Annotated in this window: 93 protein-coding genes and 2 pseudogenes; 51 read left to right on the plus strand and 44 right to left on the minus strand. The window is 47.6% G+C overall.

Features of this window, described 5'->3' with window-relative positions; translation table 11 throughout:
• The 9 genes from C8R30_RS08735 to C8R30_RS08775 form a co-directional block, all read left to right on the plus strand.
• Window positions 1-156 (plus strand): transposase (locus C8R30_RS08735; RefSeq protein WP_143068222.1); only part of this gene is annotated, 156 nt, incomplete at its 5' end.
• Between the two features lie 124 nt (window positions 157-280).
• Window positions 281-2,374, plus strand: a complete 2,094-nt coding sequence (locus tag C8R30_RS08740) for a nitrite/sulfite reductase (protein ID WP_107789956.1) — start codon at window positions 281-283, stop codon at window positions 2,372-2,374.
• Window positions 2,375-2,402: 28 nt separating this feature from the next.
• Window positions 2,403-3,107, plus strand: coding sequence for a phosphoadenylyl-sulfate reductase (locus C8R30_RS08745; protein WP_107789957.1), 705 nt, complete (start codon window positions 2,403-2,405; stop codon window positions 3,105-3,107).
• Between the two features lie 31 nt (window positions 3,108-3,138).
• On the plus strand, window positions 3,139-4,044 hold the full coding sequence (cysD, locus tag C8R30_RS08750) for a sulfate adenylyltransferase subunit CysD (protein WP_090666845.1): 906 nt from the start codon (window positions 3,139-3,141) through the stop codon (window positions 4,042-4,044).
• A 70-nt stretch (window positions 4,045-4,114) separates the two neighbouring features.
• Complete coding sequence (cysN, locus tag C8R30_RS08755) at window positions 4,115-5,386, plus strand: sulfate adenylyltransferase subunit CysN (RefSeq protein ID WP_090666847.1); 1,272 nt, start codon at window positions 4,115-4,117, stop codon at window positions 5,384-5,386.
• A gap of 153 nt (window positions 5,387-5,539) precedes the next feature.
• A complete protein-coding gene (locus tag C8R30_RS08760) occupies window positions 5,540-9,076 on the plus strand; it encodes an FAD-dependent oxidoreductase (protein ID WP_107789958.1) in 3,537 nt (1,178 codons plus the stop codon).
• A 212-nt stretch (window positions 9,077-9,288) separates the two neighbouring features.
• On the plus strand, window positions 9,289-10,410 hold the full coding sequence (locus tag C8R30_RS08765; RefSeq protein ID WP_090666851.1) for a Re/Si-specific NAD(P)(+) transhydrogenase subunit alpha: 1,122 nt from the start codon (window positions 9,289-9,291) through the stop codon (window positions 10,408-10,410).
• A 78-nt stretch (window positions 10,411-10,488) separates the two neighbouring features.
• The gene (locus C8R30_RS08770; protein ID WP_090666853.1) at window positions 10,489-10,797 is read left to right on the plus strand and encodes an NAD(P) transhydrogenase subunit alpha part 2; all 309 of its coding nucleotides are present in this window, start codon (window positions 10,489-10,491) and stop codon (window positions 10,795-10,797) included.
• Window positions 10,798-12,177, plus strand: a complete 1,380-nt coding sequence (locus tag C8R30_RS08775; RefSeq protein ID WP_090666854.1) for an NAD(P)(+) transhydrogenase (Re/Si-specific) subunit beta — start codon at window positions 10,798-10,800, stop codon at window positions 12,175-12,177.
• A gap of 120 nt (window positions 12,178-12,297) precedes the next feature.
• Here C8R30_RS08775 and C8R30_RS08780 read toward each other — a convergent pair whose 3' ends face one another.
• Window positions 12,298-13,095 (minus strand): tetratricopeptide repeat protein, encoded by a 798-nt coding sequence (locus C8R30_RS08780; protein ID WP_107783880.1) that lies wholly within the window; start codon window positions 13,093-13,095, stop codon window positions 12,298-12,300.
• Between the two features lie 252 nt (window positions 13,096-13,347).
• Window positions 13,348-16,137 carry an XrtA/PEP-CTERM system TPR-repeat protein PrsT gene (gene prsT / locus C8R30_RS08785; protein ID WP_090666856.1) on the minus strand — a complete coding sequence of 930 codons (2,790 nt, stop codon included), beginning with the start codon at window positions 16,135-16,137 and terminating at the stop codon, window positions 13,348-13,350.
• Between the two features lie 292 nt (window positions 16,138-16,429).
• On the opposite strand from prsT, the gene C8R30_RS08790 reads away from it, so the two are divergent.
• A complete protein-coding gene (locus tag C8R30_RS08790) occupies window positions 16,430-17,710 on the plus strand; it encodes a nucleotide sugar dehydrogenase (RefSeq protein ID WP_090666857.1) in 1,281 nt (426 codons plus the stop codon).
• A gap of 25 nt (window positions 17,711-17,735) precedes the next feature.
• Window positions 17,736-18,764 (plus strand): NAD-dependent epimerase/dehydratase family protein, encoded by a 1,029-nt coding sequence (locus tag C8R30_RS08795; protein WP_107789959.1) that lies wholly within the window; start codon window positions 17,736-17,738, stop codon window positions 18,762-18,764.
• Between the two features lie 154 nt (window positions 18,765-18,918).
• Here the strand turns inward: C8R30_RS08795 and C8R30_RS08800 are convergent, their stop codons facing one another.
• From C8R30_RS08800 to iscR, 8 genes are read right to left on the minus strand one after another with little or no spacing between them, the layout of a single operon-like run.
• A complete protein-coding gene (locus C8R30_RS08800; RefSeq protein ID WP_090666860.1) occupies window positions 18,919-19,479 on the minus strand; it encodes a NifU family protein in 561 nt (186 codons plus the stop codon).
• Window positions 19,480-19,530: 51 nt separating this feature from the next.
• Window positions 19,531-20,010, minus strand: coding sequence for a Fe-S cluster assembly sulfur transfer protein SufU (gene sufU / locus C8R30_RS08805; protein ID WP_090666862.1), 480 nt, complete (start codon window positions 20,008-20,010; stop codon window positions 19,531-19,533).
• Window positions 20,010-21,272 carry a cysteine desulfurase gene (locus tag C8R30_RS08810; protein WP_107789960.1) on the minus strand — a complete coding sequence of 421 codons (1,263 nt, stop codon included), beginning with the start codon at window positions 21,270-21,272 and terminating at the stop codon, window positions 20,010-20,012. The genes sufU and C8R30_RS08810 overlap by 1 nt, the downstream gene beginning before the upstream one ends.
• Window positions 21,273-21,275: 3 nt before the next feature.
• Window positions 21,276-22,577 (minus strand): Fe-S cluster assembly protein SufD, encoded by a 1,302-nt coding sequence (gene sufD / locus C8R30_RS08815; RefSeq protein WP_107789961.1) that lies wholly within the window; start codon window positions 22,575-22,577, stop codon window positions 21,276-21,278.
• Window positions 22,574-23,371: a Fe-S cluster assembly ATPase SufC gene (gene sufC, locus C8R30_RS08820; protein ID WP_090666868.1), complete on the minus strand. Its 798-nt coding sequence runs from the start codon at window positions 23,369-23,371 to the stop codon at window positions 22,574-22,576. The genes sufD and sufC overlap by 4 nt, the downstream gene beginning before the upstream one ends.
• On the minus strand, window positions 23,368-24,804 hold the full coding sequence (gene sufB, locus C8R30_RS08825) for a Fe-S cluster assembly protein SufB (RefSeq protein WP_107783884.1): 1,437 nt from the start codon (window positions 24,802-24,804) through the stop codon (window positions 23,368-23,370). The genes sufC and sufB overlap by 4 nt, the downstream gene beginning before the upstream one ends.
• Before the next feature lie 2 nt (window positions 24,805-24,806).
• Window positions 24,807-25,160, minus strand: coding sequence for a HesB/IscA family protein (locus tag C8R30_RS08830; protein ID WP_107783885.1), 354 nt, complete (start codon window positions 25,158-25,160; stop codon window positions 24,807-24,809).
• A 26-nt stretch (window positions 25,161-25,186) separates the two neighbouring features.
• Entirely contained in the window at window positions 25,187-25,654 is a 468-nt protein-coding gene (iscR, locus tag C8R30_RS08835; protein ID WP_090666874.1) for a Fe-S cluster assembly transcriptional regulator IscR, read from the minus strand.
• A gap of 1,361 nt (window positions 25,655-27,015) precedes the next feature.
• Here iscR and C8R30_RS08840 point away from each other — a divergent pair.
• The 5 genes and pseudogenes from C8R30_RS08840 to C8R30_RS08860 all read left to right on the plus strand — a co-directional run.
• Window positions 27,016-27,564: pseudogene (locus tag C8R30_RS08840) on the plus strand (shikimate kinase); the annotation flags it as partial.
• 139 nt (window positions 27,565-27,703) lie between these two features.
• Complete coding sequence (gene aroB, locus C8R30_RS08845) at window positions 27,704-28,804, plus strand: 3-dehydroquinate synthase (RefSeq protein WP_090666878.1); 1,101 nt, start codon at window positions 27,704-27,706, stop codon at window positions 28,802-28,804.
• A complete protein-coding gene (locus tag C8R30_RS08850; RefSeq protein WP_107789962.1) occupies window positions 28,797-29,921 on the plus strand; it encodes a deoxyguanosinetriphosphate triphosphohydrolase in 1,125 nt (374 codons plus the stop codon). Before aroB ends, C8R30_RS08850 begins: the two co-directional genes overlap by 8 nt.
• Before the next feature lie 82 nt (window positions 29,922-30,003).
• Window positions 30,004-30,759, plus strand: coding sequence for an ankyrin repeat domain-containing protein (locus C8R30_RS08855; RefSeq protein WP_181257784.1), 756 nt, complete (start codon window positions 30,004-30,006; stop codon window positions 30,757-30,759).
• A gap of 107 nt (window positions 30,760-30,866) precedes the next feature.
• Window positions 30,867-31,541, plus strand: coding sequence for a tetratricopeptide repeat protein (locus tag C8R30_RS08860; protein ID WP_090666884.1), 675 nt, complete (start codon window positions 30,867-30,869; stop codon window positions 31,539-31,541).
• A 127-nt stretch (window positions 31,542-31,668) separates the two neighbouring features.
• On the opposite strand, the gene C8R30_RS08865 is transcribed toward C8R30_RS08860, so the two are convergent.
• Window positions 31,669-32,271, minus strand: a complete 603-nt coding sequence (locus C8R30_RS08865) for a nitroreductase family protein (RefSeq protein ID WP_090666886.1) — start codon at window positions 32,269-32,271, stop codon at window positions 31,669-31,671.
• Between the two features lie 210 nt (window positions 32,272-32,481).
• On the opposite strand from C8R30_RS08865, the gene C8R30_RS08870 reads away from it, so the two are divergent.
• Both C8R30_RS08870 and C8R30_RS08875 read left to right on the plus strand, forming a co-directional pair.
• A complete protein-coding gene (locus C8R30_RS08870; RefSeq protein WP_090666888.1) occupies window positions 32,482-33,090 on the plus strand; it encodes a cytochrome P460 family protein in 609 nt (202 codons plus the stop codon).
• A 74-nt stretch (window positions 33,091-33,164) separates the two neighbouring features.
• On the plus strand, window positions 33,165-33,737 hold the full coding sequence (locus C8R30_RS08875) for a peroxiredoxin family protein (protein ID WP_090666889.1): 573 nt from the start codon (window positions 33,165-33,167) through the stop codon (window positions 33,735-33,737).
• Window positions 33,738-33,791: 54 nt separating this feature from the next.
• Here the strand turns inward: C8R30_RS08875 and gloB are convergent, their stop codons facing one another.
• Window positions 33,792-34,556 (minus strand): hydroxyacylglutathione hydrolase, encoded by a 765-nt coding sequence (gene gloB / locus C8R30_RS08880; protein ID WP_090666891.1) that lies wholly within the window; start codon window positions 34,554-34,556, stop codon window positions 33,792-33,794.
• A gap of 34 nt (window positions 34,557-34,590) precedes the next feature.
• Between gloB and C8R30_RS08885 the strand changes: the two genes are divergently transcribed.
• Genes C8R30_RS08885 through dnaQ form a run of 3 tightly spaced genes read left to right on the plus strand, consistent with a single transcriptional unit; the run spans window position 34,591 to window position 36,602 of the window.
• Window positions 34,591-35,355 (plus strand): class I SAM-dependent methyltransferase, encoded by a 765-nt coding sequence (locus C8R30_RS08885; protein WP_244887989.1) that lies wholly within the window; start codon window positions 34,591-34,593, stop codon window positions 35,353-35,355.
• Between the two features lie 46 nt (window positions 35,356-35,401).
• Entirely contained in the window at window positions 35,402-35,887 is a 486-nt protein-coding gene (gene rnhA / locus C8R30_RS08890) for a ribonuclease HI (protein WP_090667011.1), read from the plus strand.
• Between the two features lie 19 nt (window positions 35,888-35,906).
• Complete coding sequence (gene dnaQ, locus C8R30_RS08895) at window positions 35,907-36,602, plus strand: DNA polymerase III subunit epsilon (protein WP_107789963.1); 696 nt, start codon at window positions 35,907-35,909, stop codon at window positions 36,600-36,602.
• Window positions 36,603-36,658: 56 nt separating this feature from the next.
• Here the strand turns inward: dnaQ and C8R30_RS08900 are convergent, their stop codons facing one another.
• Entirely contained in the window at window positions 36,659-38,044 is a 1,386-nt protein-coding gene (locus tag C8R30_RS08900; RefSeq protein WP_090666895.1) for an aspartate aminotransferase family protein, read from the minus strand.
• Between the two features lie 424 nt (window positions 38,045-38,468).
• Between C8R30_RS08900 and ndk the strand changes: the two genes are divergently transcribed.
• From ndk to der, 9 genes are all read left to right on the plus strand, one after another.
• A complete protein-coding gene (gene ndk, locus C8R30_RS08905; RefSeq protein ID WP_090666897.1) occupies window positions 38,469-38,894 on the plus strand; it encodes a nucleoside-diphosphate kinase in 426 nt (141 codons plus the stop codon).
• 27 nt (window positions 38,895-38,921) lie between these two features.
• A complete protein-coding gene (gene rlmN / locus C8R30_RS08910) occupies window positions 38,922-40,046 on the plus strand; it encodes a dual-specificity RNA methyltransferase RlmN (RefSeq protein WP_090666899.1) in 1,125 nt (374 codons plus the stop codon).
• On the plus strand, window positions 40,043-40,822 hold the full coding sequence (gene pilW, locus C8R30_RS08915; protein ID WP_090666901.1) for a type IV pilus biogenesis/stability protein PilW: 780 nt from the start codon (window positions 40,043-40,045) through the stop codon (window positions 40,820-40,822). The genes rlmN and pilW overlap by 4 nt, the downstream gene beginning before the upstream one ends.
• 3 nt (window positions 40,823-40,825) lie before the next feature.
• On the plus strand, window positions 40,826-41,773 hold the full coding sequence (locus C8R30_RS08920) for a helix-turn-helix domain-containing protein (protein WP_090666903.1): 948 nt from the start codon (window positions 40,826-40,828) through the stop codon (window positions 41,771-41,773).
• 50 nt (window positions 41,774-41,823) lie between these two features.
• Entirely contained in the window at window positions 41,824-43,068 is a 1,245-nt protein-coding gene (gene ispG / locus C8R30_RS08925) for a flavodoxin-dependent (E)-4-hydroxy-3-methylbut-2-enyl-diphosphate synthase (RefSeq protein ID WP_090666904.1), read from the plus strand.
• Entirely contained in the window at window positions 43,061-44,320 is a 1,260-nt protein-coding gene (hisS, locus tag C8R30_RS08930; RefSeq protein WP_090666907.1) for a histidine--tRNA ligase, read from the plus strand. Before ispG ends, hisS begins: the two co-directional genes overlap by 8 nt.
• A 26-nt stretch (window positions 44,321-44,346) precedes the next feature.
• Window positions 44,347-44,994, plus strand: coding sequence for a tetratricopeptide repeat protein (locus tag C8R30_RS08935; protein ID WP_090666909.1), 648 nt, complete (start codon window positions 44,347-44,349; stop codon window positions 44,992-44,994).
• A 36-nt stretch (window positions 44,995-45,030) separates the two neighbouring features.
• On the plus strand, window positions 45,031-46,221 hold the full coding sequence (gene bamB, locus C8R30_RS08940) for an outer membrane protein assembly factor BamB (protein WP_239654078.1): 1,191 nt from the start codon (window positions 45,031-45,033) through the stop codon (window positions 46,219-46,221).
• Between the two features lie 102 nt (window positions 46,222-46,323).
• A complete protein-coding gene (gene der / locus C8R30_RS08945; protein ID WP_090666913.1) occupies window positions 46,324-47,727 on the plus strand; it encodes a ribosome biogenesis GTPase Der in 1,404 nt (467 codons plus the stop codon).
• Window positions 47,728-47,757: 30 nt separating this feature from the next.
• On the opposite strand, the gene C8R30_RS08950 is transcribed toward der, so the two are convergent.
• On the minus strand, window positions 47,758-51,213 hold the full coding sequence (locus C8R30_RS08950) for an acyl-[ACP]--phospholipid O-acyltransferase (RefSeq protein ID WP_090666915.1): 3,456 nt from the start codon (window positions 51,211-51,213) through the stop codon (window positions 47,758-47,760).
• A gap of 368 nt (window positions 51,214-51,581) precedes the next feature.
• Between C8R30_RS08950 and C8R30_RS08955 the strand changes: the two genes are divergently transcribed.
• From C8R30_RS08955 to C8R30_RS08965, 3 genes are all read left to right on the plus strand, one after another.
• Window positions 51,582-54,446: a ribonucleoside-diphosphate reductase subunit alpha gene (locus tag C8R30_RS08955; protein WP_090666917.1), complete on the plus strand. Its 2,865-nt coding sequence runs from the start codon at window positions 51,582-51,584 to the stop codon at window positions 54,444-54,446.
• Window positions 54,447-54,492: 46 nt separating this feature from the next.
• Window positions 54,493-55,674 carry a ribonucleotide-diphosphate reductase subunit beta gene (locus tag C8R30_RS08960; protein ID WP_090666919.1) on the plus strand — a complete coding sequence of 394 codons (1,182 nt, stop codon included), beginning with the start codon at window positions 54,493-54,495 and terminating at the stop codon, window positions 55,672-55,674.
• Between the two features lie 251 nt (window positions 55,675-55,925).
• Window positions 55,926-57,314: a transglycosylase SLT domain-containing protein gene (locus tag C8R30_RS08965; RefSeq protein ID WP_090667013.1), complete on the plus strand. Its 1,389-nt coding sequence runs from the start codon at window positions 55,926-55,928 to the stop codon at window positions 57,312-57,314.
• Window positions 57,315-57,334: 20 nt separating this feature from the next.
• Here C8R30_RS08965 and C8R30_RS08970 read toward each other — a convergent pair whose 3' ends face one another.
• The gene (locus C8R30_RS08970; RefSeq protein ID WP_090667015.1) at window positions 57,335-58,798 is read right to left on the minus strand and encodes a M17 family metallopeptidase; all 1,464 of its coding nucleotides are present in this window, start codon (window positions 58,796-58,798) and stop codon (window positions 57,335-57,337) included.
• Window positions 58,799-58,893: 95 nt separating this feature from the next.
• Between C8R30_RS08970 and C8R30_RS08975 the strand changes: the two genes are divergently transcribed.
• Together C8R30_RS08975 and C8R30_RS08980 are read left to right on the plus strand one after the other, a co-directional pair.
• Window positions 58,894-59,688, plus strand: coding sequence for a thymidylate synthase (locus C8R30_RS08975; RefSeq protein ID WP_090666921.1), 795 nt, complete (start codon window positions 58,894-58,896; stop codon window positions 59,686-59,688).
• Window positions 59,685-60,191 carry a dihydrofolate reductase gene (locus C8R30_RS08980; RefSeq protein WP_107789964.1) on the plus strand — a complete coding sequence of 169 codons (507 nt, stop codon included), beginning with the start codon at window positions 59,685-59,687 and terminating at the stop codon, window positions 60,189-60,191. The genes C8R30_RS08975 and C8R30_RS08980 overlap by 4 nt, the downstream gene beginning before the upstream one ends.
• Window positions 60,192-60,348: 157 nt before the next feature.
• Here C8R30_RS08980 and C8R30_RS08985 read toward each other — a convergent pair whose 3' ends face one another.
• The 3 genes from C8R30_RS08985 to C8R30_RS08995 form a co-directional block, all read right to left on the minus strand.
• Window positions 60,349-61,023, minus strand: a complete 675-nt coding sequence (locus C8R30_RS08985; RefSeq protein WP_107789965.1) for a DUF4126 domain-containing protein — start codon at window positions 61,021-61,023, stop codon at window positions 60,349-60,351.
• Window positions 61,024-61,108: 85 nt separating this feature from the next.
• Window positions 61,109-62,110 (minus strand): glucokinase, encoded by a 1,002-nt coding sequence (locus C8R30_RS08990; RefSeq protein WP_090666927.1) that lies wholly within the window; start codon window positions 62,108-62,110, stop codon window positions 61,109-61,111.
• 14 nt (window positions 62,111-62,124) lie between these two features.
• A complete protein-coding gene (locus tag C8R30_RS08995) occupies window positions 62,125-62,898 on the minus strand; it encodes a M90 family metallopeptidase (protein ID WP_107783927.1) in 774 nt (257 codons plus the stop codon).
• Between the two features lie 241 nt (window positions 62,899-63,139).
• Here C8R30_RS08995 and C8R30_RS09000 point away from each other — a divergent pair, with 241 nt between their 5' ends.
• The 6 genes from C8R30_RS09000 (at window position 63,140) to C8R30_RS09025 (ending at window position 69,994) form a co-directional block, all read left to right on the plus strand.
• Window positions 63,140-63,658, plus strand: a complete 519-nt coding sequence (locus C8R30_RS09000; RefSeq protein WP_090666931.1) for an SRPBCC family protein — start codon at window positions 63,140-63,142, stop codon at window positions 63,656-63,658.
• Window positions 63,659-63,764: 106 nt separating this feature from the next.
• Window positions 63,765-64,799 carry a methyltransferase gene (locus tag C8R30_RS09005; protein WP_107783897.1) on the plus strand — a complete coding sequence of 345 codons (1,035 nt, stop codon included), beginning with the start codon at window positions 63,765-63,767 and terminating at the stop codon, window positions 64,797-64,799.
• A 151-nt stretch (window positions 64,800-64,950) separates the two neighbouring features.
• Window positions 64,951-66,087, plus strand: coding sequence for an ATP-binding protein (locus tag C8R30_RS09010; RefSeq protein WP_107789966.1), 1,137 nt, complete (start codon window positions 64,951-64,953; stop codon window positions 66,085-66,087).
• Window positions 66,088-66,220: 133 nt separating this feature from the next.
• Window positions 66,221-66,802, plus strand: coding sequence for a DJ-1/PfpI family protein (locus tag C8R30_RS09015; RefSeq protein WP_107783899.1), 582 nt, complete (start codon window positions 66,221-66,223; stop codon window positions 66,800-66,802).
• Between the two features lie 109 nt (window positions 66,803-66,911).
• On the plus strand, window positions 66,912-68,249 hold the full coding sequence (locus tag C8R30_RS09020) for a TRAFs-binding domain-containing protein (RefSeq protein WP_107789967.1): 1,338 nt from the start codon (window positions 66,912-66,914) through the stop codon (window positions 68,247-68,249).
• 53 nt (window positions 68,250-68,302) lie between these two features.
• Window positions 68,303-69,994, plus strand: a complete 1,692-nt coding sequence (locus C8R30_RS09025; protein ID WP_107789968.1) for an L-lactate permease — start codon at window positions 68,303-68,305, stop codon at window positions 69,992-69,994.
• Between the two features lie 103 nt (window positions 69,995-70,097).
• On the opposite strand, the pseudogene C8R30_RS09030 reads toward C8R30_RS09025, so the two are convergent.
• The 3 genes and pseudogenes from C8R30_RS09030 to C8R30_RS09040 all read right to left on the minus strand — a co-directional run.
• Window positions 70,098-70,689, minus strand: a pseudogene (locus C8R30_RS09030) (IS1634 family transposase); the annotation flags it as partial.
• A 510-nt stretch (window positions 70,690-71,199) separates the two neighbouring features.
• Window positions 71,200-71,634 carry a GFA family protein gene (locus C8R30_RS09035; protein ID WP_090666947.1) on the minus strand — a complete coding sequence of 145 codons (435 nt, stop codon included), beginning with the start codon at window positions 71,632-71,634 and terminating at the stop codon, window positions 71,200-71,202.
• A 313-nt stretch (window positions 71,635-71,947) separates the two neighbouring features.
• A complete protein-coding gene (locus tag C8R30_RS09040; protein ID WP_107789970.1) occupies window positions 71,948-72,934 on the minus strand; it encodes a zinc-binding alcohol dehydrogenase family protein in 987 nt (328 codons plus the stop codon).
• A 135-nt stretch (window positions 72,935-73,069) separates the two neighbouring features.
• Between C8R30_RS09040 and cls the strand changes: the two genes are divergently transcribed.
• Entirely contained in the window at window positions 73,070-74,452 is a 1,383-nt protein-coding gene (gene cls / locus C8R30_RS09045; protein WP_258191973.1) for a cardiolipin synthase, read from the plus strand.
• Window positions 74,453-74,831: 379 nt separating this feature from the next.
• Here cls and C8R30_RS09055 read toward each other — a convergent pair whose 3' ends face one another.
• From C8R30_RS09055 to C8R30_RS09090, 6 genes are all read right to left on the minus strand, one after another.
• Window positions 74,832-75,254 (minus strand): ArsI/CadI family heavy metal resistance metalloenzyme, encoded by a 423-nt coding sequence (locus C8R30_RS09055; protein WP_239654076.1) that lies wholly within the window; start codon window positions 75,252-75,254, stop codon window positions 74,832-74,834.
• A gap of 34 nt (window positions 75,255-75,288) precedes the next feature.
• Window positions 75,289-75,621, minus strand: coding sequence for an ArsR/SmtB family transcription factor (locus C8R30_RS09060; protein WP_107783907.1), 333 nt, complete (start codon window positions 75,619-75,621; stop codon window positions 75,289-75,291).
• Between the two features lie 225 nt (window positions 75,622-75,846).
• On the minus strand, window positions 75,847-76,518 hold the full coding sequence (locus tag C8R30_RS09065) for a hypothetical protein (protein ID WP_239654075.1): 672 nt from the start codon (window positions 76,516-76,518) through the stop codon (window positions 75,847-75,849).
• Between the two features lie 956 nt (window positions 76,519-77,474).
• Entirely contained in the window at window positions 77,475-77,621 is a 147-nt protein-coding gene (locus tag C8R30_RS15900; protein WP_181258724.1) for a hypothetical protein, read from the minus strand.
• Between the two features lie 180 nt (window positions 77,622-77,801).
• Complete coding sequence (locus C8R30_RS09080) at window positions 77,802-79,085, minus strand: DUF2130 domain-containing protein (RefSeq protein WP_107789975.1); 1,284 nt, start codon at window positions 79,083-79,085, stop codon at window positions 77,802-77,804.
• A 618-nt stretch (window positions 79,086-79,703) separates the two neighbouring features.
• Window positions 79,704-80,681: a magnesium transporter gene (locus C8R30_RS09090; RefSeq protein WP_090666961.1), complete on the minus strand. Its 978-nt coding sequence runs from the start codon at window positions 80,679-80,681 to the stop codon at window positions 79,704-79,706.
• 218 nt (window positions 80,682-80,899) lie between these two features.
• Here C8R30_RS09090 and C8R30_RS09095 point away from each other — a divergent pair, with 218 nt between their 5' ends.
• From C8R30_RS09095 to C8R30_RS09105, 3 genes are all read left to right on the plus strand, one after another.
• Window positions 80,900-81,307: a VanZ family protein gene (locus tag C8R30_RS09095; protein ID WP_181258725.1), complete on the plus strand. Its 408-nt coding sequence runs from the start codon at window positions 80,900-80,902 to the stop codon at window positions 81,305-81,307.
• A gap of 107 nt (window positions 81,308-81,414) precedes the next feature.
• Window positions 81,415-82,365, plus strand: coding sequence for an L-threonine 3-dehydrogenase (locus C8R30_RS09100; protein ID WP_107789978.1), 951 nt, complete (start codon window positions 81,415-81,417; stop codon window positions 82,363-82,365).
• A gap of 21 nt (window positions 82,366-82,386) precedes the next feature.
• The gene (locus C8R30_RS09105; RefSeq protein WP_107789979.1) at window positions 82,387-83,685 is read left to right on the plus strand and encodes an aminotransferase class I/II-fold pyridoxal phosphate-dependent enzyme; all 1,299 of its coding nucleotides are present in this window, start codon (window positions 82,387-82,389) and stop codon (window positions 83,683-83,685) included.
• A gap of 17 nt (window positions 83,686-83,702) precedes the next feature.
• Here C8R30_RS09105 and C8R30_RS09110 read toward each other — a convergent pair whose 3' ends face one another.
• The 5 genes from C8R30_RS09110 to C8R30_RS09130 all read right to left on the minus strand — a co-directional run bounded on the left by C8R30_RS09110 (window position 83,703) and on the right by C8R30_RS09130 (window position 88,333).
• Window positions 83,703-84,086, minus strand: a complete 384-nt coding sequence (locus tag C8R30_RS09110; RefSeq protein WP_090666968.1) for a surface-adhesin E family protein — start codon at window positions 84,084-84,086, stop codon at window positions 83,703-83,705.
• Between the two features lie 88 nt (window positions 84,087-84,174).
• Complete coding sequence (locus C8R30_RS09115; protein ID WP_107789980.1) at window positions 84,175-84,900, minus strand: DUF2238 domain-containing protein; 726 nt, start codon at window positions 84,898-84,900, stop codon at window positions 84,175-84,177.
• Window positions 84,901-85,111: 211 nt separating this feature from the next.
• Complete coding sequence (locus C8R30_RS09120; RefSeq protein WP_181258726.1) at window positions 85,112-85,693, minus strand: Spy/CpxP family protein refolding chaperone; 582 nt, start codon at window positions 85,691-85,693, stop codon at window positions 85,112-85,114.
• Between the two features lie 52 nt (window positions 85,694-85,745).
• Window positions 85,746-87,437, minus strand: coding sequence for a multicopper oxidase family protein (locus C8R30_RS09125; protein WP_107789982.1), 1,692 nt, complete (start codon window positions 87,435-87,437; stop codon window positions 85,746-85,748).
• A 35-nt stretch (window positions 87,438-87,472) separates the two neighbouring features.
• Complete coding sequence (locus C8R30_RS09130) at window positions 87,473-88,333, minus strand: MBL fold metallo-hydrolase (RefSeq protein ID WP_107789983.1); 861 nt, start codon at window positions 88,331-88,333, stop codon at window positions 87,473-87,475.
• A gap of 119 nt (window positions 88,334-88,452) precedes the next feature.
• Here C8R30_RS09130 and C8R30_RS09135 point away from each other — a divergent pair, with 119 nt between their 5' ends.
• From C8R30_RS09135 to C8R30_RS09155, 5 genes are read left to right on the plus strand one after another with little or no spacing between them, the layout of a single operon-like run.
• Window positions 88,453-88,884, plus strand: coding sequence for a YeeE/YedE family protein (locus C8R30_RS09135; protein ID WP_107789984.1), 432 nt, complete (start codon window positions 88,453-88,455; stop codon window positions 88,882-88,884).
• 24 nt (window positions 88,885-88,908) lie between these two features.
• Complete coding sequence (locus C8R30_RS09140; protein WP_107783918.1) at window positions 88,909-89,352, plus strand: YeeE/YedE family protein; 444 nt, start codon at window positions 88,909-88,911, stop codon at window positions 89,350-89,352.
• A 16-nt stretch (window positions 89,353-89,368) separates the two neighbouring features.
• Window positions 89,369-89,725 carry an ArsR/SmtB family transcription factor gene (locus tag C8R30_RS09145; protein WP_107783919.1) on the plus strand — a complete coding sequence of 119 codons (357 nt, stop codon included), beginning with the start codon at window positions 89,369-89,371 and terminating at the stop codon, window positions 89,723-89,725.
• Between the two features lie 41 nt (window positions 89,726-89,766).
• On the plus strand, window positions 89,767-91,461 hold the full coding sequence (locus C8R30_RS09150; protein WP_107789985.1) for a bifunctional protein tyrosine phosphatase family protein/NAD(P)/FAD-dependent oxidoreductase: 1,695 nt from the start codon (window positions 89,767-89,769) through the stop codon (window positions 91,459-91,461).
• A gap of 6 nt (window positions 91,462-91,467) precedes the next feature.
• Window positions 91,468-92,286 carry a sulfite exporter TauE/SafE family protein gene (locus tag C8R30_RS09155; protein WP_107789986.1) on the plus strand — a complete coding sequence of 273 codons (819 nt, stop codon included), beginning with the start codon at window positions 91,468-91,470 and terminating at the stop codon, window positions 92,284-92,286.
• A 251-nt stretch (window positions 92,287-92,537) separates the two neighbouring features.
• Here the strand turns inward: C8R30_RS09155 and C8R30_RS09160 are convergent, their stop codons facing one another.
• The 7 genes from C8R30_RS09160 to C8R30_RS09190 form a co-directional block, all read right to left on the minus strand.
• Window positions 92,538-93,230, minus strand: a complete 693-nt coding sequence (locus tag C8R30_RS09160) for a DUF6781 family protein (protein WP_107789987.1) — start codon at window positions 93,228-93,230, stop codon at window positions 92,538-92,540.
• 41 nt (window positions 93,231-93,271) lie between these two features.
• Complete coding sequence (serS, locus tag C8R30_RS09165) at window positions 93,272-94,603, minus strand: serine--tRNA ligase (RefSeq protein ID WP_107789988.1); 1,332 nt, start codon at window positions 94,601-94,603, stop codon at window positions 93,272-93,274.
• 140 nt (window positions 94,604-94,743) lie between these two features.
• Window positions 94,744-95,271, minus strand: coding sequence for an adenine phosphoribosyltransferase (locus C8R30_RS09170; protein ID WP_107789989.1), 528 nt, complete (start codon window positions 95,269-95,271; stop codon window positions 94,744-94,746).
• Between the two features lie 362 nt (window positions 95,272-95,633).
• The gene (locus tag C8R30_RS09175; RefSeq protein ID WP_107789990.1) at window positions 95,634-97,595 is read right to left on the minus strand and encodes an alpha-amylase family glycosyl hydrolase; all 1,962 of its coding nucleotides are present in this window, start codon (window positions 97,593-97,595) and stop codon (window positions 95,634-95,636) included.
• A 134-nt stretch (window positions 97,596-97,729) separates the two neighbouring features.
• The gene (locus tag C8R30_RS09180; RefSeq protein WP_107789991.1) at window positions 97,730-98,209 is read right to left on the minus strand and encodes a nucleoside deaminase; all 480 of its coding nucleotides are present in this window, start codon (window positions 98,207-98,209) and stop codon (window positions 97,730-97,732) included.
• A gap of 157 nt (window positions 98,210-98,366) precedes the next feature.
• The gene (gene mepK, locus C8R30_RS09185; RefSeq protein ID WP_107789992.1) at window positions 98,367-98,948 is read right to left on the minus strand and encodes a peptidoglycan L,D-endopeptidase MepK; all 582 of its coding nucleotides are present in this window, start codon (window positions 98,946-98,948) and stop codon (window positions 98,367-98,369) included.
• A gap of 58 nt (window positions 98,949-99,006) precedes the next feature.
• Window positions 99,007-100,692: a L,D-transpeptidase family protein gene (locus C8R30_RS09190; RefSeq protein ID WP_107789993.1), complete on the minus strand. Its 1,686-nt coding sequence runs from the start codon at window positions 100,690-100,692 to the stop codon at window positions 99,007-99,009.
• Between the two features lie 246 nt (window positions 100,693-100,938).
• Here C8R30_RS09190 and C8R30_RS09195 point away from each other — a divergent pair, with 246 nt between their 5' ends.
• Window positions 100,939-101,271 (plus strand): hypothetical protein, encoded by a 333-nt coding sequence (locus C8R30_RS09195; protein WP_090667001.1) that lies wholly within the window; start codon window positions 100,939-100,941, stop codon window positions 101,269-101,271.
• Window positions 101,272-101,396: 125 nt separating this feature from the next.
• Here the strand turns inward: C8R30_RS09195 and C8R30_RS09200 are convergent, their stop codons facing one another.
• The 5 genes from C8R30_RS09200 to C8R30_RS09220 all read right to left on the minus strand — a co-directional run.
• On the minus strand, window positions 101,397-102,083 hold the full coding sequence (locus tag C8R30_RS09200) for a Crp/Fnr family transcriptional regulator (RefSeq protein ID WP_107789994.1): 687 nt from the start codon (window positions 102,081-102,083) through the stop codon (window positions 101,397-101,399).
• Window positions 102,084-102,111: 28 nt separating this feature from the next.
• On the minus strand, window positions 102,112-102,801 hold the full coding sequence (msrA, locus tag C8R30_RS09205) for a peptide-methionine (S)-S-oxide reductase MsrA (RefSeq protein ID WP_258191974.1): 690 nt from the start codon (window positions 102,799-102,801) through the stop codon (window positions 102,112-102,114).
• Window positions 102,802-102,803: 2 nt separating this feature from the next.
• Window positions 102,804-103,346 (minus strand): peptide-methionine (R)-S-oxide reductase MsrB, encoded by a 543-nt coding sequence (msrB, locus tag C8R30_RS09210; RefSeq protein WP_090667005.1) that lies wholly within the window; start codon window positions 103,344-103,346, stop codon window positions 102,804-102,806.
• A 217-nt stretch (window positions 103,347-103,563) separates the two neighbouring features.
• Entirely contained in the window at window positions 103,564-104,070 is a 507-nt protein-coding gene (locus tag C8R30_RS09215) for a hypothetical protein (protein ID WP_107783926.1), read from the minus strand.
• Between the two features lie 393 nt (window positions 104,071-104,463).
• On the minus strand, window positions 104,464-105,220 hold a 757-nt coding region (locus C8R30_RS09220), incomplete at its 5' end, for an IS1380 family transposase (RefSeq protein WP_181258727.1).

The raw sequence follows: 105,220 nt of genomic DNA on the forward strand, positions 1-105,220 counted from the left end.
CAGTTTTCCAGCGGAATTGTCGAGGGTTTCAATACCAAAGCAAAACTGATTACGAGAAAAGCCTATGGCTTTCGAACCTTTCATGCTACTGAAATTGCTCTGTATCATACCCTTGGCGAACTACCTGTGCCTAAAACTACCCACGAATTTTTCTGACGAGGCATAACTATTAACGCCAGAAGGTAGATATCGGATAAAATAGCAATAAAATTATTAAATATTTTTTATCCTCATTGGCAGCAAGCTAGTGTGGTAAAAAACTACGGAGAGAAGAAATAGGATGAATTATTTAACCGATCTCGCTAATGATGAGGAAATCGACACCTACGATCGAGCATTGCAGGATTACTTTGCGCAGCGTATGGATGTCGATCGTTTTACCGCTACCCGTTTACAAATGGGGATTTATGGTCAGCGCCAGGAAGGTGTCAACATGGTGCGTATCAAGATTCCGGGTGGACGGTTGACCCCCATGCAATTGAATGCGATTGCTGACGTGCTGGAGAACTATGTGCCCCATGGGGAGGCGCATATCACCACTCGCCAAGATATCCAATTGCACTATGTGCCCTTGGCGGATACGCCAGCGGTGATGCGCCACCTAGCGAAGGGGGGATTAACGACGCGCGAAGCGTGCGGAAATACGATACGGAACGTTACGGCTTGCCCTTTGACGGGTGTTTGTCCGCGTGAACATACCGATATCAGTGAACATCTCAACGGCGTTGTTAAGCATTTTTTGCGCAAGCCGCTGAATCAATTGATGCCGCGTAAATTCAAGATCAGTTTTTCTGGCTGTGAATCGGATTGTGCACAAGGAATGATCCATGACTTGGGCGTAGTCGCGGTAAGACAAGGGGCGCAGTTCGGCTTTAAAGTACTGGTAGGAGGTGGGCTTGGGCATAAGCCTCACGAAGCGATCACAGTTGAATCTTTCATCGAAGAAAAAGATCTGCTGTTGGTGATAGAGGCTGTGCTCACCCTGCATAACAAATACTCGGATCGGACAAAACGCGCGAAATCGCGTATCAAGTTTTTAGTCGATAAATTTGGTGTGGAAGGGTTCATCGAAAAATATCGGGAAGAACTCGCTCGCGTCAAGGAAGCATTGGCCACTCAGGATTATCCCAAAGGCATTTGGACGGGCGGAGTGGATAGCGAAGTGCCGGGTCCAGGCGCGCCCCGTGCACTGTTTGCACAAAAGCAAACTGGATTGTTTGTTTTGCCCATCAGTGTGAAGCTTGGACAATTAACTGTTGAGCAAATACGTGGTATTGCAGGGATATTGAAGCAATATCATTTGCAGGAAATTCGAACGACACAAGATCAAAATCTGATGCTGGTTGATGTGCCGCAAGCGCATGTGGCGGCTATCCAGTCAACCTTGTCTGGCCTCGGTCTGGGCTTGCCAAAAGCGGGTGATAATGTTGTGGCATGCCCCGGAACTTCTACTTGTCGTTTAGGCATCACTTCCAGTCCGACGCTCGGGGGTAAATTATCGGGTGGAAACGATGATTTGCGTATCCGTGTTTCGGGTTGCCATAATGGCTGTGCTCAGCCAGAAAGTGGGGATATTGGAATTTACGGTGAAGGCAAGCGTATGTACGGTAAGCTGGTACCTCATTATCAGATGTATTTTGGTGGTAATGGCATGGCGAATGGTGGTTTGGCTTTCAAAGGTCCATCCGTGCCAAGTGCGCGTGTTGAAGTCGCTGTGGAGAGGGTAAGATCAGCCTATGCCACAAATCGTGAAGCGGATGAAACATTTTTTAATTGGACACGGCGTGTAGGGCAGGGATATTTCGCTGAATTGTTGGCTGACATCGTCGAAGTCAAGCAAGAGGATCTGCAATCGGTATTACGCGATCATGGCCAGGGTGATGATTTCAAAGTGTTGCAGTTAGGTGGGGGAGAGTGTGCAGGTGCGAAACAATTGCAAATCGGCACGGCTTTCTTTGATGCTGCAAACGAACGTAATTATCGTAACGCGCTCAAATTTCAGCGTAAATTCGAGGACTCTGTGAAATGTGCGGAGGAGATCGCTCGTTTGATTGGTCAAGGATTGAGCCAATTAGTAGGTGGCCAGAAATGCGAAAGTTTGCAAGAGCAAGCGGAAGAATTGCAACGTGTCTTGCCAACTAAACCGAATTTGTCCATCACATTGGCAAAGCTTGCTCAAGAATTTGCACGTCCCGCCCATGAGTTGAATGATGCCGTATTGACAGAGTGGTATGCCAAATTGGATGCATGGACTGTTGAAGTAGCTGAGTTTTGTACTAATTTTAACAGTCAACTTGATTTGACCGGCTCACTGCCTCAGGGCATGGTCGAACCGGTGCAATATCAGAAAGTATCGCAGTCGGCCACGGCCTAGTAGAAGTTTTGATGTTAATGGGAAATAGATGAATCAATTGGATATAACGCCGAAGGTTGAACAGCTCCACGACTTGATGAAGCTGATTGAACGGGATTATATGCCCGCTGTATTGGCCAATAGCCTGGGTGCTGAGGATATGGTGTTGACCGACTTGATTGCACGGTACTATCCCGCTATAGCTATGTTTACGCTGGATACGGGCCGCTTGCCACAGGAAACCTATGATCTGATGCAAACAGTGAGAGATCGCTATGGTGTGGACATTCATGTCTATTTCCCTGATGCGGCTGCGATTGAAGATTATGTCGCTCAGAACGGCCCCAATGGGTTTTATCAAAGTGTCGAGCTGCGTAAACGCTGCTGCTTTATTCGCAAAGTAGAGCCACTTCGCCGTGCATTGGCTGGGAAACGAGCCTGGATCACGGGAATGCGGCGTGAGCAGGCGGTAACACGTGACAGTTTGACGATATCCTCGTTTGATGTTGAAAATAATCTGCAGAAATTTAATCCACTTTGTGAATGGAGCAATGCCGAAGTGTGGGCATATCTCAAGCAGCATGATGTACCTTATAACAAATTGCATGATCGCTTCTATCCGAGTATTGGTTGCGCGCCTTGTACCCGCGCAGTTACCCCTGGGGAAGATGTCCGGTCAGGGCGCTGGTGGTGGGAGAATCCTGAATCCAAGGAATGTGGCTTGCATATAGGCAAAGTTGCCTCAATAAAATAAAACATGTTGAATTTATTAGAAGTATAGAAGAATGAGCCATCGAACTTTTACACACTTGGATGCATTGGAAAGCGAAGCGATACACATCATGCGGGAAGTGGCAGCTGAATGTACTAATCCCGCATTATTGTTCTCCGGAGGGAAAGATTCCATCGTATTGTTGCGATTGGCAGAAAAGGCCTTTCGACCCGGTCGCTTCCCTTTTCCGCTGCTCCATATTGATACAGAGCATAATTTTCCCGAAGTCATCGAATTTAGAAATCGTCGTGCTGAAGAGCTTGGTGAACGCCTGATAGTCCGTAGCATGGAAGATTCCATCAAGAAAGGCAGGGTCGTGCTGCGCTCTGAAAATCAAAGCCGCAATCCCTTCCAGTCAATCACTTTGCTGGATGCAATTGCCGAATTCCAATTCGATGCTTGTATCGGCGGCGCGCGTCGTGATGAGGAAAAAGCACGCGCCAAGGAGCGCATCTTTTCTTTTCGCGACGAATTTGGACAATGGGACCCGAAAAATCAGCGTCCCGAGCTTTGGAGTATTTATAACACGCGAACCCACCCTGGAGAGAACATTCGTGTATTTCCTATCAGTAATTGGACTGAATTAGACGTATGGGAATATATCGATCGCGAACAGCTAGAAGTACCTTCGATTTATTTTGCACATTGGCGGGAGGTGATACCTCGTGAGACGGGCTTACTGCCGGTATCTCATTTGGTGCAACCCAAAGAAGGTGAACGTGTAGAGAAAATGATGGTACGTTTCCGGACTGTTGGTGATATGAGTTGTACTTGCCCAGTTGCTTCTCAAGCAAAGGATGTGAGTGAAATTATTGCTGAAACCGCGATGACGCGCATTACTGAGCGTGGAGCTACACGTATGGATGATCAAACATCAGATGCTTCGATGGAATTACGCAAAAAAGAAGGGTATTTCTGATAAGTTTATCACTAGAGAGATAAGCGCCGTTTCTTATATAAAAGCATCAATTGTAAAGGTTATTGATTAAATGTCAGTAGTTGAAAATGTAGGACTCGATCGTGCCGAGCTGTTGCGGTTTATTGCAGCAGGAAGTGTCGACGATGGAAAAAGTACGTTGATTGGACGCTTATTGCATGACTCGAAATCGATTTTTGAAGATCAGTTAAGTTCTATTGCGCGTACCTCAAACAAGCGCGGATTGCAGGTCGTCGATCTTTCTTTATTGACCGATGGCTTGCAAGCTGAGCGTGAGCAAGGGATTACCATTGATGTGGCCTATCGCTATTTTGCCACGCCCAAACGCAAATTTATCATTGCCGATACGCCTGGGCATGAACAATATACGCGGAATATGGTTACGGGCGCATCCACCGCTAATTTAGCGATCATCTTGATCGATGCACGCAAAGGGGTGCTTACCCAGTCCCGCCGACACGCTTATCTAGCCAGTTTGGTCGGTATCCCCCATTTGGTCGTGGCAGTCAACAAGATGGATTTAGTTGATTATTCGCGTGAAGTTTTTACGCAAATATGTAACGATTTTGCCGCCTTCGCAAAGGGACTCCATTTAACCAATATCGCGTATATTCCGATGTCTGCTCTGAATGGGGATATGGTGGTGGAAAGAGGTGATCACCTTGCCTGGTATGAAGGCAGGACATTGCTGGATTTGTTGGAAAATATCGATATCGAACATGATATCAATACAGAAGATTTTCGCTTCCCCGTTCAGTGGGTCTGCCGTCCTCAAACTGATGAATTACATGATTTCCGTGGTTATATGGGACGGATCGAGTCAGGTTCAATCCGTGTGGGCGATCCAGTAACGGTGCTGCCTTCCGGTCTATCCTCGCACATCAAGGAAATCCTGCTATTTAAAGATACCTATGAGGAAGCATTCGCCCCCCAATCGGTCACATTGACTATTGAGGATCATTTGGATATTTCCCGTGGGGATATGTTGGTAAAAGCTGGTGAGCAGCCCCAAATCAAAAAGGAATTTGCTGCGATACTTTGCTGGCTATCTGAACAGCCGCTTGATCCAAGACGCAAGTATATCATCAAGCATACAACGCGCATGGTCAAAGGATTGGTCAGCCAGATCGACTATCGCGTCGATGTCAACACGCTCAACCATGAATCGACGGATGCTTTGAAAATGAATGATATTGCTCGGGTAGTGATGAAGGTACTGCAACCCATTGTAATGGATGACTATAGGCGGAATCGTGCTACCGGTAGCTTCATTCTCATCGATGAAACGAGTAACAATACCGTTGCGGCTGGGATGATTTGCTAGCGATGTTTCTAGCGGCTAACAAATTGATAGTTGCGATGTAGGGAGTTTGTATCAGCTTATTGCCGAATCAGCTTGATTCAGATTTGATCGGACGGTGCATCTCCCTGACCCAATCCACTATTTCATATCTAGAAAAAATTTCAACGAACAATTATGACGAATTCAGCATCAATGCTTAGCAAACCATCGCTAGAAAGCGTAACCCCTGATCTTAAGTTTGGTATCGCGTTTGAGGATTTGTATTGCCGTGATGGTTTGGTTAAGCTGGATCAAGCTTTTCTTGATTTTTTGCAAACAGGGGATGCAGGGTTGCGTGCTCGCTTGGATCATGCGCGTTTGCATCCTGATGGATTGGCGCCTAAAGATGAATCTGCTTTTCTGATCGACCTGGCGCCTTGGTTAGAAGATTTTATCGCACAGTTATTTAGTATAGAAAAAGAAGTACGTGCTTTAGCGGCACGCCACCATGAACTTGCGCCGCTTTATTTTTGCAAGCGGCAATTTGTGCAGCGCCGCGCAAAAACGAAAGTAAGCGAAGAGGTATTACAAACAATCGACGGCTTTGCGTTGGAAAAGAGGCTTGCAGCCGAATTTGGCGAACCATTTTCGGAGTTGGTGTTTGCAAAGAACGTATCACGATGGTTAGAGGATGAAGCCAGTAATGCGACACGCTTGAATGATGCATTACATTATGCAGCATGGGCACTACGCACCAGCGAAGGGCAAAAGCATACTCAGCAAGGTGTGCTATTTAAATCTCCTGCAAAACTTGATTATTTGCATTTACTGTCCCTGTCGACCGATGAGCAGGCGGGGTATACCGTGCACCGACTCGAGCATCTGCGTCATCGGGAAGGGTTTTCATTGACAGATAAGGGTACCGATTTGGTGGGGGCGCTCGATGAAACCAATTATTGTATTTGGTGCCATGAGCAAGGCAAGGATTCCTGTTCGAAGGGGTATATCGTCAAGTCAAAGAACGTAGACGAACCGCCCTCTTTCAAGCGAAGTGAACTCGGTGCCTTGTTGGCCGGCTGCCCTCTGGAAGAGCGCATCTCTGAATTTCATAAGCTCAAATCACATGGTGTGGCAGTTGGCAGCTTAGCGATGATCGTGTTGGATAATCCTATGTGTGCTGGCACAGGGCATCGTATTTGTAACGATTGTATGAAATCGTGCATATACCAGAAGCAGGATCCAGTCGATATCCCGCAAGCTGAAACCCGTACACTCAAAGACGTACTCGAGTTGCCATGGGGGTTCGAAATATATAGTTTGTTGACGCGCTGGAATCCACTCGATTTACGCAGGCCTTTGCCTAAGCCTTCGACAGGCAAAAAAGTATTGGTGGTAGGCATGGGACCTGCTGGCTATACCCTCGCACATCATTTGATGAATGACGGTCATACCGTGGTGGGAATCGATGGTCTCAAAATTGAACCGCTGCCAGCAGAAATTTCGGGAGTCGGCTTGCATGGAGAACGTATTCCTTTTAACGCGATTCGTCATACCGATATGCTGCGCGTTGATTTGAACGAACGTATTCCAGGCGGGTTCGGCGGTGTCGCTGAATATGGTATTACCGTACGCTGGGATAAAAATTTTCTTCAATTGATCCGCCTTTTGCTGGAGCGGAGACCCGAGTTCGCGCTTTATGGCGGAGTACGTTTCGGTGGAACGCTGACGGTCGATGATGCACTCGCGCTGGGTTTTGACCACATCGCACTGGCTGCGGGTGCCGGTCGTCCGACAGTGCTGGAATTGCCGAACGGGCTCGCGCGTGGCGTTCGCGCTGCTTCAGATTTCTTGATGGCGCTCCAATTATCCGGTGCAGCACAAGCCGATTCGATTGCCAATATGCAGTTACGCTTACCCGTGGTCGTGATTGGTGGCGGGTTGACTGCGATCGATACCGCAACGGAGGCTTTAGCCTATTATCCAGTACAGGTCGAGAAATTCCTGCAGCGTTACGAAGTACTTGTTTCAGAGCAGGGTGAGGCGACTGTACGTAATAGCTGGGACGATGAAGAGCGGGAAATCGCTGAAGAATTCCTGTCGCATGCGCGGGCAATACGTGCAGAGCGCGCACAAGCGGCCCATGAGGGACGCCCGCCCGATATCCTGAAACTATTACAGTCATGGGGGGGGGCAACTATTGCATACCGCAAGCGATTGATCGATAGTCCTTCTTATACCTTGAACCATGAAGAAGTCGAGAAAGCATTAGAGGAAGGCATCTGGTTTGCTGAAGGGCTTACACCGCTGCGGGTGGACGTTGATCAATGGGAGCATGCACAATCGATCAGATTCTCTGTCCAGTCAATGGATGAAGCGGGGAAATGGCAAAAAATTAGGGAAGTCGATTTGCCTGCGCGTGCGATTCTGGTGGCGGCAGGAACTCAGCCGAACACCGTGCTCGCTCGAGAAGATGAAAAATATTTCAAGTTGGATGGACGATATTTTGCTGCCTGTGATGATCAAGGCAACCCGGTAAGCTTGTCGAAAGGCAATCCTAAACCGGAGTCAATTGCCGTCTTGCTGAGCCAGTGTGATGATGGGCGTTTTATCAGTTTCTTCGGCGATTTGCATCCGTCCTATTCGGGGAATGTAGTCAAAGCTATGGCAAGTGCCAAGCAAGGGTATCCCGTGGTGAGCCGCGTGCTGGCGCAAGTTGCGCCGGCTTCAACGCAGTTGAATGCGCAATTTTTTGCTGAAATGAATCATCAATTGAGACCAACCGTACATAAAGTCGAGCGATTGACCCCTAATATCATCGAAGTGGTCGTACGTGCGCCTATGGCTGCGAAACATTTTCATCCAGGGCAGTTTTATCGTTTCCAGAATTTTATGACGTTGTCGCCCAAGGTTGGCGGTACCCGGCTTGCGATGGAAGGTATCGCTTTAACTGGCGCATCAGTAGACAATGCCAATGGCCATGTGTCACTGATCGCGTTGGAAATGGGAGGGTCGGCAAACTTATGCACTTTGCTCAAACCAGGAGAGCCCGTGGTGCTGATGGGGCCAACTGGGACACCTACTGAGATTTTGCACGATGAGACGATCGTCCTGGTTGGCGGTGGACTTGGCAATGCGGTCTTGTTCTCAATCGGCGCAGCAGCCCGAGCGGCTGGATGCCGTGTTTTATATTTTGCAGGTTACAAAAAATTAGTTGATCGTTATAAAGTCGCTGAAATTGAAGCGGCAGCCGATACGGTCATCTGGTGTTGTGATGAAGCGCCAGGGTTTGAGCCATCGAGACCCGGGGATTTTAGTTTCGTCGGTAATATCGTGCAGGCGATGGTGGCCTATGGTAGTGGAGCGTTGGGTGTCCAACCGATACCGCTAGCAGAAGCGGATCGTATCATTGCCATTGGATCGGACAGAATGATGGCGGCGGTGGGTTATGCGCGACATCACCAGCTTCAACCTTTTCTAAAGGAGAACCACTTTGCCATTGGTTCGATCAACTCACCGATGCAGTGCATGATGAAGGAAATTTGTGCCCAGTGTTTGCAGCCGCATAAGGATCCAGAAACAGGTGAAGTCACCTATATTTTCTCTTGCTTCAATCAGGATCAGCCACTCGACTGGGTCGATTTTGGTAGCTTGTCATCGCGCTTGAGACAAAATAGCACGCAGGAAAAATTGACTAGTCAATGGCTCAACCGTTGCTTAAAAAATTTAAATTGAATATAAAGGAAACGATTTTCAGCGTTTTTGTTAAAGCCTGGATGCCGCAAAAAAACGAGATTAACGATCAATTAGAAGATAAACCGTTTACACGATGACTTCAATCAAGTAAATGCATTTATCGAGTTTCAATTATAATCGTACATTCAAAGTAAATTATGCAAAGCATTAGGTTTTTTTCAAGTTTGAATAAAAAATAAGGGAGATAATCGATGCACATAGGCATACCTGCAGAAATTTATGCGGGAGAAACACGTGTAGCAGCTACACCGGAAACGGTTAAAAAATATACTGCCAAGGGTTTTCATACTGTTCTGGTCCAATCTGGTGCAGGTGCTGGTGCAAGTATTCCCGATGCTGCGTATCAAGAAGCCGGCGCAGTGATCGTTGACGACGTTTCGCAATTATACAGTCAGTCACAAGTTGTCCTTAAAGTGCGTGGCCCGGCAGCAAACGAGCTTGTCATGTTACGCAAAGATGCAGTTCTGATTGGTTTACTGTCGCCTCATCAAGCAGAAGGGATCGAAGCACTGGCAAAACAGGGTGTTACTGCATTTGCCATGGAAAAATTACCGCGTATATCGCGTGCGCAAAGCATGGATGTCTTGTCCTCTCAAGCAAATATTGGAGGATATAAGGCGGTTATTATGGCCGCACATGTTTATCAGAAATTTTTTCCGATGTTGATGACGGCCGCTGGCACGGTGAAAGCTGCGCGAGTATTGGTGCTGGGTGCAGGTGTCGCTGGGTTGCAGGCAATTGCAACAGCTAAAAGGCTGGGCGCAGTGATTGAAGCGTTTGATGTACGTCCAGCAGTTAAAGAACAGGTTGAGAGTCTCGGTGCTAAATTTGTCGAGGTTCCGCTTACTGAAGAAGAAAAAGCTAAGGCTGAAACTGCTGGAGGTTATGCGGCTGAAATGTCGGATGACTACAAACGCCGGCAAGGTGAGTTGATTCATGAAAGAGCCGTTGCTGCAGATATTATTATTTCAACAGCATTGATACCTGGACGCCCTGCGCCTGTTTTGATCAAGGAAGAGACGGTTCAAGCAATGAAACCAGGTTCGGTAATCGTGGATATGGCCGTCGAAGCAGGTGGAAACTGTCCTTTGTCGGAATTGAATAAGACGGTAGTTAAACATGGTGTCCATCTCATCGGTATTGCAAATTTGCCCGGTTTGGTTGCTGCCGATGCGAGTGCGCTGTATGCGCGTAATCTTATGAATTTCCTTAATTTAATGCTCGATGCAAATAATGGGGAACTCAACATTAACCGTGAAGACGAGATCATAGCGGGAACACTCATTTGTATGGGTGGTGAAGTGGTCAAGTAACAAGATCAGATTAGGCGTGACACGTGTTTTAACATCCGCCTCGATTTCATAAAGTTAACGAATTGAAGAGGAACAAACATGATTGGTGAAATTGATCCAACGATAATTCATCTTACGGTTTTCGTATTGGCAGTGTTTGTTGGCTACCACGTGGTGTGGAATGTAACGCCTGCTCTACATACACCACTGATGTCTGTAACGAACGCTATTTCAAGTATTATTCTGGTTGGCGCAATGCTGGCGGCAGGACCTGCTGAGACTGATTGGGGTGTCTGGCTTGGCGCTGCGGCGGTTGTTTTAGCTTCCATCAACGTATTCGGTGGCTTTCTGGTCACTCAGCGTATGCTGGAAATGTTTAGAAAAAAAGATAAAAAAGGAAATGCCTAAATGTCTGCTGATTTAATTGCGCTGGCCTATCTGGTTGCAGCGGTTTTTTTCATTCTGGCACTGAAAGGCCTAAGTTCACCTCTTTCCGCCCGACGTGGCAACGTGTTTGGGATGGTAGGGATGGCGATTGCTGTGGGTACCACGTTGACGATTACCGAGAATTGGGCATTAATTTTGGGTTGTATTGCGATCGGTGGAATCATCGGTTCAATTGTGGCGCAGCGCGTGCAAATGACCGCTATGCCCGAGCTGGTTGCTTTCATGCACTCACTGGTCGGTTTAGCTGCCGTATTCATTGCAATCGCGGCTGTCAACAATCCTGTGTCATTCGGCTTGCCGGAGATATTACCGACGGGGAGTAAGTTGGAATTGTTTCTGGGTACGTTTATCGGTGCGATGACGTGGTCAGGTTCCGTCATCGCATTTCTAAAGCTTTCCGGTCGCATGAGCGGCGCTCCGGTCGTGTTTTCTGGCCAGCACATGGTCAATCTGCTCCTCGCGCTTGTCATGATCGGTTTTGGCTTATGGTTTTTCTTTAGCGAAACCACCAACTGGACCGCATTTATTGCAATGACGGCGATTGCATTCTTGCTCGGTTTTCTGATCATTATCCCAATCGGCGGTGCGGATATGCCTGTTGTGATATCCATGCTGAATTCTTATTCGGGCTGGGCTGCAGCGGGTATTGGATTCTCTCTTGGTAATCCGATGTTGATCATTGCGGGTTCTCTCGTGGGTAGCTCAGGTGCGATTTTGTCTTACATCATGTGTAAGGCCATGAACCGTCCTTTTCTTTCTGTGATACTGGGTGGCTTCGGAAGCGATGGTGGAAGCCAGACAGTTGGGGATGGAACACAAAAATCATACCGTAGCGGTAGCGCGGATGATGCAGCCTTCCTGATGAGCAATGCAGATAGCGTTATCATTGTTCCTGGATATGGTCTAGCCGTTGCACGCGCACAACACGCTGTCAATGAGCTTGCAGAAGTACTCCATCAAAGGGGGGTCAACGTGCGCTTTGCCATTCATCCTGTAGCGGGTCGTATGCCTGGCCATATGAACGTTTTGCTGGCAGAAGCGGAGATACCCTATGAACAAGTCCTGGAAATGGAAGAAATAAACAGTGATTTTTCCAATACCGATGTCGTGCTGGTATTAGGCGCAAACGATGTCGTCAATCCGGCAGCAAACGTACCTGGCAGCCCTATTTATGGCATGCCAATTCTCGATGCACATAAGGCACGGACTGTTATCGTCGTCAAGCGAAGCATGGCAGCAGGGTATGCTGGTCTTGACAATGATTTGTTCTATATGGAAAAGACCATGATGGTGTTTGGAGATGCCAAGAAAGTGGTAGAAGATATGGTTAAAGCTGTGTGATTTTGCTGTTTCGGGTATTTCTTACTTTTCCATTAGAAGAAAAAGCTACCGTTATTTGTCGGTAGCTTTTTTTACGTATTTTGCTCATCAATGTTTAGTTTGATGCATTGAACACTACCTTCATTTGGAATAGCGTTTATGTTGGCTGGCAAGCCAGTCTCGCGATGCTTTCTGTGCTTGAACGAGCTGTTTTGTGCTAAGGGAATGCATGACTTTGTCTCGGGCTGCTGCTGCTTGCTCAATGCCTGCAGCGGCAGCTAAGTTAAGCCACATATAGCTTTTCTCATTGTCAAGATCAACACCCAGACCCTTATGATAGAGTAAACCTAATTGATATTGTGCAGGCGCATGATTTTGTTCCGCAGCAGATGAAAACCACTTGGCTGCTTCCTGAAAATCTTGCAGCGTTCCTCTTCCTGTCAAATAAAGCGAGCCAAGCTGATATTGCGCATCGGCGCTTCCTTTCATCGCTTTTTCAAGATAGAGCTGAACAGTATAGAGTCTGTGATCGGCAACATCAGGTGGTGCCGCATAAAAATTCTGCTCGCTAATCGAGTTTGCTATGGCTGTTTGATTTTCCTGCTCTCCAGGCAGGGTATTTGCAAAGATTTCTGTACCTAAAATGGGTGGATGATCAGTCTTCCCAACCGCTAACGCATGCTCAGATTCAAGAGAAGGGTTCCTGACCGCGATTTCATCGAATGGAACAATGACCCAAACAAAAGCGATTAACAAAAAGATCCCACTGAGCAGAAAAGCCGCGACAAGGTATATATCACGGTTCTGTATCCAGAAGCGTGCTTTGCAGTCTTGGCAGCGGAATGGTACGAGATGCCAATTCAAAACAGTGCGCTCGCCTGGTCTGAGACGTGATCTATGAATACGATCGCTTCCGCATTCAGGGCATTGATGACTCATGGTTCCATTGGCTCTTAAAATACCTAATTTTTATATGGAAACTAATTACGAGCAAGCTTTATTATGCATACAAACGCCAATAGCAGTCAGTAGATGAATGCTATGGCGTGCAAAAGAAAATTGAAGAGATGGGTTCTTCTTACGATTTTTATATACTGTGGCGACGATCTCGGGTAATCCGTCCGACCTCTTGAGTCTTCTAGCTTGATACTGAGCATGATTACCCGAGCATGGGGTTGTGGTAGCGATTGCTTACAATTCTTTTAATAATTTTTTTGCAGCTTCTATTTCTGGGAAAGACTGTCCAGAGGCGAGTAATTGCTCAAGTTCTTTTTTTGCATTGGTTTTATCACCTGATTTAAATAAGCCGACCGCGTAATGATAACGAATTGTTGCGGCATTAGGTGCAAGAGAAGTTGCTTTTTGCAAAAGAGGAAGCGCTCTGTTTATCTCACCCTGCTCAATCAAGATCCATCCAAGTGTATCAAGGATGGCGGGGCTCTCAGGAGCTTGCTGATATGCTTTCTCAGCATATTCGAGCGCAGCGGGATCTTTCTTTTGCTGATATGCCCAAGCAAGATTGTTGAGTGTTGCCGCATGATCAGGATGGTCTTTCAGGATAATGTGGTAATGCTGGATGGCGGAATCATATTGCTTCTTCGCAAGTAAAGTGCCAGCAAGGTAGAGTCGAACTGCCGAATCGGCTGGGTTTTCATTCAACCATTTCGTTAATCGGTCATTTGCTTGCTTTTCTTTCCCACTTTGATTAAGCGCTGCATGCTGCTTGATAACTAGTTGATTAGTTTTGTTGAGTGAAAATGCTTTTTCGTAGGCACCGATCGCTTGAGTGAATTTATTCTGCTGCATCAACAGATCTCCTTCCAGTTCGTAGCCTGCTGGTGACTGGGTATGCTGTTTCTGGATTTCCTTGGAAAGCTTGAGTGCGCCATCTAGGTTATTATTTTTAATTTCTAGCCTAGCTTGCGCTATTTGTGCCTCCAAATAATCTGGCTTTAAAGCCAATGCTCTTTTAAGTGCATCCGCGGCGGCTCGTGGGTTTTGCATTGCTTCATGGAGGGAGGCAACACGAAAATGTGCGGTTGGTGAATCGGGTAGCCTGGCAACAAGTCGTTGATAATTTTCAAGAGCGGCTGCTTTATCATCGTTGGCTAATTGAGCTTGCGCGAGTAGCTCAATGACAGGGAGGTTGTCAGAATGTATGCCTTGTAGTCTTTTGGCGAGATCGAGTGCTTTCTTGTTTTCACCGATGCGTAAATAATGCGCTCCCAGTTGCAAGGCAGGCTGGATCTCGCCTGGATTTTCGTTACGGGCACGCTCCAACCAAGCCGTTGCTTCATCATTCTTTCCTTGTGATAGCGCGATACCGGCCAGCGCATTCATCGCCTGAATATGTTTCTTGTCTTTCTTCAGGATGTCTTCGAAACGTTTTTTGGCAACATCTGGTTTATTTTCTTGCATATCAATCCTGGCGAGGTTCGATACAGCTGGAAAATAATCTGGTTGAAGCGAAAGCGCCTTATTAAAACTCGCACGTGCGCTGGCTAGATCATTTTTACCAAGATAAACACCCCCTTTTAAGTTATGGAAAACGGGGTTGTCGGGTTGTTCTTTCTCAAGCTCCTCCACGGCTGATAGGGCTTTATCAAATTCTCTCGTTTGTAGGTGAGCCATTACTAGCAGTACGCCTGCTCGGGAAGATTGTGTATCGAGATCAACTGCGGTTTCCAGCTCATTGATTGCACTTTGCCGGTCGCCCTGGCCTAATTTACTCAGGGCTAATGCTGTATGGAGTGCGGCATTGTCCGGTGCAAGTGAATTTGCTTTCTCAAAATATTCGGTTGCCTTGGTAAAATCCCGAACCTGCATATAACTTTCTCCGGCCAATGCAAACAATTGAGGATCCTGCTGGATAACCTGTAAGGCCGGGGTCAAGACTTCGATAGCCTGTTTTGCTTGACGATTTCTTAATAGAATCGAAGCCATTAGTTTTATCGCATAAAGATTGTTTGGGTCAGCTCTCAAGTAGCGTCTTACATGTTGTTCGGCTTGTAATAACGATCCCAGTGAAAATTGGGTGGCGCCGGCTAATAACACACTTGGCATATGGTCAGGGGCTGCGCTCAATACCTTTTGGATCGTTTCTAGTGCAACCGCGTGTTTCCCCTCAGTGAAATCAAGTAATGCCTGGGTATACATGACTAGCAGATTGCCCGAGGCTATTCTGCGTGCTGTCTCTAAATCGGTGCGAGCTGCGTCGAAATTTCGCTTGCCAATGGCAATAGAAGCGCGATTGATATAGGCTGCAATATGGTCGGGTTTTAATTTGATGACTTGATCATAGGCTTCGCTAGCAGAATCAACCTTTCCTTGCGCACGCAGCAGGTCGCCTTTAAAAAACCAAGCATTAGTATTTTCTGGATGGCTTGCGATTGCTTGGTCTGCCAAATGCATGGCAGATTCGATATCTCTTTGAGAGAAAGAATATTTAGCTAGACCAATAAGGGCATCAGGAAAATCTGGTATTTCGTTAAGAGCTTGCTCAAAATGAGTCTTAGCATCTTCCAGTTTACCGAGGGCAAGTAAAGCATTTCCCCGAATAACCAAAATTTCGGCCAAATTGGCATCTTCAGGAAGTGCCTCAGTTTTATCCAACACTTGCTGGAATTGCCCTAGATTGAGTAGCGCTTGACCTAAGTCAGGCAAAACTTTTGCTGGGTCCATTCCAAGGTTTATCGCTCTGCTGAGTTCTTTTTCTGCTGAATGTGGGTCACCGGTCTTGTTGTAGAGGGTACCTAAAAGATAGCGTACTTCTTGGTTGTCAGGATCTTGCTGGAGTGCATTTTTTAATTGAATAATCGCCGCCTTATCGTCTCCTTTTTGCTGGTGTTGTTTTGCCTCAGTAATAAGCGTTTCAACATCTTTCGTATTGCCACAGGCAGTTATCGTGAAGATGACAAGAGCGATCGAAACAAGAACTGTTGATAATTTCTTTCTCGTGGTACTTTTACTTAAGGTATTCATTCCCCTATTCCTCTAATTCGCGTTGGCCAGCTCTGTTTTAGAAAATATATCGTCCGTGTGAGATTACTTGTTGATTCGTTCTGACAACTTAGTTATAACACATCTAAGCAAAAATTGAATTTGTGGAATTGACAGTCATTTGATGGTTTGATTTAGGTGCACTCTGGTCTCTAGTGATGATACGCTTTGGTTGCTTATTTTGTCAGGCCTGATTCATAGCCTAGAGAGTATTTCTCAATAATTTAAACACGATAACTTTGAGCGAAAAAATTTGTGTATAAAAGGATAGCGTATGTCTATAGTTGCTGTAGTTGGTTTAGGATATGTAGGATTACCTCTTGCTGTTGAGTTTGGAAAAAAACAGCAAACGATTGGATTCGATCTGTCAACAAGTAAAATTGAAAGCTATAAACGTCATATCGATCCAACGGGCGAGGTTCCATCAGCAGCCTTTCAAGAAGCGAGTCAGCTGATGGTCACATCCGATCCAGCCGCACTTTCCCAGGCAGACTATATTATTGTTGCGGTTCCAACACCGGTTGACGCTGCACATCAACCCAATTTTGCAGCACTCGCAAGTGCGAGTGAAATTGTCGGTAAACACATGAAACATGGCGTGACGGTTATTTATGAGTCTACGGTTTATCCAGGTGCAACGGAAGAGGTGTGTATTCCCGTCCTGGCGAAATGTTCCAGCGCACAATGGAAAAAAGATTTTTTTGTGGGTTATTCTCCGGAGCGTATCAACCCTGGGGATAAGCAACATACGCTTACCACCATTACTAAGATCGTTTCTGGCGATACACCTGAAACCTTAGAGAAAATTGCCAGGCTATATGAATCGGTGGTTACTGCAGGTGTTTATCGTGCATCGAGCATTAAAGTCGCAGAAGCGGCCAAAGTGATCGAAAATACACAGCGCGATCTGAACATTGCCTTGATGAACGAGCTAGCGATAATTTTTGACAAGCTAGGAATCGATACCTTGGAAATTTTGCAAGCAGCAGGTACCAAGTGGAATTTCCTACCTTTCAGGCCCGGCCTCGTGGGTGGCCATTGTATTGGCGTCGATCCCTACTATCTTACGCATAAGGCGGAGATGATGGGGTATATGCCACAAGTTATACTGGCGGGGCGCCGAATCAATGACAATATGGCTAAATTTGTCGCTGAGCAGACAATTAAGCAAATCATCAAAGCAGGCTTTAATGTAAAAGGGGCAAAAGTCAATGTACTTGGGTTGACTTTCAAGGAGAATTGTCCTGATTTGAGAAATTCTAAAGTGGTTGATGTGATTTCAGAATTATGCGATTACGGGGTTGAGGTATTTGTTCATGATCCGGTCGCCGATGTTGAGGACGCACGGCATGAATATGGTATTGAACTTCAACCGTGGGATCAGTTACCGCAAGCGCACGCAATGATTGTTGCAGTATCGCATCAGGAGCTTATTCAAAAACCGCTCGGTGAGCTTCAATCTAAGATCGTGGAGCAGGGATGTTTTATCGACGTCAAATCTCAGTTTGATGAACAGTTGTTACGCAAAGCAGGTTTGAGCGTGTGGCGGCTCTAAGTTTTTTAACGAAAAATATCAACGAATGACAAAATATCAGCAGCTTCAGCAAGCTTTAAAAGAGAAACCGTATCGCTGGTTGATTACTGGCGTTGCGGGTTTTATTGGCTCAAATTTACTTGAGGCTTTACTCAAATTAGACCAAGTCGTGGTTGGGCTAGACAATTTTTCGACGGGCTATCAGCATAACCTGGATCAAGTGAATGCCGCGGTTGGACAGCATGTCTGGTCAAATTTCAGATTCATTCAGGGGGATATTCGCGATTTTCGTGATTGCTCGGCAGCATGCAAGGATGTTGATTTCATTCTGCATCATGCTGCACTAGGTTCTGTACCTCGTTCAATCGAAGATCCTATCCAGTCGAATGAAAATAATATTTCTGGTTTCGTCAACATGCTAGTGGCGGCACGTGATGCGAATATCAAACGCTTTGTCTATGCTGCGTCAAGTTCCACTTATGGAGACCACCCTGGTTTGCCAAAGGTTGAGTCAGTCATTGGGCAGCCGCTTTCTCCCTACGCCGTAACAAAATATGTGAATGAATTATATGCGGATGTATTTGGCCGTTGCTATGGAACGCAATCTATAGGGCTTCGATATTTTAATATTTTCGGCCCACGGCAAGACCCCAACGGCGCTTATGCAGCTGTGATTCCTCAGTGGATTGCCGCTTTGATCCGTAACAAAACGCTTTATATCAATGGAGATGGAGAGACCAGTCGCGATTTCTGTTTTGTAGAAAACGTGATTCAGGCAAATTTACTTGCAGCACTCACTAATGAACCTGAAGCGATCAACCAGGTTTACAATATCGCCCTCAATGAGCGCACGAGCCTCAATCAGCTTTACGGAATGATGCGTGATTTGCTGATTGAACGATTCCCCCATTTGGAAAATCATCAGCCCACCTACGTGGATTTCCGTAAAGGGGATGTGCGTCATTCTCAAGCAGATATTTCCAAGGCCTATAGGTTACTGGGCTACGAGCCAACACACCGCATTGGTCAGGGACTTAAGCAGGCCATGGATTGGTATGTAATGCATCTCTCATAAATACTTTATGCAGGGGAAGGATGGCTATACAAAGGTATAGTTATCCCAACGCATTGACGTCAAATGCTTTCCTTATCTCAAGGATGAGATGATACAAATTTTCCAGTACCGAATCCCTAAGGGTGCTTCTAAATTTCTCAAATAGAAAAGAACACTAAGCAGAAATAAGTTGAATATCAGGCTCTATGGTTCTCAGAAGACGTTCAATCCCTCTGAGCGTGCCCGAAATAGAGCTTGGGCAGGTGCCGCATGCGCCTTGATAATGAATTTTTAGAATATTCCCTTCCAAACCAAGAATATGGAGATCGCCGCCATCATTTTGCAAGTAGGGGCGTACTTCTTCATCGAGCAAGATATTGATGCGCTCTAGCCGTTCTTGATCTTCAGGGCTTAAGCCGGCCAAAATTTCGTTTGCTGCGGCAACTGTTTCGGCGGATTGCGCATTGGCTGCAGGTGCAGCCCGAATTGGATCAGCAACAGCACGCGCGAGGTCTTGCCAATCAGCCTCACCATCTTGGGTGATGGTAATCCACCGGTCGACATAAAATACATTGGTTACATGATCGATTTCAAATAACGCTGATGCAAGAGGATCATCCTTTGCTTGTTCAGCACTATCGTAAGAATGACTTACTCCCCAAGTAAGCGGTTCTTTCAAAACGAATTTAAGTGCGTTGGGATTAGGGGTTCCTTCGATTTCAGTAATTTTAGGCATTTTGATGATTATTATATTGAATACTAATAATGCAAAATAACTTTATTCTAGTTAAGCATTGGTTGCGGTTTGTGCCGAATTTTCCGTTGCCTCGGTCGAGGCCATAGCTACGGAATTCAGAGCAGCATGCAGTGTATGCCATGGTAGAATTGCACACTTGACACGTGTGGGCAGATCACGGACACCCGCGAATACCGCAAGTCTACCGAGATGATGCGGTCCTTCAAGATCAAGATCGCCCACGACCATTTCTCGAAATTCCTTAATCAGTGTTTCCGCTTCTGCGCGTGATTTTCCTTTGACGTTAGCAGTCATCATCGAGGCAGATGCTTTACATATTGCGCAAGATTCACCATGAAACGCTATGCGATCAATTTTTTCTCCTTCCAGATGCAGGGCCACTTCGATACGATCGCCGCAAAGCGGATTGTGCCCTAAGGCATGATGATTGGCATCATCAAGCGTTCCATAGTTACGTGGTTTGCGATTGTGATCAAGAATGACTTCCTGATAAATTGATTTCAAATTCATTATGAGAAAACCTTTTGTACAGATTGAATACCTGCCACCAGCGCATCAACCTCGGCCTTGGTATTGTAAAAAGCGAATGAAGCACGTGAAGTGGCGGGTATATTGTAGCGTTGCATGATGGGCTGTGCACAGTGGTGACCTGTACGTACAGCGATACCTTCTTGATTGAGAAGTGTGCCGACATCATGTGGATGTACACCCTCGATTGTGAACGATATGACAGCTACTTTTGTGCGCGTATTGCCAATAATACGAACCCCCGGCATCCCCTCAAGCTGCTCGGTTGCGTAACTGAGCAATTCATGCTCATAAGCTGCAATTGTATCCATGCCGATTTTTGATAAATATTCAATCGCGCTACCGAATCCGATCGCTGCGGCAATCGGTGGCGTACCTGCTTCGAATTTATATGGGATAGTGTTATAAGTTGTTTTCTCAAAAGTAACTGAAGCGATCATGTCGCCCCCACCCTTGAAAGGCTGCATGGATTCCAATAAATGTGCTTTCCCATACAGAATACCAACGCCAGTAGGACCGCACATTTTGTGAGCAGAAAAAGCGTAGAAGTCACAATCAAGATCTTGCACGTCAATTTTTATATGGGCAGCAGCTTGAGCGCCATCAACTAACACAGGCACGCCCTTCATGTGGGCAAAGGCAATCATGTTTTTAATTGGATTGATCGTGCCTAGCGCGTTTGAGACATGAGTGATTGCGACAAAGCGCGTTCTGGAGTTGAAGAGCTTTTCGTATTCCTCAATTAAAAGCTCGCCAGCATCGTTGATGGGCACGACACGTATCCTTGCGCCTTTTTCTTCGGCGAGCATTTGCCATGGCACAATGTTCGAATGATGCTCCAGATTGGTCAGTATGATTTCATCGTCTTGCTGAATAAACTTGCGGCCGTAGCCATGCATAACTAAATTAATCGACTCAGTCGTGCCGCTAGTGAAAATGATTTCTCTATCTTCTCGTGCGTTAATAAAATGCTGCAATGAACGTCGCGCAGTTTCGTATTCATGTGTGGCGACTTCGGAAAGATAATGTACCGCCCGATGAATATTGGCATGTTGTGCCGTCTGGTAGCGTACCAAGCGATCAATGACCTGTTGGGGCATTTGACTTGATGCGGCATTATCCAGATAAACAAGCGATTTATCATTTACGCAAATATCAAGAATCGGGAAGTCGGCACGATAGCGTGTTGCGAGCTCGGAAGGGGAGAAAGTGTTCGTATTCAATAAAGCGTCAACAATTTTCATGTTTCAGGAAATCTGTGTTCTTGCAAGTACAATGCCTTCAAGTTGTTTCTTAAGCGAAGGGATCGAAATGCGATCAATCACTTCGCCACCAAATGCATAAGTAAGTAAATTCCGTGCAGCGAGATCAGAAAGACCACGGCTCTGTAGGTAGAATATTTCTTCTTTGTCGAGTTGACCCACTGTTGCTCCATGAGCACATTTCACATCATTAGCAAATATTTCAAGTTGCGGTTTAGTATCGACACGAGCCTTATTGGTCAGTAAGAGATTACGACTCAGTTGCGAGGAATCAGTTTGCTGCGCATGGGGGCGCACCATGATTTTTCCATTGAAAACACCGTGTGCCATGCCGTCAACGATACATTTGTGGAGCTGCCGGCTCTTGCCATGCGGTTTTACGTGATCAATGAAAGTATGGGTATCTGCAAGTTGTTGATCAGAAATCAATGCCAAACCGTCTGCTGTGCACTCGGCACCTTCGCCATTCAAGAGGATATTCAAGTTATAGCGTGAGATAAAAGCTCCGAGAGTGATGCTGATCGAATGATATTGACTTGCAGGGGCAAGTGATACAGTACAGTTTCCAATATGAAAAGCCTGCTGATTATCACGTTGAACACGAATATGTTCGACGTGCGCATTACTGCCAAGACTCATTTCAACAACGGTGTTGGTGACATAAGCATCTTTCTCGGTACCGATGTAATCTTCCAAGATCCTCACTTTGCTGCCAGATTCAGCGATTACTAAACATCGTGGGTAACTGGTCACTGCTTTTTGGTTAGCAATAAATAGCAGATGAATCGGTGCTGTCTCAGATACATGCTGTGGAACGATAATGCAGGCACTGTCACGCAGAAAGGCAGTATTCAATGCAGTAAAGATATCGTTCCGATATTCTGCTAAGTTACCTAGCTTGTGTGCGATTTTCTCACCATGGGTTGCCATGAGTGAAGATAAGCTGCCTACAACGATACCTGTGGTATCACCAATACTGGAAAGTTCGGGCGCGAATTGACCGTCTACGAATACCAAACGATGGGCGGTTTCTGCGAGATAATAGGGTTCCCCAGCAGAAAGGGATAATTCTGCTGTAGGGTAAGCCGCGGGATATGGCAGGCGGTTAAGCGGCGAAATATCAGTAAAACGCCATTCTTCATCTCCTGTTGTTGGCATTCTGAGCGTGCCGACACTTTCCATTGCATTGGCGCGCAGCTGATCGAGCCAATTTGATGAAGCAGCAGGCGGCCGCTGCCACGACTGGACCAAATTCTCGAGATAACCATTGCTGGTCATGGTACTCATACCTGGACTCCTGTGGCATTATGGTGGCTTTTGGCATTTATCCAATCATAGCCGCGCGCTTCCAATTCCTTGGCAAGCTCTTTGCCGCTTGTTTTAATGATTCTTCCCGCTTCCATCACATGCACATAGTCCGGTACGATGTAATCTAGCAAACGTTGATAATGTGTCACGAGTATGATTGCATTGTCTTTATTGGCAAGCTGGTTTACGCCATTTGCAACAATTCTTAGCGCATCGATATCCAATCCTGAGTCTGTTTCGTCAAGTATGGCGAGCATGGGCTCAAGCAACGCCATTTGCAAAATTTCATTACGTTTTTTCTCTCCCCCAGAAAATCCTTCATTCACACTACGATCCAGAAAATCTGGATTCATTTCAAGCAATTTCATTTTTTCGCGCACGAAATCATCGAATTCAAGCGGGTCGAGCTCTTCTTTGCCTCGTTGGGACTGTACGGTATTATAGGCTAATCTCAAAAATTGATTGTTAGCAACGCCTGGAATCTCGATAGGGTATTGGAACGCAAGAAATACACCCGCGCGTGCGCGCTCTTCCGGTTTCAGATCAAACAGATCTTGGCCATTGAAAAGAATAGTACCTGCGGTTACTTCATAGGCAGGGTGCCCTGCTAAAACTTTGGCGAATGTGCTTTTTCCTGAACCATTGAGTCCCATGATCGCATGTATCTCACCACTTTTTATTGTGAGATTGACACCTTTTAGTATCTCAATGCCGTTTACATTGGCATGTAAATCTTGAACTTCAAGGAGTGTTCTGCTGTTTTGTTCGATCATCCGACGCTTCCTTCTAATTTAAAACTGAGTAATTTCGTTGCTTCAACGGCAAATTCCATGGGAAGTTGCTGGAATACTTCTTTACAGAATCCATTGATGATCATTGATACCGCTTCTTCGGTACCAATACCGCGTTGCATGAAGTAGAAAAGTTGATCTTCACCTATTTTTGAGGTCGAAGCTTCATGCTCAACTTTGGCGCTGTTGTTATGCACCTGGATGTAAGGGAAAGTATTGGCGCCGCATTGATCACCTATGAGCATCGAGTCGCACTGCGAATAGTTACGTGCATTTTCAGCAGTAGGTGTGACTCTAACTAGTCCGCGGTAGCTACTATTTGAGCGGCCAGCCGAAATACTCTTGCTGATAATTGTGCTGCGTGTATTTCTGCCAATATGGATCATTTTGGTACCCGTATCAGCTTGCTGAAGATTATTGGTTACGGCAACTGAATAGAATTCTCCGACCGAATTTTCGCCACGTAAAATGCATGAAGGATACTTCCAGGTAATTGCAGATCCTGTTTCAACTTGAGTCCAAGAAATGCGTGAGTTAACACCTTTTGCTAAACCTCGTTTAGTAACAAAGTTGTATATTCCACCAATTCCATTTTCATCACCTGCGTACCAGTTCTGAACGGTTGAGTACTTTATCTCAGCATTATCCAATGCAATTAACTCAACGACAGCTGCGTGCAGTTGGTTGGTATCGAACTGGGGAGCGGTACAACCTTCCAAATAGGAAACAGATGCGCCTTCCTCGGCAATAATCAGCGTACGTTCAAACTGCCCTGATCCTTCGGTATTGATCCGGAAATAAGTGGATAAATCCATCGGGCATTTGACGCCTTTCGGAATGTAACAAAAAGAGCCATCCGTAAACACAGCCGAATTGAGTGCAGCGTAGAAATTGTCACCAACAGGTACAACCGTTCCAAGATATTTTTTTACTAATTCTGGATGGTTGCGAACAGCCTCGGAGATAGAGCAAAAAATAATGCCTACCTCCGCAAGTTTTTCTTTATAGGTAGTTGCAACCGATACGCTGTCGAAAATTACATCCACGGCAACACCTGCTAGCGCTGCTCGCTCGTGCATGGGTACCCCTAGTTTTTCGAAGGTACGGAGTAACTCTGGATCGACTTCATCCATACTAGCAAGTTTTTTCTTGGGTTTGGGAGCCGAGTAGTAACTGATGGACTGATAGTCAATTTTGGGGAATTTGACGTTCTGCCACTGCGGCTCTTTCATACTGAGCCACTTTTCATAGGCTTGTAATCTGAACGTCAGTAACCATTCGGGTTCATTTTTCTTGGATGAAATCAGCCGGATGATATCTTCGTTAAGTCCTTTGGGCGCTACATCCGATTCTATTTCTGTAACAAAGCCATGTTTGTATGGCTGATTTACAAGATTCTGCAGTACAGCACTCATTTTTATATGTTTTCCTTAGACTTTTCAGATGTTTTGAGACTGAAGCTTTCACCGCAGCCGCATGTATTTTCAATGTTGGGATTGCTGAACTTAAACGTGCTATTCAAGCCTTCCTTAACAAAATCTAGCTCTGATCCATCCAAATAAGATAAATAATCACGCTTTACGAGAACTTTGGCATTGTGAAACTCAAAAACACAATCATCTTCTTGTAACTCGTCGGCGTAGTCAAAGCTATAGGCATAACCAGAGCAACCAGATTTTTTTAAACTGATACGTAAAGCTAATCCCTTGCCACGTTTTGTCAGTTGTAGCTGGATTTGTTTGGCCGCACGCTCGGTCAGTGTGATTGCCATGATATTCTCTCTGTCGTTGGGTATAGCTAAAATGCGGCTTCACGCATATCGTATAATTTGACGACAGCTTGTTCGCGTTGTTGATCGCGTTGTTTTTGCTCGTCGACCAATTGTTTTAATGTTACGCCACCTAAGTAATTAAAGATAATGTCATTGAGTTCCGCCCACAGATCATGGGTCATGCATTTGCCGTCATTTAGACAATTTTCTTTTCCGCCGCAACGTGTATTGTCGATGGGTTCATCAACAGCCAAGATGATATCGGCGATAGATACTTGATCCAAACTTTTGGCTAAACAATAACCTCCTCCAGGTCCACGGACACTGTCAACGAGTTCGCGTTGGCGTAATTTTGCGAACAATTGTTCAAGATATGACAGTGAAATTTTTTGTCGCTGACTGATATCAGCAAGTGTGACGGGTCCACTACTGTGCTGCATCGCGAGATCCAGAAGTGCTGTCACTGCGAATCGTCCTTTCGTTGTCAGTCTCATACCAGATTCCTTAGTACAGTAAAAAGTTTTGATAAATAAGCGATAAGCTGCTTGCGTTAATACTTGATTATTTTAGTCAACTATACAATACCCGACTGAACTAGTCAACTATATTGATATGAATTTTTTAAAGTAATCCCGAGGAGAAGAATGGGAGAGAAATGATCTACATTTAGCTGCGGTCAATCTTATTGATGGCAATATAGATCGTATTTTTGGTACTGGGCGTCTGAATCTCATTTTCTACGGGTAATTAAGATTGGAAATATCCGACTAGGAAAGGGTTTGTTCCGGAATTCGACGAATTGACAATAATCATAAGGGTTTCCAGGATAAATTCAGTCGTATGCGGTTTCAATCTCAAGGCAGGTAATTGCTTGATAAAATCAAAAGTAGCACCCCGGTACAGGTTGAACTTCTGAGGCATATAAAAAGTGATTTGGCAGCGTAGATAAGCTGATCCGGCAAATCAAGAATCTATTTTCGGATAAGGCATTTCATTTTCTTTGATTTAGCTTTTTTACGCTTGAGAGTTAGTCATACGAAAAAAGGGTCAGACGCAGTCTTCGCGCATTGTGAGTTTAGGATTCCAAAACTGTAAATTAGTTCTTTGCTGGTGTCTTTTCGATGGATTACGTTGATCGCATCAAGCGTTTTATCGGCTATTCTATTAGTTATACTGACAAAATTGCATGATTGCGCTTGATGAATCTCTGCTCCCTTTGTTGGATTCAATCAGTATAAAGCAAAATAAAATAACATCTCTTTAGCGAGCCTACCCAGTTAAGTAAATTAAAGATCAAATTAATGAGGGGTTTGAATGATCTAGGGGTGAATTTTAGTGGTTTTCTAGCAAAAAAGTTGACGCAAATCAGCCTTATTGCAAGTTGCATGGATGTTGAAAGCCGTTTGTGGTTTGCAAAGTGAAGCGGGTTATGATTCTTGTGTATAAATCATGGCTGCAGGTTTGCGTTCAGCAAGTAAGTGTTCTTATCCGGCGATCTTCTTCATGGTGCGCCAGATCAAAGCGGTAAGGGGGGTGTGCTTGAGTGGTTGATGAGTTGCAGTATTAATATGTTATAGGCTCAAGCCCTTGGGTCAGGAAATTAAAATTATTGTTTCGAATACATTGTTTCGAATACATCAACTACGCTCAATTTCCCAACCCAGTTAGGTTATATCCCCATAAGAATATAGCTTGCCTGGTGGTATGAGTGGGGTCCATCTGCTTCATACCTGGTGCTTAGCTATGTCAATAGTCACCGAATGCTTATTTTTTGCACCAAGCATGTTCTGGATTTTTTTGTTGGAAGCTTTGGAATCCCTGCGTTGGCAGAAATATTTCCGTTACAATTGCTGCTATGCAATTAATTAAAAATACAGCTAAAAAGAATCAGAATGTCAAGTTTCTACAAGGGAATATTATTCTTGTGGGAATGATGGGTGCGGGAAAAACAACAATAGGTAAATTGTTGGCAAACCATATGGGTAAAACATTTATCGATTCTGATCATGAGATTCAGCAACGAACAGGGGTTAAGATTCCCGTAATTTTCGAAATTGAAGGAGAGGCTGGATTTCGTCGTCGTGAAACCGAGGTGCTGCAAGAATTAGTTCAGGCAGAAAATATCGTGCTGGCGACTGGGGGTGGCGCTGTGCTAAGTGGGGAAAATCGCACCTTATTAAGACAGCATGGCATTGTCGTTTATTTAAGTGCATCCGTGGATGAATTGCAGCGTAGGACACGCTCCGATAAAAATAGACCGCTCCTTCAGACGGATGATTTACATGCTCGGTTAATGGAGCTGCATGCGCAGCGCGATGCGCTCTACCGAGAAACAGCGCATATAATTATTGATAGTGGAAAACAAGGCGTGCGCTCTTTGGTTCAGCGCTTGGCCCGTAAGCTACTTTTCTTCAAAATAAAAAAACTTCGTGCTGAAGCTGTAAATCGAAAAAAATGTGGTCTCGCTTTATCAAGCAAACAAACATTAGATTCAAGTCAAACTGATTTCCCGGAAACAAAAAATAGTCTTTATGAATAATAGTATGCAGACAGTTAGGGTGGAATTGCATTCTGGCGATGAAGATCGAAGCTACCCTATCCATATCGGCAAAGGATTGTTGGCGCAAACCGATCTGCTCTTGCCGCACTTACCACAAAAACGGGTTGCTATTGTAACCAATACAACTGTCGGACCTTTGTATCTGGCGCTGTTACGTACCGCTCTCGAGGGGCAAGGTATTGCATCGATTGAAATTACTCTGCCTGATGGCGAAGATCATAAAAATGGCCAAACATTAAATTTGATTTATGAAGCACTGCTTGCGCAGCGCTGCGAGCGAAAGACAACTCTTATTGCATTGGGGGGTGGGGTGATTGGTGATTTGACGGGATTTGCCGCTGCAACTTATTTGCGGGGTGTGCCCTTCGTTCAGATACCCACGACTTTGTTGGCGCAGGTTGATTCTTCTGTTGGCGGTAAAACGGGTATCAATCACCCCCTTGGTAAAAATATGATCGGTGCGTTTTATCAGCCGCGGGTGGTCATTGCCGATAGCGATACATTGAACACTTTGCCTGATAGAGAGTTGCGTGCGGGCATAGCTGAAGTGATTAAATATGGCCTCATACGCGACGTGCAATTTTTTGAGTGGTTGGAGCTGAATATGATCAGGCTTGTTGCGCGCGACCCTGATGCGCTCAATACAGCCATTCGCCGCAGTTGTGAGATCAAAGCCGAAATCGTTGCGGCGGATGAACGTGAAGGTGGTGTGCGATCATTACTCAATCTCGGCCATACCTTCGGTCATGCAATTGAAAATGCGATGGGTTATGGGGTTTGGCTACACGGGGAAGCGGTTGCGGCCGGTATTATTATGGCTGCAGAATTATCTAGGCGACTTAAATTAATTAATGAATATGATTTAGAACGTATACGCAGGATATTCCAATTGGCAGGGTTACCCATCGTTGCCCCCAAATTTTTGTCGGAGGATTACTTTAGCCTGATGAAACTTGATAAAAAAGTTGAGGAAGGAAGAATGCGTTTTATTTTGTTGAACAAGATTGGGAAAGCGATGATGAGTCATGAAGTTCCTACATCAATTTTAACTGAGACATTGGTAACTTGTATGGCGAATGAATAGTTTGGCGTCCTACGCTGTCACAATCGCTAATTCGCGCGGACGTGCTATCAAGGAGGAACCTCCTGCTGGTAGGAGTGAATTTCAGCGCGATCGTGACAGAATTATCCATTCAACCGCTTTTCGCCGTCTTGAGTATAAAACGCAAGTCTTTGTCAACCATGAAGGAGATTTGTTTCGTACGCGTCTGACGCATAGCCTGGAAGTCGCGCAGATCGGGCGCTCTATTGCGCGTAATTTACAGCTGAATGAGGATTTGGTCGAAGCAATTGCGTTAGCACATGATCTTGGGCATACCCCTTTTGGTCATGCAGGCCAGGATGCCTTGAATAACTGCATGAGCGCGTATGGGGGGTTCGAGCATAATTTACAGTCTCTCAGGGTGGTTGATGTTCTGGAAGAACGTTATGGCGCGTTTGATGGTTTGAATTTATGCTTTGAAACCCGTGAAGGGATTTTGAAGCATGCTTCAAAGAAACATGCTGAAAAACTGGGTGAGGTGGGCAAGCGTTTTTTAGTTAACCAACGGCCTTCGCTGGAAGCGCAGCTTGCCAATTTGGCCGATGAAATTGCGTATAATAATCATGATGTAGACGATGGTTTGCGTTCTGGCCTGATAACTTTAAAGCAACTAGAGGAAGTGGTCATTTTTTCCAGACATTTGTTTCAGGTAAAAAAAGCTTATCCTCATCTTGCTAATCGTCGCTTAATTCATGAGACGATTCGTGGGATGATAAATAGTCTTGCGTCAGATTTGACGCGGCAAAGTAAAATCAATCTTGATCATACTCAACCGAGGGATCCCGATGCGGTGCGATTGGCACCATGTCTGATAGGATATAGTGAGCAAATTAAATTAGAGCAGCAGGAATTGAAACGTTTTTTGCGACAAAACCTTTATAGGCACTTTCAAGTGGTACGCATGAGTAATAAAGCGCGCCATACGATACAAGCATTATTTAATGCATTTAGCTCGGATATTCGAATGCTGCCTCCAGCTTATCAGGACAAATTTTCAAAATATGGCCATCAAGCGATCGCTGATTACATTGCGGGTATGACTGATCGATTCGCAATCAAGGAATACCAGCGATTGTTTGCCATCAGTGAAGATTCATAATCATTCTGTGTGCAGGTAGCATTGTGATGGACTCATAGGATTCCCAACTGAGTAGATACATTATATGAACAAGGAGAATGTAATGCTCTGGTCTAAAAATAGCTTTACTTTATGCGCCTTGGTGGCGTTGTTACTGTGTTTTTCCAGTCATTTAATAGCTAGCCCAGGAAAGAGTGATCTAATCAATGCGGTCGAGCGTGGCAGTTTATCTCAAGTCAGGGCACTCTTGAACCAATCTGATAGAACAATTGAAGCTCACGATAAAAGCGAAGCCTTGTTAAGCTCAATTCAACAAGGTCATGAGGGTATTGCTAAGCTGCTAATCGCATCGGGATCAGATGCGAATGTCAGAGCAGAAGATGGTTATTCGGCGCTTATGCTGGCGACGAGGAACGATCGGATAGGCATAGTGCAGGCGCTGCTGGATGCCGGAGCCGATATCAACGCCGCTGGTGACGATGGGATGACTGCCTTGATGGTGGCATCCCAAAGAAATCATATGGAGATCGCTCGCCTATTGCTTGATTCAAGTGTCGATGTCGATGCGGCGAATGACGCTGGCGTCACCGCACTCATGCTGGCTTCTCAAATGGGGAATCAAATTGTGATCCAGTATTTGTTGCAAGCCAATGCTCAAATCAATAGCCAAGCAAAGAACGGTGCGACAGCTTTGATGCTAGCAGCGCAAAATGGTCATCAGGCGGCGACGATGGTTTTGTTGGCAGGTGGCGCAGATGTGAATATTGAAGCTGAGAATGGTGCTACTGCGTTATTGTTGGCAAAAGTATATAAACACAAGGGGGTTGTTGATTTGCTACGAAAAGCGGGTGCCAAGTAAGAAGCTATGCACTAAGACAGTTGAAGGCGCCTGATTTTAATAGAATCAGAGTGTTATAATATTTTTTGTTTCTATCCTAATATATAAAAGAAAAGCGAAATAATTCGATGAATATACGTATTTTTACATTGTTGGTCTTGATTTTGCTCATGGTTGCTGGCTGTGGTGACGAGTCTTCAACGAGGGAATCTGCTGCTGAAAAATCCTCCACGGTTTTGCCGCCTGAGATTACGACGCTTAGTGAATTGCCCTCAGTGCTGCGGGAAGGGTTGACATCGGAAGAACAGACTGAATTGCTAAAAAAAATCATGCCAAGTGCCGATGATGGCTTAACGCCGGAAGAACGCTTTTTAAAGCTACGTGAGGAAGCCGAGGCTGGGGATGCGGAAGCACAAAACGCAATGGGTACTTTATTCTATACTGGGGATGCGATATCCAGAGATGAAACAGGAAAAATCAAGGACCACGACCTTGAAGCGGCAGCAGGATGGTTTTTCCGAGCAGCTGAGCAGGGGCATGCAGGAGCTCAATTCAATCTAGGATTGTTGTTTGCAGAAGGTCAGGGCGTTCCCCAAGACTCTGCAAAAGCGGCTGAGTTATTTACCAAATCTGCGGAACAGGGTAACGTGGATGCGCAGAACAATATTGGGGTGATGTATTTGATCGGTGAGGGTGTGGAAAAAGATACCGAGAAAGCAATAGCGTGGTTTGAGAAAGCCGCGGCTCAGGGAAATGAGGATGCTCAGGAAAATCTGAAAGCGATACGTAATACTGGAAACTAGCTTGGTGTGGACGGCTGCATTAAGCGTTGAGGAATCTGTACGATTAAGCTTTGTGGGTGCTTAAACACCCAATAAAGCGAATTTTTCAGGTTGACTTTCGTGCTTGTCTTCCGGCTATCATGGCTTATTAGAATGAATTGTAAACAACGATTTCTTCCAAAAGCAATTGCCCGCCGCGCGGCCATGCTTCCTTAACGCCCTTACCGATCACAACGAACATGGAAATTACATAGTCTTCAGGCAGATGAATGAGGTTTGCGACGGCTTCGAAATCGAACCCATCCATAGGGCACGATGCGTACCCCATTTCCTCTGCAGCAAGCATCAGTGTCATGGCCGCCATACCGCATGAGCGCATGGCTTCATCGCGTTGTGCCTGTTCTTGGTCACGATAATATTGATCAATGGCCGGTAAAAGAAATTCACGAGTTGCCGGGGGTACGTTTTTCCAGTAACGTGCCGGTTCTTTTTGCCAAGCTTTTAAGTCTGCTGCCAGAATAATCAATAACGAAGCGTCGGTAACCTGCGCCTGATCCCACGCGACCGACCTGATTTTGCGTCGCACCTCAGGATCGTTTACCAAAACAAACCGCCAATTCTGGATGTTGAAAGCCGTAGGTGAAAGTGCAGCAAGCGAAAGTAAATGCTTGATTTCAGCATCGCTCAATTTGTGGCTTGGATCAAATGTCTTGATCGATCTACGTTTTTGGATGGCAGTGGATACATTCATTTTCGTTATTTTTATCTTCTGAATTGACAGGGTCGCAATCAAACGGAATGCAGGTGATCCCGGCAAATTAGCGGCAGAGCGATGTTGAAACGCTAGCCTTGACGAAGCATAGGGCGTTCTCTACCATGAAGCGGGCTAAATTTTTATATACTTTAGGTGTCGTTGTTGATTGTAGTGCGTTGAAATTATAAATATCTTCGAGGGTTGATTATGTCACAGTTTAAAAAAATGATGTTAGTCGGTCTGACGCCATTGTTGTTATCAGGTTTATTGGTCGGGCAGGTCAACCGGGTTTCGGCAGCTCAACATCAAAACGGTCAGCATAAAAACACAGAAACAACGTTCGCGCATTTCAATAAAAGCGGGTTGTTGCTGATGCCTAAAAATTATCGAGAATGGATTTTTATCGGCTCACCCGTGACGCCCAAAGATATGAACGATGGAAACCCGGCTTTCCCTGAATTTCACAATGTGTATATTGATCCAGCTAGCTGGGCGCACTGGAAAAAAACAGGGCAATTCCGTGATGGAACGATTATCGTCAAAGAGTTGGTCAGTGTTGGCGCCAAGCAATCGGCAAGCGGCAATGGTTACTTCCAAGGTGAATTCCTTGGGATAGCTGCAACAGTCAAAGACTCAAAACGTTTTGCCGAGCGCCCCAACTATTGGGCGTATTTCGGTTTCAACGGTTATCAAAGTAAAAGCGCAGAACCACAACCTGATGAATCTTGCAATGCCTGTCATCAAGCTAATGCAGCTGAAGATAATGTATTTATCCAGCATTATCCGGTGTTGCGTGCGGGTAAGCCTGGCAAATAAGCAAAGTCACGCGCGGCTGTTTTTATTCAATGCTAACAAACATAAAGTTGGGATACACGAGAGGTCATTAATTAATGAAAATAGATCAAGCGGTTAAGAAAATTATTGCGCCAGAACTACAAACTGTAGGCTGGTTGAATACAACGGAGTCAATTACGCTGGCTTCCCTGCGTGGCAAAGTGGTGTTGCTTCATGCTTTTCAGATGTTGTGCCCTGGGTGCGTGCAAGTTGGGATTCCTCAGGCGCAGCGTATCTATGAAGAATTCAATCCTGATCAAGTTGCAGTGATTGGCCTTCACACTGTCTTTGAGCATCATGCCGTCATGGGCCGCGATGCATTGGAAGTCTTTGCCTATGAATATCGACTGCGTTTCCCGATCGGGATCGATAAGCCGAGCGATCAGCATGTCATTCCCCATACTATGATGGCCTATCAGATGCAGGGTACGCCTACCACGATCTTAATCGATAAAACGGGTCATCTTCGTTTGCATAAGTTTGGTCATATCAATGATTTTATTTTGGGAGTTTCCATCGGTACACTGCTTGCCGAAGAAGTGGATGAGGGCGAACTTGAGCGATTCGATCAGCCTAAAGAAAAGGATGCAGCATCCACTGCCTGTGGGCCAGATGGTTGTGCCGTTTAAATGCTAGGTTTGATATGAATCGGGTCCTAGGCTCAAGCTAATTGTTTTACACGCCTAAAATAGATCTTTCCATCGGCGGATTTCGGTAAAAACGCTTACTGGATCTGACAACACACGGCCAGCATGCTGGTTGGCCGCATCGATCAAAGCGGGCTGGTTGCTACGCAAGAAAGGATTGGTCGCTTTTTCCAGAGCCAATGTCGAAGGGAGCGTGGGGAGGTCGCGTTTTCGTTGCGCTTCTGCTTTGCTGGCACGTTCTGCCAAAACCGGGTTGTTAGGATCGATTGCCGTCGCAAAGCGCATATTGGCGAGTGTATATTCGTGCGCACAATAGATGAGCGTGTCGTCTGGTAATTTTGTAAGTTTCTGCAACGAGGTATACATTTGCTGGGGCGTGCCTTCGAAGATACGTCCGCACCCGCAGGCAAATAGCGTATCGCCACAAAACAGCAGATTTGCGCCATAATAAGCAATATGCCCTGCTGTATGCCCAGGGATATCCAGTATAGAAAAATCGAGTGAGAGTTCAGCGAGATGAATGGTATCGCCTTCGCTGAGGCGATGTGTGAGTCCCGGAATGCTTTCTTTTGCAGGCCCATAGACCGGTAGAGCAAATGCTGTCAATAAAGCTATATTGCCACCTGTATGATCATGATGATGATGTGTATTGAGAATGGCGATAGGCTGCAAGTTTTGTTGCTGTAAATAGGCCATAACGGGCACAGCGTCGCCAGGATCGACAATGGCCGCATAATGCTGATCGCGAATTACCCAGATATAGTTGTCTTTAAAGGCACGAACAGGGTAAATAATAGGCATGATATATCTCTTGGTTGAGTGAGGGCGGGGTGAGATGAAGTTGAACGCTAACAGTATGGTGATCCTTTCCACGTATGCACAGGGCATGCAACAGTGGTTTGAGGGCTCGCTCGGACAATATTTGTTGAAAGAGGAGCAAAATTATTTCGATCGTGTAGTCGTCGATATTTTTGGTTTTCATGCTTTGCAAGTTGGTTTTCCTCAGTTCAATTTCTTGCGTGCCAATCGCATTCCGTTTCAATTTCGCATGGGTATCAGCCAGGGTGCTTCCTTTTACGCACTACCCGATTTTCTCCCAATCGATAGTTGCAGTCTGGATTTGATATTATTGCCGCATATTCTGGAATTCAATTCTAATCCACATCAGATTTTACGCGAAGTGCAGCGTGTTTTAATACCGGGCGGACAAATCGTGATCAGTGGTTTCAATCCGCTTAGTCTGTGGGGTTTAAATCGTTATTTCAAATCGGCAAAGCAAGAGTTCCCTTGGTGCGGTCAATTTATCTCGTTGCCGCGCCTAAAGGATTGGTTGAAGCTGCTCAACTTTGAGATTGTCGGCGGGCGCCTTGGTTGCTATGTGCCTCCTTGCAGTAAAGATCGATGGATAAAGCGTTTCCATTTTATGGAAGCGGCAGGAGATCGATGGTGGCCCATTTCAGGCGGAGTATATTTTTTGCAGGCGGTCAAGCAAGTGCATGGCATGCATATCATCAAACCTTGCTGGGAAAATAGCCTATCAGCCAGGAGGAAAATTGCGTCGGCAACTCAGAAATTCAAAGGAACAGTAAAAAATGAGTGAAATTATCCCTGACAATCAATCACCGAATCAACAAATAAAAACAGACATGCTAGAGGTAACGGACGTGGTGGAGATTTTTACCGATGGCGCATGCAAAGGTAATCCAGGCGTAGGCGGATGGGGCGCGTTGCTCGAATATGGTGGGAAGAAATTGGAGCTCTTTGGAGGTGAGGCGAGAACGACCAATAATCGCATGGAGTTGATTGCGGCCATTCGTGCATTACAGGCATTGGCGTCTCTGCCATTATCGCCTGAGGCATGCAAAATAAGGCTCCATACGGATTCTCAGTATGTTCAGAAAGGTATCAACGAATGGATACATGGCTGGAAGAGGAATGGCTGGCGCACGGCGGATAAGAAGCCAGTCAAGAATGAGGCGTTATGGAAGGAGCTGGATAGTTTATCGCAACGTTATTCAGTTGAATGGTTCTGGGTGCGGGGTCACGCGGGCCATGATGGCAATGAACGTGCAGACGGATTGGCTAACCGGGGAGTGGAATCGATACTGATGAATGAAATGGATCCAACTTAACTGATAAGGCTGAGGATTGATGCGGCAAATTTTTCTTGATACAGAGACGACTGGCCTGGATCCTAAGTTGGGCCATCGCATTGTTGAGCTGGCAGCAGTCGAAATGTGCAATCGGCAGTTAACCGGCCGTCATTTTCATAATTATCTCAACCCTGAGCGGGACAGCGACGCAAGCGCACTGCAAATCCATGGTTTGACCAGAGATTTTTTGCAAGATAAACATAAATTTCATGAGATTTGTGATACTTTCTTAGAATTCATCGAGGGCGCCGAACTACTGATTCATAATGCACCGTTCGATGTGGCGTTTCTCGATCATGAACTGGGGTTGATCAAACTCCCGCCGCTACAAAATTACTGTGCAGGGATTACCGATACCCTCGTACTCGCCAAGGAACGCCATCCTGGCAAGCGGAACAATTTGGATGCTTTGTGCGAGCGTTACCAAGTTGATCATTCTAAACGAACTTTGCATGGTGCATTGCTAGATGCTGAACTCCTCGCCGAGGTTTATTTGGCAATGACCAGGGGACAAGAAAGCTTGCTGATGGAATTGGAGGTTGCTCCTCCCATTGACGATGTGGCGGAGAAGATCGCTGACTTGCGTTTACTTGTTTTGCCCGCTAGCGAAAGTGAACTGGAATGCCATGCGAGGCAACTCGAGAAGATCGATAAAGAGAGCAATGGGCGATGCTTGTGGAAGCTGAATGGCTAGACTGATATACCTTCAGATTCCCGTAGACAAATTTTATGGTCACGTCTTTTTCAGGATTAAGTGCCTGCTTTGAATCGCAGGGCTTTGCTCGCGAGCGTTTTGCCCAAATCCCACACTGCGGCTGGGCCGCGGTGAGCATCTTTTATGACGCTTTGGGTTGCATCGGTGATCCACCGGATATCGGATTCTGTGAGGATAAGCGGCGGAATGAATTTGACGATATTCATGCCATGTCCTGCCACTTGAGACAAAATTCGATGTCGTGAAAACAGAGGCACGGTAATCATCTGCGAAAACAAACCTTTGTTGGCTGCTTCCAGCATTTTCCACGACATCTTTAGAGAAAGACTCTTGGGTTCGGTAAATTCCAGCGCGATCATCATGCCTTTGCCGCGTACTTCCTTGAAGCATTCATACTCGCCTACTAGTGGCCGTAACGCGTCGATGATCGATTGACCGGATTGAGCGGATTTTTCGATTAACTTTTCGGATTCGAGAACTTCGAGTGTGGCTAGGCCGGCGGCCATGGCTAGATTATTTTTACCAAAGGTGCTGCCATGAACGACTGCCCGATCCATTCGGTTGAATACTCGGTCAAAAATCCATTCCTTGCAAGTCAGCGCGCCAACAGGAACGAATCCCCCTGATAGAGCTTTGGCCATACAGAGAATGTCTGGTGTGACTGACCAATGTTCGACAGCCCACCATTTGCCGGTGCGGCCAAGCCCGGTTTGCACTTCATCTGCGATGAATAACGCGCCATAACGGCGTGTCAACTCAGCAGCTTCCGGTAAATAATGATCATCCGGTATCCAGACCCCATGGCCTTGAATGGGTTCCGTAATGAAAGCGGCAACATCTTGTTGGGAAAGCGCTGCTTCCAGCGCATTCAGATCATTGAAAGGAATTTCAATAAAATCTGGCACCAATGGCCCAAAACCCTGTTTGTAGTGGGAATCGCCAGTAGCGGACAATGATCCGAGGCTGAGGCCATGATATCCGCCTCGGCAATAGATGATCTTAGATTTGCCGGTTGCGTATCGGCTAAATTTGATGGCGGCTTCGATGGTTTCGGTGCCAGAATTAGCAAAGAAAACGCGGTCAAGGCCATCGGGGCTAATGGCAACCAGTTTTTCAGCAAGTAAACCGGAAAGTAGCGAGACATCTAATTGAACGAGGTTGGGTAAATCTGCACAAAGGACATCTTGGAGCGTTTGGACGATCTGCGGATGATTGCGTCCTAGTGCGAAAACACCAAAGCCACTGAGTAAATCGAGATAGCGATTACCTTGGTCATCGAATAGATAAGCGCCTTCAGCTTTTACATAATGACGATCGAATCCGATGGTTTTGAGCACTTTGACCATCTGGCTGTTGAGATAGCGATCATGTAGCGCAAAATTCTTTTTTTCACGCTGCTGAATTAGCTCTTTAATATTCATAAACCATGCTCCGCAATAGAACAGTTGTGTGTGAAATGCTGCAAATTTTCTAGGGGCCGTATGTCATCAGAAAAGCGCTTTGCTTATTTTCTTTCAGGCCGCTCAGACCAGAAAAAGAATAGCGATGTGGTGAAATGCCGGAATGTTAAAAAATCTGATCAGATAGTGGGGATTGAGAAAAAGTAATGTCTAGCGAGGGTCATTCTGAGTAACATCCAAAGTGGCTTTCTTTTGTGAATCAGAGCATTATCCTCGTCTGAACATCAAGCTGTCAATACTGCATTGATCGTATTCAGTTGGCTGACTCAAAATCGATAATTTGTAAGACAAACGATAACGTCTTGTCTTAAGCGCGCTTTTTCGGAATCCTTAAGCTTTTTTTGCTAAAATACCTCTCTATTTTTTTAATTTCCTGGAGTGTTTGATGGCTGTTGAAAGAACGTTGTCTATTATCAAGCCGGATGCGGTAGCTAAAAATGTCATTGGTCAAATCTATTCCAGATTTGAAGCAGCTGGATTAAACATTATTGCTGCGCGCATGATGCATCTTTCCCGGAGAGAAGCAGAGGCATTTTATGCGGTACATCGCGAACGTCCCTTTTTTAAAGATTTGGTGGAATTTATGATCTCAGGACCTGTCATGGTGCAGGTGCTCGAAGGTGAGAATGCCATTAGTAAAAATCGCGAACTGATGGGCGCAACCGATCCCAGAAAAGCGGAAAAAGGGACCATCCGCGCTGATTTTGCAGCGAGTATCGATGCGAATGCGGTGCATGGTTCTGATGCACCCGAGACAGCGGCGATTGAAATTGCTTGTTTTTTTCCTACGCTAGCTATTTTTTCACGCTAATGAGATTGATAGCCAGGATTGCTTAGCATGGGTGCTGCAGTTAACTTATTGGATTTGGACTCGGCTGGCCTTACGCGTTTTTGTGAGGAAATCGGTGAGAAACCCTACCGAGCAAAACAATTGTTACGCTGGATACATCAGCTCGGTTGCTCCGATTTTTCTGAGATGAGTGATTTGGCGAAAGCATTCCGGCAGAAATTGACTGAGCTGGCCGTCATTCGATCACCTGAAGTGATGAGTGATCATGTGGCTGCAGACGGTACTCGTAAATGGCTTTTGTCGACGGGTGAAGGAAACGCTGTAGAAATGGTCTTTATCCCAGAAGTCAATCGGGGAACATTGTGCATTTCAAGTCAGGTAGGTTGCGCGCTGGCCTGTAGTTTTTGTTCGACTGGAAGACAAGGTTTCAATCGTAATCTGACAGTAGCCGAGATCATTGGCCAGTTATGGTGGGCAAACAAAACGCTTAGAGATGATGAGGCTATTCGTTTTAACCAGGATAATCCGAACAAAGAGACTGGGCGGGTGATCAGCAATGTCGTGTTCATGGGTATGGGGGAGCCGCTGGCCAATTTCGAGCATGTCGTGACAGCACTGGATTTAATGCTGGATGATCGAGCGTATGGATTGTCCAGACGGAGACTCACGGTAAGTACTTCTGGTCTCGTGCCAGCAATGGATCGGCTTCGTGCACGTTGTCCCGTAGCCCTGGCAGTCTCTTTGCATGCGCCAAACGATTCCTTGCGTGACGAGTTGGTTCCCATAAATAAGAAGTACCCTATTCACATGCTGCTGGCTGCCTGTGAGCGCTATCTGGCTGCTGCGCCGAGAGATTTCATTACTTTCGAGTATGTCATGCTCGACGGTGTCAATGATCGTATTGAGCATGCGCGTGAATTGGTACGGCTCGTTCGATCCATTCCGTGTAAACTTAATTTAATACCTTTTAATTCATTTATTGGATCGGGCTATCGACGTTCCTCACCCGAAGCGATTCGCGTATTCCGCGATATTTTGATGCAAGCGGGGCTCGTGACTACAGTGCGCAAGACGCGTGGTGATGATATCGATGCTGCGTGTGGGCAGCTTGCTGGGCAAGTGTTGGATAAAACTCGTCGGGCCCAACGTAGTCTGATAAGGATGCCCGGATGAATTCCGTGCTAAATGGTATCGCGGCGGGAATATTTGTGTTGTTGATTGCGGGGTGTGCGCAAACACCTACCAAAGGAACGCCGGCTGCCGAAGAAGCGAAAAAGCGGGCACTTCAGAGTGCGCGGATTCATACGGAACTTGCTGGGCAATATTTTAGTCGCCGTCAATATCGGGTTGCGATCGAAGAGGCCGAAATTGCACTACGTGCAGACCCGACTTATGCACCCGCTTATAATGTGCTAGGCTTGGTTTATATGGATTTGCAGGAAGATACGCGCGCAAAAGCGAATTTTGAGCGTGCACTTAGGATTGCGCCCAATGATCCCGATGCGCATAATAATTTTGGTTGGTTTCTTTGTCAGCGTCAGCCCGAACAAATGGAACGCGCAGTAGATCATTTCATGAGCGCGCTAAGGGATCCTCTGTATGAAACCCCAGAAAAAACATATTCGAATGCCGGTATCTGTGTTTTAAAAAATAACGAGTTTGAGCGTGCCCGCACCTTCTTTCAAAAAGCATTGGTCATTCATCCCAACTTTCCATTGGCGGTACTCGGATTGATTGAGATCGACTACAAGCGTGGCGAAATAGGAGCGGCAAAATCCGGCATGACACAGTATATGCAGACTTATGCGCTTACACCGGAAAGTTTGTGGCTAGCCATTCAAATCGAACGGGCGAGCGGGGATCATCAGGCTGAGGCGAGCTATGTTTTTCAATTACAAAGACGTTTTCCAGATTCAAAAGAAGCAAGAGCGCTGCGTGAAGGCAGATAGGATATGAATGAGCGTAACGAGAATAATCAGAATATGCTGGAACCGAAAGGGGGTATTCAGGAAGGCGCAAGTGAATACGCAGGGGAGAAATTGGAGGCGGCAGGTGGATTTGGTCAACTGCTGCGCGCTGAGAGGTTAAAGCGTGGATTAAGCATAAATGAAGTCGCGCGACGACTTCATTTATCAGCCCAGCAAATTCATGCTATAGAGGAAGAAGATTTTAGTAAACTTCCTTCAGGTACATATTTGCGTGGTTTTATCAAAAATTACAGCAACTTGCTTCAACTCGATACCAATGCGATGCTCCGATTGTTAACGCAATCGGCGCCCGTAGCATCGCGCCAAAGCATCTTGAAATCGAGCAGTACGGTGCCTTTGACCGTATCGAAACGATCCTACAGTGGACGGCGTGGATTGGGGACGATCATGGTATTGATACTGGCACTTCTGGGTTATGGTGTTTATCAAGGTGGTGATTGGGATCAAGAATCAGTGACGATACTCAAGGAGCCTTCAGGTGATTTGTCGAACTCACAAACGGAGCATGGCCAGGTAACAATGGAACTGCTGTTGCCGCAATCTTCTCTGGCACCTTTACCAAGCTTAGAGAAACAGCCAGTACCGGAAACACGTTCACCCGAATTTGGCATAGCGCCAACTACGCCTTCTGTGATTGAACCTCCAGTGGTCGAATCCCCTGTCAGTAGCGATAAAACACTGCATTTATCCTTTTCCAAGGATTCGTGGGTGGAGATAAGGGATAGCGATAAAAAAGTGATTTTTGTCAAAACAAATCCCAAAGGCACGGAGCAAGTCATTACTGGAGTACCGCCTTTTTATTTGGTGATTGGCAATGCGAGCGGAGTCAATCTTACGTACAATGGCAGATCTGTCGATATGACGCCCTATACACGAAAGAGTGATGACGTGGCACGTTTTTCGTTAGAATAGATTGTTCAATTTTTTTCTCCAAACGGTAGATTTTTTTAGGTTTTTTGGATATGTCTCAAAATAAGATTTCTTTTCCACGGCGCAAAAGTGTGGGTGTGCGCGTTGGCGCCATTACCATTGGGGGCGACGCGCCTGTCGTCGTGCAGTCAATGACGAATACCGATACGGCAGATGAAGTTGCAACTGCCATACAGGTTGCGCAATTGGCGCGTGCGGGCTCCGAGTTGGTACGCATTACTGTCAATACTGCAGAAGCCGCGAGCGCGGTACCGGCGATACGCGCAAGATTGGATGATATGGGCTGCGATGTCCCGCTGGTAGGGGATTTTCATTTCAATGGCCACAAACTGCTGACGGCTTACCCCGATTGTGCGAAGGCACTTGCAAAGTATCGTATCAATCCGGGGAATGTCGGCCATGGCAAGAAGCGTGATGAGCAATTTGCCACGTTGATCGAGACGGCATGTAAATACGACAAACCCGTACGTATCGGTGTCAATTGGGGAAGCCTCGATCCGGAAATGCTGGCGCGTATCATGGATGAGAACGCCCGTTCCGCTGAGCCGATGGATGCGGGTTTTGTGATGCGTAAAGCGCTTATTACCTCGGCTTTGGAAAGTGCGGCTAAGGCCGAGGAATTGGGTTTGCCACGGGACCATATTGTGTTGTCGTGTAAAGTTAGCGGCGTGCAGGATTTGATTGCGGTTTATCGCGATCTGGCAGCGCAATGTGATTACGCGCTACACTTGGGTTTGACCGAGGCCGGAATGGGTTCAAAGGGGATTGTCGCTTCGACTGCGGCACTGGCTGTGCTATTGTTTGAAGGTATCGGCGATACTATCCGGATATCGTTAACGCCTGAACCTGGAGGAGATCGTACACGAGAAGTCATCGTCGCCCAGGAAATCTTGCAGACGATGGGGCTGCGTGCTTTTGTTCCGTTGGTGGCGGCATGCCCAGGTTGCGGGCGCACGACCAGTACTTATTTCCAGGAACTGGCTGAAAGTATCCAGCTTTATGTGCGCGAGCAGATGGTGACTTGGCGGCAAGAATACGATGGGGTAGAAAACATGACACTCGCAGTAATGGGGTGTGTGGTCAATGGCCCAGGAGAAAGCAAGCATGCCAATATCGGTATTAGCTTGCCGGGCTCGGGCGAGAATCCAGTTGCGCCCGTTTATGTCGATGGGCGAAAAACGGTTACCTTGAAAGGTGATAATATTGCCGGCGAATTTAGGCATATCGTCGACGAATACGTGCGCACCAAGTATCAAAAAAAATCGATCAATGTCTAATGTAATTCAGGCGATCCGCGGGATGAACGACATCCTGCCGGATGAAACGCATTGTTGGGCCTTTTTCGAAGATACCGTCCGCAGCTGGTTAGATGGTTACGGTTATCGTAATATCCGTATGCCTATCGTCGAGCAGACCGATTTATTCATCCGTTCCATTGGTGCCATAACCGATATTGTCGAGAAGGAGATGTACACGTTTGTGGACCATCTGAATGGCGACAGTTTAACATTACGCCCAGAAGGAACCGCTTCTTGTGTGCGTGCCGTGCTCGAACATAATCTATTGTATGCGGGACCTCAAAGGTTGTATTACCATGGGCCGATGTTTCGTCACGAGCGCCCACAAAAAGGACGCTATCGTCAATTCCATCAAGTTGGTGTTGAGGCGCTTGGTTTTTCAGATCCGGATATCGATGCGGAATTGATCATCATGTGTGCCCGGCTGTGGCGTCGATTGGGCATCTCGGGGGTACGTTTAGAAATTGGCACGTTAGGAAGCCCGGAGTCGCGCTCGGTTTATCGTGCGAGACTCATCAAATATTTTGAGCAGTTTCAGAATGACCTTGATGAGGATGCACGCAGACGTTTGTATAGTAATCCACTGCGTATTTTGGATAGTAAAAATCCACTCATGCGCGAGATCCTGGCAGGAGCGCCGCGACTATTAGATGATCTGGATGAAGATTCCTTGAAGCATTTTGAAGTGTTGCAGCGCTTGCTGCACGACCAGGGTGTGAGTTTCGAGATTAATTCTCGACTGGTAAGAGGATTGGATTATTACAATCGCACCGTATTCGAGTGGGTGACCGACAAGTTGGGCGCTCAGGGAACAATCTGTGCCGGTGGCCGTTATGATGGACTGATTGCTCAGATGGGCGGCAAATCTGCACCTGCGTGCGGGTTTGCGATGGGAATAGAGCGGATTCTCGCATTGATGGATGAAACTGAGATAGCTAGACCGGTGGTCGATGTTTACGTCGTTCATCAAGGAGAGCAGGCGACGAGATTTGCCTGGAAAACAGTGGAGCACTTTCGCGATGAAGGTTTAAATGCGATTTTGCATTGCGGTGGTGGAAGCTTCAAATCACAAATGAAAAAAGCGGATGCGAGTGGAGCACGTTTTGCTGTCATCATTGGTGATGACGAAGCAAAAGAGGACGAAGTCAGTATCAAACCATTGCGTGAAGCGGCTGAGCAGGTAAGAGTAGGATTAGAAGAAGCTGGCGTACTACTCAAACGAGTTGAATGATTTAATTATCTGGACGGGTAAATAAAATGGCGGCATATAATCCGGAAGAGCAGGAAAAAATTGAAGGACTAAAGGCTTGGTGGACAGCGCATGGCAATACGGTGATTATTATCCTGACCACTTTGATCGCTACGATCGTCGGTATACAAGCCTGGAATTACTATACAAGACAGCAAGCGCAGCAGGCAGCCGACCTATTCACCGTATTGCAACAACAGGTCGAGAAAAGTGGCGATCCTGTAAAAATCAATGATGCAGCTTACTTGCTGATGGAAGGTTTTCCCTCGAGCGGCTATGCAGCACGCGCAGCGCTGATTGCTGCGCAAGCGAATGTCAATGCTGGAGATCTAGCAGAGGCAAGTGGAAAACTGCAATGGATCCTTGATCATAGCAAGGAGCCTGAGCTGAAAGATATTGCTCGGCTACGCCTTGCAAGAGTCTTGCTGGATGAACAAAAATATGATGAGGCTTTGCGCCATTTGAATGCTGCACATGGAGAATCGTTCGCAGGACTTTATGCCGATATGAAAGGGGATGTGCTAGCCGCTTCTGGAAGCATAGAGGAAGCTCGTGCTGCATATCAGCAAGCTATTGACAAATTAAGTGAAGGGCGAAGTGCCTATCAGAACATCGTGCAGATGAAGCTAGATGGTTTGAGATCACACGCAGAGTAAGAAGGATTTTTCAATTTGTGTTCGGTGCGCGTTTCGTTGCTTAGAATCGACCCTTCTTTTCGATCCCTCATTTTAGCCTTTGTGCTGGCGACGCTGTCCGGTTGCGCAAGTATGGGCGATCTCGGCATTAGCAATCTCGTCGACATGATGAGTAGTAAAGAGGAAGTTGAGGTCGATGAGGAGGAGATTGCAGCGTTAAAAGCTGCACCTGAAATACCCCAGCTCTGGCATTACAGCATGAGTGAGAGCAAGGTCGCCGTATTTTCTCCGGTATATGAAAATGGCGCAATCTATGTTGCCGATACTAAAGGCGTGCTCGCGCGCTTAAATCCCGATACAGGCAAAGAAATTTGGCAAATCAAGACCCGTCACCGCTTTTCTGGAGGAGTCGGTGCAGGTCAGGGTATGCTCCTGGTCGGTACTTTCAAGGGTGAAGTGCTTGCGTTTGATGAAAGGGGGGATGAGCTCTGGAAGGTGCGCGTGACTAGCGAAGTGTTGAGTCCACCACAGGCCGATAATGATGTCGTTGTCGTTCGCAGCGGTGATGGGCGGATTTTTGGTTTGGATGCGGCTGATGGTACGCGCAAATGGATTTACCAAGGACCAACGCCTGCCTTGACCATAAGAAATTATGCCAGCGTGTTGATAACCCGTGGTGCCGTATTCGCAGGTTTGGCGGGTGGTAAGCTGGTGGCTATGAATTTGTTTAACGGAAATGTGGGTTGGGAGTCGACCGTTGCTCAACCCCGGGGTGTGACCGAGCTGGAGCGTATGACGGATATTGTAGGCTTGCCAGTGATTGATGATCAGCAAGTCTGTGCCGTGGCTTATAACGGACGTATCGGTTGTTTTGATATGATGGATGGCAGCCAAATTTGGGCAAGGGATGCATCCAGCAACGCAGGCCTTACCATGGATGGCAACAATGTTTATGTCAGCGAAGATCGTGGCGCGGTAGTGGCTTATGATAAAAGAAGCGGAGCTATGATGTGGAAACAAGCCAAGCTCGGAAGCCGTAAGTTGTCTGCACCGCTGCTTGTTCGTGGTGGATTGTTAGCGGTGGGCGATGCAGATGGCAATGTGACTTTGCTAAGACGCCATGATGGTAGTGTGATAGCACGCGCTGCCACGGATGGCAGCGCTATTCTAAGTAGCCCAGGGTACCTGCCTGACGGCTTTGTCGTGCAAACCTCAAAAGGGGGTGTTTATGCGTTTGCTGTACAATAACATCGCTTTGTGACTCACTTTATACGATAGCACTTTCAGTATTTTCACTACTGGCCTGGTGGTGAAAACACCCTTTTCAGGCACCCATTATTCCCGGTAATCATGAAACCTACGCTTGTATTGGTCGGGCGACCCAATGTTGGTAAATCAACGCTCTTTAACCGTCTGACGCGAAGCCGTGACGCTATCGTGGCAGATATTCCCGGATTGACGCGTGACCGGCACTATGGCCACGGTAAATTAGGCGACAAACCTTATATCGTAGTGGATACGGGAGGATTCGAACCTGTTGTGAAATCGGGAGTGCTGCATGCGATGGCTCGGCAAACACTGCAAGCCGTGGATGAATCCGATATGGTCTTGTTTGTGGTCGATGGCCGCCAAGGAGTGATGCCGCATGACAAAATCATTGCTGATCAATTACGCCAGACAGGCCGAAAAATTATGTTGGTGGTGAATAAAACCGAGGGTATGCGGACTGCGTTTGCTACATCGGAATTTTTTGAACTGGGTCTCGGCGAACCTTGTGCCATTTCAGCGATTCATGGCGATCACGTGGGTGAATTGGTCGAATTGGCTTTGAGCGGCTTTCATACACAACTAGAGGAGGCGGAGGCGGAGGCGGGAAAGTACCCAAAAATTGCCGTTGTGGGCCGCCCCAATGTCGGTAAATCAACATTGATCAATACGCTATTGGGAGAGGAACGTGTCATCGCCTTCGATCAACCAGGCACTACCCGGGACAGTATTTATATCGATTTCGAATACAATCGGCGTCGCTACACGCTGATTGATACAGCAGGTTTGCGTCGTCGTGGAAAAGTATTTGAAACCATAGAAAAGTTTTCAGTCATTAAAACGCTGCAGGCGATCGAGGATGCCAATGTGGTGGTGCTGGTGCTGGACGCAAGGAGCGAAATTTCTGACCAGGATACGCATATCGCAGGATTCATACTGGAAACAGGCAGGGCATTGGTTATCGCCATCAATAAGTGGGATGGGATGGATAACTATCAGCGGGAGATCGTCAAACGCGAAATTGCGCGAAGATTCGGATTCCTGGATTTTGCCAAATATCACTTTATTTCTGCGCTTCATGGAAGCGGTATAAAAGGGTTGTTTCCTTCGATTGATGCGGCGTATGCGGCAGCAATGGCGCATCTACCCACACCCAAGCTGACAAGAGCATTATTGGCTGCAGTGGCTAAGCAAGCACCTCCGCGGGGCGGCATGTCACGCCCTAAGTTGCGTTATGCTCACCAGGGTGGCTCCAATCCTCCACTGATTATCATTCATGGCAGTATGCTGAATCATGTGCCCGAAACTTACCGGCGTTACCTGGAAAATACGTTTCGAGATACCTTTCAATTAGAAGGGACACCGCTGCGCGTGGAATTCAGGACAGGCCATAACCCTTATGCCAATAAAAAGCCCGCGCCATTGACTGAAGAGGAAGCCAAACGCGCCCATAGCCGTCGGCGACGGAACAGAAAGAAATATGGCTGAGCGAGCTTTATCCGTCCTGGAAAATCGAATTTAGGCGTTTTTTGTTTCGAGATTGGCCGTCTGCTCCATAACCCACTCTCTGAGCGCTACGTAATCGGTTTTTCCGGTACCAAGATGCGGTATTTCGTCGACGAAGAGAATGGTTCTGGGGATATTCAGTTCACCGAGACCGTGTTCTTGAACATAAGCTATCAAATCATTGCGATTGGCGGCCGGATGAGTCGTGATAAGTACAAGCTGCTCTCCTTTTTTGGCATCGGCAATGGGGACTACGGCATGGGCATGATCTGGCCAAAGTTGGCTGATATATTCTTCAACCGCGGTCAGGGAGACCATTTCTCCCCCGATTTTGGCGAAGCGTTTGGCACGCCCTCTAATAAATAGATAGCCTTCATTATCGATTTCAACGATATCGCCGGTGTCATACCATCCGTTAGGTGGGGGTACGATCTGACCAGGCACATCGAGCAAATAGTAGCCTTTCATCACATTGGGTCCAGCGACCCATAATTTGCCACCACCTTTAATACCCGTTATTTCTTCTAATCGGTAGCGGATACCCGGCATTAAACGGCCTACCGAGCCTGCACGATTGTGCATGGGTGTATTGATACTCAAAATGGGAGCCGTTTCAGTGGCGCCATAGCCTTCAAAAATGCGCACACCAAAATTCTCTGACCAGGTCCTGCGCGTGCTTTCCCGTAATTTTTCCGCACCGGCGAATACATAGCGAAGACTATAGAAGTCGTAAGGGTTGGCGTAACGAGCATAACCTGTCAGGAATGTGTCGGTACCGAATAAGAGAGTAGCATTGCTGTCATACACCAGTTCGGGAATGACACGATAATGCAGGGGGGAGGGATAAAAAAATGTTTTTATTCCGGAGAAAATCGGGAGCAATGTTCCCCCTGTCAGGCCGAATGAATGAAAGACGGGCAATGCATTGAATACGATATCTGTCGGACCAAAATCGATGAGAGAAGCGGCCTGGAAACGGTTAGCCTGCAAATTGAGATGGCTGAGTGCCACTCCTTTTGGTGCACCTTCGGATCCCGAAGTAAACAGCACCACTGCTGCTGCATCGGCATCCCGTGCGGGATGCGTGATGCGGTAAGCAAATCTTGGCAACCATCCAGCAAGAGTTCCTGCCAGCTTGTTCCACCAGTGCAGGTTTTTACGGATGTCTTCCAAATAAAGTACCGAAATCGACTGGGTTTGCAATTCATCGATCCTATCGGTCAGTTTCCCCGCTTCGACGAACCGTCTCGAAGTAATGACTATTTCGATTTGAGCGAGCCGGCAGGCATCGATCAGATTTTTTTTGCTGGCTGAGAAATTGAGCATGGCTGGAACGCGCCCATAGGCTTGCAAGGCGAAAAAGCCAATCAACGTACTGGTCATATTGGGCAATAGTATGCCTACATTATGGCGCACTGGTGCCATTTTTTGTAGCACACTGCCCAGGATGAAACTGCGGGTGATCAATTGAGAATAGGATAAAGTAATGCGCTCAATATCTTCAGCAATAACATGCCTTCTGCCATGAATCGTTGCGGCGTCGAGCAGGGACTCAAACAAGGTTTGCTTTAGCGTATTACTTTGAAACATCATGGTGGTCATGATGTCGTAAAGTTTGATGCCGGCCATGCGTCGTCGCTGTTTTCCCTGTATTTGTGGCGGCAGCGCAAAGGATTCGGGTGGCATGCAGGTAAGTGTTATTTTAGGAAACCAGCGTAGCCGAATTTTACCTTTTAGTCGGGAGAAGGGCGTGTATTGAGCCCCTGAAATACAGATCGGCAGAAGAAGCGCATCCGATTTGTCGGCGATGACAGCTGGCCCTTCGTATACTTTCATGAGTGAGCCAGTGAGCGTCAGCCTGCCTTCGGGGAAAATAACGACTTTCCGGCCATTTTTTACCTTATCGATCAATAAGCGCATCGACATGGGATTCGTGGGGTCGATTGTGACAATGTCGGCAAGAAATAGAAAAGGACGGATCCACCAGCGCCGCGCAATATGCGTGTTGATGGCGAAACACAATGGCTCGGGAATGCTAGCGCTTAGTAGCAGCGCATCCAGGAATGATAGATGATTGGCAATGATGATCGTTCTGCCGCCTGCTTGTTGATAGTGTTCCATTCCCTTGATTTCCAATCGATAGAACGTATGGAAAATGGCTTGCAGAAGTGATCTGATCAGTGCCTGCGGCAGCAGACTCGTAATATAAATCGCTACCAGTCCATTCAAGAGGGCAATCGTCAAAAAAACTTCGGTGACAGAAAAATCGCTTGCCAGCATCAAGCTAATAGCCAGTGCAGAGGCCACCATGAAGAGTGCATTCATGATGTTGTTACCGGCGAAGACACGTGACCGATGGGAAGATTGGGCGCAGTGCTGGAGAAGAGCGTATAGCGGCACGATATAAATCCCACCACAAATAGCGAGGCCGAACAGATCCGCTAAAATACGCCAGTGAGTCCATGAATCCAAAAATGTGATTGCACCGATCAGCTCGCTTTTTTCGACAACCGGTATGATGGCGTGGCTTGCAAAAAATAAGTCGACGGTAAAAACAGTCATGCCGAGAATCCCGAGCGGCGTATAGGTAGTTACCACTTCACTTTTTAGTAACTTGTTGCACAGTAGTGAGCCGATGCCGATCCCAACCGAAAATACAACTAGAAATAAGGTAACGACTTGCTCATTGCCACCAATGATTTCCTTTGCAAAAATCGGGAATTGAGACAAAAAAGCCGCGCCAAACAACCAGAACCAGGAAATACCCAGGATGGTGCGAAAAATGATTTTGTCTTGGCGAATATACTGAAGAATCGCGCGTGTTTCGCTTAACGGGTTAAACCCGATCATGATTCCCGGGGATGCGGGCTGGGCTGGCGGAATATACAAGCTGGATAGCCAGCCCAGGAGCGCAGCTATGATCACCAGCGCTGTGATGATAGCGATGCCATTTTCAACCATGATAAACAGACCACCCAGCATCGTGCCGAGCAAGATCGATAAAAATGTACCTGCTTCGATCAGGGCGTTGCCGCCGATCAACTCATGCTCATGAAGATGGTCTGGCAGGATGCCGTATTTGAGTGGCCCAAAGAAAGCGGATTGTGCTCCCATCAGAAAAAGGATACCTAGCAGCAGAATGACGTTTTCCAGATAAAAACCTATTGCTGCACTGGCCATCAACAGGATTTCAATGAATTTGATCACTCGGATGAGCTGCGCTTTATCCCTTTTGTCAGCGAGTTGACCTGCAATCGCAGAAAAAAGAAAAAACGGGAGAATGAATATTCCAGCTGCCAGTGTCACCATGATGTGCGGAGCGATGCCAGCACTATCCATGACTGCATAGGTAATCAGAATGATCAGCGCATTTTTGAAAACATTGTCATTCAACGCACCCAAAAACTGCGTGATAAAAAGCGGTAGAAAACGTCTTGTGCCAAGTAGGCGCCACTGGTTTACGTGCATAAAAAGCCTGTGAAGAAAGGAATGAGCCGTTGCTAGTTTCTCATAACATGATTCGTCTTCAAATATGGAAAAAGCGGTGAATCGTATTAATACTGGGTTGTATTAACGGCCTTGCTATGAATTGCATTTTTTGACCTTGCTTTGGATTGAATGATTACGATTCATTATCAATCGGTTAATAAAAAATGTAGGTTGTTTTTCTGAAAAGGCGATAATTTTTTGCTGGACGCACATACAAAACTTCGGTATAAATTTACTACTTGCTACAATATGTAGTATCTGGTGTCATTTTACTAATGATGAGTAAAAGCAGTAACAATTCCCTCTTTTATTTTTCTCAGTCCCAACAAATCAAGGAGAAGTCGACTATGCAACTAACAGCCGACAGCACAAATTTAGATCCTGTTCTTCGGAGTGACTTTTCAGAAATTCCTGTTACACCTAGTTTGCAATACGCTCAATATAAAGTGATTCGCCGTAATGGCGCCGTGGTTGCTTTTGAGCCAAGCAAAATCTCTGTCGCGATGACCAAGGCATTTATCGCAGTGGAGGGTGGTCAAGGTGCCGCATCTGCGCGGGTGCGTGAAGTGGTGGCGCGTCTGACGCAAGATGTGGTTGGTGCATTGACGCGGCGCCAACCGGATGGTGGCACGTTTCATATTGAAGATATTCAAGATCAAGTTGAGCTGGCATTGATGCGTTCGGGAGAACACGACGTGGCGCGTTCATACGTGCTGTATCGTGAGGCACGTGCGCGTGAGCGGGCAAAACAGCAAGAAAAACTGACGGCCGAGAAACAGGCGCCGGTGTTACATGTGCTGGAAAATGGGCTGAGAGTCCCACTCGATATTGCGCGTTTGACAGCCCTGGTCGACTCGGCTTGTGTCGATCTCGGCGATGCGGTGAACAGCGCCCTCATCCTCAAGTCGACCTTAAAAGATTTGTACGATGGCGTGCCGGCGGAAGAAGTCAGAAAATCGTTGATTTTGTCTGCACGTTCCTTGATCGAGAAAGATCCTGCTTACAGTTACGTAACGGCAAGATTGTTATTGCATACGATCCGTTTTGAAGTACTGGGAGAGGATGTTACACAAAACGAGATGACATCGCGTTACGCCGAATATTTTCCAGGGTTTGTCAAAAAAGGGGTCGAAGCCGGTTTATTGGATGAGCGGCTTGCCCAATTCGATTTGGTACGCTTGGCGGAAGTGCTGGATGCGGATCGAGATATGCAATTTGGTTATCTTGGTCTGCAGACATTGTATGATCGCTATTTTCTACATATCAAGGAAAAACGTATCGAGCTGCCGCAGGCTTTTTTCATGCGGGTTGCGATGGGGCTGGCGCTCAATGAGATCGATCGAGAGGCGCGTGCCATCGAGTTCTATCAGCTATTGTCGAAATTTGACTTCATGAGTTCGACACCGACGTTGTTCAATTCAGGTACTTGTCGCTCGCAGCTTTCTTCGTGTTATCTGACCACCGTCTCCGATAGCCTCGACAGTATTTATGAAGCGATTAAAGAAAATGCCTTGCTTTCGAAGTTTGCGGGCGGGCTGGGTAATGACTGGACACCTGTACGGGCGATGGGGTCGCGCATTAAAGGAACCAATGGCAAATCGCAAGGCGTGGTGCCTTTTCTCAAAGTCGTTTCCGATACGGCTGTTGCAGTCAATCAAGGCGGTAAACGCAAGGGTGCGGTTTGTGCTTATCTGGAATGCTGGCATCTCGATGTCGAAGAGTTCCTGGAGCTGCGTAAAAATACCGGTGATGATCGCCGTCGAACGCATGATATGAATACGGCCATTTGGGTACCCGATTTGTTCATGAAGCGGGTGATGGAGGGCGGGGATTGGATGCTGTTTTCGCCTTCCGACGTGCCGGATCTGCATGACAAGTATGGTAAGGTATTCGAGCAGGCCTATCTTGCTTACGAGAAGAAAGCGGCAGACGGTGAAATTGCTCTGCATAAAAAACTTCCTGCGCAGCAGTTATGGCGAAAAATGCTCACCATGCTATTCGAGACAGGGCACCCCTGGATTACCTTCAAAGACCCTTGCAATATTCGTTCGCCTCAAAATCACGTCGGTGTGGTGCACAGCTCCAATCTTTGCACCGAAATCACTTTGAATACCAATGAGCAGGAAATCGCTGTCTGCAACCTCGGCTCGATTAATCTGCCTGCGCATATCATTGATGGCAAACTCGATATGGACAAATTGAAACGCACTATCAGCACAGCGATGCGCATGCTTGATAATGTGATCGATATCAATTTTTATGCGGTTGCCAAAGCGCGCAATGCAAATCTGAAACATCGGCCAGTCGGCCTGGGTATCATGGGATTCCAGGATTGCTTATATAAACTGGGGATTCCCTACGCATCCGAAGAAGCGATCGAGTTTGCGGATCGTTCGATGGAAGCGATTGCCTATCATGCTTATTGGTCTTCAACCGAATTGGCGGAGGAACGAGGCTGTTACGCTTCTTATCGTGGCAGTCTATGGGATCGCGGGATTTTGCCGCAAGACACCCTGGCGTTGTTGCGCGAAGAGCGTGGTAATAATGTGGAAGTGGATATATCCGCTACACTGCAATGGGATAAGCTTCGAGCGCGCATCAAGAAGCACGGCATGAGAAATTCGAATTGTCTGGCGATTGCGCCGACCGCAACGATTTCAAATATCGTTGGCATCTCGGCGAGTATCGAGCCCACTTATCAGAATCTTTATGTTAAATCGAATTTATCTGGTGAGTTCACGATGGTTAACAAATGGTTGGTGAATGATCTTAAACAACGTGATCTTTGGGATGAAGTGATGATTGCTGATCTTAAATACTACGATGGCGCGATCGGCAAAATAGACCGGATACCCGCCGATATGCGGAACCTGTATGCAACCGCGTTCGAAATCGATCCCCGGTGGTTGGTTGAAGCGGCTGCTCGACGGCAGAAATGGATCGATCAAGCCCAGTCACTCAATATTTATATAGCGGCCGCATCAGGCAAAAAGCTTGATGAGCTCTATAAACTTGCTTGGTTGCGGGGGCTCAAGACGACCTATTACCTGCGTTCGCTAGGGGCAACGACAGCGGAAAAATCGACGGTCCATACCGGCGCACTCAATGCGGTGCCAGCAAGCGGTGGAATGGCTGCTGCAGGCATACAGCAGATGACAGCCGAAATCAAGTATTGTGCAATTGATGATCCTGGCTGCGAATCATGCCAATGACAATCGATGTGCAGATAAAACTCAATAAAAGCAAGGAGAAAAAATGATGTTGACGTTTGACGATGAACCGCTGCAGCCAGAAAAAAATCGATCCAAGGGCCTCTTGAGCGGCCTGCCCAATGAATCAATCTTGGGTTCTTCTGCAGAGATCGAGTCTGCAGTGAAGGATAGTATCGATCCGGTATATGAGCAATCAGCGGAAGATATGTATCGCCGTATTTCGGTTGAAGATAAGCGCATCATCAATTGCAAGGCGGATGTGAATCAACTGGTTCCATTCAAGTATAAGTGGGCATGGGAAAAATATTTATCTGCTTGTGCCAATCACTGGATGCCTCAGGAAATCAATATGAGTCGCGATATTGCGCTGTGGAAAGATCCAAATGGATTGAACGAAGACGAGCGCCGCTTGGTTAAGCGTAATCTTGGTTTTTTTGTGACGGCGGATTCGTTGGCGGCAAACAATATCGTGCTGGGGACGTATCGCCATATTACCAATCCTGAGTGTCGGCAATATCTTTTGCGTCAGGCCTTCGAGGAGGCCATTCATACGCATGCCTATCAATATATCGTCGAATCGCTTGGCTTGAATGAAGGCGAGATTTTCAACGCCTATCATGAGATCGAATCGATTCGCGACAAGGATGAATTCTTGATCCCCTTCATCGATACACTGACTGATCCAGGGTTTAAAACAGGAACGTTAGAAGCGGATCAAAAATTATTGAAGAGTTTAATCGTATTTGCGTGTATCATGGAGGGGTTGTTCTTCTATGTGGGATTTACCCAGATTTTGGCACTCGGCAGACAGAATAAAATGACGGGTGCTGCCGAGCAGTATCAGTATATTCTGCGTGATGAGTCGATGCATTGTAATTTTGGTATCGACGTTATCAACCAGATCAAACTGGAAAATCCTCAACTCTGGACGAAAGCATTTCGTGAGGAGATTAGCGCTTTGATGCAAAAAGCGGTCGAGCTTGAATACCGTTATGCCGAAGATACGATGCCACGCGGCGTGCTCGGGTTGAATGCGTCGATGTTTAAGGAATATTTGCGCTTTATCGCAAATCGCCGATGCCAGCAAATCGGTCTCGATATTCTTTTTCCAGATGCGAGCAATCCATTTCCATGGATGTCGGAAATGATCGACTTGAAGAAAGAAAAGAACTTTTTCGAAACGCGCGTCATTGAATACCAAACAGGCGGCGTATTGAGCTGGGATTAACAAGCGAGCACTATCGGCAAATTGATTTCAATTTGCCGAAGTGTTTTTTAAAATTTAAATTACATCAATTAATTACATCAATTATTAGGAGCAAGCACAGAAGCAATGATGTAGCACTTGTCTGCAATGGATAAAAATTGAGTGTTATCCCTAACAGGTGGCATAGGGATGGGCCACCTCTTTTGCAGGCATGATCGAATCTGAATTTTCAGAGATATTGATCATTTTGAAAATTAAGGATGCACACACTCATGCTAGAAACAAGAACCATACGAAATCTACTAGTAATCATGGCGGCCAGTATGCCGCTAGCCTTTTTACCAATAACGACAGAAGCAAGGGAAACTTTAGAAAATAATTATCGTACTTCAATTTCAAAAGTAAAAAAAACATCAGTAAATTCGAACAAGCCTTTAGATGATTTATGGACACGTATCCGCAGCGGTTTTAGTCTCGCGGATATGCACAGTCAAGAAGTTCGCCATAACGAAAACCAGTTTACTCGTCATCAAAAATATATCGATCACATCGTTGAACGAAGCAGGCGCTATTTATTTTATATAGTCGAAGAAGTGGAACGGCGCGGTATGCCGACCGAGATCGCATTGCTCCCCATCGTGGAAAGCGCATTCGATCCAGTAGCTTACTCCCGGCAGCATGCATCTGGCTTATGGCAGTTTATTCCCTCGACTGGCAGGGCATATGGCCTCGAACAGAATTGGTGGTATGACGAACGGCGTGATGTGGTCGCTGCGACCCGAGCGGCGCTGGATTACTTGCAAAAGCTTCACACGATGTTTGGTGATTGGCAGTTGACGCTGGCGGCCTATAACTGGGGTGAGGGGGCATTGAAGCGATCTATCGATGAGACGACGCAGAAGGGCAAGAAACGTATTCGCCTCCATGACCTTCAGTTGCCCACCGAAACCAAAAACCATGTCGCAAAGCTCATTGCTGTAAGAAACATTATTGCCAAACCAGAAAATTATGGTATCAGACTTAAACCACTTCCCAACCGGCCCTATTTCGAGCAAGTGGAAATCACGCGTCCCATTGACGTAAAATTGGCAGCAGAGCTTGCCGACGTGCCAGAAGCTGAATTTGCCGCGCTAAATCCGGCCTACCATCGTCCTATCATAAGAATCAATGATGCGCCGCGCACCTTGTTGCTGCCAGTCAATAAAGCGAGAACTTTCGTCGCTAATCTAGAGAATTACGATAAATCGCTTGTTTCTTGGCGTATTTACCGTGTGAAAGAAGTGGAAACCCTCGAAGAATTGTCTGATAAATACGCTATCGATGTCGCTGAATTGGCTGAAATCAATGGTCTTTCGGAAAGGAGCGCGCTCAGGCGTGGGCAGATCGTCTTGGTTCCGCGTGGCAAGAGTAAGGCAAAAGAACCCGATTACTTCGTGCAGAACACCCAGAACGGCAAGCGTCGCGCTTATTCGTCATGGGATGACCAAATTATCTATGTGGTCAAAAAAGGCGACACACTGTATGACATCGCCAAGCGATATGGTCTTGATGTAAAAGAAATCAAATCATGGAACGGCAACAGCGAGCGACTTTCCATTGGTCAAAAACTGACCCTTCGATTGGTCAACTCAAACAAAATACGCTTGGCAGATAACTCGTAGCCACCAAACTTATCGAAGAATCAGCTTGTCAGGAATTTTTGTAGAAACGCCATAGCCCAAGCTACGCCGAAACCTGTAATATCGGTACCGACGGCACCTAATCCCCCTTTATGATTGCAAGCTGAGAGATCCATATGCAGCCAGGGTATGTCATTGACGAATCGGCTGAGGAAGCGGCTAGCCAGGATATGATCGAAATCGCTGTCTAGCAAGCACTGCTTGATATCGGCGATTTTGCTTTCAAGCTCCACGTCGTAATCTGCATCCATGGGAAATGCGCACACACGTTCGCCGCTTGATTTCCCCACGGCAAGCGCTTTCTGGATCAGCGGTTCGTGATTACTGAAAACGCCGCTGTAGCGTGATCCCAGCGCGGTGTAGAGGCTGCCCGTCAGGGTGGCGAAATCAATTATCAAGTCGGGCTTTTGCCTTTCCGCCAGTGTCAGGGTATCGGCCAGTACCAGGCGACCCTCCGCATCGGTATGGATAATTTCGATCGTCATACCATTCAATGCCGTGATGACATCATTTTGCTTGTAGGCGCGTGGGCTGATATGGTTTTGTGCGATGGCCAGCCAGCAATCGATATTGACAGGTAAATCTGCGCGCGTTGCTGCCAACAATACGCCGAGCGCTACAGCGGAGCCATTCATATCCTCATGCATACCATGCATGAAACGCGCGGGCTTAAGATTATGCCCACCGGTATCGAAGCATATACCTTTGCCGACGAGCGCGATGGTCTTGCCCGGTTTTTTTCCATTGTGCCGCTGCAGATGAACGATCGCAGCATCTTCGGTATCGCTGCCCTGAGCGACGGCAACAAAGGCACCCGCGCCCAGCTTCCGTAATTTGGCTAGGTCATATTCCTCATATTTCCACTGTTCTCTGATTGCGAGTTTTTCAATTTGCTCCCGGTATGTCTTAGGTGTCAACTCATTGGGCGGTAAACCTGTCAATCCACGTGCCAGCAGGTTTCCTTCCGCCTGCGCGCGCAAAGATAGAAAGTAATCGGGATCTTCGTGTCCATGCAGAACGATCGATTCCAGCGGTTTTCTATCTGGCTTGAGTTTGCGGACAGGCAAGACCGCGCCATTGATCCAGGAAATATATACCGCTAATCGCGCCAACAGTTCTCTTTGATGCGCGTTACCGTGAACCGATACATGAATTTGCGTAGGCCCTTCTTCCAGCAGTAGCTGTAATGCTTTGCGGACATGGGTGTGCTGGTCAAATACCGGCTTGCTTAAATCCACCATTGCCCACGCGCATAACGCACCGTTTTGCAGGTTGGCACATACGGGCATCTCGCTAATCTGACCTAACGGTATATCGCGCCGCAGCAACAAGGCTTTGAGTGTATGTTCGCCAGGGAGATCGATTTTGCCCGGCAGTTTTTCCAGCCTGGGAAGGAGCGTTAGAATGTGTGTGGTTTTAACGGATTCATCAAGAGGTGAGTTATTTTGTAAAAGTGTTGCAAGCATCAGCATTCCAGACAGTGTAATTAACGATATTATATCTGCTATCCTGGTGATATTTAGCACGGATTTTTACTACCGCTTTATTTTAACTATTACGCATGCATCAATATCTCGATCTTATGCGACATGTGCTCAAGCACGGGCATCAAAAATCGGATCGCACCGGCACCGGCACACTGTCTGTTTTTGGCTACCAAATGCGCTTTGACTTGTCAGCAGGGTTCCCGCTGGTCACAACCAAGAAATGTCATGTCAAATCGATCATTCATGAGTTGTTGTGGTTTTTGCGGGGCGATACCAATATTGCCTACCTCAAGGAAAACGGTGTATCCATCTGGGATGAATGGGCAGACGAGAAGGGTGATCTGGGGCCCATCTATGGTCATCAATGGCGTTCCTGGTCGAGCCCAGCCGGCGGCTCGATCGATCAAATCGCGCAGGTTATTGAGCAAATCAGGAAAACACCCGACTCCAGGCGGCTGATCGTGTCTGCCTGGAATGTGCATGATCTGGATAAAATGAAATTGGCGCCATGCCATGTGCTGTTTCAGTTTTATGTGGCGAATGGCAAACTCTCCTGCCAGCTTTATCAGCGCAGTGCGGATATTTTTCTCGGTGTGCCGTTCAATATCGCTTCATATGCGCTGCTAACCCTAATGATTGCCCAGGTTTGCGATCTGGAGCCGGGCGATTTTGTGCATGCCTTTGGCGATGCCCATCTCTACTTGAATCATCTTGAACAGGCTAGGGAGCAGTTGCAGCGGGAGCCAAGAACATTGCCAACGATGCGCATCAATCCCTCGGTTCGCAATATTTTTGATTTTAAATATGAAGATTTTATATTGGAAAACTACCATCCCCATCCCGCTATTAAAGCGCCGGTAGCCATATGACGCGCCGTCTATCCCTTCTGGCCGCGATGGCCAGCAATCGCGTCATCGGTCGGAACAATGCGCTTCCCTGGCGCCTCCCGGCTGATCTCAAGCGCTTCAAGGCGCTGACCATGGGGCAGATCATTGTCATGGGCCGAAAGACCTATGAATCGATCGGCAGGCCGTTGCCAGGAAGAATCAATATCATCGTCACTCGACAGCCCGATTTGTCGGTTGCAGGCGTAACGGTTACCCGCTCGGTGGAGGAAGCGCTGACGGCCTGTCTAATTCACCCGGACAAGGAAATATTCATCATTGGCGGGGCAGAGCTTTACCAGCAAACCTTGAAGCATTGCCAGCGCCTTTATCTAACGGAAGTACAGAAAGCATTCGAGGGCGATGCTTTTTTTCCGGAATTCGATCGCAGTGACTGGCATGAAATCGTGCGCGAGAGGCATGTGCAGGAAGAAGGCGAAAAGCTTGAATATCACTTTGTGGTGCTCGAGCGGAAACTTGTTGCATAGATAGCTATCGGTCTGGGGTACAGGGTAATGCAATACAAGACTGATTTGTAAGGAAACATTCTTGGTAGATCACAAGGTGTCGTGATGAAATTTAGGCTATTAGAGATGTCCATGAGCTGATCAAGGTGACCCACGAGTGTTGCCATGTTCAACAAGTTTATTTGCCGGGTTTGTTAGTTTCAGGTTGAGTCGCGCTTGCTTGTTCGATTGCAGGGTGATTAGATTTCGCTGCTCCAAAAAACTGGCCTATTCTGCGCAGCATTCCCTTGAGCAAGGTCCATAACTTGGGTAGCAGCCAGATAGCGAGACCGATGAAAATAACGAACAGTATCAGAAACAGTATCGGATGATTCAGTGCCGTCCAAAGGCCCGCGATAACCAGCACATCTTCGCCGATAGAAGCGGACCAGTTCGTTACCGGTTCAGGCGAGGTGTTGATCATAAGGCGCGTACCAGCTTTGGCTGCATGACTGGTTGCCGCTATGCTCCCGCCTAGAATCCCTGCAGCGATTTCCAACGCGGGGGTGACATCGCCTACTGCGCCAGCGGCCAGCATCACCCCTGCGGGAATGCGGACAAAGGTATGCAGGGTATCCCAAGCGCTGTCCACGCCCGGCACCTTATCGGCGAAAAATTCAATTGCGTACATCAACCCTGCTGCACCGATGACCAGAGGGTTTTCTAAAACGGCAAGTTCAGCGGGTAGCTGAATATTGTCTGTTGCGCTGCCGATGCCCAGTACCAGCATGACCGCATACAGATTGATGCCGCTTGCCCATGCGGTGCCCATGGATAACGCCAAAGTTGCTATGAGTGCTTCATATCCGTTCATTTCATATTCTCAAAAAAATGGCTATTCTAAAAAATGGATTGAATCAATGCCACTATAGAGCAAGCCGATTGAATCGACGATCAACTCAGTCGGCTATCAAACGTTGCGCTTCCAGCTCTGCCCCCAACATCCCTACTTGAGGGTTCATGATCACATGCACCGGTATCTCGCTCATTAACCCCGAGAAACGGCCTTTGTTTTGAAAAGCGCGCATGAAGCCGCCTTGCCTTAGGCTATCGATGATTCTGGGAGCAATGCCCCCTGCAATATAGACGCCGCTCCGACATAATCCGACCAGAGCAAGGTTTCCGGCAAAGGCACCATAGATTTCAACGAATAAATCCATTGCTTGCAATGCGACCGGATGCCGTTGTTCGAATGCGAGCGTTGTGATGGTTGCCGCGCTATCCTCATCCAACTCGACAGGCGCTATACCCGGGAACCGTGTTGGATCGGACTGCAAAAAACCGAAAATATTGGTCAGCCCGGGTCCTGAAAGAAGACGCTCGATCGAGACACGGCCGAATTTCTTCGTTAGAAAATCGAGTAATTCCATTTGCAGGGGGGAGGTCGGTGCAAAATCAATATGCCCACCCTCGGTCGGAAGGGGGATGTAGCGTTTATTCTGCCAATGAAGCCAAGCAACACCCATGCCGGTGCCTGCACCTAATACGACACGCATGCTGGGCTCTGTTTCTGCACCATTTTGCAGTGTCACCAGATCGGCCGGCGCTAATTTCTCGACGCCAAGTGCAATCGCCTCGAAATCGTTGATAAGTTTTACCTTGGGGATGGAAAAATCGGCTGAAAGTGCCGAAGCTTCCATCAACCACGGCAAGTTGGTCAGTTGCGCTTGCTGTGCAACGATTGGCCCGGCAATCGCAAAGCAGGCCGATGTCGGATAGCGGTTTTGTTTTTCCATTCCGGCTTTATGTAAGAAATCAGCCAGAATGTCATCGAAATCATCGTAAGCTTGGCTGTCGTATCGCTGCTCATGACAAACTTCGGTATCACCTTCTTTGACTAAGGCTATGCGTAATAAAGTCTTTGTGCCTCCGATATCGCCATAAATTAGATAGTTATTCATCTGTTACGTCCTCTTTATCCGTGTGAACGTTCTGCCGCCGGATCCTGGCGATAGAACGCCACGAGTTGCTGATAAACGTCTGGAAAATATAGTTTTATTTGGCAAGGCTTTACAAAGAAAGCTTCACTCAGTACCGCAAAGAATTCAGCTGGACTGGTTGCAGCATAAGGATCGATGGCCGCTATCTCTTCCGCATCGACGCGATCGCAAAATGTGGCATACGCTTCGCTAAAAACCCGTGTCCATTCTTGTGGGTCCATGTCGGCATGGAGCGGTGGAAAGCCATTGGCTGCACCATTCAACATATCCAATTTGTGTGCGAATTCGTGAATGACGACATTATAGCCCTGATCATTATCGGTATCGGCGACATCTTCCCAGGAGAGGATAATCGGCCCAGCCAGCCAGGATTCACCCGACACTGCCATGTGCACTGCGTGGACGACACCATTTTCGTCGACATATTCATGATCAAGAATGAACTGGCTCGGATAGACGATGATTTCCACCCAGTTACGGTAGTAATCGAGGTCCAGCCTCAGAATCAAAACACAAGCCTGTACAGCGATCATGACACGTACTACCTCGGTGACGAGAAAACCCTGAGCGCCGTTGATCACTTTTTCGTGCAAGAAAATTGTTGTCCGTTGCCGTAGAAGCGTGACTTCTGATGGCGTTAGCCTATGCAGGAAGTGCAGGCGCGCCAGCACATTCTGCCAGACTGCCTCAGTAATCGGTTCATGTTTTAAGATATGGCGTTGCCACCATTTTTTGAGCGGTCCTATCATAACGCCCCGGCCAGCATCAGCTTGGCAGAATGAAAAAAATGAATACACAGGTGGTTTGACTATAGCATCGTTCTGCCCGCTTTCTGTGGTTTTGGTGGCTTAAGCGATGTTAGCGCTTGAAACTGTGCCTAGATTCGTTTAAGGTCTAGCATAATGAGTGATAGACAGTCGAGAGATTGCAAAGGCTACATTTTCACAACTTCCGAGTCGGACATCAACCAGCCAATAAGGACTCCATGCTATGTTCAATTTAGGTTCCATGCTCAACTTAGGTTCTACGGACCCTGTCGTGGGCAAAGCTTCTACCTTAGTGGAATGTTCGGCCATGGCTTTATTCAAGTTTATTGGTGAGGACCTCTTTCAGAATTATCCAAAATGGTCGCCAGAAGTAAAAGAACTGGAACAACTCACGCCAGGTCCCGTGAAATTGGGAACGGAAGGGCGGCAAGTGCGGGTCGATCAAGGACGTCGTTCAGAATCTCGATTCAAAATCACTGCTTATGAACCAGGCGAACGCTTGATACTTGTGGGAGTAGCCGAACCATTTCGTTGCGCATATGAATTGCAGGCAGTTAATCCTGATAAATCGACCAAGTTGACATTTACTTTTGAGCTTCTGGAACTATTGGTCGTGATGCGGCCTTTCGAAGGGTTGGTCCGTGTTGCGATAAAAGATGGAGCGGCACGGACAGTGCAAAACATCAAACGTTTGGTCGAAGCCCAACCATCCCTGAATGCTTCACTGGATACAGAGCCTTAAGTGCATGGCAAGTAAATTCCAGCCATCCATCATAATTAGCAAGTGAGTGGGTATCGATAGCGAGCCAGTTGGCTTCAACAAATCAGCAAAAGAAAAAGGAGGCGTAATGGCACTAGATAATGGTTCCAATGTTCAAGTACCCCTGGTGGATGATAGGCCGGTATGGGATGTGGTCTTTGCGATTTATGGCTATCCAGCATTACTCCTCGCGCACCGGTTAAAGGTTTTTCCATTACTGGCGGAAGGTGCGCGCACGTTGCCGGAGATTTGTGATGCATTGAATATCAAGCCGCGTCCGGCTGAAGCGATATTGACGGCAGCAACGGCGTTAGGTTTTTTGTCTCTTCAAGAGGGGCGTTATGCGCTGACGCCCGTGACAGAGGAGTATCTGCTTGAAAAGAGCCCTAACTACTTCGGGTTCTTTTGGGACTTGATGATCGATAATTATCAAGTATGCTCCTATGCCGGTCTAGAGAAAGCTATTCAGACCGATGCCCCTCAAGCTTATGGTGGCGGGGATATTTTTAAATCGCATGAAGAACAAATCGAGTTGTTGCACCGCTTCACTTGCGGGATGCATAGCATCAGCATGACCCCAGCGCTGGTTTGGCCCCAAGTCATGGATTTTTCCCGACACCGCATGATGCTCGATATTGGCGGAGGTTCAGGCGCTCATTCGATTGGTGCTGCACTGCGTTTGCCCCATCTGCAAGCACGTATCCTGGATTTTTCGCAAGTATGTGAAATAGCCCAGACTTACATTGCGCAATATGGTTTGCAGGATCGTGTCAAAACCTATGATGGCAATATCTGGCAGGATCACTGGCCCTCGGCTGACCTCCATTTCTTTTCGAATATGTACCACGATTGGATGCCAGAAAAGTGCCATTTCCTGACAGCGAAAAGCTTCAATAGCCTCGAATCAGGGGGGCGGATCGTGATCCATGAAATGTTGTATAACGATGAAAAGACAGGTCCTTTCTACTCTGCGGCCTTCAGCATGATGATGTTGGGCTGGACGGAAGGTAAGCAATATTCAGGTCAGGAATTGACTGCGATGTTAAAGGATATCGGTTTTGTGGAAATTCAGATCCATAAAGCGTTTGGATATTACAGTATCGTGACCGGTCTAAAACCTTAGCTTCCCTTTTTACGATGCAGGTAAACCGTTTTTCTTAAAGGCCGTCATTCATGAGTTCAGGGTAGATACGAGCGCTTGTTTGCAACAATTTACTGTGCAACGAAACTTTTGCAAAAAGGTATATTCTTCGAATCGTTCAGGAGATTCTTGCATGGCTCAATCATTAATGCGTATCACGATTTGCAGCCCTGCTACTGGCAGCAATTTTTTCCCCTGCGGCAAAATTATCAGCAGACTCATTCAGGTATTGCAAAATGAGCACGTCCTGTTTCTCGCGCCCCGTCGCACGGGTAAAACGAGTGTATTGCTATATTTACAGAAAGTTGCGCCAGCGAAAGTGGTATTTCTCGATCTTGAGGGGTTTGACCATCCCGATTTATGGATTAAATCCATGATCAATGCGCTCGGCGATATCAAGGATGAGATCTGGGTGCAGAAACTGAAGTCGCTTAAAAATTTTATGCCGCGCTTGAGAAGCGACTTAATCGAAATTGCCGAGGCGAACTGGGAAGAGAAAGCTAACAATTTATTGAAGGCCTTGAATGAGCTAAACGAACCCGTCTGGTTCTTATTTGATGAATTTCCGATCATGATCGACAATATTGCCCATAAGCACGGTACCTCGCTAGCTTCAGCGGCAATGCATTGGTTGCGTCGGGTTCGGCAGGAGAATGTGGAGAGTTCGGTCCGTTTTTTACTAACAGGGTCGATTGGTCTCGATAGTGTTTTGCAGCGCCATGGGTTGCGCGGAGCTGCCAATGATTTGCGCCGCGAAACATTGCCACCGTTGAGCCCGGAAGAAGCGCTGCAATTTGCCTTGAGGCTGGCAGGCGATAATCAGATACCCCTGAGCGAACAAGTAGCCAAAGCTTATATCGATCGATTGGGTCCGGCAGTTTGGCCGTATTTCATACAGTTGTTTATTGCCGAATTACAGGAGCGCGCAGCCAATCCGGAACATGGTCATGATGTTGCTGTTTCTTACCAGGCGGTTGCGTTTGGCGAGCACAATCAATTTTCAAGCAACATGTGGGCGCGCTTGAGAGATATTTTTAACGATGCGGAGTTGGATATTGCTCAGAAACTGCTCAAAACGATTGCTTCCCGAGATACAGGCGTGTCCTTGACAAAACTGCGCGCGCAGTTCCCAGAACTGGATGAAGATGATTTTTCCTATGTGCTCGATGTCTTGCAGCACGATGGCTACTTATTCGAAGATGGTAATGCGCACCTGTGCTTTTTCTCGAATTTGCTGCGTGACTATTGGCGGCGTAAAGGGCATCTATGAGCGAAAGCGCACAAATTAAATTTTTTTCAGCCGTTACAATACTGGAACCTATCCCATTACAATGGCTTTGTGAAAAGCAATGTGGTTTGTCTGTTCGTTCAATATAAACCTAAGAAAACGATAGGAGTGCATCATGGGTGTAAAGAAAATCTTGATACTGGCTGGCGATTATGTTGAAGATTATGAAGTGATGGTGCCTTTCCAGGCGCTTTCGATGGTAGGCCATACTGTCCATGCAGTATGTCCCAACAAAAAAGCAGGTGAGACCGTGCGTACGGCGGTGCATGATTTTGAGGGGGATCAGACTTACAGCGAAAAACCAGGCCACAATTTTACGCTGAATGCGAGTTTTTCCAAGATCAAGGCCGAGGACTACGATGCATTGGTTATTCCAGGTGGGCGCGCGCCGGAATATATTCGGTTAAACGATAAAGTCATCAAAATGGTGCAACAATTTTCGCAAGCGGACAAACCCATTGCATCGATTTGTCATGGCGCGCAGTTGCTGGTGGCCGCCGGTATTCTTGACGGTAAAACGTGTTCGGCTTATCCGACAGTCGAACCCGAAATCGCACGCGCAGGCGGGAAATACGTGGCTGTTCCGATGGACAAGGCACATGTCGACGGCAAGCTTGTGACTGCGCCTGGTTGGCCCGCCCATCCTGACTGGCTCGCCAAGTTCCTGCAAGTATTGGGCACCAAGATCAAGCTATAGGCTAATGTGTGCATACAGACAGATAGTGTGTGCCTTAGCGAATCGCTGACAGCGGCATGATCCAAGGCTAACAGCGCATAACCTGATTACCTAATTTAAAAAAATCACCATGGCTAAACCTCTTTGTTTCGTACTCATGCCGTTTGGGCAGAAGCCCGCTACAGCGGGCAAAATGATCGATTTTGACGCGGTTTACCGTGAACTTATCGAACAGGCTATTCGAGCAGCCGATCTCGATCCAATCCGGGCGGACGAAGAGATGGCAGGCGGGATCATCCATAAACCGATGTTCGAACGATTGATTTTGTGTGAATATGCCGTTGCCGATCTCACCACGGCGAATGCCAATGTTTTTTATGAGCTTGGATTGCGCCACGCTGTGCGGCCTTCTTCGACGATTTTGCTGTTTGCCAAGAATACGGGCCAGCTTCCTTTCGACGTCGCGCCTTTGCGCAGCATCCCTTACGATATCGGTGCAGACGGCAAACCTGACAATGTGGCCGCCATTATGCCGATTTTGACAGATCGCTTTCAGGAAGCGCGCAAACAGATGACGGATAGCCCCGTTTATCAGTTGGTGGAAGGTTTTCCGGATATCCAACGGCTCAAGACGGATGTATTCCGCGATCGCGTAGCTTATTCTGAGCAGATCAAAAAGCGCCTGGCGGAAGCGCGCCGGCAGGGACTGGCTGCAGTGCGTGCGGTGGAACAGGAATTGAGTCAGCAGGCCAGTATGGGTGACACCGAATCGGGTATCGTTATCGATTTGTTTTTATCTTACCGTGCCGTCAAAGGTTGGCAAGAGATGATCGATCTCGTGTCTAGGATGTCACCTCCGCTTGCCAAGACGGTTATGGTGCAAGAGCAGTTGGGACTGGCGCTCAATCGTGCCGGCCGTGGTGAGGAAGCCGAAGAAGTGCTTGTCGAAGTCATAGCAAAGCGCGGCCCAAGTAGCGAAACCTATGGCATCCTCGGCCGCGTATATAAAGACCGGTGGGAATCGGCTGTCCAGCAAGGTGAACCCTTTCGTGCCAAGGGGTTGCTCAAGAAAGCTATCGACGCTTATCTGAAAGGATTTGAAGCAGATTGGCGCGATGCTTACCCCGGCATCAACGCGGTAACCCTCATGGAATTGTCCGAACCACCCGATACACGCCGTGAAAAGTTGCTTCCCGTTGTCGCCTATGCCGTTGAACGGCGTATCGCTGCCGGTAAGCCTGACTATTGGGACCATGCCACGCGTTTGGAGCTTGCCGTGCTGGCAAAAGACGAAAGCACGGCTGCACAAGCGTTGGAAGACGCGATTGCCAACTTACGGGAGCCCTGGGAAGCCGAAACCACCGCACGCAATGTGCAGTTGATCATCGATGCGCGAAAAAAGAGAGATGAGCTCGTTGGCTGGGAAGGGGAGATCGAAGCGGCGTTAACCCGTCAGGGAAAACGATAACGTACGGGGTCTCCCTTTATCTGTATCCGGCACAGGAATCGGTCGTTCAGCATATGACGCAAACGCTATTTTCCTTACTGGCTTTCTTTCCTCTTATTTTAGCCGCTGCACTGCTGCTGGGGTTTAACTGGCCTGCACGGCGTGCAATGCCGGTAGTGTTCACCGTAACAGCGGGCATAGCCGTATTGGTGTGGGAAGTGCCGATCAATCGCGTGGTGGCGTCTGTCTTGCAAGGTCTGATCCTGGCGGGCTCGATTTTGTGGATTATTTTTGGCGCCATTTTATTGCTGAACACGTTAAAACATTCCGGTGCCATAACTACAATTCGACGCAGTTTCTCGAATATCAGTCCAGACCGTCGCGTACAAATGATTATCGTCGCGTGGCTGTTCGGGTGCTTTATCGAAGGCGCGTCTGGATTCGGCACGCCAGCAGCGGTCGTCGCCCCTTTGTTGGTTGCGCTGGGTTTTCCAGCGATGGCGGCGGTGATGGCAGGAATGATGGTTCAATCTACGCCGGTATCTTTCGGTGCGGTGGGTACCCCGATTGTGGTGGGGGTCACGGGTGGATTGGATAAAGCCGGTATCAGCGACAGGCTGATCGCTGAAGGCGCTAGCTGGGAGTTCTTTTATCGTTTGATTACCTTGGAAGTAGCCCTGATCCATGCCGTTGTCGGCGTACTGATGCCGTTGCTGATGTGCGTAATGCTGACACGTTTTTTCGGACGCAACCAATCCTGGTTGGAAGGGCTTTCCATTGCTCCCTTTGCGCTTTTCGCCGGACTTGCTTTCGTTGTGCCTTATGCGCTGGCAGGCGTATGGCTGGGGCCGGAATTTCCTGCTCTCGTGGGCGCGTTGGTTGGTCTCGCCATTGTCGTTCCCGCCGCACGCTCAGGCTTCCTGATACCCAAACGATACTGGGATTTTCCGGCTGCAAGCGATTGGCCACCGACATGGCTGGGCAGTATTGCAATTAAATTGGACAACTTGGCGGCCAAAACGCCTGTGTCAATTGGGCTTGCATGGTTGCCTTATGCGTTGCTGGCAGTTTTATTGGTGTTGTCGCGGGTGGACGTGGAAATCAAAGCCTTCTTGAATCAGTATTTAGTGCTGGATTGGGCCGATATTCTCGGTGAGCACGCTATATCCGGCAATATCCCATTTTTGTATTTGCCAGGCGGAATCATGATTTTAGTGGTGCTGGCGACTTATTTCTTGCACCGTATGAAATTCACAGAATTTAAAGCGGCCGTCAAGGAGTCTTCGTACACTTTGTTGGGTGCTGGATTCGTACTGGTATTCACCGTGCCGATGGTGCGTATCTTGATCAATTCCGGCGTAAATCTGGCGGATTTGCCTTCGATGCCGCAAGCGATGGCGCAGTTCGTTGCCAGCAGTGTGGGCGATATTTATCCCTTGTTTGCACCAGCGGTGGGTGCGCTGGGCGCTTTTATCGCCGGTTCCAATACGGTCTCCAATCTGATGCTGGCGCAATTCCAGTTCGATACTGCCCAGTTGATTGGCGTATCCTCGGCCCTGTTGGTATCGCTGCAGGCCGTCGGTGCGGCAGCGGGGAATATGGTTGCTATTCATAACGTGGTCGCCGCTTCTGCCACTGTTGGGCTGCTTGGACGCGAGGGGCAAACCATCCGCATGACCATTGTGCCAACGGCTTATTATTTGACCGCAACCGGGGTGATTGCAATCATTGCAATTTCAATGGGCATAACCGACCCATTGAGTTAGTGCATGTTTAACAACATATTTTAAAACACTTTAACAATCATTATGTTATGAAGCAAAAAATGATCGTAAGGCACTACATTTGATTTTTTCTGTTACATCAAGCTTACACGAATGTCTTGATAACTCCTCCTGGTAACGGATCCAAGTTTAGCGCCTGATAGATAGCGGCCAGTTCTGGCTCCGGACGCGTGGCCTTGCGCACATGTAAGGTGCGGCCATCGGCACAGCGGAAAGAGGCGGTCACGCGCTGTTGTACGGACAAGGTATCACGCAAACTGCGCCAGCGCGCCTTGATGCCCCGCGTCTGCAATTGCCGGCGAATGATTTGTACCAACTGGTAGGCTAACACCGTGATGAAGAGGTGACCGTCAACCCGGTGTTCCTTGTGATGATAGACTGGACGCAAACCAAGTTCTGATTTGAGACTACGAAACACGGCTTCCAGATCAGTGAGCATGATATAAGTGCGCCACAAGCGTTCACTATCCCAGCTGGTTTCATTGGTGCGCAAGCAATAGACACCGGGATGAGTCAGGCGGGAGTTGGGCTGGGGTTGTTTTGACCAACGCAATGCAATGGCCTGTTTGCCGGTTTCATCTGCGATCAACTCGATTACGTAGTGCTGATTGATCCCCCCGGCTGCGCTCTTTAAGTCGGCCAATACGATCATTCGGCTTATCGATACGCTTCTCAGTCGGACGGATCTTCCCCCACTCGACAAATATATTAATCCTGTAATTGCATGTTTTTATTTTGAAAAATGACGGTGCTGTTGAAACAGCTGCTGCCTACGCGGCATGTTTGTTGATTTGTGTGCGCTTGCAAATTCTTGGTTTTGTGGGAAAGGTAATGTTAATGTCCAGAGCGCGCAGAATATTAGCCTGGTGTTCATCTGGGCGTAGCAAGTGAACGATACGTTTACCGTGATGTGTCTGATAAAGATAAGTCAATCTCCCAGTGCGACCAAAGTGTCATCCAGGGTGACCCTAAAGATAGGGTGCACTTAGAAAGCGGGTGTTAAAGCCGTATATAGCAGAAAAGGGGGCAGACCACATTTTTCTGTCATTTCTGTCATGTAAGAGACAGATTGGTGGATTCTGATTTCTGTCATTTCTGTCATGTAAGAGACAGATTGGTGGATTCTGATTCTGCGACCTTTCGCGGACGCGTTCTTGTTGGGCTATACCTACCAAAACGTTTCAAAATTATTCCGCCACAGTTTCGCCGGAACCTCCCATTTCCACTGGCACATCCTTCATCTTCGTCACTCCATCCTTGATGCGCAACACTGCTTCTTGGTAGTTGACATGAACACCTGCTTCGAAAGGAAATTCTGGAATCACCGCCGCATATACATCGATTAATCCCATTTCTGGGTGCTCCGTGAAGATATGACCTCCACAACTCCTGCACCATTTTCTATAGCTCGCGGGCGTCTTGTTGTATGTGCCAATTTTGTCAACACCTTGTGTAACTTCTAGTGCCTCAGGTTTCCACAAAGTGAACGCATTAACGGGACCGGCAGACCAATGTCGACATGACTCGCAATGGCAATAGCCCATAGCCTCTGGCTCGCCTTTAACAGTGAATTGCACTTCTCCACAGAAGCACCTGCCGATGTATGATTTGTCGTTGCTCATGTTGCACCTCACTAAGTTAATGACACAGCCATGCTTACTCCTGACTGCCTGCTATTCCGTCCAACTTCTACCCTCTCCCCGCTGGATGCTCAACTAGAATTAAGCCTCCGAAATGACGCAATGTATTACATCAAAATTGAAATCTAACACGGTAAACTGCATGCGATAACCTTATATTTTATCGAATCGCGTCGATTAAGCTTTCATCATAACAAAGTTTGTTAGATCCACAAATAAAGAACATTATTGGTAACACCCATCAGCTGACCCGTGTCAAGGACCGGCTGATGGGTGTTACCTCTCGCACAGCCCTCTAAAATCCTGCCAGTGCGATTTTACCAATCATCTTGCCGCTGGTGACCTGATCGAACGCAGCTTGTAGCGTTTTTGTTCCGAGCTTGCCGCCCCGCTGCGTCAGAATGGAGCGAATCGCCCCTGCATCAACGGCTTGCGCCAAGCGTTGCAGATAAACGCCCTGCTGAGATTGGTCGGGTGTTTTGAACATTGCGCGGGTGAACATGAATTCCCAATGGAAACTCACGCTCTTGTTCTTGAAACGGTTCATGTCCATGGGTTGGCGGTGGCTCACCAAAGCACAAATTTTGCCGAAAGGGCAGATAGACGCGGCCATATTATCGAGATGGCTATCGGTATCGGCAGCGCACAATATCCAATCTACATCCTGTTCGAGTTGGGGGCGCAACGGTTGACGATGGTCGATCACCTGATCCGCACCTAATTGCTTGCACCAAGCTTGGCTGTCGGCGCGTGAAGCGGTTGCGATGACGTTGGCGCCCGCTTGCTTGGCTAATTGTATCGCGATGGAACCGACGCCGCCAGCACCGCCAATAATCAGCAGACGCTTGCCTCGATTGGCATCGGCCTCCATGCTCAAACCCAGATGATCGAACAACGCTTCCGACGCGGTCAGGCCGACCAAAGGCAGGGCGGCGGCTTCCAGATCGGATAGGTTTTTCGGTGCTATCGCGGCCAGGCGGCTGTCTACCGCTTGCTGTTCGGCAAAACTGCCTGCACGCGTGACATCGCCCGCGTAAAATACGCGATCGCCTACGGCGAAATTGTCAACTTGTCCGCCCACCGCCAATACTTCACCACAAGCATCGAACCCGAGCACTTTTAAGCCAGTCTGATCCGGCTTCACGCTGGCTTTGAGCTTGGTATCGACCGGATTGACCGCGACCGCTTTCACACGTACCAGCAAATCCCACTCACCGATAGCGGGTTCTGGAAACTCTGCTAATTCAAAATCTTGTTGCGCGTTGACACCTAATACATGCATACGAAAAATTTCAATTTAGAATTTTGGTTGATCGGTAAACTAATCGAACGTGGTCGGATATTTTAACCCGGTTAGGTTGTCATGATAGTAGGTGGCTGAAATTTCTTGGAGAATATGTGGATGCATGGAAAGAAGATGAAGTTCTTGGATATTGCTAGGCCTATAGCGTTATTCTGCCTGATGGTGCTTGCGGGCTGTAGCGCAATACCAACAATGGTGCCGGATATGGCCATGCGCTCAACGCATTCTGAACGACTCAATGATGCGAATGGCCCACTTTCTACTCAACAAAGCAAAGCAATCCTTGCCAAACTTAAGAACGGCAGCTCGGAGACAGGTATCTTCGACAGGCATTTAGCGCTGGAGACTGCGATTGCCGGTAGTCCGTTGGTTACGGGGAATAAGGTCGAGCTGTTGATCGATGGCCCCAAAACTTACAGTGCCATGTATTCAGCTATGGAGAAGGCAAAAGACCATATCAACTTGGAGACATTCATCATAGAAGATGACGAAGTCGGTCGTCTTTTTGCCAAGCTATTGATGAGCAAGCAAAGCAGTGGCGTACAGGTCAACCTGATCTATGATAGTGTGGGATCGATTTATACACCCAAGGAATTCTTTGCGAACCTCAAGGAGGGCGGGGTCAATGTGCTCGAATTCAATCCTGTCAACCCGCTCAACGCACAGAAGGGCTGGCAAGTTAACCGGCGGGATCATCGCAAGCTCTTGATCGTCGATGGCGAAATTGCGTTCGTCGGGGGTGTCAATATCAGCAGTGTTTACTCTAGCGGTTCGTTCGGCCGCTCTCGCTCGGATAATAAGGACAATCCACCGTGGCGTGACACGCACATGCAAATAGAAGGCCCTATCGTCAACGAATTTCAGAAAATGTTTATCGCCACATGGGAGGAGCAAAAAGGCGAGCCACTGGCACCCAGAAACTATTTACCCAAACTGGCTAATAAAGGCCATGACGTGGTCCGTGCGATCGGCAGCTCCCCGGAAGCGGAATATAGCCAGATCTACATCACCTTGCTTTCGGCGATCAACAGCGCAGAATCCCACGTTTTTCTGACTAACGCCTATTTCGTTCCCGATCCGCAATTGCTTGCAGCGCTAAAGGAAGCAGCTCGGCGTGAAGTCGACGTGAGGCTGTTACTTCCTGCCAAAACTGACTCTATCTTGGTCTATCATGCATCCCGTTCCTATTACGATGAGCTATTGAGTGCCGGTGTCAAGATCTACGAGCGGCAGGATGCGTTACTCCACGCTAAAACCGCGTTGATCGATGGGGTATGGTCGACAATCGGCTCAACCAATCTCGACTGGCGGAGTTTTCTTTACAACCACGAAATCAATGCAGTCGTCCTTGGGCAGGAGTTCGGCGAACAAATGCAGGCGTTGTTTGACAAGGATCTGCAATATTCCAAACTCGTCACGCTCAAGGAATGGAGAAAACGCCCCATTGGTAAACGCATCAAAGAGAGAGCTGCGCGCCTATGGGCGCAGTGGTTGTAGGCTTGGAGGGATGCATTGTATATATAACCTAAGCCGAAGTCTGACAACTGTTGTGTCTATCGTTCTTATGGTGCGGTATCCATCAGTACGAATTCGCGATCCGCTTTTCCCCTCCGTAACTGGCAATAGACCGCGCACTGGATTCACAATGCGATCACGATAAACTTGCGCCGCTGCCTGCGGGTCGATTTCCAGTGCTGCCAAGCCGGATTTTCCGATCCTTTTCGTTAAATAGAACGACTATTCGCCTCAAAAGATCGAAAAATCAAGCTCTGTCAGTTTTATCCTCGCTACGATCACTATTTTCGGACAGCCTTAGTCGCTTCGGCAAGCATAGAACAGCAGCAATTTCCTGTACAAAGAAACAATGCATGTATGATCAGGCGGCACAGCAAGTTTCGGTTTTAGTTGGAATAGTGGTATCTCGGCCAAATACCGGAATCGTTGTTAGCGTATGAAACGCTTCCCAGGCGATACCTTGTGGATCGACCGTCCAGTATTTATTCGATGCGGCATAACAGCATTGCGCATTTTGTTGTTCCGCTGCGGGCAAATCGGCTTGAGTAAGGCGCTGATTCATTTCATCTAACGCTTCTTCCGAATCAACCTGGATGCCCACGTGATCCAGACCTGGTTTAGTGCCTCGAGTGGATATGGCGAAATTGATATACGGATCATCCAGCATCCACTTGGCATAATCCTCTTTGCTAACAGATGGTTCGATGGCGAATAATGCAGAATAAAAGCGGATATTATCCTGTAGATTATCGACGGCGATATGGATATGAAAACGTTTCATCATTGTCTCCTTCATTAAATGGTCAGAAAAATAGGTTTTAGCTGTTTTTTTCATTACAACAAATTTCAACTGTGCTGCTGCATGGTGTACCGGCGCAACAATTCTCGGTGAGATAACTCAATAGCGCACTCATGGTTGTGAAATTCGCTGAGTAATATATAAAGCGGCTTTCCTGTCGGGCAATTACCAGTTCTGCATGAGTCAATTCTTTCAGGTGAAAGGACAGCGTTGCATTGGGGATGTTTAATTCTTTAGCGAGTTGACCCGCTGAAAGTCCATATTCTCCAGTCTGTACAAGCGTCCGGAATATCGTGAGGCGGGTTTCCTGTGCTAAGGCGGCCAGTATTTTGATAGCAGTATTTGTTTCCATATTTCCAATATACTAGAAATATAGAATCATATCGAAAGTTTTTTTAAAAAAATTACGGAGACCTAAAACGACTATCTCTTATCAAGGGGTTTTACTGCCATCGTAGCGAATGAAATGGGCTTTGTTCGCCAGCGTAAAAGTGTCGAAAATACACAGCATGCCCTTGCCGGTCGTAATCAAGCCATCGTGGCAATATATACGGCAGGGGAATCTCAGAGTCTAAGCCTACTTCCAAATGACCATTTTGAAGCGTTCCTTGACGATACCGAAGTAATTGCACTTCCAGTCACTTTGCGCAAAGAAATCCAGGTGATGCCATTGATCTTTTTGTCTAAGGATGCTGGCTGCGGCATCGTCCCAGTCAATAGACGAAAAGACGGGGTCTAATTGTTGTTTGCGCGCTTCCACTTCTTCGTAATCAAATCCGTCATATTCCCAGTGCAATACTTCAAAAACATTGCCTTCGCGATCCACATAATCCATGCTTAAATCGAGCCCCCACTTAGGGCGCATCTTTATGATTTTGTATATCAGAGGATTAGCTCGTGCCCATCTTTCTAATTGTTCCAGCGCCTCGCCTTTATACCCTTTGCGCTCAAATAACAAGCTGTGATTAAGAACGGCTCCTTCCACTCTATCTGGCTGTGTAAACCAGGGAGCTTTCAAAGCATGACGATGTTCACGATGAGCGTGGAAAGAGGTTTTGTTGACCTTGGCGTAGCGTTGCTCAAGATCAGTTAAGTCATAGCCATTTTGATCAAAAAGTGCAAGATCACGTGCTAGCGGCGGAGAGGACATATCCAGCGGCTGTTCCCAATATCCTTGGGGATTAAACTGATTATCCGTCAGATCCAGGTAATTCGTACTTACAAGAACAATATTTTCCTTCATAAACATGGTTTGAATTTATTTTTTGTTTAACGTTTAAATTATTTATTCAGAATTATGAATTTGATTAAACCAAGACTATGCTGATTATGGCTTCTTTGTTATACGACAAAGTATCTAACAAAGACAAGCTAGCCTGTCCTCTGTTCAATCTTAGTGTACTTAGCATTAGAATCAATTGCTGAATGGGGAGCAGAACACGGCTTTCTGTTATGTAATAAAAATAGATTAGTGGATTCTGGTTCTGCAATGTTCCGTGTGCGTCCAGGTTTACCCAATACCGCCTTTTTCCTAAGATTGCATATATTTGTGCCGCGAAGCGTTCATTGCCCAGCGTAAAATCTCTTTCGGTCGTTTGCCGAATTTTATCCACTTGTCTCCGCGCCAATTCATAACGAAACAGTTCGCGTTAAGCTATCTGCCCGCCAGCGACATCTAATCTTGGCGCCAGGTAAAGCGAATACAGTTTCACCAGTCCGGCATTTTTCCCTGCACGTTGACCAAATAGCTATGTAGCAGTATACGACTGGGCGCAATACCAATCTGCCCGTTCTGGATTCGGTTCCAAATAGTGGTGATGCGCTAGCAAACAGGCCTCCTCCTGAATGGACAGGGGCAATAAAGTCGCTCCCACAAGGTTCGGCTACGTTGGTGGTTGAGCTGTAACTAATAGATTCTAGCAAAAAAGCGTGGTTTGCCTCTAATTTTCCCAATTTTCATTCTCTTTTCGCGACTTGACTCCTTACTTTGTGAGGTAGCTGTTATCGGTGAATGTCTGCCAGGCCATCGTAATGACGAATTTCTCAAGTCTTTGAAGAAGTTCGATACATAGACAGACCAGACCTTGGATGTGCATTTGATTGTCGACAATTAGGCCAGCCAAAAGTATCCGAACGTCAAAGAATGGCTGGCTAAACATCCACGCTTTCACCTTCATTTCACTCCCACGTCGGCTTCCTGGCACCTTACTGGATTGCTTCACTGCGTTCGCAATGACGGAGAGTATGGTCTATCCAAACTGCCGCCAAACCCTCCGCGTCATTGCGAGGCGGCGTAGCCGACGCGGCAATCCATGTTTTTTGCAAAGAAATTGCTTGTTCACTCCAGTTCACTTTCTTCATAAGAACGTAGAGTTTAATTGATGAGTTCAATAGGCTTTTTATTGGTCTTGTGATGTTCCTTTCAACCCATCACCAGTTTGCGATTAGTGATTCTGTACTCTGATTGCGTAGCCTGCTCATGTCGGTATGCGTCAGCGATATCAGCACCCTTGACGCTGATGATGCGATTTTTCATTCTTGCTCCGAATTATTTTCCAGCGCCGGAAACTCCAACCCCTCAATCTCCTGCAACGACTTTCCAGCGATCCCCTGCAAATCACCATACATCCCGACTGTTGCATTCATTACGCGTTCGATCTGCTCTTGGCGTTTGGCCCATTGTTTTATGATGGCTTTGCGTTCCTTGTCGAGGTCTTCCTGCATGGTGGAGAAGGCTTCGACGATGGCTTCCACGCGTTGGCGGAAGCGGGGGCCGGTGAGGTATTGGTAGATCATTTCGGTCTTTGTTTGCTGTCCTTCGGAAGCTTGCCGGGCCAGGGCGAGTTCCAGCAGGGATTGGCGCAGGATGGCGGCGACGGGTAGCGCGGCACGGGTGTGCGTGACCCATACGCCATCGATCAGTTCGAAGGTTTCGACACCTTTGGGCAGGGTTTGGGTGACGATGACCGCAATTTCCGCTTTGGCGGTGCGCTGGTCTTCACGCAATTTTGCGAGCCAAGCCTCGCTCCAGTTCTTGGTGCGTTTGGATTCCCATAAGATGGTGCCACTGTGCTGTCCAGCCGTGCCGACCACGCGATGCAGCACGTCACCGCCGAATTCGCCCTTGGGAACGGGTTCGATGGTATCGAGGGGGAATTTGCTGCGCAGCAGGTTTTCCAGCTCCAGTTCGAGGACTTCGCCTTGCAATTGCTGCGAGCCTTGTTCGGCGCGCCGTTTGAGTTCCTCGATTTGTTTTTGCATTGCGGCGATGGTCTGTTCTTTTTCCATTACCTTGAGTTTTTGTGCTTCTTCGGCTTCTTTCCTCGCTTGCTCGCGTGCAGCAGTCAGGTTTTCCTGCACTCGTTTCTCGACGGTGAGTTCCAGCTCGCGTTTGGCATCATCCAATTCGCGCTGCTTCTTGATCAGTTCGGCTTGGGCTTTCTGCGCTTCGGCCAGCTTTTCATTGCGTTGTTCCAGCAGTTGCTTGAGATCGATCAACTCACGCGCTTTCAGTTCCAGCTCGCTTTCGGTGATCATTTTGGCTTTCCTGGCCTCTTCTGCCGCGATTCGCGTGCGTTCCTGCTTCAATTGCTCGGCGACTTTGTCGGCTACTTGCTCATCGAGCTTGGTTTTTTCGCTAATGAGCTGCTGTTCCCTATCGCGCATGGCCTGCTCGCGTTTAACGATATCGCTCTCTTTTTGAGCGAGCTGCTGTTCAAACTGCCTGCGGGTCGCTGCCAGCAGCGGCGCGGCCAGCGACTCGGTCAATTTGATTTCGGTGTGGCAGTTGGGACAAACGATGGTCGGTTCGGTCATTGTGTTGTTCCTATTATTTAATCGCTGAATTGCATTTGAAATAGCGGGGCATGAATGGTTCGCGTACGTTTTCTAGCGATGCCTGGATGAGGAAAGAAAATCTTCCCGATGTGCGTCGATCAGCTCGTCGCAGCATTTTTAGTCATGACTTCCTATTGTGGCCAGTTGTTCTTGATGATGTGCATGGGCGATATACGGAACCTTATGCTAGCACCTTATTTTTCAAGCAAGGATGGTGCTCATGCCTGCTTCCTGTATATAGTATCAATATTGAGCACTCAAAGATGTAGCGGTCAAGTGGCAGTAACGTTCATTTTTGCTATCGTTCGTGCTTTGACACATTCACTGCAAACGGGAGTAAAGGTTTTTTGCGGCAATCAGACTTTGATTCCGCTTGCAAAGGGCGAAAGTGTCGGGCAGTCAGAATGACTATACAGACACGGTATTTGTATTGATATGTGCGAGAAAGTATATGTTTGAGGTGTTAGGCTGTAGAAATAACCGGCAAACATGAAATCTGCATATTGAGCCGCCATCCAATATCACTTGGTAGCGTGAGCTAAGCGATGAAGATTTCTCCTTTGAGTTTGAATAAACTAATAGCCCTTCTCTATAAGATCAAACCACTAGCAAAGTGGCAATCGTGAAGTAGATGAGCAGGCTCAATACATCCTGGATAATGGTCGCGATGGGGCCACTGCCAAACGCGGGGTCTTTGCCGAAGTGCGCAAGCAACCAGGGGAACCCGAGGCCAATGGTAGTTGCGGCCGAGCCGGCAACGATCAATGAGAGTGCGACGGCAATGGCCAGCCTAGGATCGCCAAAAACCAGCCAAGTGAAGGGGATAGTCAGCAGTCCCAAGGATAGGCCAATCAGCAGTCCGGTGCGCAGCTCGCCGCCAATCAACTGATTGAGCGGGGTATTGCTCAGCGATAGACCACGCACCGCGATCGCTTCTGTTTGCGTGCCGATAGCATCTGCAATATAGACGATGGCCGGTACAAAGAATGCAATCGCAAGTTTTGCCTCCAGTGCATGTTCGAACCAGGACATGACGATCGTTGCGAGCATGCTGCCAACGAGTCCGACCAGCAACCATGGAAGTCGATCTCGTGCCCGGCGCATGGGCGGCGCTTCCATCGCTGTCCGCGCGCGGGCCGTTTCTCTACGGATACCGGCCAGACGATGCAGATCTTCCACGTGTTCCCTCCGCAAAACCTCGAAAATCGCATCGGGCGGCACCACGCCAACGAGCCGTTGATTGCCATCCACTACAGGAACAGCCGTCAGGCCCTGGCTGATGGCGAGTGATGCCACGTCTTCTTGATCTGTGTCGGGCAGGACTTCCGGGAAATGTGTTCTCGCGATTTCCTTGATCATCTGCGCCGGTTTTGCCGCAAGCAAGCGAGCCATGTGTGCCATACCGATCAATTTACCCTCGTCATCGAGCACATAGACCGATCCGGCATAATCATAGGCATGGCCGGATAATCTGGCCAAAACTGCGTTGACTGTTTCGTCATAGTGAGCGGTGGGTACCCGCGATACCGCGTGTTGTGCCGCGGTTTCTGGGAGAATCGGGTCGAATTCAGGCATAAGATACCTTATTTATAAACTAACAATAGGTTTGTTGGTAGATGGTTAGTTGGTAGATGATTTAATGCTTCGAAAGTGGGAGCATATCATTGCTTCCTGTATGCATCGCTCGAAATCTTAACAGTTCCGATCCCTGCCTGGGATACGCGTTTTTTTGTTACTCGATCAATACTGTTAAGATAGGTGGCTCATTCACTTTTATATCGAATAGCATGCGCATGGATACCGAAAGCAGTAAGCTTATTTTGCCATTCGCCTGGCCGCTTGGTGTGATGATCGGTCTATATGCCATCTCGTCGATACCGGGGGAACCGCCCGATGATCAGACGATCATTTATGCCGTTTTTTCCTGGTTTACGCCCACTGTGCACAATTTGCTGCATATACCAGCCTATGCAGCGCTCGCCTGGACACTTTGCCGATGTCTGCAACCCTATTTTTATGGGTGGATCGGGTTGCTGCTGGCTGTGATGATCGCGGGTGCTTATGGGGCGCTGCTGGAATGGCATCAGATCGCCATCCCGGGAAGGTACGCGAGTTTCACCGATGTCGTGCTCAATTTCACCGGTGCGGCAATTGGTGCCGGGTTTGCTTGGAGAAGGGCCCTTACCTTCCCATCCCTCTGATCTTTGCGCTTGCTATTTGACAACAGCGCACGTTATAGAGCGATAATGATCAATGGGCAAGCGCTTGCATGCTGTGCAATACCTTTCATCTGACAGAATGGGGATGTATGAAACGAATCTTGGTAACAGGGGCGACCGGGCAAATCGGTTCTGAGTTGGTTCCCGCGCTGCGGATACGTTACGGGAGCGAAAATGTGGTGGCTACCGGCCATAAAAGATCGCCGCAAAAAGCGTTTGTGGAAGAAGGGCCCTACACAGTACTGGATGTGACCGATATTGCTGCGCTTGCGAAGATTGTGCGGGATTTCCGTATCGATACAATTTTTCACTTGGCGGCGTTATTGTCTGCTGTTGCGGAACAGAATCCGCAAGCTGCCTGGAAAATCAATATGGAGGGACTGTTCAACGTTCTCGAAGTTAGCCGCGAGAATGGGTGTGCGGTGTTTTTTCCAAGCTCGATCGGTGCTTTTGGCCCTGGCACGCCGCGTGATCACACCCCGCAGGATACCATTCAACGCCCCAATACCCTTTATGGGGTATGTAAAGTGTCGGGCGAGCTGCTGTGTGATTATTATTTCAGCCGTTTCGGGGTGGATACCCGTGGCGTACGCTACCCTGGCCTGATCTCGTATGAAACGTTGCCCGGCGGTGGTACCACTGATTACGCTGTCGAAATTTTTTACCAGGCGATTCAACGAAAGGAATACACCTGTTTTTTAAGAGAGGGGACGTACCTGGATATGATGTATATGCCCGATGCCGTGCGCGCTGCCATCGAGCTGATGGAAGCCGATCCGCGCAGCTTGAAACATCGTAATGCTTTTAATGTGACGGCGATGAGCTTTGCGCCGGAAGAGCTGGCCGCACAAATTCACAAGCACCTTCCCGAATTCACGATGCACTATCAGGTCGACCCGGTCCGCCAAGCGATCGCCGATTCATGGCCGCGCCACATGGATGATCAGGCTGCGCGCGATGAGTGGGGCTGGCAGCCTCAGTTCGATCTCGCAACCATGACGGAGGACATGATCGGTCATTTGATGAAAAAGCTCGGCTAAACTTTTTATTGAGGAGTTGCGATGTCACTGGAAAAATTGGATGCTTATTGTGTTTCGAAGTTGGAGGAACTGAACGCGAAAGGCGCGCGCAAAGGGGCAGAAAAAGTGATTGCAAGCATTGCGGTTCCCGACTGGATCAAAGCCGGTCGTTTGCCAAACGCTATGGAGGATGAGAACCCCGGCCCGCGTTATTTTTTAGCAGGGGATAAAAAACCGTATTTGCTCATGAATTCCAACTCATACTTGGGTCTCACACTTCATCCCAGAGTGGTCGCCGCGGAAGAAGAGGGCGTACGACATTTGGGGACCGGGCCGGGGGCGGTACGCTTTATCTCGGGTACGTTCCAGCCGCATGTCGAACTTGAAAGACGTTTGGCCGCATTCCACGGACGGCCCTCCGCAATGATTTTTAGTGCGGCTTACGCTGCTGTCATGGGGGTGTTGCCGCCGCTGGTGCACGAACAAACACTGGTGGTGAGCGATCAGTTGAATCACAACAGCATCATCAACGCCACACGTCTTTCTCATCCCGCCAAGAAAGAGATTTACCCCCATCTCGACATGGCTGCATTCGAACAAATACTCGGCAAATACGCTGCTGGTCAGTCAACGGAAGGGGGGGCGGAAATTAGGCGAGTACTGGTCATCACCGACGGCATTTTCAGCATGCGCGGTGATTTCGCGCCCTTGGATGAGATTGTCGCGATTTCCCGTAAATATGAACAATATTTTGCTGAAGGAATCATAACCATTGCGGATGATTCGCACGGGGTAGGCGCATTCGGTCAGACGGGGCGCGGAACTGAAGAATATACGCAAAGCCAGGTCGATATACTGATCGCGACCCTTGGCAAAGCGCTAGGGGTTAACGGGGGTTATGTCGTTACGAGCACGGCGGTAGTCGATTATCTGCGGGAAATGTCCTCTTTTTATATTTATTCGAACCCGATCACGCCAGCCGAAGCTCTAGCTGCCAAGGGTTCACTCGACATACTGGAAAGCGGAGAAGGAATCAAGCGCTTGACCAGATTACGCCAATTGACAGCCCGCTTCGAAGCAGGTCTGGCCGAACTGGGTTTTGAAACCATTCCCGGCGAACATCCAGTCACCCCGCTGGTGGTGCGCGATACCCGGCAAACAGCGCGGCTTACTGAATACCTGTTCCAACAGGGTATTTTAGCGACTGGCTTGAATTATCCCGTCGTTCCCAAGGGTGACGAAGAAATACGTTTCCAAATCAACGCCAACCATACAGTTCGTGATATAGAGGATACGCTGGCTGTTTTGCGAAAGTTCTTGACCGATTCATACGCGCATTAAGGAATCAAAAAACTGCGCTACTCATTACAGACGGTTCTGGCGATGCGACCAAGGAAGGAATTGGCGGTGTAGTTGAACCACTCTGTTGATTGATCATGCTGAGCGCCGATGACACTCATCTCTGCGTATGGGTCGGGGTAGAGCAGCATGGTGCGGGATCGGGCCTGATTATTTGGGCAATCTAGTTTATACAAACTTTTTGTAGCCTGATAACCACCTGTCTGCTTTTGTTCGTAGCTTGATAATACCCAGACTTTCCGGAACTGGCCGTTAATTTGTATGTTGTCTGGATCAAAATAATGCATTACACCTTTTTTACTAGAACTTACCATCACCCATTCCGCGTGGGCGGGCATCATCACGAATATCAATAGGTAGGCAAGTAATATGATTTTTTTCATAACAATCATTTGATGCTGTAGGATGAAGTAAAAACATAGCTAAAGAAAGCGCGGTCCTCGATACTGTATACAGTATTAGCCGGGTAAATCAATCCTTTTCCGATTTTGAAGAGTGGTAGCTTCTGAAAAGATGTGGATTGCGGGTAATGAATTTGTCAATCCAGACTTCAATGAAAGAGCGCTTACGACGCATCAGATACCACCATCCCCACAAACTGATAATCAGAGCGCCGATCGCATCGACAATGAGATCCCACATGGTGTCAGTGAGGCCAGAGTCATCTCCCAGCATGGGTTTTTGCATGTTGGCTCCGAAAATTTGATCAACCGCAAACTCAAAAATCTCCCAAAGCGCACCGACCGCCACCGCGAATACAAAAGCAAAAAGCGCGATAAAACGCGGGCGCATCGATAACTGTGCGCGTTCATTCTCATTAAGCACGTAAACCAGCAAAAAACCGAAAATACCCAGCAACAACCCGGAACTACCGTGCAGAGCAATATCCCACCACCACCAGCGATCGTAATAGCGGTGGATTTCACCGAGAAACAGTGCAGCAAAAACAAAGATGATGGTTAGAATTTGAAATTCAGCGGGGATATAGAACCGGAATTTTCGATTTAGCACAATGGGCAACAGCGTGATGATACTAATGGCAATGAGCAGAAAAGCGTGAATCCAGTGACCTTCGTATAACACTGCCGCAAGCTCTATCCCCATAATGACATGAAGAAAAATGACTAGATAGCGGTGGATAAGTTCTGCCTTCCCTTTTAAAGGCGGGGTAGGATGAATGCTATGCTGATTGGTCATAAAAGCTGTTTACGCTGAGTGCTCCCCTTGCTCAAGTTGATTAACACTTTCTGATTTCTGTTTTGTAAGTTTCATAAACATGCATGTTGCACATTTCTCTTGATCATTACCTCACATCAAGAATTTCTACTCGTTTCCAGTATACAGCCACCTTCTCGTCGATCCGAAGAGGGGGGGCTGTATCGATCAATTTTATGCCAACTTTCCGAGTCTAGTGACCGTCATGCTGATTTTGCCGCTTTTTTCCTTCCCCTCCATGATCATGTTCGGCATTGCCCTGTTGATCATGCTTGCTGCTTCCATGATCGTGACCATGCTTGCCATGGTGCATTTTCATGGTTTTAAGTTGGCTCAGTTGCTCAGGGGTTAAGATTTCATGGACTACCTTGCGTTCATTGATATGGTGATCGATCATGGCCTGGTGATCCGCTGCATGTTCCTTCGCCAATTTATCCAGGGCGGCCTCGTCGGTACTCGGCTTCATACTCGCTTCCTTGAACGCATGGTGGCTTTTGTGCATTTTCTGCTTGAGTTTTTTGTGTGCTTTTTCGCCTTTCATATGCAGCCGAACAACTTTCCCGAGTTGTTCATTCGTAAGCTGCAGTGCTTCTGCATGAGAGGCAACCATCTGTGCATAACTGTGGCTATGGTCATGATCATGCCTCATCATACTGCCATGCGCGTGACCTTCTTTTTTGTGATCAGCTGCGATTAATTGCATTGGTGTCAGTAACAATGAAATTGTTAACATGGTTCCTAGAACGATCGAGGCGGTGCTCTTGTAGCTGTTCATGATATTCTCCTCCATAAAATGTAAGAACGCTTTTCCAATATTATTGTATCGATCAACTCACCAAGAAATTCCGCATCATGCCCATATCCTCGTGTTCAAGGTTATGGCAGTGATAAAGAAAAAGACCGGTATAATCTTGGAACGGCTTGATGATGGTAACTTCTTCTCCGGGCATAACCAGCACAGTATCTTTCCAGCCGCTATTGATAAAACCATCCTTGACGCTGTCATAGCCGCTGCCGTGTCGATTTTGGGTCAGGCGGGAGAGTATCTGGAATTGTTGTCCATGCAGATGAATCGGGTGGGCCATCGACATCATCATACCCATTCCTCCGCCTCTGCCACCTCTTCTTCCTCCCCGTTCGTCACTTTCATCCGTATCTCCCCTTCCACCCATGCCTCTTCTACCTCCTCTGCGCATTGCGTGATCTTCCTGAAAGATTCTGATTTTCTGGATAGTATTGACAGGAATTTTTTCACTTTCTGCGACAGCTTCCATTTCAAACGATCGGTGGTTGAGCTCGGGTGACATATGCATCATGCTCAGTCCAATGAGGATGGGGCTGTCTGGGTTGGCTACATCACGATCCAACAAGCGTTGAAATGGTACCAGGGTACTCGGTAATTCATGCGATTCACTGGTTTTCTCGGCTATGTGGAATTTAACCACTGGAAAATTATCCCCTTGAGTGAGTCGACGGCCCATCATGCCGCTGCCGCTATCCCCTCTTCTGTCTTCATTTTCCCTGCCTCCACGCCGACCTCCCCCCATATGGGGCATCGCGCCGTGGTATTCGAGGCTATGGAGCACGAGATCAGAGCCGATTTCACGTCCACTGAAATCGACCCAGAGTTCAACCCGTTCAGCGGGTGCAAGCATGATGTAAGGGTAGTTTTCGGGTTTTCCAAGCAGTGCGCCGTCGGTGCCAATGGCCGTCAAAGGGGTGCCGTCTTCCCAACCGAGCTTATAGATTCTCGAATTCGAGCCATTGAACAACCGCAACCGATAGGCACGGGTTTTGACAGGGATGATAGGGTCGATCTGCCCATTGATCAAAATGGTATCGCCCAGAAAACCCAAGATCCGTTCATGTCTGCCATGTTGGAGATAGCGCAATTGATTGTCAGCGGTGAACCGCCGATCTTGAATGACGATGGAGAGATCGTATTCGTCGCTGGGCAGTGCCAGCTTTTGTTCGTGCTCATCGGTTACGGTGATCAGCCCTGCCAGCCCTTGATAGACCTGAGTGGCGGTCATTTCATGGGTATGTGCATGATACCAATTCGTGCCAGCGGGATTCTTGACCTCGAATTCGTATACATACCGCTCACCCTTGTTGATCGCATACATGGGATGCCCATCCATTTTCTGCGGCACATGCATACCGTGCCAATGGGCGATCGTTGGTTCAGGTAGCTGGTTATAAAATATGATACGAACTTTTTGCCCGCGCACGAGATTGAGGGTAGGCCCTAAATAACTGGGCATCTCAGTCAATGTGGAGGAGGGGCCTTTGAGCAGTTTGCCATGATACTGAAAAACGCGGGTCGCAGTGCCCGGTTTGAGAGGGACTGAGGCTGTCCGGGCTGTCAGCGCTATTTCAACATCAGGCTTGAAAGTACGATTGGGCGCATTATTCGTTTTAGCCCCTTCTGCTAGGAGGAAGCCTGGCCATGCTGCAGCCATAGTGCCGAATGCCGCGAATTGTAAAAATTGGCGCCTTTTGTCATCGAAGCGTGCCATCTTTTGTCCCTCCATATTAATCCGCAGTGAAAAGCTTAGATCGCATTGATTGGAATTTTAAAATAGGATACTCCATTATCTTCCGCTGGGGGCAATTGTCCAGCACGCACATTGAGTTGAACCGAAGGGAGCATCAGGACGGGCATTTCCAGGGTCGCATCACGCGCGGTGCGCATAGCGACAAACGCATCCTCGCTTACGCCATCGTGCACATGAATATTGTGAGCGCGTTGCTGCGCGACGGTTGTTTGCCACTGTGCAGCACGCTCTTTTGGGGGGTAATCATGGCACATGAACAATTTTGTTTCGGATGGTAAATCGAGCAATTTACGAATCGATCGATATAGCTGACGTGCGTCACCTCCGGGAAAATCAGCCCGTGCAGTACCTACATCGGGCATAAATAGGGTATCACCGACAAAGACGGCATCTTCGAATTGATAGGCCATGTCGGCGGGCGTGTGCCCTGACACTGAAATGGCTTTACCTATCAATTTTCCGACATTGAATGATTCACCATCAGCTAGCAGATGATCGAACTGTGAACCATTTGGCGTAAATTCCGCCTCCATATTGAACAGTTTCTTGAAAGTTTTTTGCACAAGGGGTATGTGATCGCCTATCGCTGTTTTTCCGCCTAGTCTGCTTTTAAGGTAGTCGGCGGCGGAAAGATGATCGGCGTGGGCATGCGTTTCCAGAATCCAGCTTACGGTCAATTTTTGTTCGTTGATAAATGCGATGACGCTGTCTGCTGAGACCGTTTTCGTTCTGCCTGCTTTTGGATCGTAATCGAGCACCGGATCGATGATGGCGCAATTTCCCCTCGGTTCGTCAAATACGACATAAGTGACTGTCCAGGTAGCGGGGTCAAAAAAAGCTTGGATATTAGGTTGCATGGCCACCTCCCTTTATGGTTAAGATCAATTAAAAATTTTATAGTTTTATTGACTATAATATACTTATTAATATAATACTAATAATTAATATATGTAAAGATAAATTTAGGAGAGTGAATATGAGTATCGATTGGACGCATTTCACGCCGGGTTCGGCGTTGGCGGGCGGCATGGTGATTGGTATTGCAACGGCAGTATTGCTTTTGCTGGCAGGCCGGATCGCGGGTATTTCTGGCATTGTGGGCGGTTTGTTCAAATTGCAATGGCGCGATATGGGATGGCGTATAGCCTTTGTTGCAGGGCTTATTTTGGCGCCTTACTTGTGGCGGCAGTTTGGAGAATTGCCGACTATCCAGGTTGATACCAGCTATGTCGTTCTGGCATTGGCAGGATTGATCGTAGGATTAGGTACCCGCTATGGATCGGGTTGTACCAGCGGTCATGGTGTTTGTGGTCTTTCGCGTTTGTCGCCTAGATCGATTGTAGCTACCCTCATTTTCATGATGACGGGGATCGCTACGGTCTATGTGATAAGACACTTGTTGAGTTGATGATTTGATTGAGGAGTACACTAAATGATTACGATGGTTGTCGCGTTACTGGCAGGACTGGTTTTTGGCATAGGGTTGATTTGGTCGGAGATGGCCAATCCTGCCAAGGTTTTGGCGTTTCTCGATATGACGGGTTCCTGGGACCCTTCGCTGGCATTCGTCATGATCGGTGCGATCAGCGTGGGTGCAATTGCCTTCAGCGTGGCGCGCCGCCGCGGTCAGACCTACTTAGGTTCTTCCATTCAGCTTCCTACTTCGCGCGTTATCGACAAGCGCTTGCTGCTAGGCAGTCTGGCATTTGGCATCGGCTGGGGGATGGCAGGTATTTGCCCAGGTCCGGGACTTGTGCTGGTGGGGGCAGGTAATCTGCACGGCATAGTATTTGTCGTGGCGATGCTGGTCGGCATGGGGATTTTTGAAGTGCTAGAGCGGCGCCGTGCGTCACATCCAGATGCAAAGAAAAAATAAATTTGAGTAGCAGACTATGCTGAGAGATCAATCCATTTTAGAGCAAACAGAAAAAACCGCGGATTTGGTCGATATCTTGTCGAGCAGAGCCGCTGCGGCACAGGCGAGCACTTTGCTGAAAGCATTGGCAAACGAAGATCGTTTACTCATCCTATGTCAGCTTGTACGTGGCGAAAAGAATGTAGGTGAGCTGGAACGTCTACTGGGTATCCGTCAGCCCACATTGTCACAGCAGCTTACCGTGTTACGTGAAGAAAAGCTCGTCAGTACCGAGCGCAAAGGCAAATTCATCTACTACCGCTTGGCGAGTCAGGAGGCATTAGAGATCATGCAAACTTTATACCGGCTTTATTGTGCGGATACAAACGAGTAGTGAGCGGAGTCAATCATTCGACCCTTTCTGGAGGTAAAAAAATGAACGTTTCCACGACTAAACTGAATGAGAAGCTGTCTGTTTGCAGCCAAGTCACTATCGATGATTTGGCAGAAATTGCCAAAGCAGGCTATAAATCCATCATTTGTAATCGCCCTGATCAAGAAGGCGGGGCAACGCAGCCAACTCATCAGCAACTCGAAAAGGCTGCCCACTCACTGGGTATTCAATTTGCTTACCTGCCGGTTGAAATTGGTAAGGTTTCCATGGAGAAAAGTGAAGCATTCCACAAATTGCTTACGGAATTACCAGGCCCGGTGCTGGCATTTTGTGGGTCCGGTAAGCGTGCGACCGCTCTTTATGAGTTGACTCAATTGGAAACGGATAAAATGAAATCTGAGGAAGAAACCGTAACGGCTGCTTGCAGTTGGACAGAGCAGGCACCTGAAACAATACCTGTGCCGCATGGGTCAACGGAGAAATCGCTTTTAGTTACGGCTGCCTGTAATTGGGGTAATGCTTTTGATATCGTCGTGGTAGGTGGCGGTGCGGCGGGTATTGGTGTGACAGCGAGTTTGTTGCACCGACGACCCAGCTTGCGCATCGCCATAATCGAGCCCAGTGACAAGCATTATTACCAGCCCGCTTGGACGCTGGTGGGTGGGGGTGCTTTTGACGTCACCCAAACGGTAAGGAATATGGCTGATGTCATTCCACCCAAGGCAGAATGGATACAAGCAGCGGCGTCTGGATTCGACCCGGACAACAATCTGGTTCAATTAGCGGATGGCCGAGCGATTGGCTATCGGCAGTTGATCGTTTGTCCGGGTATTCGTTTAGCTTGGGAAAAAATCGAAGGTGTACAAGAAACGCTGGGTAAAAATGGCGTGACTTCCAACTATCAATTCGATCTTGCTCCTTATACTTGGTCACTGACAAAAAGCCTAAAAAGCGGCAAGGCGCTATTTACACAACCTCCCATGCCTATCAAATGTGCGGGTGCGCCGCAGAAAGCGATGTACCTGTCATGCGACCATTGGCTGCGTGAACGCACGCTGGATCATATCGAGGTTGAATTTAACACCGCGGGTGCCGTTTTGTTTGGGGTGGCTGATTTTGTGCCTTCACTGATGGAATACGTCAAGCGTTATCATGCCAAACTGGTTTTCAATGCCAACCTGGTCAAAGTTGATGGGGCTCATAAAATCGCTACTTTCGAGATCAAGGACAGTGAGGGGAATGTCGCGCGTGTCGATAAACCGTTTGATATGCTGCATGTCACTCCTCCACAGGTTGCGCCTGATTTTCTCAGCAAAAGTCCATTGGCGGATGCGGCAGGATTTTGTGAAGTCAATCCCAAAACCTTGCAGCACGCGCGCTATCCCAATATATTCTCGCTTGGTGATGCTTGTTCTTCGCCGAATGCCAAAACGGCTGCTGCAGCGAGAAAACAGATTGTCATCGTCGCTGAAAATTTACTTGCAGCCAAAGAAGGAAGGGAATTCCCCAATACTTATGATGGCTACGGTGCTTGTCCACTGACCGTCGAGAAAGGCAAGGTCATCCTGGCGGAATTCGGTTTTGGTGGTAAATTGCTGCCGACTTTCCCGCTCGTCGATCCAACCTTACCCAATCGATTTGCCTGGCTGCTCAAAGCCAAATTATTCCCTTGGCTTTACTGGAATGCTATGTTGAAAGGCCGTGAATGGCTCACTCGCTCAACTGCCGCAAATTAAGCTGACATGGAAATCTATTTAATCGAAGTGTTACTCGGGTTGGTGACCGGGTTTATCCTGGCATTGACAGGAGCAGGCGGCACCATCATCGCGGTGCCGCTACTGATGTTCAGTTTGCACCTGACCGTAGCTGAAGCCGCTCCCATCGGTTTGCTTGCTGTGGGGTTGTCCTCTGCGATCGGTGCTTTGTTGGCGTTCAAGCAGAAAAGAGTGCGGTATCGGGCAGCGAGCTTGATTGCGGTCACCGGTGCGCTGACTGCGCCTGTGGGCATATGGGTTGCGCAACAATTACCCAATGCACCGTTGACTTTGCTGTTTGCCAGCGTGCTGATGTATGTCGCCGTACACATGTTTCTGCAAAGCCTACATGAAAACGAAAAAGACGCAAGAATATTGGCCGCGCCTCCTTGCCGTTTGGATGATATCAGCGGACGGTTGATTTGGACGTTTCCTTGCTTTCGGGCATTAGCCCTTGCTGGAACGTCGGCAGGTTTTCTATCGGGGCTCCTAGGCGTGGGAGGGGGCTTCGTGATCGTGCCAACCCTCAGTAAAGCGACGAACCTGACCATGCAGTCCATACTGGCTACCTCGCTGGCCATTGTTGCGCTGATTTCCATGACAGGTGTGATATCGGCCATTGCCATGGGTGCGCTGAACTGGTCGATCGCAATTCCTTTCTGTGTAGCCACGATTGTAGGCATGCTAATCGGACGCGTATTTGCCGATCGCTTTGCCGGGCCCAGGCTTCGGCAAGGCTTTGCAATACTTGTGGGTTGTGTAGCGTTGATCATGGTGACCAAAGTGATCTGGACAGCGATCTTTTAGAAGGGTCCTTTGCGCAAACGCTATGCTGAATCGATGACCGACCGCGTCCGTTCAGCTTGCTAAACCGTCAACTGCATGTATGATAGCGTTCGGTAGCTTCACAAGCAGAATGGTACGGCTGTGCCACTATGGGTTTATCGCGGGATGATTGCTATCAAGTTTTGGGGTAATGATCAGAAATCGTGTTCACTCATCAGCCAGTACCGACGATGGGGCGGCTGGTGAGTGTCGGTAGTCCATTGGGTAAAAGCTTATTTCTGACTGCCAGATTTGCTGGTCTGCTCAGAAATGCCTGTCAACACGCCTGTGGCAATTTTATGTAACAGATCGGCGGTTGCTTGCGTGAGTTGCAAGCCTACTTCAAATTGGGCATGTCCTACCGACCCTATTTGGTGCGAAAAGGTTGCTAACGTATCTTGCAACTGAGCACCGATGGCTGTGCCATTGCGTATTGCATGCGCGAGTAGATCGTTTAGCGTGTCAGCAATCACCCCTTCTGCGGCAGAAGCCGTGCGTTTCACGACATCCAAGAACAAATCTTCTAGCGCTTCGAGATCGGCACGTGTTTTGGTGAGTTCCTCGCGTGAGAATTGTTGTGCTTTTCCAGCTGCTTCTTCCAGTGCTAATTTTGATGCCTCGGCAAATTGTGCAAAGGCAGTGTCCAGCCCAGAAACCGCGTTACTAATCTGAGCCTGGGCTGTGTGTGTTTGCTCCGATGCCAGCTGCAGTTTCTGCTGTGCGCCATCATGGGCGCCTTGCATCACAGCGGCTGCAATCCGGCCAAGCGACTCGGGGTCCAAGCTTTTTGCATGCATGGCTTTGAGTGTCAATTGCCGCACCGTTTCCTTGACATCGCCACCATGAGCGATTGCCTCGCGGATATCAGCTTCAAGTTTGGCTATTTCGTCTTGGTTATGGGTCGTGCTATTACTTTCATTTTGCATTTTAATACCCTCCGGATTAAGAGAAACGTGTCACATCGGGCTCATTGTCCGCTTTCGATGGCGAGTTGGTCAAGGCCGCCCATATAAGATTGTAAAGCAGATGGAATCGTCACGCTGCCATCTGCGTTTTGGTAGTTCTCGAGAATGGCTACCAGCGTTCGGCCAACTGCCAGTCCAGAGCCATTGAGTGTGTGCAGCAATTCCGGTTTGCCTTTTTCATTACGAAAGCGCGCCTGCATACGCCGTGCTTGGAAAGCCTCACAGTTGCTGCAAGAAGATATTTCGCGGTAGGTATTTTGGGCAGGTAGCCACACTTCGATATCATAGGTCTTCGCCGCCGAAAAACCCATATCACCAGTACACAATGTCATCACCCGATAGGGTAATGCTAATTTCTGTAAGATATTCTCGGCGTGACTGACGAGTTGTTCCAGTGCTTCATAGGATTTTTGTGGATGCACGATATGTACAAGCTCAACCTTATCGAACTGGTGCTGGCGGATCAACCCCCTCGTGTCTTTACCATAGCTACCTGCTTCCGAGCGGAAACAGGGGGTGTGAGCAACCAATTTCAGTGGAAGTTGTTCAAGGGGGATGATCTCTTCACGCACTATATTGGTCAGTGGTACCTCCGCCGTCGGTATGAGATGCAATTTGAAAGGGTGTTGCTCGGTGGGTACCGTCGAATCGGACAGGCTGCTGCTGCCCGCATGCACGGCAAACAGATCTTCCTCGAATTTGGGTAATTGGCCGGTGCCCCGCAAACATTCTGCGTTGACCAAATAGGGGACATAAACTTCTGTGTAACCATGTTCCTGGACATGGGTATCCAGCATGAATTGCGCGAGCGCACGATGCAGGCGTGCGATGCCGCCTTTCATGACATTAAAACGCGCACCACTGAGCTTGGCAGCCGTGGCAAAATCCAGCAGCCCCAACGATTCTCCAATACTGACATGGTCTTGGATAGCAAAGTCAAACGTTCTCGGTGTTCCCCAACGCCGTATCTCGCGATTGTCCGCATCACTTTTTCCTTCCGGAACACTGTCATGCGCCAAATTGGGTGTGACTAGCAGAATCTGCTGCAGCTCAGCCTGAATGGATGCGAGCTGATTTTCGGCTTGCTTGAGCTCATCACCGAGCTGAGCGACTTCAGCCATGATCGCGCTCACATCTTCACCTTTTTGTTTGGCAATGCCGATCTGTTTGGAAGTCGCATTACGTTTCGCTTGGAGGGCCTGCGTATGTGTTTGTATGGATTTGCGTTGCGCTTCCAGCGCATTGAACTGCGCAATAGGGAAAGTATGGCCACGGCTGGTTAGACGTGCGGCAATATGATCCAAGTCGGTACGTAATAGTTGAATGTCTAGCATATCTGCTCCAAAAAGCGTAACTTATCTTAACTGATTGGGCGGATATTATGCCTGTTATTACGATTTTGCACTGATAATACTGTTGGTTTGCTAGACGATAGCGCTAACTTACCCGGTCGGTCGAGCTGATCGTGCGCTGCTCAATTTCCCTCAAATTGGCATAGCGAGAATACTTTCAATCCTTGCTTTTCCAGTTTTGCTCTTCCACCCACATCGGGTAAATCGACCACAAAACAACATTCGACAATTTCTCCTCCCATTTCTTGAACCAGCTTGGCCGCAGCCTCCATGGTGCCGCCTGTGGCAATGAGATCATCCACCAGTAAAATTTTTTCTCCTCGCTGAATCGCGTCGACATGCATCTCAATGCGGTCACTGCCGTATTCGAGTTGGTATTCACAGCCAATCGTTTCAGCGGGTAATTTACCAGGCTTGCGTATCGGTACAAAACCGACGCCCAATGCATAAGCAACCGGTGCGCCAACTATAAAACCACGCGATTCGATAGCGACGACTTTATCGATTTTAATCGATTGATAACGCGTTACTATCTCCTGGATGGTAGTACGTAACCCAATCGGATCTTTCAATAACGTAGTTACATCGCGGAATTGAATGCCTTCATGGGGATAATGAGGGATCGTACGGATACGGGATTTGATTGGCATAGGCTGTCTTGTTAATAAAGAATTAATTGTTTGGGGTAGTAACCGTTTCCAGTCAATCTAACCATTCTCAATGTGATCGAACAGCGTGTTCAGAGCTGATTAGACTAGATGGGCCATTAGAAGTATAAATACGAGACGTTATCTTAGCGTATTTTTAGCTATCTGGTAGTGCGAGTGAATTGTGCAAGATCAATCATCTATTCTGCTGGAGGAGCGTGGCTGGTCTGTTGACCGAAACTAATAGTTATCGTGATGATTTCAAGTGAATAGCGCAAATTGAGCGCAATCTACTCGGTTGAACAACCCCTATTCTGCGTTGACCACTCATGCTCACCAAATCCAATAATGACTAGGATGCGTGACTAAGGGTGATTGACAAGCACCAACACTTCTGAGGGTTGTACATTACGAATTTCTACAAATGCTGTCCCATCGTTCAATCGTTTGACTGGCAAATGAGAATCCACTGGATGGGCAACGGTGGCAGATGTGCCATTTGCTGATTCGTATGTATTGACTTTTACCGTCATTTCGCTGCCCGGAGGGTTGAGATTGGCATCGACGATGACATTGCCTCCACGTATTTCCCGCCCGTGTGCATTTACGATGCAGAGCGCTTCTTCATCATCAAGAATGCGTGACCATGCGATTATTTCGCCTGACTCGGCAAATCTGAAGGGTGCGTCAAAATTCGAGATAGCACGCAAATATTGCCGGCCATGACGCAGTACGGGAAATTGTTTGCGGAGCGCAGTGAGTGCAGCGATACGCTGATAAGTTGGAAAATCGGTTTGAAAGCAGTGTGCGCCTGCCGTTCCAAATGGCCCGAATCCAGGCAAAAAGAGGTCTTCCTTACCCGAATCGGTAGCCAGTCCCGCAAGGCCGGAACGTCTTGGATGCAGGGGGCCGAACATGGCTTCGCGCAGATACCGGTCGGCATGATCGCCGCCGTTGTATCCTGGCAGAAATTGTCGCTCGGATAGTTCCGGGCCAGCAAAAGATTGTTCGGTGCCATAGTAAATGCAAGGTATACCGAGGGTGAAAAGCTGGATGGCCACTGCAGTCACGATTTGCTGGTCAGAAGCCGAATTGCTGGAAAAGCGGATTTTTTCACCCGTTACATGATCATGATCGTCCAGAATGGAAACATGTCGTTGACCAATGTTACGGTGTGAACCCATTTCAGTATCGCCAGGATCGAAGCCGGCAAAGTAGGCATGGGCAGGGGCCAGTCCTTTGGCAACATATTGCAAAGTAGGCCGCATATTGCCGATATCGAGTGCGGCATCGAGATTTCGCCCCAATACGTCGAGATAGCGGTCTTGTGCAAAATCACCTCCAGCGACCTCACCAACCAGCAGGAAATTCATTTTTCCAATATTGGCTGCAAATTCTTTGATGGTGCCGCAGAAATTTCGGCCATGTTCGAAAGTGACATGCTTGAGTGTATCGATGCGGAAGCCATCGCAATCGGTCAATGCAATCCAATATTTATAGCATTCGGCAAGGTTGCTGAGTACGCTGTCGTAATCCAGATCAAAATCACGCAACGTAAAAAAATCGGTGCGCTTATGTTCAGCGTGTGGGTCATCCAGACTACCGCTTCCCAGATCGCCCAGGCCAGCGCGGCTATAACAGTCGGGGTCCTGCAACTCTTGTGGCCAAATACCTTCTTCTATGTCGTTGATCGGTTTGCTGGTCGATTGTCCCGTTTTATCAAGCCATGACCCAAAATCGTAGCGCTCGGGGAATGTCTTGAAAGCTGGTGTTGTTTCACCGTTTGGGTAGTTCCAATTCGATCCGGAATGATTGAAAATAATATCCAGCAGAATACGAATGCCCTTTTGATGAGCGGCTGCTACCAACTCGGTCAGATCTTTGCGTGTACCGAAGTGAGGGTCGACATCCAGAAAATGCTGAATGCCATAGCCGTGGAAAGTATCCAGGTGTCCACGTTGTTTGAAAACAGGACTTAACCAGATAGTCGAAATGCCGAGTGTCTTGAGATATTCAAGCTTCGATTCCACCCCTTTGAGTGTTCCACCTTGCCACCGGAAAGCACCGGATTCCGCCCAACGATCCCACCGCCAATTTTGCCCGTCATGCCCTGGTGGCCGTGCTGCGGGGCGATTTTTCCGGTCGAGCAAAGGCCGGTTGTCTTCTTGGCCGTCACTGAAGCGATCGATCAATAGAAAATATAGAATCTCATCCCGCCAATCAGCAGGGGAAGGATAATATCGTTGCCGTCGTGGAAGGGACACCTCGGACCGAATGCTGCGAGGCAGTGCACGTTGCAGAATTTGGGATGCGAATAGTGAGGCCATCTTCTCTCCTCCTCGGAAGATAGATTATCCTTGCAGATAATGGCAACTCTACGCCCAGTAGATGGCAGGGTCAATAAACTCTTTTGGCTGTGCGAGAAGCGAAGCGATTACGGATGTACCGTTATTTTTAAGATTTAATAGTGTGTTTTATCTGATTTATCAGACCACGCTGAGAACACCTTCAATGCTTCCGATCGCAATAGCTGTTTCATTGGTATTTTGCGCTGCTGGGGTTCGGCCATGATTTCTTCATAGATGAATTGATCATCAAAGCCAATGTGCGCTGCATCGACCCGTGTGCAGGCATAGAAGATTCTTTCTGGACGCGCCCAATAAATAGCACCAAGGCACATGGGGCAAGGTTCGCAAGTCGTATAAAGCGTGCATCCCTCTAGCTGAAAATGTTCTAAATGCAAGCATGCGTCGCGAATCGCGATGATCTCGGCATGCGCAGTCGGATCATTCCTGGCAATGACTTGATTGTTACCTCTGCCGACGATCCGTTGATTTTTAACGATTACGCAACCGAATGGGCCGCCTTCATTTTTGCTCGCGCCTTGAGCAGATAGGCGAATGGCTTCCAGCATGAATTGTTGGTGCTGTTCTTCAATCATGACGTTGCAAGAGCGGCAAAATTTGTAAGGTGGCTTATCCGAGGCAAGATCGGCACAGTCATCGTGCTTTGCCCCGGATAGATATGATTCAGATGCTACACATCCGGCACATTTTTAGATCAGTCTATTCTCGGACAGCCTCCAAGGTCAATCGATCTCACCAGTAGCGTACGTGCCCTGTATCCAGGTGGATAAAGTTAGAGTTCGGATAATAACCAACGCCGCCGACTTTCATCGATAGCGCTGCTTTTCTTAGGTTGGCCAAAGAGAATTCGGGCAATCGGATATCGATTGCCTTACCTTGCATGTGAAGACTTTGTTTTGCCACGCCGTTGTTTTGCATGGCGAGCATTTGATTGGTCTCCGGTGATCGATAGCCTGAAACCACCTGGAATTCCTTTTTTGCACCCATCCGGCTATGGAGGAGCTGCATCAAGTCGAGTAAACGAAGATCAATGGCATGCATTTTGTTTGTGCGATGATCGCGTAATACTTTTTCGATTTCTCTTAGCGCGCCAGGAATGTAGCGGCCTTTTTCCCAGTAAACCGATTTTACCCGCTCGCCCGTATGCAAATTCAGTAAAGCGAGTTGCTTGACGGATGTTCTGGGCGCGCTTGCATACGCCGTGGGTAATGCGAGCAATGCGCATGCACCAAGACCTGCTTTAAAGAAAAATCTTCGGGCAGTTCCCTGCTCCGTCAGTTGGTGATCATGTTCGTTAGTTTTTTGTAAAAGCATTCCGAGTCCTCCAATAAGATATCAAGAATAGATTGATTCTTGAAATGGATAAAATCGCTTACCACCGAGCATGCTTTAGTACTCGCTTATCTCGTCCATAAATATCAGATGAAAAATAAACATTATTTTGATCATCAATCCATGTCGTGAGATAGATCAAATAGATAGGTAAGCGTTTGGGTAAATGGACTGTCGTCGTTTTGCCCGTCTCTATTTTGGCAACGAGATCAGTCACTGCAGCGGGTTCATTTAATACAAATCCGGCTAATTGCAATGGTTTTTCCAGTCGAATACATCCAGAGCTGAATGTTCGAATATCCTTCCGAAACAATTGCTTGGAAGGCGTATCATGGAGATAGATGCTAAACGGATTGGGAAACATAAATTTGATCGTTCCCAAAGCGTTTTTCGCCCCTGGATCTTGCCGTAACACATAGGGAAAGCGCTTACCTAGTGTTTGCCAATCGATCGAATCGGGGTCCAAGGCATCGGTTTGGTAATCATGATTCGAATAAATTTTAATGCTTTGCGAGGCGAAATAAGTGGGATTGGCTTGTTGTTTGGGTAATAAATCCTTGGTGGCGATACTGTGAGGAATATTCCAGTAAGGATTGAGTACAAGGTGCGATATGCGACTATCGAAACTGGGTGTCGAGCGGTAATCGCGTCCGACGATAATGCGCATGGTCAGAACATGTTGTCCCTGCTCGATGGCCGCTAACTGGAAACCTGCAATATTGACGAGCAAATAGCGGTCGCCGAGTTCTCTAGGCAACCAGCGCAGACGTTCCATGTTGACGCGTAACTGCTGGATTTTTTGCTCCGGCGTTCGATTCAATGCGTCACGTGTATTTTTCCCGATAATTCCATCTGCATTCAATCCATTCCGCTCTTGGAATGCTTTGATCGCATCGACTAAGTGAGCGTCATATTTTTGATCATTGCTGAAAGGGAGATCGTATTCAGGGTAGCCGTATTGGACAAAATCATGTGCGATGCGCTTTCTTATCAGGGGAATGGCTGGATGACTCATGTTGGGTCGAATGAGTGGTGTTTCTGGTATGCTCGCCCAATGATTGCCTTGCGTGATTTGTTTACGGTAATGAGCCAATGCTTGCTTCATCAACTGATATATCTTCGTTGTCGGAGGCAAGCTTTCCAGCGATGCTTTTAAATCACCTGACGCTATGGCTTGCTGCAGGTAGGCTGCAGCATCGAAGTCAGGCTGCTTAATATGCCAATCCGGGTCAACCTCGGCAGCGGTCAGGCGCCCCCTGCGTAAATCCCGAGTGAGCAGCAATAATGCTTGAGTGGTTTGTAGTTCGAGTTCAAGCCACAGTGGTTTGGTATGTATCTGCTCACGCAGATACAATAGTTCTTCGAGCGCATAGTCCTGGTTATCCAAACCCTCTTGTTCTGCATTGGCGATAAATGCGATAACAATATCGTGTATGGGTGCCAATTTATCTTCCTGTACCCAAACAGGCTGATAATCATGCATTGCATAAAAACGCTTTAACGTTGCCAAAGCGAAATCATCGTTGTTTGATGAGGGGAGGGATATTCTATCAAGCCGATGACGCAATGACTGTGCGTTAATCGTATCGGCGATTGCGGGAAAGAAAATGCCTACTCCAATCGCGAACAAACCCATTTGTAGCGCCCGGATTTTTGTAACTATACTTCCTATGCTGCTATAGAAAAACCTGCTAATACCTTCCAGTTCTCCTGGTAGACTGCTCATGAAATATCGGTATGAATTATGCCAATTTATAATAGGTTTACGTTTTACCACATATCCTTCAGAATGCCTAAGAAAAAGTTGAGGTCATTTTATGGTTTTTTTTAAAAGATCAAAGAGCCCCTTGTTGCGCATAGCCTGTCGCTACGTAATTATTGACCCTGACAAAACCGTCGCGTAAAGTTGAATTTACTCGGTTCGATTACGAAAATATTGATATATAAATAAAAGAAGGGAGATTCATCAATCATGGATATCAAAAAGTGGAGCGAAGAAGAACTCACATCGACGCACGAAAAGCTTGATGCGTGGTGTCAAAAATACGCTAACACTAAATGGGGAGGAACAATGTGGTTTGTTACCGGATTGCTCGGCGCATTTGCGCTGTCGACCGGAGTCGTGTTCATTTTTTTCGACGGGATGACTGTAATGAGTTTTGTGTTGATGGTGCTCGGGGGAATCACCTGTTTTTCATGGTATAAAAGCGAGCAGCAACGTAAAAAGAATCGGGAATTTCTTGAAGAACTCAAGAGAGAAATTACACGTAGAGCCAAGCGGAAAGAAGAAAATCCGGCAAATTGAGAACTGTGATAGTTAATCTGTGTTAAGGATTATGAAGGATTAGCTTTTATTTGAACGCTTGATTAATAGGAAAGAGCAAGTCTGCTCAACTTCAATCAACGCTGAAAATTTGATCGAAGGTTGGTTCAATTTTGCGACAGAGCGGTGTCATTGACGCATATTTGCTCGCGCGTATAGTCGAGCATGCCCCGGTTTCTGAAATCATTCATGATCGTGCTGACCACTGGGCGGCTCGCACCAACTAGATCGGCAAGTTCTTGCTGGGTGAGAAAAATTTCTAGAGAAAAGCCATGGGTACAGCGTGTACCAAATAATTTTGCCAGTTCTAACAAAGTGGAAAAGACGCGTTTTTCGACGGGTTGGGTAAGAATAGCACGGAGCTTGCGCTCTATTTGTTGCTGCCGGGCATAGATCGTCCCGAAAACATGCCAGGTGGCTTCAGGTGAGTGAAACAGCAATTTCTTGAAATCGTCTTGTTCTATTCTATAAAGCGCAACGTTACCCAGGGCTTGAGCACTTTCTTCCATTGTCTGCATAACAGAATCACCTGACAAGTGACCGAGGATATGGCCAGGTTGAAGTAAGGCGAGCGTTAGTTCATTACCTTGCAAGGTGAGATGGGAAAGCTTGATGACACCTTGTTTTATCCAGAAAAAGCCGGTGCAAGACTCTCCTTGATGATAAAGGAAACATTTGTCGGAAACGGTAACAAGTTGCATGCTGGGACATACTTTTTGCCATTCTTCCCAATTCGGCGTCAGGAATGGGCTGAGTATCCCCGCTTTTGTTTGGCTTGGCTGCGGTGGGGGCATTGTTTTTCCAATATACCGATATACCGGTTTAACGTTTGTTTCCCCACAACTGGGCTAGACGCGCATCGCGGCCACATCGGCTGCGGTAATACGAATAACGGAGCGGGTTCTTGATATAGTAATCCTGGTGATATTCTTCTGCCGGATAAAATTCGGTGGCAGGTAAAATCTCGGTCACGATGGGCTGATGGAAATGACCAGATGCAACGAGCGCAGATTTGGAAGCCTCGGCTTGCATCTTCTGGTGGACATCTAGGTAGAAAATCGCGCTACGGTATTGCGGTCCGATGTCGCAGAATTGACCATTGGCTGTGATTGGATCGATGGTTGGCCAGTAAACTTCCAGCAACTTGGCGTAACTTGTTTTAGTGGGATCAAAATAGATTTTTACGGCTTCGATGTGCCCGGTTTTCCCTTTACTGACTTGTTCATAGGTTGGATTGGCAACTGTGCCGCCGATGTAGCCCGATAGGGTTTTGATTACACCTGGAACTTTATCGAAGTCCGCTTCAGTACACCAGAAGCATCCTCCTGCAAAGATCGCAATCTCGAAATTGGCCTCTTGTGCTGAAGGGTTTGCTGGATAGTCGATTCCAATGATATTCCGATTATCGGAGGGCTGGCATCCTGCCGTCATGATCAGAGCTAGTAGTGACCAAGCGAACAGCCAGGGAAAGTAGGCCCAATCGGATTTTGCTAACGCCTTATCATTCTTCATGGCTATCCCCTGAGTTCAGGGAGGGGTTCACCTTTCGGAATGAACCGCAGGGCCAGCCCATTGTTACACCAACGCTCACCTCTTGGGGGTGGGCCATCGGTAAAGACATGCCCTTGATGGCCGCCGCAACGTGCACAGTGATATTCTGTGCGGAGCATGATCAATTTGAAATCGCGTTTAGTACCGACATGACCGGAAATCGGCTGGGTGAAACTTGGCCAGCCTGTGCCACTGTCATATTTGTGCTGACTTTCGAATAGCGGCAGATAACACGCCGCACAGATGTAAGTACCATCGCGGTATTCTTTATTGAGAGGACTGCTCCCTGGCCGTTCCGTATCTTCTTCGAATAATACGCGATAGGCCTCGGGTGATAGTAAGGCACGCCATTCTTCATGGGGTTTTTCTAATGGGGTGACTGTAATGGGATCGATTTTAATAGTGGTACTCCTTTGTTTTTCAGCGACCAACTCACGTGAACATGATGATACAAAAGGGAGTGCCGCTAAAGCAATGAAACCTTCCAATACTGTACGCCGCTTCATAGTAAAGCCTCATTTCCAAGAACAATTAATCAAATTTTGGATTGTGTGTATTCCGTATAGTTCACAAAGTGCCTGATTTGTTCTGTCATGCTGCTTGAGGCAAGTAGTATTGCAGCCAACGTACAGTTTTCATGTGGAAAAAAGCAGTTCTGCGTAGAAAACTGGGTGGAAAAAACAAACCCCGCCTCAAGGCGGGGTTGTGGTTTGCGTAATAAGATTAGTTGCAACCTGATTCCGCAAAAATAACTTCCCAGTTCATGGAATTGCCGCGCCTATTCATAATGACGTTGTATTCATTGCCATCGACGAGAACGCAAGGAATAACCAATTCACCCGAAGCCAGATCAGCTTGTGCAACGGGAGGGGTAAAGGGGCCGGCAGGTACGCAGGCGCTGACATCATATTTGACATAGCCCGTAGTAGGGACATCATTTACTGGTGTTGACGTGGCTATATAGGCGTGTTTGCCAATGACTTTTATATCCATGGCACCAGGTACGGGTACCTGGATACTGGCTGCTGAGCCAGGAAGAAATGCATCAGTGGCTGGATCATAGGAGCACGTTAATGCTTCACTGGGTGAATCCGGTAAGATGGTCAGGCTGTTGTTGGTAGCCAAAAAAACGGCACGTTCTTTAAACACGACCATCGGGTCGGCATGAGCGGTGATAGCTAACAATGAGCCTATCATTGCAAGACTAAATGTTAAAAATAATTTTTTCATTTTCTTATTTTCTCCTTTTGTTGATTAATCTTAATCTAGAATAAGGCTTTTCTTCTTAGCGAAGAAATCGCCATTTCGCCATTTCTTTGATTGTGCGACTTCAACTTCATGATACAAGAAAAACAATCCTTCAACTATTTAACGTTAATAGTATCCGTTTTATTTCTACCGGTCAGTCTATAACCCAAATTCCGCGATTGAATTTTTAATTTCTCCCGCGGATGTCCCGAAGCATGATCGCAAAAGCGAAAGCGGGCAGAAAGCAGTGGATTTGATGACGTGTATGTGCATCACATTGCTATTTTCAGTGTTGCGGGTACATTTTAGCTTTTTGATGACGAATTTATCCTTTCCGCAGTGAGGCGGCACCGAGTAGATAAAGGAATGGGTCAGCTATGGAGCGAGGGATTGGGCTAATTGGTAGCTTTTAGTGCGGATGTTTTGGAATAACTGGACGGACTCGGTCGCGATCTTGAGTACCAGCGTACGCGCACGACGTACGAGCTTGCCTGGCAGATGAAACAGACGCCAACGTATTGTTGCCACTCGGTGTCGCTGCCATCCGCTGTCCAGGGCAGAATGCTTGAATAAAACGAACAAATTATGAGCGATTACACCGATACGAAAGAAAGCGGCATTGGCCTCGAATTGTCCACAGGGCATACGTTCCATACCAAAGCCGATTTTTAGCTCCTTGATGCCATTCTCGGAGACTTCGCCACGTTGGCGATACCAGACCAACGTATCTTCTGCAGACTCCTGGCGATTGCTAGCAATCACGTGATACTTGGGCTGATCATCAAACAGTTCAGCTTGGCATTTGTACTTGACTACGATCAGGCGGAACGCCTTGTGCGTTTCATTCATGCTGTGCGTGGTTTCGGCTATGGCGCAGTCAGCATAGTGTTTCCAGTCCGATTCGGGAATAGCCTCAATGGCCTTGAGGGTAGATGCGTCGAGCCGACCGCCAATGGCAAAGGTTTTGCTCGTTTCTTCACAGTAGTTGAAGATATCCGCCTGATAACCCGCTGAATCCAGACGAATATGGGCGATATGATGCCCCTTGGGCAGGTGAGTTTCACAGTCCTTGATGAATTCAAGATTTCTGCTGGCCGGAGCGGTGTTGCCTTCACGGAATTCATCATGAATC

It is taken from the genome of Nitrosomonas nitrosa, assembly GCF_003051105.1.
Classification (GTDB): domain Bacteria; phylum Pseudomonadota; class Gammaproteobacteria; order Burkholderiales; family Nitrosomonadaceae; genus Nitrosomonas; species Nitrosomonas nitrosa.

Coding starts and splice junctions, on each gene's coding strand:
- hisS (WP_090666907.1), top strand. CDS start 43,061: ATGTCTAATGTAATTCAGGCGATCCGCGGGATGAACGACATCCTGCCG.
- C8R30_RS09090 (WP_090666961.1), bottom strand. CDS start 80,681: ATGCCTGAATTCGACCCGATTCTCCCAGAAACCGCGGCACAACACGCG.
- C8R30_RS08875 (WP_090666889.1), top strand. CDS start 33,165: ATGAAAATAGATCAAGCGGTTAAGAAAATTATTGCGCCAGAACTACAA.
- C8R30_RS09065 (WP_239654075.1), bottom strand. CDS start 76,518: ATGTTTATGAAGGAAAATATTGTTCTTGTAAGTACGAATTACCTGGAT.
- C8R30_RS08850 (WP_107789962.1), top strand. CDS start 28,797: ATGAATAGTTTGGCGTCCTACGCTGTCACAATCGCTAATTCGCGCGGA.
- sufB (WP_107783884.1), bottom strand. CDS start 24,804: ATGAGTGCTGTACTGCAGAATCTTGTAAATCAGCCATACAAACATGGC.
- C8R30_RS08955 (WP_090666917.1), top strand. CDS start 51,582: ATGCAACTAACAGCCGACAGCACAAATTTAGATCCTGTTCTTCGGAGT.
- C8R30_RS08960 (WP_090666919.1), top strand. CDS start 54,493: ATGTTGACGTTTGACGATGAACCGCTGCAGCCAGAAAAAAATCGATCC.
- C8R30_RS09190 (WP_107789993.1), bottom strand. CDS start 100,692: ATGAGCAGTCTACCAGGAGAACTGGAAGGTATTAGCAGGTTTTTCTAT.
- C8R30_RS09170 (WP_107789989.1), bottom strand. CDS start 95,271: ATGCCAATCAAATCCCGTATCCGTACGATCCCTCATTATCCCCATGAA.
- C8R30_RS09195 (WP_090667001.1), top strand. CDS start 100,939: ATGGATATCAAAAAGTGGAGCGAAGAAGAACTCACATCGACGCACGAA.
- C8R30_RS09160 (WP_107789987.1), bottom strand. CDS start 93,230: ATGCAAAATGAAAGTAATAGCACGACCCATAACCAAGACGAAATAGCC.
- C8R30_RS09100 (WP_107789978.1), top strand. CDS start 81,415: ATGAAACGAATCTTGGTAACAGGGGCGACCGGGCAAATCGGTTCTGAG.
- sufD (WP_107789961.1), bottom strand. CDS start 22,577: ATGAGTACCATGACCAGCAATGGTTATCTCGAGAATTTGGTCCAGTCG.
- cysD (WP_090666845.1), top strand. CDS start 3,139: ATGAGCCATCGAACTTTTACACACTTGGATGCATTGGAAAGCGAAGCG.
- dnaQ (WP_107789963.1), top strand. CDS start 35,907: ATGCGGCAAATTTTTCTTGATACAGAGACGACTGGCCTGGATCCTAAG.
- C8R30_RS08800 (WP_090666860.1), bottom strand. CDS start 19,479: ATGCCTAAAATTACTGAAATCGAAGGAACCCCTAATCCCAACGCACTT.
- C8R30_RS08770 (WP_090666853.1), top strand. CDS start 10,489: ATGATTGGTGAAATTGATCCAACGATAATTCATCTTACGGTTTTCGTA.
- rlmN (WP_090666899.1), top strand. CDS start 38,922: ATGGGTGCTGCAGTTAACTTATTGGATTTGGACTCGGCTGGCCTTACG.
- cls (WP_258191973.1), top strand. CDS start 73,070: ATGAAGTTCTTGGATATTGCTAGGCCTATAGCGTTATTCTGCCTGATG.
- C8R30_RS09145 (WP_107783919.1), top strand. CDS start 89,369: ATGCTGAGAGATCAATCCATTTTAGAGCAAACAGAAAAAACCGCGGAT.
- C8R30_RS09130 (WP_107789983.1), bottom strand. CDS start 88,333: ATGCAACCTAATATCCAAGCTTTTTTTGACCCCGCTACCTGGACAGTC.
- C8R30_RS08870 (WP_090666888.1), top strand. CDS start 32,482: ATGTCACAGTTTAAAAAAATGATGTTAGTCGGTCTGACGCCATTGTTG.
- C8R30_RS09000 (WP_090666931.1), top strand. CDS start 63,140: ATGTTCAATTTAGGTTCCATGCTCAACTTAGGTTCTACGGACCCTGTC.
- C8R30_RS09095 (WP_181258725.1), top strand. CDS start 80,900: ATGGATACCGAAAGCAGTAAGCTTATTTTGCCATTCGCCTGGCCGCTT.
- ispG (WP_090666904.1), top strand. CDS start 41,824: ATGTCTCAAAATAAGATTTCTTTTCCACGGCGCAAAAGTGTGGGTGTG.
- C8R30_RS09040 (WP_107789970.1), bottom strand. CDS start 72,934: ATGCATGTATTAGGTGTCAACGCGCAACAAGATTTTGAATTAGCAGAG.
- C8R30_RS08920 (WP_090666903.1), top strand. CDS start 40,826: ATGAATGAGCGTAACGAGAATAATCAGAATATGCTGGAACCGAAAGGG.
- C8R30_RS08765 (WP_090666851.1), top strand. CDS start 9,289: ATGCACATAGGCATACCTGCAGAAATTTATGCGGGAGAAACACGTGTA.
- C8R30_RS08885 (WP_244887989.1), top strand. CDS start 34,591: ATGAAGTTGAACGCTAACAGTATGGTGATCCTTTCCACGTATGCACAG.
- C8R30_RS08950 (WP_090666915.1), bottom strand. CDS start 51,213: ATGCACGTAAACCAGTGGCGCCTACTTGGCACAAGACGTTTTCTACCG.
- C8R30_RS09120 (WP_181258726.1), bottom strand. CDS start 85,693: ATGAACAGCTACAAGAGCACCGCCTCGATCGTTCTAGGAACCATGTTA.
- C8R30_RS09200 (WP_107789994.1), bottom strand. CDS start 102,083: ATGCCCCCACCGCAGCCAAGCCAAACAAAAGCGGGGATACTCAGCCCA.
- C8R30_RS08995 (WP_107783927.1), bottom strand. CDS start 62,898: ATGATAGGACCGCTCAAAAAATGGTGGCAACGCCATATCTTAAAACAT.
- sufU (WP_090666862.1), bottom strand. CDS start 20,010: ATGAATTTGAAATCAATTTATCAGGAAGTCATTCTTGATCACAATCGC.
- C8R30_RS09060 (WP_107783907.1), bottom strand. CDS start 75,621: ATGGAAACAAATACTGCTATCAAAATACTGGCCGCCTTAGCACAGGAA.
- C8R30_RS08860 (WP_090666884.1), top strand. CDS start 30,867: ATGAATATACGTATTTTTACATTGTTGGTCTTGATTTTGCTCATGGTT.
- C8R30_RS08970 (WP_090667015.1), bottom strand. CDS start 58,798: ATGCTTGCAACACTTTTACAAAATAACTCACCTCTTGATGAATCCGTT.
- C8R30_RS08740 (WP_107789956.1), top strand. CDS start 281: ATGAATTATTTAACCGATCTCGCTAATGATGAGGAAATCGACACCTAC.
- C8R30_RS09110 (WP_090666968.1), bottom strand. CDS start 84,086: ATGAAAAAAATCATATTACTTGCCTACCTATTGATATTCGTGATGATG.
- cysN (WP_090666847.1), top strand. CDS start 4,115: ATGTCAGTAGTTGAAAATGTAGGACTCGATCGTGCCGAGCTGTTGCGG.
- C8R30_RS09155 (WP_107789986.1), top strand. CDS start 91,468: ATGGAAATCTATTTAATCGAAGTGTTACTCGGGTTGGTGACCGGGTTT.
- C8R30_RS08900 (WP_090666895.1), bottom strand. CDS start 38,044: ATGAATATTAAAGAGCTAATTCAGCAGCGTGAAAAAAAGAATTTTGCG.
- rnhA (WP_090667011.1), top strand. CDS start 35,402: ATGCTAGAGGTAACGGACGTGGTGGAGATTTTTACCGATGGCGCATGC.
- C8R30_RS08965 (WP_090667013.1), top strand. CDS start 55,926: ATGCTAGAAACAAGAACCATACGAAATCTACTAGTAATCATGGCGGCC.
- sufC (WP_090666868.1), bottom strand. CDS start 23,371: ATGATCGAACAAAACAGCAGAACACTCCTTGAAGTTCAAGATTTACAT.
- C8R30_RS08985 (WP_107789965.1), bottom strand. CDS start 61,023: ATGAACGGATATGAAGCACTCATAGCAACTTTGGCGTTATCCATGGGC.
- C8R30_RS08980 (WP_107789964.1), top strand. CDS start 59,685: ATGACGCGCCGTCTATCCCTTCTGGCCGCGATGGCCAGCAATCGCGTC.
- C8R30_RS09010 (WP_107789966.1), top strand. CDS start 64,951: ATGGCTCAATCATTAATGCGTATCACGATTTGCAGCCCTGCTACTGGC.
- C8R30_RS09055 (WP_239654076.1), bottom strand. CDS start 75,254: ATGATGAAACGTTTTCATATCCATATCGCCGTCGATAATCTACAGGAT.
- C8R30_RS09020 (WP_107789967.1), top strand. CDS start 66,912: ATGGCTAAACCTCTTTGTTTCGTACTCATGCCGTTTGGGCAGAAGCCC.
- gloB (WP_090666891.1), bottom strand. CDS start 34,556: ATGCCTATTATTTACCCTGTTCGTGCCTTTAAAGACAACTATATCTGG.
- aroB (WP_090666878.1), top strand. CDS start 27,704: ATGCAGACAGTTAGGGTGGAATTGCATTCTGGCGATGAAGATCGAAGC.
- C8R30_RS08775 (WP_090666854.1), top strand. CDS start 10,798: ATGTCTGCTGATTTAATTGCGCTGGCCTATCTGGTTGCAGCGGTTTTT.
- C8R30_RS09035 (WP_090666947.1), bottom strand. CDS start 71,634: ATGAGCAACGACAAATCATACATCGGCAGGTGCTTCTGTGGAGAAGTG.
- C8R30_RS08810 (WP_107789960.1), bottom strand. CDS start 21,272: ATGAAAATTGTTGACGCTTTATTGAATACGAACACTTTCTCCCCTTCC.
- C8R30_RS08975 (WP_090666921.1), top strand. CDS start 58,894: ATGCATCAATATCTCGATCTTATGCGACATGTGCTCAAGCACGGGCAT.
- C8R30_RS08745 (WP_107789957.1), top strand. CDS start 2,403: ATGAATCAATTGGATATAACGCCGAAGGTTGAACAGCTCCACGACTTG.
- C8R30_RS09180 (WP_107789991.1), bottom strand. CDS start 98,209: ATGATTGAAGAACAGCACCAACAATTCATGCTGGAAGCCATTCGCCTA.
- prsT (WP_090666856.1), bottom strand. CDS start 16,137: ATGAATACCTTAAGTAAAAGTACCACGAGAAAGAAATTATCAACAGTT.
- C8R30_RS09135 (WP_107789984.1), top strand. CDS start 88,453: ATGAGTATCGATTGGACGCATTTCACGCCGGGTTCGGCGTTGGCGGGC.
- pilW (WP_090666901.1), top strand. CDS start 40,043: ATGAATTCCGTGCTAAATGGTATCGCGGCGGGAATATTTGTGTTGTTG.
- C8R30_RS08935 (WP_090666909.1), top strand. CDS start 44,347: ATGGCGGCATATAATCCGGAAGAGCAGGAAAAAATTGAAGGACTAAAG.
- C8R30_RS09150 (WP_107789985.1), top strand. CDS start 89,767: ATGAACGTTTCCACGACTAAACTGAATGAGAAGCTGTCTGTTTGCAGC.
- C8R30_RS08790 (WP_090666857.1), top strand. CDS start 16,430: ATGTCTATAGTTGCTGTAGTTGGTTTAGGATATGTAGGATTACCTCTT.
- mepK (WP_107789992.1), bottom strand. CDS start 98,948: ATGCTTTTACAAAAAACTAACGAACATGATCACCAACTGACGGAGCAG.
- C8R30_RS08830 (WP_107783885.1), bottom strand. CDS start 25,160: ATGGCAATCACACTGACCGAGCGTGCGGCCAAACAAATCCAGCTACAA.
- der (WP_090666913.1), top strand. CDS start 46,324: ATGAAACCTACGCTTGTATTGGTCGGGCGACCCAATGTTGGTAAATCA.
- msrA (WP_258191974.1), bottom strand. CDS start 102,801: ATGAAGAATGATAAGGCGTTAGCAAAATCCGATTGGGCCTACTTTCCC.
- C8R30_RS09175 (WP_107789990.1), bottom strand. CDS start 97,595: ATGGCCTCACTATTCGCATCCCAAATTCTGCAACGTGCACTGCCTCGC.
- C8R30_RS08795 (WP_107789959.1), top strand. CDS start 17,736: ATGACAAAATATCAGCAGCTTCAGCAAGCTTTAAAAGAGAAACCGTAT.
- C8R30_RS08760 (WP_107789958.1), top strand. CDS start 5,540: ATGACGAATTCAGCATCAATGCTTAGCAAACCATCGCTAGAAAGCGTA.
- C8R30_RS09125 (WP_107789982.1), bottom strand. CDS start 87,437: ATGGCACGCTTCGATGACAAAAGGCGCCAATTTTTACAATTCGCGGCA.
- C8R30_RS09080 (WP_107789975.1), bottom strand. CDS start 79,085: ATGACCGAACCGACCATCGTTTGTCCCAACTGCCACACCGAAATCAAA.
- msrB (WP_090667005.1), bottom strand. CDS start 103,346: ATGAAGCGGCGTACAGTATTGGAAGGTTTCATTGCTTTAGCGGCACTC.
- C8R30_RS09215 (WP_107783926.1), bottom strand. CDS start 104,070: ATGAAAAAATTATTTTTAACATTTAGTCTTGCAATGATAGGCTCATTG.
- C8R30_RS09105 (WP_107789979.1), top strand. CDS start 82,387: ATGTCACTGGAAAAATTGGATGCTTATTGTGTTTCGAAGTTGGAGGAA.
- iscR (WP_090666874.1), bottom strand. CDS start 25,654: ATGAGACTGACAACGAAAGGACGATTCGCAGTGACAGCACTTCTGGAT.
- C8R30_RS08855 (WP_181257784.1), top strand. CDS start 30,004: ATGCTCTGGTCTAAAAATAGCTTTACTTTATGCGCCTTGGTGGCGTTG.
- C8R30_RS08865 (WP_090666886.1), bottom strand. CDS start 32,271: ATGAATGTATCCACTGCCATCCAAAAACGTAGATCGATCAAGACATTT.
- serS (WP_107789988.1), bottom strand. CDS start 94,603: ATGCTAGACATTCAACTATTACGTACCGACTTGGATCATATTGCCGCA.
- C8R30_RS09015 (WP_107783899.1), top strand. CDS start 66,221: ATGGGTGTAAAGAAAATCTTGATACTGGCTGGCGATTATGTTGAAGAT.
- C8R30_RS09005 (WP_107783897.1), top strand. CDS start 63,765: ATGGCACTAGATAATGGTTCCAATGTTCAAGTACCCCTGGTGGATGAT.
- C8R30_RS09140 (WP_107783918.1), top strand. CDS start 88,909: ATGATTACGATGGTTGTCGCGTTACTGGCAGGACTGGTTTTTGGCATA.
- C8R30_RS08780 (WP_107783880.1), bottom strand. CDS start 13,095: ATGAGTCATCAATGCCCTGAATGCGGAAGCGATCGTATTCATAGATCA.
- ndk (WP_090666897.1), top strand. CDS start 38,469: ATGGCTGTTGAAAGAACGTTGTCTATTATCAAGCCGGATGCGGTAGCT.
- C8R30_RS09025 (WP_107789968.1), top strand. CDS start 68,303: ATGACGCAAACGCTATTTTCCTTACTGGCTTTCTTTCCTCTTATTTTA.
- C8R30_RS09115 (WP_107789980.1), bottom strand. CDS start 84,900: ATGACCAATCAGCATAGCATTCATCCTACCCCGCCTTTAAAAGGGAAG.
- C8R30_RS08990 (WP_090666927.1), bottom strand. CDS start 62,110: ATGAATAACTATCTAATTTATGGCGATATCGGAGGCACAAAGACTTTA.